Origin of the sequence: Corynebacterium phoceense (genome assembly GCF_900092335.1) — a bacterium.
GTDB classification, from domain to species: Bacteria; Actinomycetota; Actinomycetes; order Mycobacteriales; family Mycobacteriaceae; genus Corynebacterium; species Corynebacterium phoceense.
Genome location: NZ_LT596208.1, coordinates 82768 through 182230 on the forward strand (window position 1 = coordinate 82768; position 99463 = coordinate 182230).

At 59.1% G+C, this 99463-nt stretch carries 92 protein-coding genes, 2 tRNA genes, 1 other RNA gene and 9 pseudogenes; 51 read left to right on the forward strand and 53 right to left on the reverse strand.

Going from position 1 to position 99463, the window contains the following annotated elements; all coding sequences use genetic code 11:
- The first annotated feature begins 67 nt into the window (after window positions 1-67).
- Together BN9444_RS14100 and BN9444_RS04580 are read left to right on the forward strand one after the other, a co-directional pair.
- Window positions 68-940 carry an endonuclease domain-containing protein gene (locus BN9444_RS14100; protein ID WP_199872844.1) on the forward strand — a complete coding sequence of 291 codons (873 nt, stop codon included), beginning with the start codon at window positions 68-70 and terminating at the stop codon, window positions 938-940.
- 245 nt (window positions 941-1185) lie between these two features.
- Window positions 1186-2585: pseudogene (locus BN9444_RS04580) on the forward strand (dicarboxylate/amino acid:cation symporter).
- 47 nt (window positions 2586-2632) lie between these two features.
- Here BN9444_RS04580 and BN9444_RS04585 read toward each other — a convergent pair.
- Window positions 2633-3466: a hypothetical protein gene (locus tag BN9444_RS04585; protein WP_066485519.1), complete on the reverse strand. Its 834-nt coding sequence runs from the start codon at window positions 3464-3466 to the stop codon at window positions 2633-2635.
- A 68-nt stretch (window positions 3467-3534) separates the two neighbouring features.
- Between BN9444_RS04585 and BN9444_RS04590 the strand changes: the two genes are divergently transcribed.
- Window positions 3535-4053, forward strand: coding sequence for a M48 metallopeptidase family protein (locus BN9444_RS04590; protein ID WP_066511705.1), 519 nt, complete (start codon window positions 3535-3537; stop codon window positions 4051-4053).
- Between the two features lie 36 nt (window positions 4054-4089).
- On the opposite strand, the gene BN9444_RS04595 is transcribed toward BN9444_RS04590, so the two are convergent.
- Window positions 4090-5466 carry a zinc-dependent metalloprotease gene (locus BN9444_RS04595; RefSeq protein ID WP_066485531.1) on the reverse strand — a complete coding sequence of 459 codons (1377 nt, stop codon included), beginning with the start codon at window positions 5464-5466 and terminating at the stop codon, window positions 4090-4092.
- Window positions 5467-5559: 93 nt separating this feature from the next.
- Here BN9444_RS04595 and BN9444_RS04600 point away from each other — a divergent pair, with 93 nt between their 5' ends.
- Window positions 5560-6687, forward strand: a complete 1128-nt coding sequence (locus BN9444_RS04600; protein ID WP_066485533.1) for a YlbL family protein — start codon at window positions 5560-5562, stop codon at window positions 6685-6687.
- Between the two features lie 26 nt (window positions 6688-6713).
- On the opposite strand, the gene BN9444_RS04605 is transcribed toward BN9444_RS04600, so the two are convergent.
- Entirely contained in the window at window positions 6714-7391 is a 678-nt protein-coding gene (locus tag BN9444_RS04605) for a hypothetical protein (protein WP_068801503.1), read from the reverse strand.
- Window positions 7392-7452: 61 nt separating this feature from the next.
- On the reverse strand, window positions 7453-8010 hold the full coding sequence (locus BN9444_RS04610; protein WP_066485535.1) for a PPA1309 family protein: 558 nt from the start codon (window positions 8008-8010) through the stop codon (window positions 7453-7455).
- A gap of 124 nt (window positions 8011-8134) precedes the next feature.
- Here BN9444_RS04610 and BN9444_RS04615 point away from each other — a divergent pair, with 124 nt between their 5' ends.
- Together BN9444_RS04615 and BN9444_RS04620 are read left to right on the forward strand one after the other, a co-directional pair.
- Entirely contained in the window at window positions 8135-11104 is a 2970-nt protein-coding gene (locus BN9444_RS04615) for a UPF0182 family protein (protein ID WP_068801504.1), read from the forward strand.
- A 152-nt stretch (window positions 11105-11256) separates the two neighbouring features.
- Window positions 11257-11330 (forward strand) — tRNA-Met (locus tag BN9444_RS04620).
- Between the two features lie 97 nt (window positions 11331-11427).
- Here the strand turns inward: BN9444_RS04620 and BN9444_RS04625 are convergent.
- Genes BN9444_RS04625 through BN9444_RS04635 form a run of 3 tightly spaced genes read right to left on the reverse strand, consistent with a single transcriptional unit; the run spans window position 11428 to window position 13764 of the window.
- A complete protein-coding gene (locus BN9444_RS04625; RefSeq protein ID WP_199872845.1) occupies window positions 11428-12546 on the reverse strand; it encodes a tyrosine-type recombinase/integrase in 1119 nt (372 codons plus the stop codon).
- A gap of 10 nt (window positions 12547-12556) precedes the next feature.
- Entirely contained in the window at window positions 12557-13000 is a 444-nt protein-coding gene (locus tag BN9444_RS04630; RefSeq protein ID WP_068801506.1) for a site-specific integrase, read from the reverse strand.
- Window positions 13001-13005: 5 nt separating this feature from the next.
- A complete protein-coding gene (locus tag BN9444_RS04635; protein ID WP_141681487.1) occupies window positions 13006-13764 on the reverse strand; it encodes an SKP1 family protein in 759 nt (252 codons plus the stop codon).
- Between the two features lie 88 nt (window positions 13765-13852).
- On the opposite strand from BN9444_RS04635, the gene BN9444_RS04640 reads away from it, so the two are divergent.
- The 8 genes from BN9444_RS04640 (at window position 13853) to BN9444_RS13470 (ending at window position 19051) form a co-directional block, all read left to right on the forward strand.
- A complete protein-coding gene (locus BN9444_RS04640) occupies window positions 13853-14047 on the forward strand; it encodes a helix-turn-helix transcriptional regulator (protein WP_068801508.1) in 195 nt (64 codons plus the stop codon).
- Window positions 14037-14249, forward strand: coding sequence for a helix-turn-helix domain-containing protein (locus BN9444_RS04645; RefSeq protein ID WP_068801509.1), 213 nt, complete (start codon window positions 14037-14039; stop codon window positions 14247-14249). The genes BN9444_RS04640 and BN9444_RS04645 overlap by 11 nt, the downstream gene beginning before the upstream one ends.
- Window positions 14250-14251: 2 nt before the next feature.
- Window positions 14252-14734, forward strand: coding sequence for a hypothetical protein (locus BN9444_RS04650; RefSeq protein ID WP_068801510.1), 483 nt, complete (start codon window positions 14252-14254; stop codon window positions 14732-14734).
- The gene (locus BN9444_RS04655) at window positions 14731-16128 is read left to right on the forward strand and encodes a DUF3987 domain-containing protein (protein ID WP_068801511.1); all 1398 of its coding nucleotides are present in this window, start codon (window positions 14731-14733) and stop codon (window positions 16126-16128) included. The genes BN9444_RS04650 and BN9444_RS04655 overlap by 4 nt, the downstream gene beginning before the upstream one ends.
- 11 nt (window positions 16129-16139) lie before the next feature.
- A complete protein-coding gene (locus BN9444_RS04660) occupies window positions 16140-16562 on the forward strand; it encodes a single-stranded DNA-binding protein (RefSeq protein ID WP_084759245.1) in 423 nt (140 codons plus the stop codon).
- Window positions 16563-16897: 335 nt separating this feature from the next.
- A complete protein-coding gene (locus BN9444_RS14675; RefSeq protein WP_199872846.1) occupies window positions 16898-17071 on the forward strand; it encodes a hypothetical protein in 174 nt (57 codons plus the stop codon).
- Window positions 17072-17667: 596 nt separating this feature from the next.
- Complete coding sequence (locus tag BN9444_RS14480) at window positions 17668-17844, forward strand: hypothetical protein (RefSeq protein ID WP_154666896.1); 177 nt, start codon at window positions 17668-17670, stop codon at window positions 17842-17844.
- 445 nt (window positions 17845-18289) lie between these two features.
- A complete protein-coding gene (locus BN9444_RS13470; RefSeq protein WP_338078334.1) occupies window positions 18290-19051 on the forward strand; it encodes a tyrosine-type recombinase/integrase in 762 nt (253 codons plus the stop codon).
- Window positions 19052-19082: 31 nt separating this feature from the next.
- Here BN9444_RS13470 and BN9444_RS14490 read toward each other — a convergent pair whose 3' ends face one another.
- A complete protein-coding gene (locus BN9444_RS14490; protein ID WP_068801515.1) occupies window positions 19083-20387 on the reverse strand; it encodes a hypothetical protein in 1305 nt (434 codons plus the stop codon).
- Between the two features lie 628 nt (window positions 20388-21015).
- On the opposite strand from BN9444_RS14490, the gene BN9444_RS14110 reads away from it, so the two are divergent.
- From BN9444_RS14110 to BN9444_RS04715, 11 genes and pseudogenes are all read left to right on the forward strand, one after another.
- Entirely contained in the window at window positions 21016-22122 is a 1107-nt protein-coding gene (locus BN9444_RS14110; protein ID WP_141681488.1) for a DNA methyltransferase, read from the forward strand.
- On the forward strand, window positions 22104-22712 hold the full coding sequence (locus BN9444_RS14115) for a DNA methyltransferase (RefSeq protein ID WP_199872847.1): 609 nt from the start codon (window positions 22104-22106) through the stop codon (window positions 22710-22712). The genes BN9444_RS14110 and BN9444_RS14115 overlap by 19 nt, the downstream gene beginning before the upstream one ends.
- Window positions 22713-22719: 7 nt before the next feature.
- Entirely contained in the window at window positions 22720-22998 is a 279-nt protein-coding gene (locus tag BN9444_RS14680) for a hypothetical protein (protein WP_199872848.1), read from the forward strand.
- A gap of 2 nt (window positions 22999-23000) precedes the next feature.
- Complete coding sequence (locus BN9444_RS04685) at window positions 23001-25670, forward strand: DEAD/DEAH box helicase family protein (protein WP_068801516.1); 2670 nt, start codon at window positions 23001-23003, stop codon at window positions 25668-25670.
- Window positions 25671-25672: 2 nt separating this feature from the next.
- Window positions 25673-26251 carry a recombinase family protein gene (locus BN9444_RS04690; protein WP_068801517.1) on the forward strand — a complete coding sequence of 193 codons (579 nt, stop codon included), beginning with the start codon at window positions 25673-25675 and terminating at the stop codon, window positions 26249-26251.
- A gap of 168 nt (window positions 26252-26419) precedes the next feature.
- A complete protein-coding gene (locus BN9444_RS04695; protein ID WP_068801518.1) occupies window positions 26420-27445 on the forward strand; it encodes a DUF4192 domain-containing protein in 1026 nt (341 codons plus the stop codon).
- Window positions 27446-27528: 83 nt separating this feature from the next.
- On the forward strand, window positions 27529-28113 hold the full coding sequence (locus tag BN9444_RS13475) for an antirestriction protein ArdA (RefSeq protein WP_077210038.1): 585 nt from the start codon (window positions 27529-27531) through the stop codon (window positions 28111-28113).
- A gap of 166 nt (window positions 28114-28279) precedes the next feature.
- Window positions 28280-28444 carry a hypothetical protein gene (locus BN9444_RS14685; RefSeq protein ID WP_196131633.1) on the forward strand — a complete coding sequence of 55 codons (165 nt, stop codon included), beginning with the start codon at window positions 28280-28282 and terminating at the stop codon, window positions 28442-28444.
- A gap of 62 nt (window positions 28445-28506) precedes the next feature.
- Complete coding sequence (locus BN9444_RS04700) at window positions 28507-28932, forward strand: single-stranded DNA-binding protein (RefSeq protein WP_068801519.1); 426 nt, start codon at window positions 28507-28509, stop codon at window positions 28930-28932.
- A gap of 284 nt (window positions 28933-29216) precedes the next feature.
- A protein-coding gene (locus tag BN9444_RS04710) for an IS3 family transposase (RefSeq protein WP_141681489.1) occupies window positions 29217-30433 on the forward strand; the annotation gives its coding sequence in 2 pieces (ribosomal slippage) (window positions 29217-29478 and window positions 29478-30433; 1218 coding nt in all).
- A gap of 111 nt (window positions 30434-30544) precedes the next feature.
- Window positions 30545-31111 (forward strand): annotated as a pseudogene (locus BN9444_RS04715) (transposase); the annotation flags it as partial.
- A gap of 542 nt (window positions 31112-31653) precedes the next feature.
- Here BN9444_RS04715 and BN9444_RS04720 read toward each other — a convergent pair.
- From BN9444_RS04720 to BN9444_RS04730, 3 genes are read right to left on the reverse strand one after another with little or no spacing between them, the layout of a single operon-like run.
- Complete coding sequence (locus tag BN9444_RS04720) at window positions 31654-32475, reverse strand: ABC transporter permease (RefSeq protein WP_014303356.1); 822 nt, start codon at window positions 32473-32475, stop codon at window positions 31654-31656.
- The gene (locus BN9444_RS04725) at window positions 32468-33229 is read right to left on the reverse strand and encodes an ABC transporter permease (RefSeq protein WP_014303357.1); all 762 of its coding nucleotides are present in this window, start codon (window positions 33227-33229) and stop codon (window positions 32468-32470) included. Before BN9444_RS04725 ends, BN9444_RS04720 begins: the two co-directional genes overlap by 8 nt.
- Window positions 33226-34290: an ATP-binding cassette domain-containing protein gene (locus tag BN9444_RS04730; RefSeq protein ID WP_014303358.1), complete on the reverse strand. Its 1065-nt coding sequence runs from the start codon at window positions 34288-34290 to the stop codon at window positions 33226-33228. Before BN9444_RS04730 ends, BN9444_RS04725 begins: the two co-directional genes overlap by 4 nt.
- Window positions 34291-34701: 411 nt before the next feature.
- On the opposite strand from BN9444_RS04730, the gene BN9444_RS04735 reads away from it, so the two are divergent.
- Genes BN9444_RS04735 through BN9444_RS04755 form a run of 5 tightly spaced genes read left to right on the forward strand, consistent with a single transcriptional unit; the run spans window position 34702 to window position 40856 of the window.
- Window positions 34702-35331 carry a sugar O-acetyltransferase gene (locus tag BN9444_RS04735; RefSeq protein ID WP_014303359.1) on the forward strand — a complete coding sequence of 210 codons (630 nt, stop codon included), beginning with the start codon at window positions 34702-34704 and terminating at the stop codon, window positions 35329-35331.
- Window positions 35332-35338: 7 nt separating this feature from the next.
- On the forward strand, window positions 35339-36556 hold the full coding sequence (locus BN9444_RS04740; protein ID WP_066511036.1) for a glycosyltransferase: 1218 nt from the start codon (window positions 35339-35341) through the stop codon (window positions 36554-36556).
- Entirely contained in the window at window positions 36553-37338 is a 786-nt protein-coding gene (locus BN9444_RS04745) for a thioesterase II family protein (protein WP_066511039.1), read from the forward strand. Before BN9444_RS04740 ends, BN9444_RS04745 begins: the two co-directional genes overlap by 4 nt.
- A 27-nt stretch (window positions 37339-37365) precedes the next feature.
- The gene (locus BN9444_RS04750) at window positions 37366-39132 is read left to right on the forward strand and encodes an ABC transporter ATP-binding protein (protein ID WP_066511042.1); all 1767 of its coding nucleotides are present in this window, start codon (window positions 37366-37368) and stop codon (window positions 39130-39132) included.
- Window positions 39132-40856: an ABC transporter ATP-binding protein gene (locus BN9444_RS04755; RefSeq protein WP_014303363.1), complete on the forward strand. Its 1725-nt coding sequence runs from the start codon at window positions 39132-39134 to the stop codon at window positions 40854-40856. The genes BN9444_RS04750 and BN9444_RS04755 overlap by 1 nt, the downstream gene beginning before the upstream one ends.
- 3 nt (window positions 40857-40859) lie before the next feature.
- Here the strand turns inward: BN9444_RS04755 and BN9444_RS04760 are convergent, their stop codons facing one another.
- The 4 genes from BN9444_RS04760 to BN9444_RS04775 all read right to left on the reverse strand — a co-directional run bounded on the left by BN9444_RS04760 (window position 40860) and on the right by BN9444_RS04775 (window position 46630).
- The gene (locus BN9444_RS04760) at window positions 40860-42338 is read right to left on the reverse strand and encodes an ABC transporter ATP-binding protein (protein WP_066511043.1); all 1479 of its coding nucleotides are present in this window, start codon (window positions 42336-42338) and stop codon (window positions 40860-40862) included.
- Complete coding sequence (locus tag BN9444_RS04765; RefSeq protein WP_014303365.1) at window positions 42335-43081, reverse strand: energy-coupling factor transporter transmembrane component T; 747 nt, start codon at window positions 43079-43081, stop codon at window positions 42335-42337. The genes BN9444_RS04760 and BN9444_RS04765 overlap by 4 nt, the downstream gene beginning before the upstream one ends.
- Complete coding sequence (locus BN9444_RS04770) at window positions 43081-43707, reverse strand: MptD family putative ECF transporter S component (RefSeq protein ID WP_014307391.1); 627 nt, start codon at window positions 43705-43707, stop codon at window positions 43081-43083. Before BN9444_RS04770 ends, BN9444_RS04765 begins: the two co-directional genes overlap by 1 nt.
- A 91-nt stretch (window positions 43708-43798) precedes the next feature.
- A complete protein-coding gene (locus BN9444_RS04775; RefSeq protein ID WP_338078342.1) occupies window positions 43799-46630 on the reverse strand; it encodes a non-ribosomal peptide synthetase in 2832 nt (943 codons plus the stop codon).
- Between BN9444_RS04775 and BN9444_RS04780 the strand changes: the two genes are divergently transcribed.
- Window positions 46584-47891, forward strand: a complete 1308-nt coding sequence (locus BN9444_RS04780) for a purine-cytosine permease family protein (protein WP_077210040.1) — start codon at window positions 46584-46586, stop codon at window positions 47889-47891. The two genes, BN9444_RS04775 and BN9444_RS04780, sit on opposite strands and share 47 nt — an antisense overlap.
- A 36-nt stretch (window positions 47892-47927) precedes the next feature.
- Here BN9444_RS04780 and BN9444_RS14120 read toward each other — a convergent pair.
- The 12 genes and pseudogenes from BN9444_RS14120 to BN9444_RS14125 all read right to left on the reverse strand — a co-directional run.
- A pseudogene (locus BN9444_RS14120) lies at window positions 47928-48041 on the reverse strand (transposase); the annotation flags it as partial.
- A gap of 439 nt (window positions 48042-48480) precedes the next feature.
- Complete coding sequence (locus BN9444_RS04795) at window positions 48481-48852, reverse strand: hypothetical protein (RefSeq protein ID WP_066512193.1); 372 nt, start codon at window positions 48850-48852, stop codon at window positions 48481-48483.
- A 412-nt stretch (window positions 48853-49264) separates the two neighbouring features.
- On the reverse strand, window positions 49265-50209 hold the full coding sequence (locus BN9444_RS15060) for a coiled-coil domain-containing protein (protein WP_066512197.1): 945 nt from the start codon (window positions 50207-50209) through the stop codon (window positions 49265-49267).
- A 502-nt stretch (window positions 50210-50711) separates the two neighbouring features.
- A pseudogene (locus BN9444_RS15525) lies at window positions 50712-51203 on the reverse strand (relaxase/mobilization nuclease domain-containing protein); the annotation flags it as partial.
- Window positions 51181-51573 (reverse strand): plasmid mobilization relaxosome protein MobC, encoded by a 393-nt coding sequence (locus BN9444_RS04805; RefSeq protein WP_066512200.1) that lies wholly within the window; start codon window positions 51571-51573, stop codon window positions 51181-51183. The pseudogene BN9444_RS15525 and the gene BN9444_RS04805, both read right to left, overlap by 23 nt.
- A 245-nt stretch (window positions 51574-51818) precedes the next feature.
- Complete coding sequence (locus BN9444_RS04810) at window positions 51819-52142, reverse strand: hypothetical protein (RefSeq protein WP_066512202.1); 324 nt, start codon at window positions 52140-52142, stop codon at window positions 51819-51821.
- Between the two features lie 2 nt (window positions 52143-52144).
- Window positions 52145-52483 (reverse strand): hypothetical protein, encoded by a 339-nt coding sequence (locus tag BN9444_RS04815; protein WP_066512205.1) that lies wholly within the window; start codon window positions 52481-52483, stop codon window positions 52145-52147.
- Window positions 52484-52576: 93 nt separating this feature from the next.
- Entirely contained in the window at window positions 52577-56806 is a 4230-nt protein-coding gene (locus tag BN9444_RS04820) for a DNA polymerase (RefSeq protein ID WP_066512208.1), read from the reverse strand.
- On the reverse strand, window positions 56806-57012 hold the full coding sequence (locus BN9444_RS13500) for a helix-turn-helix transcriptional regulator (RefSeq protein ID WP_077210043.1): 207 nt from the start codon (window positions 57010-57012) through the stop codon (window positions 56806-56808). Before BN9444_RS13500 ends, BN9444_RS04820 begins: the two co-directional genes overlap by 1 nt.
- 289 nt (window positions 57013-57301) lie before the next feature.
- Window positions 57302-57676 (reverse strand): hypothetical protein, encoded by a 375-nt coding sequence (locus BN9444_RS15065; RefSeq protein ID WP_233423545.1) that lies wholly within the window; start codon window positions 57674-57676, stop codon window positions 57302-57304.
- Window positions 57677-57702: 26 nt separating this feature from the next.
- The gene (locus BN9444_RS04825; protein WP_066509688.1) at window positions 57703-59025 is read right to left on the reverse strand and encodes an ISL3 family transposase; all 1323 of its coding nucleotides are present in this window, start codon (window positions 59023-59025) and stop codon (window positions 57703-57705) included.
- Between the two features lie 503 nt (window positions 59026-59528).
- Window positions 59529-59912, reverse strand: coding sequence for a hypothetical protein (locus BN9444_RS14125; protein WP_141681490.1), 384 nt, complete (start codon window positions 59910-59912; stop codon window positions 59529-59531).
- A 56-nt stretch (window positions 59913-59968) separates the two neighbouring features.
- On the opposite strand from BN9444_RS14125, the gene BN9444_RS13810 reads away from it, so the two are divergent.
- Together BN9444_RS13810 and BN9444_RS04835 are read left to right on the forward strand one after the other, a co-directional pair.
- Window positions 59969-61195: a tyrosine-type recombinase/integrase gene (locus BN9444_RS13810; RefSeq protein WP_231732315.1), complete on the forward strand. Its 1227-nt coding sequence runs from the start codon at window positions 59969-59971 to the stop codon at window positions 61193-61195.
- Window positions 61196-61457: 262 nt separating this feature from the next.
- Complete coding sequence (locus BN9444_RS04835) at window positions 61458-62840, forward strand: IS3 family transposase (RefSeq protein WP_077210023.1); 1383 nt, start codon at window positions 61458-61460, stop codon at window positions 62838-62840.
- A gap of 161 nt (window positions 62841-63001) precedes the next feature.
- Here BN9444_RS04835 and BN9444_RS04840 read toward each other — a convergent pair whose 3' ends face one another.
- From BN9444_RS04840 to BN9444_RS04865, 7 genes and pseudogenes are all read right to left on the reverse strand, one after another.
- Window positions 63002-64075, reverse strand: coding sequence for a trypsin-like serine protease (locus tag BN9444_RS04840; protein WP_066484744.1), 1074 nt, complete (start codon window positions 64073-64075; stop codon window positions 63002-63004).
- Window positions 64076-64077: 2 nt separating this feature from the next.
- Window positions 64078-65034, reverse strand: coding sequence for a DUF418 domain-containing protein (locus BN9444_RS04845; RefSeq protein WP_066484747.1), 957 nt, complete (start codon window positions 65032-65034; stop codon window positions 64078-64080).
- 334 nt (window positions 65035-65368) lie between these two features.
- Window positions 65369-66163, reverse strand: coding sequence for an ADP-ribosylglycohydrolase family protein (locus tag BN9444_RS04850; protein ID WP_066509264.1), 795 nt, complete (start codon window positions 66161-66163; stop codon window positions 65369-65371).
- A gap of 183 nt (window positions 66164-66346) precedes the next feature.
- Entirely contained in the window at window positions 66347-66739 is a 393-nt protein-coding gene (locus BN9444_RS04855) for a NaeI family type II restriction endonuclease (RefSeq protein ID WP_066509257.1), read from the reverse strand.
- A 122-nt stretch (window positions 66740-66861) separates the two neighbouring features.
- Window positions 66862-67746 (reverse strand): aspartate-alanine antiporter-like transporter, encoded by an 885-nt coding sequence (locus BN9444_RS15070; protein ID WP_233423546.1) that lies wholly within the window; start codon window positions 67744-67746, stop codon window positions 66862-66864.
- Entirely contained in the window at window positions 67740-68405 is a 666-nt protein-coding gene (locus BN9444_RS15075) for an aspartate-alanine antiporter-like transporter (RefSeq protein WP_478219565.1), read from the reverse strand. Before BN9444_RS15075 ends, BN9444_RS15070 begins: the two co-directional genes overlap by 7 nt.
- 188 nt (window positions 68406-68593) lie before the next feature.
- Window positions 68594-68893: pseudogene (locus BN9444_RS04865) on the reverse strand (ATP-binding cassette domain-containing protein); the annotation flags it as partial.
- Between BN9444_RS04865 and BN9444_RS14690 the strand changes: the two are divergent.
- Complete coding sequence (locus BN9444_RS14690) at window positions 68883-69023, forward strand: hypothetical protein (RefSeq protein ID WP_168164055.1); 141 nt, start codon at window positions 68883-68885, stop codon at window positions 69021-69023. The pseudogene BN9444_RS04865 and the gene BN9444_RS14690 sit on opposite strands and share 11 nt — an antisense overlap.
- Before the next feature lie 119 nt (window positions 69024-69142).
- Here the strand turns inward: BN9444_RS14690 and BN9444_RS04870 are convergent, their stop codons facing one another.
- Window positions 69143-70981 (reverse strand): purple acid phosphatase family protein, encoded by a 1839-nt coding sequence (locus BN9444_RS04870; protein ID WP_068801521.1) that lies wholly within the window; start codon window positions 70979-70981, stop codon window positions 69143-69145.
- Window positions 70982-71106: 125 nt separating this feature from the next.
- Here BN9444_RS04870 and BN9444_RS04875 point away from each other — a divergent pair, with 125 nt between their 5' ends.
- Window positions 71107-72789, forward strand: a complete 1683-nt coding sequence (locus BN9444_RS04875) for an alkaline phosphatase D family protein (protein WP_066484770.1) — start codon at window positions 71107-71109, stop codon at window positions 72787-72789.
- A gap of 1159 nt (window positions 72790-73948) precedes the next feature.
- On the opposite strand, the gene hisN is transcribed toward BN9444_RS04875, so the two are convergent.
- Together hisN and BN9444_RS04890 are read right to left on the reverse strand one after the other, a co-directional pair.
- Entirely contained in the window at window positions 73949-74734 is a 786-nt protein-coding gene (gene hisN / locus BN9444_RS04885) for a histidinol-phosphatase (protein WP_066509250.1), read from the reverse strand.
- Window positions 74727-75551, reverse strand: a complete 825-nt coding sequence (locus tag BN9444_RS04890; protein ID WP_066484781.1) for an inositol monophosphatase family protein — start codon at window positions 75549-75551, stop codon at window positions 74727-74729. Before BN9444_RS04890 ends, hisN begins: the two co-directional genes overlap by 8 nt.
- Window positions 75552-75612: 61 nt before the next feature.
- Here BN9444_RS04890 and prfB point away from each other — a divergent pair, with 61 nt between their 5' ends.
- Window positions 75613-76716, forward strand: coding sequence for a peptide chain release factor 2 (gene prfB / locus BN9444_RS04895; protein WP_066484784.1), 1104 nt, complete (start codon window positions 75613-75615; stop codon window positions 76714-76716).
- A gap of 196 nt (window positions 76717-76912) precedes the next feature.
- A complete protein-coding gene (locus BN9444_RS04900) occupies window positions 76913-77902 on the forward strand; it encodes an HNH endonuclease (protein ID WP_068801522.1) in 990 nt (329 codons plus the stop codon).
- A 49-nt stretch (window positions 77903-77951) separates the two neighbouring features.
- Here BN9444_RS04900 and BN9444_RS04905 read toward each other — a convergent pair whose 3' ends face one another.
- Window positions 77952-79568: an AbgT family transporter gene (locus BN9444_RS04905; protein WP_066512067.1), complete on the reverse strand. Its 1617-nt coding sequence runs from the start codon at window positions 79566-79568 to the stop codon at window positions 77952-77954.
- 173 nt (window positions 79569-79741) lie between these two features.
- Here BN9444_RS04905 and ftsE point away from each other — a divergent pair, with 173 nt between their 5' ends.
- The 6 genes from ftsE to ssrA all read left to right on the forward strand — a co-directional run bounded on the left by ftsE (window position 79742) and on the right by ssrA (window position 83169).
- Window positions 79742-80431, forward strand: coding sequence for a cell division ATP-binding protein FtsE (gene ftsE / locus BN9444_RS04910; RefSeq protein WP_066512074.1), 690 nt, complete (start codon window positions 79742-79744; stop codon window positions 80429-80431).
- Window positions 80431-81333 (forward strand): permease-like cell division protein FtsX, encoded by a 903-nt coding sequence (ftsX, locus tag BN9444_RS04915; RefSeq protein WP_066512078.1) that lies wholly within the window; start codon window positions 80431-80433, stop codon window positions 81331-81333. Before ftsE ends, ftsX begins: the two co-directional genes overlap by 1 nt.
- Before the next feature lie 93 nt (window positions 81334-81426).
- Complete coding sequence (smpB, locus tag BN9444_RS04920; protein ID WP_066491166.1) at window positions 81427-81927, forward strand: SsrA-binding protein SmpB; 501 nt, start codon at window positions 81427-81429, stop codon at window positions 81925-81927.
- A gap of 21 nt (window positions 81928-81948) precedes the next feature.
- Window positions 81949-82299, forward strand: coding sequence for a DUF488 domain-containing protein (locus BN9444_RS04925; protein WP_066512082.1), 351 nt, complete (start codon window positions 81949-81951; stop codon window positions 82297-82299).
- A 12-nt stretch (window positions 82300-82311) separates the two neighbouring features.
- Window positions 82312-82725, forward strand: a complete 414-nt coding sequence (locus BN9444_RS04930; RefSeq protein ID WP_066512084.1) for a hypothetical protein — start codon at window positions 82312-82314, stop codon at window positions 82723-82725.
- A 64-nt stretch (window positions 82726-82789) separates the two neighbouring features.
- Window positions 82790-83169: a transfer-messenger RNA gene (gene ssrA, locus BN9444_RS04935) on the forward strand.
- Between the two features lie 50 nt (window positions 83170-83219).
- Here the strand turns inward: ssrA and BN9444_RS04940 are convergent.
- Together BN9444_RS04940 and relB are read right to left on the reverse strand one after the other, a co-directional pair.
- Window positions 83220-83501, reverse strand: coding sequence for a type II toxin-antitoxin system RelE family toxin (locus tag BN9444_RS04940; protein ID WP_066512087.1), 282 nt, complete (start codon window positions 83499-83501; stop codon window positions 83220-83222).
- Entirely contained in the window at window positions 83501-83713 is a 213-nt protein-coding gene (gene relB, locus BN9444_RS04945; RefSeq protein WP_062040565.1) for a type II toxin-antitoxin system RelB family antitoxin, read from the reverse strand. Before relB ends, BN9444_RS04940 begins: the two co-directional genes overlap by 1 nt.
- Window positions 83714-83984: 271 nt before the next feature.
- Here relB and BN9444_RS14130 point away from each other — a divergent pair, with 271 nt between their 5' ends.
- Window positions 83985-84290: a hypothetical protein gene (locus BN9444_RS14130; RefSeq protein WP_141681492.1), complete on the forward strand. Its 306-nt coding sequence runs from the start codon at window positions 83985-83987 to the stop codon at window positions 84288-84290.
- 30 nt (window positions 84291-84320) lie between these two features.
- On the opposite strand, the gene BN9444_RS04950 is transcribed toward BN9444_RS14130, so the two are convergent.
- Window positions 84321-84590, reverse strand: coding sequence for a hypothetical protein (locus BN9444_RS04950; protein WP_066512093.1), 270 nt, complete (start codon window positions 84588-84590; stop codon window positions 84321-84323).
- Here BN9444_RS04950 and BN9444_RS04955 point away from each other — a divergent pair.
- Window positions 84589-85248, forward strand: coding sequence for a DUF6891 domain-containing protein (locus tag BN9444_RS04955; protein WP_068801523.1), 660 nt, complete (start codon window positions 84589-84591; stop codon window positions 85246-85248). The two genes, BN9444_RS04950 and BN9444_RS04955, sit on opposite strands and share 2 nt — an antisense overlap.
- Before the next feature lie 21 nt (window positions 85249-85269).
- Here the strand turns inward: BN9444_RS04955 and BN9444_RS14695 are convergent, their stop codons facing one another.
- Window positions 85270-85425: a hypothetical protein gene (locus BN9444_RS14695; RefSeq protein ID WP_168164076.1), complete on the reverse strand. Its 156-nt coding sequence runs from the start codon at window positions 85423-85425 to the stop codon at window positions 85270-85272.
- Between the two features lie 272 nt (window positions 85426-85697).
- Window positions 85698-86455, reverse strand: a pseudogene (locus BN9444_RS14135) (IS3 family transposase); the annotation flags it as partial.
- A 156-nt stretch (window positions 86456-86611) separates the two neighbouring features.
- Between BN9444_RS14135 and BN9444_RS14140 the strand changes: the two are divergent.
- The gene (locus tag BN9444_RS14140; RefSeq protein ID WP_168166303.1) at window positions 86612-87073 is read left to right on the forward strand and encodes a hypothetical protein; all 462 of its coding nucleotides are present in this window, start codon (window positions 86612-86614) and stop codon (window positions 87071-87073) included.
- A 152-nt stretch (window positions 87074-87225) separates the two neighbouring features.
- Here BN9444_RS14140 and BN9444_RS04965 read toward each other — a convergent pair whose 3' ends face one another.
- Together BN9444_RS04965 and BN9444_RS04970 are read right to left on the reverse strand one after the other, a co-directional pair.
- The gene (locus tag BN9444_RS04965) at window positions 87226-87459 is read right to left on the reverse strand and encodes a hypothetical protein (RefSeq protein ID WP_068801524.1); all 234 of its coding nucleotides are present in this window, start codon (window positions 87457-87459) and stop codon (window positions 87226-87228) included.
- 53 nt (window positions 87460-87512) lie between these two features.
- The gene (locus BN9444_RS04970) at window positions 87513-88721 is read right to left on the reverse strand and encodes a hypothetical protein (RefSeq protein ID WP_141681494.1); all 1209 of its coding nucleotides are present in this window, start codon (window positions 88719-88721) and stop codon (window positions 87513-87515) included.
- 374 nt (window positions 88722-89095) lie between these two features.
- Here BN9444_RS04970 and BN9444_RS13830 point away from each other — a divergent pair, with 374 nt between their 5' ends.
- Window positions 89096-89857 (forward strand): HNH endonuclease, encoded by a 762-nt coding sequence (locus BN9444_RS13830; RefSeq protein ID WP_083307018.1) that lies wholly within the window; start codon window positions 89096-89098, stop codon window positions 89855-89857.
- A 5-nt stretch (window positions 89858-89862) separates the two neighbouring features.
- Here BN9444_RS13830 and BN9444_RS04980 read toward each other — a convergent pair whose 3' ends face one another.
- Window positions 89863-90819 (reverse strand): DNA cytosine methyltransferase, encoded by a 957-nt coding sequence (locus BN9444_RS04980; RefSeq protein ID WP_068801527.1) that lies wholly within the window; start codon window positions 90817-90819, stop codon window positions 89863-89865.
- 181 nt (window positions 90820-91000) lie between these two features.
- Window positions 91001-91073: transfer RNA gene (locus BN9444_RS04985), tRNA-Arg, on the reverse strand.
- 114 nt (window positions 91074-91187) lie between these two features.
- On the opposite strand from BN9444_RS04985, the gene BN9444_RS04990 reads away from it, so the two are divergent.
- Window positions 91188-91448: a cg0963 family protein gene (locus tag BN9444_RS04990; protein ID WP_231732343.1), complete on the forward strand. Its 261-nt coding sequence runs from the start codon at window positions 91188-91190 to the stop codon at window positions 91446-91448.
- Between the two features lie 274 nt (window positions 91449-91722).
- On the opposite strand, the gene BN9444_RS05000 is transcribed toward BN9444_RS04990, so the two are convergent.
- The 6 genes from BN9444_RS05000 to BN9444_RS05025 form a co-directional block, all read right to left on the reverse strand.
- Entirely contained in the window at window positions 91723-92058 is a 336-nt protein-coding gene (locus BN9444_RS05000; protein WP_066512109.1) for a hypothetical protein, read from the reverse strand.
- The gene (locus tag BN9444_RS05005; protein WP_066512114.1) at window positions 92059-92337 is read right to left on the reverse strand and encodes a glutaredoxin domain-containing protein; all 279 of its coding nucleotides are present in this window, start codon (window positions 92335-92337) and stop codon (window positions 92059-92061) included.
- Entirely contained in the window at window positions 92334-92867 is a 534-nt protein-coding gene (locus BN9444_RS05010) for a dihydrofolate reductase (protein WP_066512119.1), read from the reverse strand. The genes BN9444_RS05005 and BN9444_RS05010 overlap by 4 nt, the downstream gene beginning before the upstream one ends.
- On the reverse strand, window positions 92867-93673 hold the full coding sequence (locus tag BN9444_RS05015; protein WP_197429517.1) for a thymidylate synthase: 807 nt from the start codon (window positions 93671-93673) through the stop codon (window positions 92867-92869). Before BN9444_RS05015 ends, BN9444_RS05010 begins: the two co-directional genes overlap by 1 nt.
- 59 nt (window positions 93674-93732) lie before the next feature.
- Window positions 93733-94419, reverse strand: coding sequence for a hypothetical protein (locus BN9444_RS05020; protein ID WP_066512124.1), 687 nt, complete (start codon window positions 94417-94419; stop codon window positions 93733-93735).
- Between the two features lie 126 nt (window positions 94420-94545).
- Window positions 94546-95307, reverse strand: a complete 762-nt coding sequence (locus BN9444_RS05025; protein ID WP_066487678.1) for a 3'(2'),5'-bisphosphate nucleotidase CysQ — start codon at window positions 95305-95307, stop codon at window positions 94546-94548.
- 48 nt (window positions 95308-95355) lie between these two features.
- Here BN9444_RS05025 and BN9444_RS15650 point away from each other — a divergent pair.
- The 3 pseudogenes from BN9444_RS15650 to BN9444_RS15660 form a co-directional block, all read left to right on the forward strand.
- A pseudogene (locus BN9444_RS15650) lies at window positions 95356-97530 on the forward strand (DEAD/DEAH box helicase); the annotation flags it as partial.
- A gap of 90 nt (window positions 97531-97620) precedes the next feature.
- A pseudogene (locus BN9444_RS15655) lies at window positions 97621-97749 on the forward strand (Lhr family helicase); the annotation flags it as partial.
- A 135-nt stretch (window positions 97750-97884) separates the two neighbouring features.
- Window positions 97885-99463: pseudogene (locus BN9444_RS15660) on the forward strand (Lhr family ATP-dependent helicase); the annotation flags it as partial.

Sequence of the window (99463 nt, forward strand, 5' to 3'; positions counted from 1 at the left end):
CGCGCGTTGGCGCGCTTCCCGGGTTAGGATGAACGGCACAACGCTCAATGCACAACTCGGGGGAGATATGAAGATCGTTTCTGGTCTCACGTGCCATCAGCTGCGCACACACCTTGCTGCAGGCACAATCACCGCCATCACGCGTGGTTTTCACGTGTGGGGTACGCCGACGCCTGTAGAACTCTTGCACGAGTTGCAGCGCCGCCATCCGGGCCTTGTCGCGACTGGGACGAGCGCGGCGCATCTCTATCTCGGACAGGAGCTCGAATTCCCTTTGAGCGTTGCATACGGGCAGAAATTGGGGCCGTCAGCTTTCTACACAGTCAAACGACGCTCACAGCGCACCCATGTGGTCGCGGGTGACTTACGCGTGCATCATCCGCTGCTGGCTTTTGACACTGATACTCCTCGAGACCTCGCACTCGCAGCGCTGGAGCACCACTATGCCCACGCGCGCGGCCGGCGCCTGCTCGAACGCCACCGCAGTGGCTTCGAGCGACTTCCGCGTCATACCCACGGGTTGCTCACGCAGGCTGCCTTGTTCACGGACTCTGGGGCTGAAGCTAAGGTCGCGCGTGCACTGAAGGCTCGGGGAATGCGAGTGGACACCAATTTCTTTATCGGTGATTATCTATGGGATATCGTTCTCCCCGACATGCAGGTAGCGGTCGAAATTAACGGTTTCGAGTTTCACTCCAAGCCCGACGCCGTCGTGCGCGACCATTGGAAGAACAATGATGCTGTCCTTCGCGGTTGGACCACGTTGCGCTACACAGGCACGTGCGTCGCGCACCATCTTGGCGATGTCGTGGAACAAATCGCCACGGCGAAGTCTCCCAATCTAGCCGGCCGGCTTCACCGCATGGTGACGCGATGGCACCACTATTTCACCCGTCAGTACGACGACCCTTGGGGCGCTCGCATCGGTCCGACCGGCTAGCGGAGTATGAGATCTACGTCCAGCACATATAGAGGCGCTTTCGCCGGTGTGGCGAGGGGCTTATATGTGCTGGAGGGATTTTTGGGGGAAGCTGCCGTGCGAGCGACTGTGACGAACACCGCTCCGCATTGGTGGAATGCGCACGAGGGGTTAGGCTGTTGTACCGAAAGTAAATAAACCGATCGGTCTAAAATTTATAGCCGAGACGGTTCAATAATGTACAAAGCTGTTTAAAGGAACTCCTCATGAGTAACACCACCACTGCGAACGCGCAGCCGCAGGAGACCAAGCGCGGACTGCCGGGCTGGGCCACCGGCTTCGGCGCGCAGGTCATCGCGGGCCTTATCATCGGCCTGATTGTGGGCTTCATCGCGTCCGGCATGGACGCCGGCCGCGCCGAGGACGACGCCAGCTGGCTGACGACGACGCTCACAGGCATCGGCTCGGCGTACGTCCAGCTGCTCAAGGTCATGGTCCCGCCGCTCATCTTTGCCGCGGTCGTTACCTCCGTGGCGAACCTGCGCAAGGTCACCAACGCGGCCTCGCTCGCCATTTCCACGCTCGTGTGGTTCGCCATCACGGCGTTCTTCTCCGTACTCGTCGGCATCCTGGTCGCCGTCGTTCTCAAACCAGGTGTGGGCACCTCCGTCGATGCAGCTACCGCCGCCGACCCGTCGCACGTCGGCTCGTGGACCGCATTCCTGCAGTCCATGCTGCCCAGCAACTTCATCGGCTTGGGTGCATCCTTTAGCGATGGCGAGGTCTCCCTGAGCTTTGGCGCGCTGCAGCTGCTCGTTATCTCCCTGGCCATCGGCATCGCTGCTGTGAAGGCTGGCAAGGCCGCGGACCCGTTCTTGCGCTTTACCGAGTCCTTCCTCAAGGTCATCCAGGTCATCCTGTGGTGGATCATCCGCCTGGCGCCGATTGGCACCGCGGCTCTTATCGGCAAGGCCGTCGCAACCTACGGCTGGGACGCCCTTGGCTCCCTGGGCAAGTTCGTGCTCGCTATGTACATCGGCCTGGCACTCGTCCTCGGCGTCGTCTACCCGGCGGTGCTCAAGCTCAACGGCCTGTCCGTTTTGGTTTCTACAAGCGCGTGTGGCCGGTCTTCTCGCTGGGCTTCGTGACCCGTTCCTCCATGGGGGTCATGCCCGTGACGGAGCGCGTCACCGAGCGCGCCATGGGTGTGCCCAGCGAGTACGCTTCCTTCGCCATCCCGCTGGGTGCGACGACCAAGATGGACGGCTGCGCCTCCGTCTATCCGGCCATCGCCTCCATCTTCGTGGCACAGTTCTACGGCATTGACCTGACGCTCACGCAGTACCTGCTCATCATCTTCGTCTCCGTCATTGGCTCGGCTGCTACGGCTGGCACGACGGGCGCGACCGTCATGCTCACCCTGACGCTGTCCACCTTGGGCCTGCCGCTCGCCGGCGTCGGCCTGCTGCTCGCCATCGAGCCCATCATCGACATGGGCCGCACCGCGGTCAACGTCACCGGCCAGTCGCTCGCCGCCACCATCGTGGCCAAGCGTGCCGGCATCTGGGACAAGGACACCTGGGACGCTGCCGAAGATGGCATTGCGGGCATCCTCGACCCGGAGTCCGCAGAGGATGCAGAGGACGCGGCTCTCGTCCGTTCCTAATACATCGCGCACCGCCCCGGCCGCACAAGGCCGGGGTTTTGTGCGTTTTAGGCTTCCGCCTGGAAGCACGCCGGGCAGCGCGCATGCGGCTCAAGGAACTGCTGGTGCGTGCGGCCAAAGACGTCAATCTCGCGTACCTCGCCGGGCATCCAGCGCACCGGTGTCGCGCCGGGCAGGCCTGGCCTTCCCACGAGGTGGCGCGCGGCGGCCACGATGTGCGCGACACCGGCCAGCGCCACGAGGGAGTCAAGCGAGTCCGTGGGATGCCGCTGGTCCGTCACCGTGACCCAGTGCGGGTCCGCGTCCGTGCGGTGCAGGCTAAAGCACAGCGGGCAAGGCCCCTTGCCGTGCGTGTGGAAGGGACCCAGCAACACGCGGGTATCGAAGGTCGTGACCGGCAGCCACGTGCTGGGCATCGAGCGGATAATCCGCGCGAGCATGGCCATGTGGCGGTCCTCGTCGATGCACAGGACGGGCACGTCCGGGTCGATGCGCTGCACGTAGTGTGCGGTGAGCTCGCCTAATCGTGGCCGACGCACGCGGAAGCCATCCGCGCGCAGCGCATCGCAGACCTGTAGAGCAAGCGGAGACATACCCAGCACGTAGATGGCGTCCGGCGGACGTAGCGGCTGCCACAGACCAAAGGACACGAGCTCGTCCACGAGGCTTGGAGCGCCGTCGCCCACGCCTGCCGCGCGCAGCTGATAAACGAAGCGCTCGCGCGAGACCGAACCATCGAGCTGGCGCAGCGCACGGGCCACGGCGGCGGCATCGGCGACTTCGATAAGCCCCGCGCGCGTCGCGTCGAAACCGAACTGGATGGCGCCGGGATCGCGCACAATAATGCGGACCCCGGGCGTGCGGCGATACAGAACCCCCATGACACTTCCCCCTAGCGTTTAAACAGTGCGACTGCGAGTCTAGCTGAGCCAGCGGTAGACTGCCCGCTATGGAAGAAAGCGCACGTCCGCCGGTCAAAGTCATTCGCTCCGCCCGGCGCCGCCGCACCATCGAGGCGCGGTTTAAAGGCAGCGTGCTGGAGGTCCGCATCCCCGCGCGCCTGTCCAAGGCCGAGGAGGAGCGCGCCGTGGAGGACATGCTGGCGCGCGCCATGAAGAAGCGCAAGGCCGCCCCTCTTTCCGATGCCGCCCTGAGTGACCGCGCCGCACGTCTCAACGCCGAAATCCTCGAGGGCCACGCGCAGTGGACGTCTATCCGATGGGTGGGGAATATGACCACGCGCTGGGCGAGCTGCACAACGTCCACGGGCGCGATTCGTGTGAGCGATCGGCTTCAGCACGTGCCCGATTATGTGCTGGATGCGGTGCTCGTCCACGAACTCACGCATACCTTTGTGCCCAACCACAGCCGCGAGTTCTGGGAGTGGGCGGACCGCGCGCCGCGTGCCGAGCGTGCGAAAGGCTTTCTCGAGGCCTACCAACGCTTCGGGCCGGGCGGCGAGCGCTAGCTCAGCCATCCGGCCCGGGGCAGGGGAGAGGTACGACTACTCGTCGTCCTCGGGGTCCTTGTCCTTCTCTTCGGCGCCACCCTCACCGCGGAGCATCTCCTCGAGCTTCGCGAACTCGGCCTCGAAGTCATCTGCCGGGGCGTCATCGAGCAGCGTATCGATGAACTCGGCCGGGTTCTCGATGTTTTCTGCAGTCGGCAGGAAGTCCGGGTGGTCCCAGGCCGTATCGCGCTTGGTGGAGCCCACCGCGATGGTGGAGCGGCGCCACAGCTCGGCGGCCTTGGCAATCTGCGGGGCACCGATCTCGATGCCCACGACCTTGCTCAGCGCGTGCTCGGCCGAGCCGCCGGAGGCGATGCGGCGCGCCCACGCGGAATTCATGGTCGCCACGGACGGAATGCGCTCCGTGAGCGCCTCGGTGACGACGACGTCGACCCAGCCCTCGACGAGCGCGAGGAGGGTTTCCAGGCGCGTGGTGGCGGACGCGTTGCGCGAGGTGATGCGTGGCGTGAGGTCCATTCCCTGCAGCTTGGCCATCGCGTCCTGGATGGCCTGCGGGTCGCCGGACTCGAGGTTGAGCTCACGCGTGGCTTCCTCGATGTGCGAGGTGTCGATGACCAGGCCCACGGCGTATTCCTCCACGGCGGAGACGACACGCTCGACAAGCCACGGCACGTGGGTGAACAAGCGCTGGCGGGCGGCCTCGCGGGCCGCGATGTAGACGAGGATTTCCTGCGCCGGGACCGTGAGATCGCGCGAGATGGCCTCGATATTCTTCGGCAGTAGCGCCGTCACACCAGCCGGGGAGACCGGCAGGCCGAAGTCTGCGCCCGTGATGGCGGACTTGGCGAGCTCGGCCAGCGAGCCACCCAGCTGCATGCCGGTGTTCATGCCGGACATCTGGCGCATCATATTCGCCATCGGGCCCATCATCTCGCGGGCTTCCTCCGGCATGGATTCGAGCTGTGCCTCATTCATATGCTCCGCAACCGGCGTCACGAGACGCTGCCAGATGGGCATGGTGTTCTCGAGCCAGTCCTCCGAGCTCCATGCGGCGACGCGCCCTCCTGCGGTGGGCAGCGCGGTGGCATCGTCAAGCCAGAGCTCCGCCAAGCGCACGGCCTCCTCGACGGCGCGGACATCCGCGTCCGAGGGCTTGGCCGTGGTGCCGAGCTGCTGGCGCGCGATGCGCTGCGCCATCTCGAAGTTCACGGGGCCGGAATTCTCCGGGTTATTCATGGACGAGCCCATGCCGGAGAGCATCTGGCCGAACTGGTTGAGCATGTCGCCCAAGCCACCGGCGCCAGGGCCGCCGAATCCAAACGCACCAAACGGGTTGTCGCCGCGGCGGTTGTTGTCATCGTCGTCGTCGCCATTGTTGTTGGGGAAGGAAAAACCGAATCCATTGCTCATGCCTTCCCAATGTACCGGCCCAGGCGCGGCAGATGGGTCGCATGCAGTCTCGAAATACAACGCTTTGAGCGATCACGGGTAGGCTGTTCATTCGTGAATTCAGCATCGAAGCGCCGCCTGCGGACTGTGACCTGGGGAGCCATCCCTGTTCTCGTGCTCGCTGCGGCCGTGAGCCTCGACCACGTTCCCGGCACGGATATCTCGCTCACCGTGCCTTATGCTGCCGAGGGCCCCGGTCCCACCGTGGATACGCTCGGCGAGGTTGAGGGCGTCCAGGTCGTCGACGTCGAGTCGACGGAAGGCAAGACTGAGGTCGAGCAGCCCAAGGGCCAGCTCAATATGACGACGGTCTCGGTGCGCACCAACATGTCGCTCGCGCAGGTCATCGCGCGCTGGGCCTCGACGGATGACACCATCGTCCCCGTCGAGCAGATCATCCCGCAGGATATGACGCAGGAAGAAGTCACTGAGGCCAACGAGGCCCAGTTCACCCAGTCCGAGTCTGCCGCGACCGTCGCCGCGATGGACTACCTGGGCAAACCCGTGGAAATTGTCGTTGCCAAGGTTATGGATGACGCCGCGGCCGCAGGAGCCCTCGAAGCCGGCGATATCCTCACCTCCGTCGACGGGCAGGCCGTCTCCAAGCCGGAGGAAGCGCAGAAGCTCATCCAGGCCAAGGCGCCGGGCGACGAGGTAAAACTCGGCTTCAAGCGCGCGGCGGATGAGTCCGCGCAGCCGGATGACAAGGCCGACGCTGCCAAGGACGCCAAGGAGCAGACTGCGACCGTGACGCTCGGCGAGAACCCGAATGACAAGAAGAAGGCCCTGCTTGGCATCCTCATGTCCTCCCAGCCGGTCACCGACGTCGAGGTCACCTACAACCTGCAAGACATTGGCGGTCCTTCGGCCGGCATGATGTTCTCGCTCGCCGTCATCGACAAGCTTTCGCCCGGCGACCTCACCGGCGGTCACTTCGTGGCAGGCACCGGCACCATCGCCGAAGACGGCACGGTGGGCCCCATCGGCGGCATCGTGCACAAGGTGCGCGCGGCGCGCGACGCGGGCGCGGAACTCTTCCTTGCCCCCAGCAGCAATTGCGCGGAAGCCATGAGCCGCGATACCGGCGACATGGTCATTGCGTCAGTGGACACCATCGCGGATTCCGTCGCAGCTATGGACGCCTTCGCCCACGGCGGCGAGGTAAAGACCTGTCAGCCTTAACCTGTCGACTTTCATGGCGCGGTCGGTTATTCTTCCGCGGCGTCGCCGCCGTCGAGGAGGCCGAGCTCGCGGATCTTGTCCTTGGGATCCTGCTCGTCGGTGCTCGTCATCTGCTGCATGACGAGGCCCTCGTCATTGTCGACGACCGTGATGATGGCGGTGGAGCCGAACATCGTCCAACCCACGAGGCGCACGTCATCGTTGTAGAGCAGGCGCGAGGACTTGAGCTCCTCGAGCAGCTGCGTCGTCTGCGCGGCCTTAGTCTCGGACTTAGAGAACTGGAACTGGCCGACCTCGGGGCCTGAGCAGTTGTAGGAATCCTTGAGTCCCGCGCTGTCGCATTCCTCTAGCTCGTTGAAGAACGAGCGGGGCGCTAGCGTGCCAAAGATGTCCGCGACATCTTCCACGGAGTCCGCGCGCGAGGAGCGCGACGCCGAGGACGTCGTGGTGGCGCTGGAAGAAGACGGCTCTAAGGACTCAGATGCCGAAGACGTCGCGGAAGTCGACGCGGAGGTCGTCGCCGCGGGCGACGAGGTGCTCGACGCCGACGTGGAGGTCACAGTGGGGGACGCAGGAGCGGCGGGGGCGGGGGTCTCCGGCGGGGTGTCGGCGGTGTCATCGGAGCCGCAACCAACGAGGAGGGCAGGGATGAGCGCGACCGTGGCGAGACGGGCGAGCGAGTGGGCGGCGGAAACGTGGCGCACGAGAGCCTCCTGAGACGAGTTGTCCTGTGAGTGAAGTCTTCTATCAGTCTAGAGGACGCGGCTAGTAAAGCTCCTCGGGATCCTGCTCCAATCCGTAGCGCAGCGCCGCGATGACGCCGGGGGCGACCTGAGGACCGCCGCGCAGCTGGATCTCGTCCTGGGCGAAGGGGCCTGCGGCCTCGAGCTCTTCCTCGGTGGGGCGCAGCTGCAGCAAGGTCTGTTCAATTCCTTCCTCACGCAGGACGCCGGAGTAGAGGCGCGCCGGGCGTGGGGCGTCGGTTGGCGCCGACGCGACACTAGCCGACGCGTCGTGAGACGCGGTGTCGCGGAAGAGGATCTCCTGGGCGAGGATGACGCCGGCGACCTCGGCTGGCCAGGCCAGGCGCGAGACATAATCCGCGAGCTGCTCCGAGCCGGCCTCGATATTGTCCGGCAGATCGTTTTGCACGACGAGGGTCAGCGGCGAGTCATCGAGGGAGTCGAGCGCGTCGACGAGCAGCTCGGAGGGCACGAGGGCGAAGAGGGTAGGGGCGGCGTCCCAGCCCTCCGCGTGGACGAATTCGACGGCCTCGCGCATGGCCTTATTGAGCGCCTGCTGATTGGGGGAGAGGGAACTCATTGATGACCTCATTCGTTAATGCTGTGTTACTTCCTTAAGCTGGAAGACTATACCGTTTGCTCATCTCTTCGATAACTGATTGGAGTTGGCGTTGTCCACCGGACTCACACGACCCAATGCCCCCATGCGACGGCCATCCCGGCTGTTGGCCTGGACCGTCACCATTCTTGGTCTCCTCTTCTTTGTAGGCCCGCTGCTCGTGGGCTTCTACACGGACTGGAAGTGGTTCGGTGCGATTGATTATCGCGGCGTCTTCACCACGACGGTGCTCGCACGCCTCGCGATCTTCTTCGTCACCGCGATCATCGCGGGACTCATCACGTGGGCCGCGGCGTGGTTCGTGTGGCGCGGACGTCCGGACGACCTCGACCTGGGTGATCTCAACTCGCCGGTCTACGCCTACCGCCAGTCCATTGAGAAGTCCATGGGCGCGTTCCTGCGCGTGCTGCCTCTCCTCGTCGGCATCGTCGCCGGTTTCCTGGCCCAGTCCAACTGGCGTGCGGTCATGCTGTTTATCAACCGACAGTCCTTCGGTGTGGACGATCCGCAGTTCCACATGGATCTGGGCTTCTACGCCTTCCAGCTGCCGGTCTACCAGTTTGTGATCTCCACGCTCTCGCTGCTCACCATGCTCGCGTTCCTCATCGCGCTCGTGGGCCACTACGTGCTGGGCGGCATCCGCATTGGCTCCCGCCCGGCGGGCGTGCGCGGCTCCGTCTCACCGGCGGCGCGCAAGCAGCTGGCGATTACCGGCGGCATCTGGATGCTCCTCGAGGTCGCTGGCTACTGGTTTGAGCGCTACGAGCTGCTGTACAGGGACAACTCCATCTTCACTGGTGCCTCCTACACCGATATCAATGCGTACCTGCCGGCGAAGATCATCCTCATGGTCATCGGCGTCTTCGTGGCCATCGCGTTCTTCATGGCCATCGTGATCAAGGACCTGCGCATTCCGGGCCTAGCCGTCGTGCTTATGCTCGTCTCATCCGTCGTCATCGGCAACGTGTGGCCGGTGCTCATGCAGCGCTTCTCCGTCGACCCGAACCGTCAGGCGAAGGAAGCGGAATCGATTACGCGCAATATCGAGTCCACGAAGTATGCCTACGGCATTGGCGATGACAACGTGACCTACGAGAACAACTGGGGCGCGAAAGGCGCGTCGGACGAGGCCGTGGCTTCGGACGAGGCGACGATCAATAACCTGCGTCTGCTCGACCCGGACATCCTGGGCGAGACCTTTACCCAGATGCAGCAGCTGCGCAACTTCTACGGCTTCCCGGACACGCTCGAGATGGACCGCTACGAGATCGACGGCGAGATGCGCGACTTCGTGGTCGCCGCCCGCGAGCTTGACCCCAACGCGCTGAGTGAAAACCAGCTCAACTGGATTAACCGCCACACCGTCTACACCCACGGCAACGGCTTCATTGCGGCCGAGGCCAACAAGGTCGACGAGGTCGCCCGTGACGCCGGCTCCACCCGTGGTGGCTACCCGGTCTTTACCGTCTCTGACCTCCAGACCAAGGCCGGCAAGGAGGCCGAGGGTGAGGGTGAGACCAAGGACGCCGAGTCCTCCTTGGGCATCAACGTCGAGGAGCCGCGCATCTACTTCGGCCCCGTCATCGCCTCGGCGCGCGACGGCCGTGACTACGCCATCGTGGGCAAGACAGGTAACGAGTCCGTCGAATACGATACGGACCAGTCCACCTACACCTATGAGGGCTCCGGCGGCGTCGGCATCGGCAATATCGTCGACCGCACGGCGTACGCCCTCAAGTACGGCGAGATGAACTTCCTGCTCTCTGATCGCGTCGGTGCGGAGTCCAAGATTCTCTACGAGCGCGACCCGCGTCAGCGCGTCGAGGAAGTCGCCCCGTGGCTCACCACCGACTCGAAGACCTACCCGGCCGTCATCGACGGCCGCATCAAGTGGATCGTTGACGGCTACACCACGCTGTCCAACCTGCCGTACTCCCAGCGCACCTCGCTCGCGGATGAGACGCAGGACGCGCTCAGCCCCGACGGCACGACGCAGCGCCTCATCAACGACCAGGTGGGCTACATTCGCAACTCCGTGAAGGCCACCGTCGACGCGTATGACGGCTCGGTCTCCCTCTACGAGTTCGATACCGAAGACCCCGTCCTCAAGGCTTGGGAGGGCGTCTTCCCGGGCGTTGTGAAGCCGAACTCTGAGATCTCTGAGGAGCTGCGCGACCACCTGCGCTACCCGGAGGACATGTTCAAGGTCCAGCGCAACCTGCTGGCCCGCTACCACGTCTCCGATCCGGGCGTCTTCTTCAACAACGACGCGTTCTGGTCCGTCCCGCAGGATCCCAATGCCGCCGAGGGCACCAACGCGCTGTCTCAGCCGCCGTACTACGTCATGGCCGCTGATCCGGAGACGAAGAAGCCGAGCTTCCAGCTCATCACCACCTTCCGTGGCTTGAAGCGTGAGTTCCTCTCCGCCCACATGTCCGCGTCCTCGGACCCGGACAATTACGGCAAGATCACCGTCCGCGTCCTGCCCACGGACACGCAGACGCTTGGCCCCAAGCAGGCCCAGGACGCCATGATGTCCTCGGACCAGGTCGCCCGCGACCGCTCGCTATGGGAGTCCACGAACCAGCTGCAGAACGGCAACCTGCTTGCCCTCCCCGTCGGCGACGGCGAGCTGCTCTATCTCGAGCCCATCTACTCCAAGCGTAAGAACCAGGAATCCGCGTTCCCCAAGCTCCTGCGCGTGCTCGTGTCCTACAAGGGCTCCATTGGTTACGCGCCCACCATCTCTGAGGCGCTCAGCCAGGTGGGCATCGACCCGAAGGCTGCTCAGGACATCGAGGAGATCGACGGCGACACCGGTTCCACCGACGCTCAGCCTTCCGATGCCCCCACCTCCGGCGATGCCGACAAGGCAACCACCCCCTCGGCTCCGGCGTCCGCGCCGGCGAGCTCCAACGAGGGTGAGGCCATCAACGCCATCAACGACGCGCTCAAGGGCATCGAGGACGCCCGCGACGGCTCCCACGAGGAGTACGGCAAGGCCCTCGACAAACTCGACAAGGCGGTCAAGGAGTACCAGTACCTCAACAAGTAAGCGCTACCCCGCGTGAAACCATCGCCAGGGTTCCCTTTTATACGGGATGCCCTGGCGATTTTGTCTAGTCGGAGACGGTATGTATAGTTACAGGGGTCGCCACGGAGGGCGCAAGCCTTCCAGTCGATAGTGAAACTCTTTGTTTCATGCGTCGCGGGGTGGAGCAGCTCGGTAGCTCGCTGGGCTCATAACCCAGAGGTCGTAGGTTCGAATCCTGCCCCCGCTACAAAGTGCAAAAGGCCTGGTCATATCTGGTATAAGCTAAGACCGGGCCTTTTTTGCGACACAAAAACGACACAATAAAATTTCTCAAACCCGAATTATCACCATGAAAGTGGATCGATAACCTTTTCGGAAACAACTTTGCGCCCCATATAAACATCGGTCGTCATGCTAGGTTGCTCGTGTCCTAACTGGTCCGCAATTTCGCGCGCGGTAAGTCCCGCTTCATCTAAGCGGGTAGCAACTGTCTTTCGGAACGTGTGAAACGTGACCCACGAAAATCCCGCGGGGTCTAGGACTCGTCGCAACTCTTTCGTGGCATAGCCGCGCTGCCAGATGTGCCCTAACGAATTGGGGAAAACGAGACCTTGGGAATTATCTGGCCAGTTCATTTGAGAACGCCGAACCAACATGTCCATAATTTGCCGGTTGAGCGCTAGGACGCGGTAGCCCGCCGCCGATTTAGTCTTATCCTGAACGAAAACACCCTTGCCCTTGCCATCGCTAAGGGTGGACATGATCGTCACGGTATGAGTAGAAAAATCGACGTATTGACCGCGCAGGGATAACGCTTCACCAATACGCACGCCAGTACCTAGCATGAACGTCACAAGGTCTGTTAGGCCAGTTTCCCGCGCCTGTGCGTCACTTTTAAGTAGTGCAAGCAAGGTTGATACCTCGTCCGCGGTTAAGGCGCGCTTAGGCCGCTTCTCGCCCTTTTTGCTCTTAAGCCGTGCGGTTTGTGCTACGGGATTACTGGGAATTACGCCTAGTCGCACAATGTGGCCGAAAACGGCCGAAAGAACTGTCTTATACGTGGACGCAGCCCCCGGGCCGACATTCTCCGCGACACTGGCAATAGCCATGTCAAGGACTGGGATAGTCACCTCTGAAATAGCTAGGTCACCTATGCTCGTGCGCACCCGGTTATTGATGCAGCGCCGCCACTGATTTTTAGTAGACTCCGCGCGGTCTGACTGCTCAATTTCTCGCAACCATGCTTCACAGGCAACGATGAACTTTGTATCCGCGTTAATAAGGTTGGTACTAAACCCCGTCCTGGTCCTCAACGTCTCAACTAGTGCACGCTGTGCGCTGGCCTTTGATGTACCGAACTTGCTGACCTGACGTGTCTTGCCGTCCATGTCTCGGAAACTCGCGCGTGCTCGCACTTTGCCCGGTGCAATTTCTGTAAAAGTAATCGTGCCCCATGTGCCCACTGGCAATGGTCTACGCCCCATAAATACCAGTCCTTAGCACCGACTTTCGCAGGGAAACCGCCGAATATCCCGGGCCGAAAAACTGGACGAGAGCAAGGCGCAGCATATTAGCTAGGTCCATTGGGGGCCACGGGTCGCCCGCGCCGTCCTGAACCACAAAGCCGCCACGATGGAACTCGTCTTGCCTGTCCGCTATGTCAAGCAAGCACGCGCGCAAACTGTCGGACAACGGGGCAAAGCGCGGGCCGCTGAAACCTGGATGACCTAGCTCAACACGCCCGTCCAACCAATCGACGTGAAACCAGCGCAGCCCCGCAACGTCGGAAACCGCCGCGCCCGTCGCCATCGTGATATTGATAGCGGCCGTGACACCCTCTGACACTAAAAGCGGGTGTGCTGAACAATGCTGCTGAAACGCCCTAAGTTCGATGGGGGTTAGTGTTTTGGTGAGCATGAACCTTAGTTCTTTCTCGTGCGTGGTCGTCGCGTCGATGGTGGCAATGTTCCCGACTCGCGGGCTAACTTGACCCAATGACTCGTTGTTGCGCTAGGTAGCCCTAACGTGCGCTGAATGAACATGACCGGCGCTAAATCGTGGGCTTCTGCAAAGTGATACAGCCAATAAATCGCGCCCTGGACTTCCTCGGAACTCGGACCAAAACCGCGCAGGGTAGCAACATAGTCTTTGGCCTGGTCCTCGTCTAGATGGAAACCGTCGTGCTCGTCACCTGTAAGCGGTGGGAAATGCTTGTATCCCTTTATCTTTCTAATCTCGTCTGGTGATTTTCCACGCAACATGTCCGCTGGACCTACAAGGGAAATTCTTTGCCAGTCGCCCCACGGCTCGCCAAAGTTTGCGCGATGGGCGATGTTTCCAGCCGTGCGACATGCTGCCAGCATGTCCTTTACCGGAACTTCCCGCAACGTACTAGACGTAATGGCGGGGGAGTCTTTAGGCCGGATAATCCGCAATTCCAGACACTCCACTAGTTCATCGCGCCGTTCAATCTCAAGTATGAACGTGTAGGTGCTCAACGGGTGTTCATGGTCGCTCGTCTTGACCTCGAAAAAAGCGGGGTACATAAGTTCAGTTGAAACGGACTGTTTAGATGGCACGCCGTCCGCGTCTAGCACTCTGACTTGGAAAGTATCGGGCATAAAAACCCATTCCAGTCGAGTAGGTGCCAAATCTCCATTGGGTAATTGCGAATACTCCATGACACGTGATAGTAGTTGAGTAACCGCAAATACTCAATGAACGCGGTTGAAAACATGAGTCACACTGAACGCCCGTAAGGAAAATGGAATGAAACTCTTGACCAGTAACGAGGTCGCGCAGCGACTAGGCGTGCCTGTCTCCACGGTGAACTATTGGAGGACGGCAAAGAAAGGTCCGCACTACGTCAAGGTGGGCCGTCATGTGCGTTACCTGCCGGAGTCTGTAGACAAGTACGTCCTGGAACTGATGGCCGCGCAGGAGGAGGAAAACAATGACCGATAATGCTGTGGGTGACTTCATCACGGATAACGACGTAGCGGACATGCTTAACGTGACCGTTTATGCCGTGCGTCATTGGCGCAACGCCGGTACTGGACCGGAGTACTACCGATTTGGTCGCTTTGTCCGCTATCCACGCGCCGGAGTCCTTGAATGGGCACAGCAACAATGTGTCTCGTCCACCGCGCAACGTAAGGCGGGGTAGAGATGAACGTTAATTCAATGGAACGTCAATTCATCGGGACGTTACTACATTCAACTGCTGCGGAAGTCCTCAAAATCTCACGGTTCATTGATGAACGTGACTTTTGCGACCGCCGCCTATATGCGGTGTATTGCATCATCGTTAAAGAAGCGGAATACCCACGAGATCCTGATCCCGTTGTGGTTCTTGAAAATCTTCAAAGCAACCTGGGGCCGATACGGGCTAGGGATATGGGGAACGAAGTCTTTGAAATGTACAGGCAAGTTCCCACTCGCTTTCATCTGCACATTAGCGCTCTAGGAGTTCTTAAGAATAGTGCTCGCCGCGCTTTCGAGGACTTTAAGCAACTAGCCGATATGGCACAGGAGTCATCATTTCCCGAACTCAACATGTGCCTTACCGAGCTAAACAACCGCATTGAATACATTAACCGGCGCATTGGGGGACTCGAACAACTAATCTCAGAAAGGAGGTTGCCCGCATGAACTTAGCTGAACCAGACTACAGCGTTTTTGATGAAAGTAGCCCGGTGCCCGGATACTTTGACGACGGCACGCCGGTACCGGATATACCGCCCGAAGATGTGCCACCCGCGCCCGCCGTTGCTATCTCTGATAAGCACGAGGACGAGGGGGTCTACTATGCAGTGCCCGCCCCTGTATTCCCGGAAGAACAATTACCGGGTGTCTTGGGGAATATAGTCCGCCGCGTTATGCCATACACGGAAGTAAGCGCCATCGCCCTTTACCTGACTCTCATGAACTTTATTGGGTTCCTACTGTGCGTCCCTAACGGACCCTATATCCGGTCGCAAAACGACAACATTGTCGCTAACATGTTCCTGATTGTGTGCGGACCCTCTGGTCGTGGCGTTAAAGGACGTTCTTTGACCCTGGCACGAAAATTGCTCAATATAACGGTTCTCAAAAGCTACGCGCGCTTTTCAATTGACAGTGGTGAGGGCCTTATCCGCGCCCTAAGCCCTGACTTGGACGATGGTGAGGACCTGGACGTAACCGTTAGCGATTATGCCCCAAAGAAAGTTGCTTGGATTGAAGAAGAACTTTCTCGTGTCCTTAAAAAAGGCCGCGGTGAAAGCTCAACACTGTTGGATAATATGCGCCGCGCATTTGATGGTCGTCCTTTGGAGAACAACACGAAGCGCGAAAAAATGCGGGCCGAAAACTACGTACTTGGATTTTTGGGCCACGTAACGCCTAGCGAATTTCGCTCTCTCACCAATGAATCTAGCGACATTCAAGGCGGCACCCTCAACCGTATTATGTTCTGCTATTCCACCCAGTCTAAAGAACTGTCTGCCAATTCCGAGGGTATCCCGGACGCTGAATTAACGCGGCTGCAAAATGAACTTGCAATGCGCATTAGCAACGCGTCGAAAATCGGACAAATTTCCTATAGCGACGAGGCCGCGCAGGAATTTGACCAGTTACGGCACTATGAACGAGTCGTGCGCCATGAAGTAGACAACGTGCAAACGATGATTGATCGAACAATCATCTACCAACAGAAAATGCACATTGTCTTAGCCGCCCTTGACGGTACGAACGTCATCACGACAAATCACGTTCGGGCCGCACAACAATTGGCCGAATACTGGCACGCAACAATCCGGCATTTGCTCTCTAGCGCCGCGGGCGAAGCGCAAACCGAACTGGAACGCAAAGTGCTAGAAGCCCTTAGGGCAACGCCTACAGGAAAGATGAAACGCAGCGAACTACAAACCGCGCTAGGTAAGAAAAAGTCCTCTAACGCTATGGATCACGCTATCAATTCATTGACGCAAAAAGGCCGGATTAGGCACTACAAACCGGAAATGCCTAACGGTGGCCGTCCGCCCCAAATTATCGAACTCATCTAAGGAGAAACACCATGCCACTACCAATGATTAACTCCGATTTCCGCGCCGCGGCAATGCCAAATCTTAAGCAAATTACCCGCAAAGATGGGACCCTTGCAACCGTCCTAGAAGTCCGCGTAGCTGCCAGCAACCGCCGCTTCAATGCCAAAACTCAAGCGTGGGAAGATGGCGACCGTCTGTTTATTGACGTGGAATACTTTGGCGATGACGGGGCTGTGTTGGTCGGGAAAATCGCAACTGGAACGCAGCTCTACATTTCGGGAGAACTCAAGCTGCACGAGTGGAAGAACAAGGACGGTGAAACGCGCAGCAAGCATTCAATCAAAGCGCGCAAACTCCGCCCCCTGGTCGAACTCCCCACTTTCAACGGTTCACCCGCGGGCGCTGGATACGTCGTCCCTAAGCCAAGTACCAACGATGAACCGCCGTTCTAAGGGAACACGCCATGCACGAGGATTGGGAAACTTTACTTTCAAGGTTCGAAAAATCGCAGACCGTCGAAGGAATTTCAACGCAAATTCGAACGCAGCGTAGGGGACACCTAGTGAAATTTGCACAGTCTTTTGAGTTCTCTCCAGACGAGGTGAGAACATCGGACTTGCAAGAGTACCTAGACAAGCGCCGTATCAAAACAGCTANGTGCTTGTGGCCGGAGTCGCGGGGTGGCCGTCGTGGTCCTCGTCCTCGTCGTCGTGCCCGTTGCGCTCGTGGCCGGAGCTGTGGCGGTGGCCGTCGCCCTCGTGCCCGTGCTCGTCCTGCCATCGCGCTCGTGGCCGTCCTCGTGCTCGTGGCCGGAGCCGTGGCCGTCCTCGTCCTCGTCGTCGCCGTGTCCGCGCTCGTCGTGCTTGTGGCCGGAGCCGTGGCGGTGGCCGTCGTCCTCGTGGCCGTAGGTAGTCCGGCCAAACTGAACTATGTAGTGAAATGCATCACAGAAAGGCGTTAAGTGACAGTCTAAATGGGGTTATTCCGGAGGTTATTCCGTAGTTTCCGCGGGGTTTTGCGCCGGATATATGTCACCGTTTGTGCAGGTAGTAGGGGTTTGGGAGGTTATCCCGGTTTTCCCGCCAACAATTAAGAACGTGAATGCAGAAAGGAAATGAATCTGCTAGGTTGGCGCTGTCGAGACTCTTGGCCGGAAAGGACTACAAATCTGTAGGACCTATGGGTAGTCATGCCTAACGTAAACGTGTAGGCCAATCATTGCACGGTGGTTGCGGTTCCTCCCGTGCTCTTGAGTCAAAGCCAATCGTGTAACTGACTGCGACCGGTTAATCTAGATGTGGTCGTTCTAGTGTGCAGTTTTTAGACATTAGACCCCACGGGAAACCCCGCGCCCCGTTTTCCTTTTCTCCCGGTCGCGCAGGAACCGGGGGTAGGTACATTACGCCGAGTTTGTGCTGAAACTTCCCGCAAACGTGCGGGAGTCGCCAAATCAATACCTATCTGCAACGGCAAACGCCTTGGAAGTCAATTGTGCCGTGTCGTTGCTCGTCCTGGTCCCCGTGCCCGCGCGGCCGCGCTCGTGGCCGGAGCCGCGGGGTGGCCGTCGTCGTCCTCATCCTAGTCGTCGTCCTCGTCCTCGTCCTCGTCCTCGTGGTCGTCGTGCTCGTGGCCGGGGCCGTGGCCGTGCTCGTCGTGCTCGTGGCCGGGGCCGTGGCCGTGCTCGTCGTGCTCGTGGCCGGAGTCGCGGGGTGGCCGTCGTCGTCCTCGTCCTAGTCGTCGTGCTCGTCCTCGTCCTCGTGGTCGTCGTCCTCGTGGCCGGGGCCGTGGCGGCCGTGCTCGTCCTGCCATCGTGCTCGTGGCCGTCCTCGTCCCCGGTCGTCGTCCTCGTCGCCGTGCTCGTGGCCGGGGCCGTGCCCGTCCTCGTGCCCGCGCCGTCGTGCCCGTGGTCGNCTATGTCAAGTCATTCCGCGCATTTTGGCGATGGCAACAGGAAACCGGATACCGCTTTGATAATCCCGCCATTGACCTAAAGCTCACTTTCACCGCAAGCGAAGAACGGGACCAGGACCGCCGCGCCGCCGCAAATGACGACCCGCGGCAATATGGTCCACAACCGCGCGAACTGCCCACAGAATGGTCAAAGCTGTTGACGGACTGGACAAAGTACGCGCGCGCGGGTGGAACGCCGGAGTCAACACTAAAAACGCGCCTGTCTCATTTGCGCAACCTCGTCAAATTCCTTGAAAATACCGCCCCGGAACTCGTGACGCTGGACGACCTAATTGAATGGATGATTAGCAAAGATTGGGCACCCGAGACAAAGCGGCTAGCGCGTAGCTCTGTCAAGGGGTTCTTTGAATGGGCCGTATTGGCAGGTCGGTTGACTCATGACCCGTCGCATGGATTACCGAAAGTCAAAGGCACTATTGGTATCCCGCGCCCTGCTACTGAATCCGCCTATCAATTTGCACTCGTGGTCGCTAAACCACGGGAACGCCTTATGCTACGTCTAGCCGCTGAACTAGGTCTAAGGCGCGCGGAAGTTGCAAGCGTACACAGCCGGGACATCATAGAACTTGAACATTGTCGCGCCCTCGTTATCAACGGCAAAGGACGAAAAGAACGAATCTTGCCATTAACGAATAGTATCTACAGCGACTTACAGGAATTTGGACCGGGCTGGATATTTCCTAGCAAGTCAAAAACCGGACACATTACGCCGCACTATGTAGGGAAATTGGTAAGCGAGTTGCTGCCGGAGGGCGTGACAATGCATAAACTCCGCCACCGTTTCGCAACCGTCGCTTATGACCAGACTGGCGATGTACTGGCCGTGCAACAAGTACTGGGACATAGTTCCCCCGCAACCACGCAACGATATGTGGCACTGTCTCAACGTAAAACCGAAGAACTTATGTCGAAAGTTGGTGCCATTTCCAACCCCGCAACAAGACCGCTGAATATATCAAAGTCACTGTGACGTTAATCCCCCTTAGCCCTTATAAAGGCTACTAGGGGGCTTTGGGCTTTTCTACAAAAGACTTTCGTCTGTTCCCCCTCGTCGTCGTGGCCGTCGTCGTGGCCGTGCTCGTGCTGCCGTCGTGGCCGGAGCCGTGGCGGTGGCCGTCGTGGTCCTCGTCCTCGTCGTCGCCGTGTCCGCGCTCGTGGTCGTCCTCGTCGTCGTGCCCGTTGCGCTCGTGGCCGGAGCTGTGGCGGTGGCCGTCGTCCTCGTGCTCGTGCTCGTCCTGCCATCGTGCTCGTGGCCGGAGCCGTGGCCGTCCTCGTCCTCGTCGTCGTGGCCGTGCTCGTGCTGCCGTCGTGGCCGGAGCCGTGGCGGTGGCCGTCGTCCTCGTGCCCGTGCTCGTGGTCGTCCTCGTCGTCGCCGTGTCCGCGCTCGTCGTGCTCGTGGCCGGAGCTGTGGCGGTGGCCGTCGTCCTCGTGGTCGTGGCTGTGACCGTAGTATCTCCGCTCTGGTATGGCTGTGACCGTAGTTTTCCCGTCGTCGTGCCCGTGGCCGGGGCCGTGGCGGCCGTGCTCGTCCTGCCATCGTGCTCGTGGCCGTCCTCGTGCTCGTGCTCGTGCTCGTGGCCGTCCTCGTGCTCGTGGCCGGAGCCGTGCCCGTCCTCGTGCCCGTGCTCGTCCTGCCATCGTGCTCGTGGCGGCCGTGCTCGTCCTGCCATCGTGCTCGTGGCGGCCGTGCTCGTCCTGCCATCGTGCTCGTGGCCGTCCTCGTGCTCGTGGCCGGAGCCGTGGCCGTCCTCGTCCCGGTCGTCGTCCTCGTCGTCGTGCTCGTGGTCGTCGTGCTCGTGGCCGGGGCCGTGGCCGTGCTCGTCGTGCTCGTGGCCGGAGCCGTGCCCGTCCTCGTCGTGCTCGTCCTCGTCCTCGTGGTCGTCGTGCTCGTGGCGGCCGTGCTCGTCCTGCCATCGTGCTCGTGGCCGGGGCCGTGCCCGTCCTCGTGCCCGCGCCGTCGTGCCCGTGGTCGTCGTCCTCGTCCTAGTCGTCGTGCTCGTCCTCGTCCTCGTGGTCGTCGTGCTCGTGGCCGGGGCCGTGGCGGCCGTGCTCGTCCTGCCATCGTGCTCGTGGCCGGAGCCGTGGGGTGGCCGTCGTCGTCCTCGTCCTCGTCGTCGTGCTCGTCCTCGTCCTCGTGGCCGGGGCCGCGCTGTCGTGCCCGTCGTCGTCGTCCTCGTGGCCGCGCTGTCGTGCCCGTGGTCGTCGTCCTCGTGCTCGTGGTCGTGGCGGTGGCTGTCGTCGTCTCGTTTCGTTCTGTGTGTTCGAACGCGGATATTTTGTGTCTGTGCGACACAAAAACGACACACTTTCCACAAAAGCGGGTGCTACTGACTGGTGATTGTGCAACCTATAGTTACACCTAGTGCGACTGACTAGCGTTACCGATAACCTGAAAGTGTCGATATTCGTAAGTCGTAGGTTCGAATCCTGCCCCCGCTACCAACTTCCTGCCCCTACCAGTGGAAACGCTGGTAGGGGCTTTCTTTATTTTCGGTAAAATACGCCATTTGGTGCACTAGATGGTGCACTAGGGTCTGAATCCTGCACTAGATGAGACTGCAACACTCCAACAAAGCGGCGCTGTCTCCAGAGCTGTTGGTGGCCTAAACGACAGGATGTGTTGGTGAGGGGCTACGGCAACGAGGAACGCCATGGGAGCCGGCAGTTCGGGGGGAGATCTGCCTGTGTGTATCGGGGGTGACACTGCTCAACCGTGGCGTTCCGAGAAAAGTATGGCACGGCTTTTGTTGTTCCGCATGTCGAGCGGTGAAAAGAAACTCTCTGCTGTACGTTATCGTTAATTTGTGAGTTGTGTTACACTTGATCTTACGTATAGCGCTTTCGTACACCTTCATCCTGCTGCTATGCCCTCATGGCGGCGCTGCAATCAGGAGGTACGGATCGACCGAATGTGAATACGAAGGATGTTGACGCATGCGATTCTTGCAAGAACTTGAAGAGGCCCTAAAGGGTGACGCCCGGTTCGTGTCCCAAGACGGCCGACTTCTCAAGCCCGTCATCCGAGATGCGGCGCACCGTTTAGATTCAGCGCTGCTCGAAACATTGCTGAGTTCCCCTCGGCTGGGTACCCACTTGTTCAAGGAGGTCGGTGGCTATACAGTCTTCGACTTGGAGAAGTTCATGTGGGTGGTTAATTCGAAGGAGTTCTTGCCCGACAGTTACACGAGCTTCCGTAACAAAATTGGGCTCTCCGCTGCGGACGGGGCGTTGGTGAGTTCCTTGAATGACGTTAGCCTCGTTTGGCCTTACAAAGACTGTGTTCTTGAGGGTGGGCAGGACAAAGAGGACGAGAAGCGAGACGAGGTCTTTTATAACGAGACACTCGCCTCGGACGAGGTTGCTCGTTTGCTTGCGCCGAAAGCTTTTGTCAACGCGGTGCGGTACGACTCTGATGGCTCTAGCGCTGTGACGGAATTAAACGAGGATGACAACCTCATCATCAAAGGGAACAATCTCCTTGTCCTTAGCTCGCTAGTCGAGCGCTTTGAAGGCAAAGTCAAGTGCATTTACATTGATCCGCCATACTACTTCCATGCTTCGAAGGAGCAGGACACCTTTGCTTACAACAGCAATTTCAAGAAGAGTACATGGCTAACTTTCATGGAGAAGCGGCTTCGTATCGCCAAGCGGCTTCTTGCCCCGGACGGTGCCGTCTTCGCACAGATCAGCGATGACGGCGTGGCTGAACTCCATCTCCTGATGAAGGAAATTTTCGGGGAGGAGAATTTCCTCAACAAGATCACGGTAAGGACAAAGTCCCCTTCAGGGTTCGCCAGTGTCAATGCCGGTGTTTTTGAGACAGCGGAATATGTTTTGGCATTCGGAAAAGATAAGCGCCGTTGGACGTTCAACACCCAGTACGTTGAGACTGGGTGGGATAGCAATTATAAGTTCGTCGTTGTCAACAAAGATGACCCGTTTGAAGATTGGGTCGTCTCCAATATTTACGACATTCTCGCTGAACAACACGGTTTTGACTCCGTGGCGGCAATGCGGAAAAGATGGGTAAAGCCGTCGTAGCCGAGATGGCTGCTGAGTACGCGCTAGCACATGCAGATGCCGTTTTCCGTTATACGGCGATCAGTAACAAAGCTGGTTCCGAAATTGTCGAAGTGCGAGGACTATCTAAGGAAAATCCAGACCGTATCTACGCAGTGGAGCGAGAAGGACAGTACACGGTATACGTCCACAATGGGCAAGAGATTGCTTTCTACTCGAAGAAAGTTCGCAACATCAACGGAGTCGATGCGCCAAGCATGGCTGTCACGAATATCTGGACAGATACCCCCTATGAAGGTATTGCGGCAGAAGGCGGCGTGAAGTTGAAAGGCGGAAAGAAGCCCGAAAAGTTGCTGCAGCGTATCATCGCGCTCAACACCAACGAGGGCGACCTTGTGCTTGACTACCACCTGGGCTCAGGAACCACAGCGGCTGTCGCGCATAAGATGGGGCGGCGCTACATCGGTGTGGAGCAATTGGATTACGGTCCCCAGGGAGCCGTCAAGCGTCTCAAAGGTGTGATAGACGGTGAACAGACTGGTATCTCGAAAACCGTTGAGTGGCAGGGGGGGCGGAGCGTTTGTCTACCTCGAACTCGCCCAACAAGGTGAGCAACTAATGGATGCGCTCGAATCCGCAAAAGACTCGCAAGGTGTTCAGCAGGTTCTGGACCAAGCTACCAACGACGGCCTGCTAAGACCTTCGGTACTCCCGGAGTCGCTCCAGGGCGCTCAAAATGAGTTCGCCGGGTTGTCGCTCGCACAACAGAAGTCGGTCGTTGCTGAGCTTATTGACAAGAACCGTCTGTACGTCAATGCCTCTGAAATTAATGACATTACATACGAGCTAGACGAATCAGATGTTCTCTTCACTAAGAATTTCTATGAGGGGCGTTAGTCATGACTACACCTACATCCCATGACATGTTCCTATTTCAACAGCTTGATATGTTCTATGATTTTGGGAAGCGGCACCCCTTGCCCGCGCATCTCAAGAACAATTTGAGCGATCGTATCTCCCTGCGTGAATATCAGGAACGTGCTTTCTCCAACACTTTGGAGTACCTGGGGAACACTCAGTTCTCAAAGAATCGTCAAACTCACTTGCTGTACCACATGGCAACTGGGTCCGGGAAGACGGTGATGATGGCAGGGCTGATTCTTCACTACTACAGCCTGGGGTATCGTAACTTCATTTTCTTTGTTAATCAGTCCAACATCATCGAAAAGACTCGGTCCAACTTTCTGGATGCCTCGTCAAACAAGTATTTGTTTGCAGAGGCTATCGAGATCAATGGTGTCCGAGTTCGGGTAAACGAAGTTTCTAACTTCGCTAGCACCGATCCTCATGCCATAAATCTGTGCTTCACAACCACTCAAAAGTTGCACTATGACTTCTTCGATGCGAAAGAAGACTCTCTCACCATAAGTGATTTTGAAGATACCCCTGTTGTCTTGATCTCCGACGAGTCCCACCATGTGAATACTCGCACCAAGAAGGCGACGAAGGCTGAGGCAGAAGAGGACAGGTCCTGGGAGTACGTTGTTAACACCGCGTTTCAAGCAAACCGGGAAAATGTCCTGCTTGAATTTACAGCCACTGTAGACCTACGCGACCCCAATATCCTTGCCAAATACAAGAACAAGATTGTCTTTGACTATCCGCTAGCAAGATTCAGGGAGTCCGGTTTTACTAAGGACTTCAAGAATTACCAGTCTGTTCTTGATCCGTGGGGGAGAACGCTCCAAGCGCTCATTCTGTCGGAGTATCGCCGTAGCCTCTTCGCGGACCTCAAAGTCGCCGCCAAACCTGTGGTGCTGCTTAAGTCACAACGCGTCGATGATTCGCGGGATTTCTACGACGAGTTTTTCCAGCGCTTAAAGCGGCTAACGCCAGATGAAATTCGTGGGCTGGATACCGAAGGTCTGATCCACGAGGCTATAGAGTATTTCAGTGATAGGGACCCCAGTCTGCATTCCCTCTGCTTGAGTATTCAGCACGCTTTTGATGAAGAAAACGCCATCATCATGAATGGCAAGACGGATAACTCAGCTGAGAAGCAGCTGGCCGTGAACTCCCTGGAAGACGTCTCGAACCCCTACCGGATCATCTTCACTGTTGACATGCTCAACGAAGGGTGGGACGTACTAAATCTCTATGACATCGTGCGGCTCTATGAAACACGTCAAGGCGGTAAAGCAGGAAAGCCTGGTGCTTACACCATCAAAGAAGCGCAACTTATCGGTCGAGGAGCGCGCTACTTCCCATTCCTGCCCGACGATGGAGAGCTTGACATAGAACCCGATGAAGCGTTTGTCCGTAAGTACGATTATGACCTAGGCAGTCCCTATCGACTGTTGGAGACTTTGTTGTACCACTCAAAGCAGGACTCCAAATACATCAATGAGTTGCGCACAGCTCTTCGAGGCACCGGTCTTCTTCCTCCAGTCGGCGTCGAGGTCACGTATGAGCTGAAAGAGTCCTTTAAGAAATCTACTTTCTTCCATGAGGCCCAGTTGTTCAGCAACAGACGGGTCGAGGTATCACGCGACGAAGTTACTGCACTAGACAATCGGGTCAAATCAGCGCTGTACCAAGTCGATGTCCGACGGACACCTTCTACGCTCAACAGTCTGCTGGATGAGGAGCCTTCTGCGCGTACAGCTGTATCCAGCACTAAGAGCGTGATTCAGCGCAAGAAGATCTCTGACATCCCTGCGAACATCCTGCTCGGGACCCTCGCTCGGTTCGACGGACTACGTTTCGATGTTCTAAGGCACTACTTTCCGAGCCTGAAGAGTGCTCACGAATTCGTGTCTTCAAACGCTTTTCTAGGCGACGTAGAAATTGTGTTCCAGTCCGACAACCGCGACCTAACCGCTGTTGACCTCGTGGAGGGACTTTCCAAGGTGTTCGAGTCCGTGGCAAGGTACTTGGAAACGGTTCAAGTAGCGTATCGAGGTACCACCAAGTTCTACCCGAGGCGGTTGAGTGAAGTTCTGAGGGACAAGAAACTTCAGATTTCGGAGGTCATTGAGGGCGGCTTCGGAGACAGCCAGACCCGTGATCAAAGTAAAGATCATTACGTGGATCTGGACCGTGCGGAGTGGTACGTGTTTAATGACAACTTCGGTACCAGTGAAGAAAAGGCGTTCGTCAAGTATTTCGCAACAGTGGTTGAGGATCTTAAACAGGACTATGACGAGGTCTATCTGATTCGAAACGAACGTCTCGCTCCGCTGGCAATCTACTCTTTTGAGACCGGAGAACGGTTCGAACCAGATTTCCTACTGCTACTACGTAAAGACGGCGACGTCGTTTCGCAACAGCAAATCTATATCGAACCTAAAGGTGAACACTTACTAGAAACAGATCAGTGGAAGGAAGATTTCCTGCTTTCACTTGACGCCAACGCTATTCCTCACAAGGTCTACGTGGACAACACCGACTACCGGATCATTGGTCTTCCGTTCTTCAACGAGGAGAACAGAATGAGTGAGTTTAGTACGGCATTTTCCAGTGCCGTTGATCCAAACCGAAGCTCGCAAATCCCTGAGCAAGGTGATTGATCGTGCTCATCGGTTACGCCCGTGTGTCCACGTCCAAGCAGGGGCAGAGTCTCGACACCCAGCGCGAGGCGCTCATTAACGCTGGGTGTGATGAAAACCACATCTACTCAGACACCATCTCGGGCACCAAATGGCAGCGGCCTGGCCTCGATGACGCTCTCGCGTACATGCGCCCGGATGACACACTGGTTGTCGCGCGCTTAGACAGGCTCGGCCGCAGTCTCGCTGAGACGGTCAATACCATCGCTGACCTTGCGGAACGTGATATCAACGTCAAAGTGCTCGAACCAGCGCTCGACACCTCGCGGCCTGCGGACAAGGTGGTCATTAACGTCATGGCCTCACTCGCTGAGTGGGAGCGCGACCTGCTGATCCAGCGCACACGCGAAGGCGTGGCACACGCCCGTGCACAGGGCAGGGTGGCTGGGCCGAAGCCGAAGCTCAGCGATGAGCAGGCGCAGGTAGCCAAAGAACTCATCGACGGTGGTAAGTCCGTGAGTGCTGTCGCTAGGACGTTCAACGTCTCGCGGCCAACGATCTATTGTGCCATCGAGCGTATGGAAGAACAAACCCAGCAGTGACTGCGTCGCTAGTGCTTGCACCCTGCTAGTGCACCCCAAATAAGCACTAGCGACGCCCTGAGCACGCTGGGGTGCTGTACAGCGAAGATGGGTGGGGTACAGCCCGGCAAAGCCGGGACCAAATACGAGGATGACCGCATTTATCCGTATTTGGCAAGGAGTGTCCACATGTCCACTTATTCGCAGACCCTCACATCCCACGGCGATATTCTCGCGAATATCCCAGGTATTTTAGGCTTCTACCCACAAGACTCCCTGGTGCTAGCATTCTTCAAACAAGCGGAAGACTCACCGCAACTCGCCCTCAGTCCGCTTGCCCGGCTCGATCTTGACGACGTTGTGGAAACGTTGATCAACAACAAGGATCAGTTCACTACATGGTCTGAACACGCCAACACCGACGCCGTCATCGCCTACGTGGTCAACGAAGACCCATCTGCTGCAGATGAGCTGGCGAAGTTCCTGCTCAGCGAGGACTCGCCGCTACCAACAGTGCTTGCGATCATCCAAGTCTCTGAGATCGCTTCCGGGACTGGATGGTGGACTGTGTACCAGCAGTCAGACCTTTCAGCACCGAGCACAGGCGTAGTCAGCGAAGTGGCCAGCTCAGCTGCACTGCAGCAGATGGTTTTAGATACGGGACAGCTACCAGCCCTGTCTCGTGGTGAACTAGATGAGCGCCTCAACAGTGCTGAACACGGTATCGACGAAGATGAATACCAGGACATCATCACCGACGTTGAGGCTTACGAAAAAGAGATACACTTCCTCCGCGATGATCTCCAGCTTGAGTATGAAAAGGCGACAGGGGGTATCGCTGATCCTGCTAACACACGAGCCATTCGTGCAGCACTGAGGTGTTTTACCACACCCATGCTGCGGGACCCGTTGCTTGCCGCGCTGCTGGATGAGCCGGAGCAGGGTCTGGCGTTCGCAGAGCTTCTCATGCGAGTGGTACCGCAGGATTGGCTCAAGATGCGCTCGCAGATAACCGCGACCGTGGCTGTACTGGCTCAAGCGACAGGCCAAACAGGATTTGCAGGCGTAGCCGCGAACAAAGCTACAGAGTTGAGCGAGACAGAGAATTTCCCTTCTCTAGTGGCTAGATCCATCAACCTTGGTCTGGGCAGCAAGCTGATTACAAGCGTCAAACAGGGTGCAGCGAGGGCGCACTATCTTTTGTTCGATGCTTAAAAACTTTCATCCCGTTGCAGCACCTGCTGCAGCGGGGTTTTCGCTTCTACCACCGGGTATCGACTAACAAGGAGGGCCAAGCTATGTTCACTCAACGAGAAGTACCCGATACTGCTTTAGAGCGCGAGCCTGGAGCAATTGTCGTCTGCAAGCACTGCTATACCGCCAGCGGTGTCGACAAAGGCAAATTCATTAAAGTATCTGAATGGGAAGACATTCCGACGGCTAAAGACGTTCACGAATGGACGGGGTATCCCATATCAAATAATTGCGATACCACGATAATCTTCCGATCTTATGGCCTACCCGAGGGTTACACACTTGAGTCGGGGAGTGTTGAATCATGGGCTGACGCATATGACCGAGTCGGTCACCTATTATGGCCAGCGTTTTGCCGCTGGGCTGAAGATGGCGTTGTCGTTGAAGACGCGAACAATGTTCCCGATGTAGCAACATTCAGAGAACAGTTCTGCGGATGGTGGCAAGACTTCGAGGAATATGCGCTGAGATTTTCCGAAGATACTGGATTAATGGATGGAGTAGACGCAGACTCGCAGCTTAGGATCTACTTCGACTGGAGTTCGTGGATCAACGACTTATCCTATGACTACACCGTTTCCGCGACCCGTACCTGTGAAGGCGGCGTGTTCGTCTATCGAAACTTTTAACTGCTAAAACCCGTTGTAGCTGAATTCTACAGCGGGTTTCCTTGTTTTGTTGGCTCTGTGAACAGGGCAGATGTTCAACTTCTGCAAGTAGGGGAGAAGAGTCTAGACAGCAGAGCTGTCTCCAAAGAACGGATTGAATATCCGATTCCAAAACAGGAGGCACACCATGCCGGATTACATGAACACGGACCTAGAGCTGCTCTACATGCTCGCAGACGGCATCGACGGCGAGGACGCTGACCCGGGTTCAACGCAGGAACTGCGCGACCTGGAAGCAGAGGGGCCAGCCTTCCCTGAGTCGTGCTCTAACACGGCACAGCAGCAGCGGTAAAACCACTGCTCAAACACAAAATCGAAAGACTACACAGTCAACTACTCATAAGGAGAAAACTAATGTCCAACCCATTCAACGCAGGCGTCATCACCGGCAATGCAGCACGCGCTCCCAAGCTGTTCGAGCACGCAAACGGCAGCGCAACGGTGAAACTCAATGTCTATGCGCGCAACGCCTTCAAAAACAAGTCCACCGGCGAGGTTGAGTCCGAGATGGTTGAGCTGACCGGCTACGTCAAGGACGCTGATAACCCCGGCGTCTTTAGCTGCATTCATGCCGGAGATCGCATTGCAGTGAGCTACTCGCTGAAAACCGATGTCTTTACCGACAAGGAAGGCGTGAAGCACTACCCGCTGGTCGCACGAATTGATACTGTGCAGCTCATCGACTCTAAGGCTGAGTCTGCGGCGCGTGCTGCCCGTCGAGGCAACGACGCTGCGGCAGCCGCACTGGCAGGCGCTGGCACCAATGAGACACCGTTCTAGTACCGAAACCCCGCAGGGAAACCTGCGGGGTTATCTTTTCTTCAAAATACTGGGGATGCCGGGTCTGTACGGCGCCGGAGCGTCGACGGTAAGGAGTGGGCACCCCTCATCACGTACCGCCATTTCGCTAACCACTACACAGTGCAGTACGCGTGTTGTTTTACCCACTGTGTACATGTCTTTTCGTTAGGTACGGGCCTGTCTCCCGAAAAGTAGACATGTTATGAGGTTACCCTCGTTTAGTGGACACCCTATTTGTACGGATCTTGTGTCCGTAAGAGAGGATGTTCATTGTGAGTCAACAGCGCAAGAAATACACGCCGGAGTACCGGCGTGAAGCCGCAAACCTGGTAATCGAGTCAGAGCGACCGATCGCTCATGTGGCTAAGGAAATCGGTGTTTCCGCCGGGCTTTTAGGCCGGTGGGTCAAACTCGAGCGTGAACGCCGAGGATCCTCAGATGGGATGAGTGAGGCTGATCTTCGTGCTGAGAATGCTCGTCTGCGCCGTGAGTTGGCAGAAGCCAAGATGGATAATGAGTTTTTGTCAAAAGCGACAGCCTTCTTCGCCGCGAAGCAACGCGAGCAGAAAAGTTCGAACTAATGCAGCAGGAGAAGGCAAACTACAGCATCAAACGCATGGCACGGCTATTAAAAGTGTCTCGGTCTGGATACTACAAATGGGCCCATGCGCAGCAGAAACGACTATCCGGAAAGGATGATCGGTCAGCATTTTACGATGATGTTGACCGAAAGATTCATCAGATTTGGAAAGACTCCGATGAGGTTTATGGTGCTCCGCGGATCACCGCAGAGCTCGCCGAGCGCTACTACATTTCACTTAACCGTAAGACTGTGGCGAAGCGGATGCGCATGATGGGCATTGAAGGGATTTCACCGCGTGCCTTTGTCCCGGTGACAACCATTCAATCCAAGCGTAAGTCAACTCTTCCTGACCTGGTCAAGCGCATGTTTGATACTGGTCAGCTCAACCGGGTGTGGATGTCGGATATTACCTACCTTCGCACCGGTGAGGGCTGGCTGTATTTGTGCGCGGTCCGCGATGGTCATTCCCGCAGGGTACTGGGCTGGGCAATGGATAGCGTTCAAGACACACACCTGGTTGAACGGGCCCTGCGGATGGCGCATACGCTACGCGGTGACGTTCCTGATGGGCTGGTGTTTCACGCTGACCGTGGAACGCAATTTACCAGTGAGAAGCTCTGGGAAGTGTGCCGCAACCTGGGCATCGCTCAGTCTGTGGGGCGCACTGGCGTGTGCTTCGATAACGCGATGGCCGAGTCGTTCTGGTCGACGCTAAAGACTGAATTCTACGACCGTAAGCGATGGCCTACCCGTGATGCTGCACGCAAGGCCGTTGCCTACTGGATGGAAGTCGTCTACAACCGCCGGCGCCGGCACTCTGCACTCGGAATGGTCAGCCCCGTCGACTTCGAGAACCACACCGGCTCAATCAACAGCAGAAAAGAAATAGCTGCCTAACCACTAGGTAGCTCCACTACGTGTCCACGATTTGCGGGCAACCCCAGTTAGGGGTTAGCTATGCTGCTTGGGCCGTGGACCATGATGTTTATTTCGCCTTGGCCTAAAGCCATCGATGCCATGCTTGCTGCCATCCACGAACAGACCGTATCCATTGCCGGCGCAGAATACGCCGAACTTGGCGTAGCAATGTCCGCCACAGATGCACTAACCAAACTCGAGCATCGTAAAGAAATCGAAGCGCAGGTACTCAAGCTGATTCAGGACATTCCGCAGACCGAGATTCTTTTATCCATGCCTGGTATCGGCCCGCGTAGCGCAGCGCAGATCCTCATGACTGTTGGCGATATGTCCGACTTCCCCGATGCAGCGCACCTAGCATCCTATGCAGGGCTATCACCGCGGACGAATCAGTCAGGAACGTCTATCATGTCGAATTCGCCTAACCGGGCTGGCAACAAAAAATTAAAGAACGCCCTATGGCAATCGTCTTTTGCATCGATCAGATTCCACGAGCGTTCCCGGCAATTCTATGAACGAAAACGCAAAGAAGGCAAAAGACACAACGCCGCAGTCGTCGCACTCGCACGCCGGCGCCTCAACGTTCTCTTCGCCATGATGCGAAACGGCGAGCTCTACCGAGACATCTCCACAGTCCAGGAGGCCGCAGCAGCCTAGAACCAACAGACCCTCACCTCAAGCCGATTGCACAGCAAGCCCAATCGGCTCCTCACCGTGCCCGAAAACAACATCCACAAGGAAAAGCAGAAACCCTTCACACCCCCCAACAAACTCACCCACGGAATTGACAAACTATATAGGAACACCTCCCTGGGCGATGGTGCAGGCGCGGAGAGCGCCGCTGTTGCCGATGCCGCGCCCAACACCGCGACGGTAGTAGAGTACCCGCTGCCGGTGCAGGAGTTTGCGGTGACCCGCTACGATTTGCCCGCCGGCACCACGGTTTCCACGCAGCTTCCCGGACCGGCCATCGCCCTGGCTACTTCTGGTGTGGTCACGGTAAACGACCTGGAGCTAGCCCCGGGCGAGGCCGCCTGGTTGCCGGTAACCGGCGGCGACACTACCCGCCTTAGCGCGGCCGCGGGTAAAGATTCGCAGCTCTTTATCGCGGCGGCGCGCCCTGCGCGGCAAGTAGCGCTACCGCGCCGCTGGGGACGCCGCCGCGCGACAAGTAGCACTGTCGCGCTAACCGGCGCTATTTACGACATGGTGGGGCGGCGGAACGCAGCTGCGGCGGCTAGCAGCACTACGGTGAGTGCTACCATCCAGGCCACGAAAGCCCAGACTGCGGTGCCGGGCTGGCCGGTGGCAAGGATTTCGGCGCTTGGCGTGCCGTCGATGGCGGCGCCGGCGCGGGCGGCGAAGGTAAGCGGATTCCACCGGGCGATGGGTTGAACCACACCAGCGAATTGCTCCACGGGCACGAGGCCGCCGTTAAGTGCCATGGCCGCCATGATGATGGGGGCCGGGCCAATGGCGGCCTCCGGGGTGGCGCACATCGCGCCCACCATGGCCGATAGCGAGGCGGCCACCACCGCGCCGAAGATGATGACTAACAGCACCCAGCCAAACCCGGCCAGCGTGTGAATACGCAGGCCAGAAGCCACGGAAGCCAGCAGCACCGCGCAGCCGGAGATAAGGCTGCGTAAGGAATCGAAACACCAGCGGCCGAAGATCTCCGGGCTGGTGCCGTAGCGCGTGGTCGCGATGCGGGTGGTGATACCGCGTTGGCGTTCCTTAATTATCTGCGCGGCGGCGGAGGTGCCATTCATCAGTTCGCTGGAAAGGATGAGCGCGATGGTAAGCGGTAACGCGTCGAGCGTGGCAGAGCCTTGCGAGGCCGCCATGAGGTCGCCAAACAGCCACCGCATGACCAGGAACATCAAAACGGGACCAGCCACGGTATTGGTAATTACCGCGCTATCGCGGCGGGCGGCGCGCAGGTGCCTTCCAAAATGCGTGGCGACAGTGGACAGCCAGGTGGTGTCGTGCGACACGGTGGCGGTGGTGTGGTTAGTCATGTTTCCTCCCCTGGAAAGCGGTGATAAAGCCCCATACGCCAACGACGGTCATGGCGATGAGCCAGCACAGTGCTTCGACTCCGCGCGCCCCCAGGGCAGCGCCACCTAGTAGGTTGCGGGCGGTGTCCAAGATGGGAGATAGCGGTACGTGCCGGATGATGGGGCCAATGCCGCCGGGCAGCGCATCCGCAGGCACGAATGCGGTGGAGAACATCACCATGACCAGCACGAGGTTTTGGAAGAGCAAGGACGCCGAGGTGGGCTTGGGGGCCAACAGGCAGGAGCCATCGATAAACGCGGAGAGGATGATGGTGAGGGCGGCGAAAAGGGCGATGGTAAGGATAATACGACCCGGTCCGGCAGCGTAGCGGGCACCGAGCAGGATCGTGGTGAGGACGACGATGCTGCACGACCACGCGGCGCGGGTGAGATCTGCCAGCAGCCGGCCGACGACCGTGGCCCAGGCGGGCGTCCCGGTGGCGCGGATGCGGTCGTGGATGCCGTTTTCGGCGTCACGCGTAATCGCCAAGGAGGAGCCCCCGGCGGCGAACACAATCGCCTGAATAACGCCGGCGGGCAGGAGGAAGGCGGCGTAATCGATGCCGAGTTCCGTCGAAGCCTTGGCGAAGGTGGCGTAAAAGATGACCATGAACAGGCTGGGTATTGCCACGGCGGAAACCATTACGGCCTTGTTGCGGACGGTGCGCAGGACATTGCGGTGCCACGAGGCAGCGACTGCTCCGAGCGCGTTCACTGGGAGCCTCCACCGGTGTGGGGAGCCTGCTGCGCGATGTCGCCGGACCCGGCGATAGCGAAGTAGACATCGTCCAAGGAGGGCGGAACCAAGGAGACGTCCGCGACCGAGGTGTCGTCGCCATCCCACAAGGCCAGCGCCCGGACTAGGGTGCGGTGGCCATCGGGCGCATCGACGCGCAATACGGTGTCCTCTTGGCGGCAGTCGATGCGGTGTTCTTGCAAGGTGTGGGTGAGGCGTGCGGCATCGTCCGGGCTAGACATCGTGATGAGGCACACCGTGGTGCCATAGCGGTCCTTGAGCTCGGCGGGGGTGCCTTCGTCGAGCACCTTGCCTCCGGCGAGCACGGCGACGCGGTCTGCGAGCTGGTCAGCTTCTTCCAGGTATTGGGTAGTAAGCAGGATCGAGGTGCCGTCGGCCGCCAGCCCGCGGACGGTATCCCACACGGAGCTGCGCGCGGCGGGGTCGAGGCCCGTGGTCGGCTCGTCGAGGAACAGCAGCGCGGGCGGGACAGTGAGGGAGGCGGCGATATCTAACCGCCGACGCATGCCGCCCGAGTATGCCGAAACCAGGCGGTCGGCGGCGCCAACCAGATCGAAGCGCTCAAGAAGTTCCGCGGCGCGGGCCTTCGCATCGCTAGCTTTAAGCCCTGCCAGGCGGCCAAAGAAGATGAGGTTTTCCTTGCCGGTAAGCTCCTCATCCACTGCGGCGTATTGCCCGGTCAGCGCGATGGAAGCGCGCACCTTGGAAGGATCCGTGGCTAAGTTGTGGCCATCGATGATGGCGGTTCCGCCCGTGGCGGGCAGCAGCGTGGAAAGGACATTGACCAAGGTTGTCTTGCCGGCACCATTGGCGCCTAGGACGGCGAGGATGCCCCCGCGCGGAATGGCGAGGGTCACACCGCGCAGGATTTCCGTTCGCTTCTTGACTTTTCCCAGGCTACATCGCAGATCTTGGACATCAAGCACCAGGTCGCGGCCTTTTGCGTGGGCGCTGGTTGAGGGGACTGCGGTGGCGCTGGGGTCACCGCTAGCGGTTGCCGTGGTGGGGTTTTCTTTCATGATTCATCCCTGGATATACGTCAATGGTCTATTAGACGGCGCACCGATTCTCCTACCGCAGAAGGAAAACCGATTATTGCCCGCGAACGATGGATTGTGGTCCACGGAGCAAGCGCCTGGGGTAGTGCCAACTAATCCTTAGAAAATGATGTATGTCTAGCGGCACCGGGTCGTGCACAGCGCCCCGCAGGAGAGGGCTGCACAGGTCGGCTGATCGGCGGCGACGCTGCAGGTTGCTGCAAAGTTGAGCATACCATAATTAGGCATGGCATGCTTGACAATTAAGTCGAAGGCCTGTAAGCTACCAAGTGTGAGCTAAGAATCTGGGTATTCCGACTAGTCAGGGTCAAACCGCGTGGCTGACCGTAATTCGTATTGTGGCTCGCGCCTCTCAAGCGCAAAGGAGTATCCATGGATTCTCGAGAGCAAATCGAAGATAAGATTCTCTGCGGTCAGCCCTTCCGCCCTATTGAGGACCCGGATCTCTATTACGAGATGATGGAGGCGGCGGAGAAGTGTCACGATCTCAACCAGCTTCGTCCACTTCAAACAGCGGAGAAGCAGGCAGTGATGGCAGACCTGCTTGGTGAACTGGGGGAGCGCTTAATGGTTTTCCTGCCATTTCATGTCCAATATGGCTCGAAAATCAAGGTCGGAGATGGCGTGACCTTCAATCGAGGAACGACGGTACTTGATATGGCCCCGGTGACATTTGGCAATGAGGTCATGGTTGGTCCATGGTGTTCCTTCTTTGCTGGCAATCACGCCTTAGACCCCGTAGAGCGGCAATACATGGTGTGTACCGGGGGTGCGATCACCATACAAGACCATGTGTGGCTTGGTGGCAATTGCACGGTAACTGCGGGTGTCACGATTGGGCATGGTGCAGTAATTGGTGCTGGCAGTGTTGTGACAAGAGATATTCCGCCCATGGTACTCGCAGCCGGTAATCCGTGCCGAGTCATTCGTGATATTGGCCCGGAAGATAAGCTCATGGGGGAGTCTTGGGTTCCTGAGTGGCCTAGTTGGATTACGGATTGAGACGGCTGTGAAAGTTCTCGCGGTCGTCCTGGGTTCTGAGGGTGATATGCTGCCATTTGCGCACCTTGGTGTCGCACTTCGAGATCGTGGCCACCAGTTTGTTTTGGCTGGGTTTAGCGAATTCGGCGGGAGTTTTCGTGCAAACGGGGTGGACTACATCGAGTTACCCGGTGATTACCGGGCGTTAATGAAGCGCCTTTTGGGCGATAGTAAAGGCATGATGGACACTGTCTTAGGTATCCGTGAGATGATATCTGAAGCCCACGTTTTCGATGTGTTAGAGCATGCCATGGATGGCGTTGACGTGGTCATGTACACCCAATTCAGTGAAGTTGCTCGGTTGTTAGGGGCTGCACGCGGAGTCCCCAGCGTTCGGGTGCAGGTTTTCCCTAGCGAACCCTGCCTCCGTTACAGCCTCGTGGATCCGCGAAAACTGGACGGCTCTGTCGGAGCTCTGGTCACCCACTGGATGTCCAATACTCTGATGGCTTGGGCGATGCGCCCAGTGATAGCGGCATGGCGCCGTAGGTTGGGGCTGCGTCAGCGAGCGCTCTCCTCTCCACCAACCACGATCTACCAATTCAGTCCCGCGTTGAGTCCGCCGGCGCCGGAATGGAAAAACCACATTCACGTCACTGGCGAGTGGCTTGACCCGCACCACAGTGAACTCGCCCTAGACCCAGCAGTCGAGGAGTTTGTGGCTGCCGGCTCGGCCCCGGTTCTGGCAAGCTTTGGGAGTATGGTCTCAGATCGCGTTTATGACCTTCAACGATGGACTCGAGACGCGTGCATCGAGCATGGTCTGCGGGCGATAATCGTCGATCCCGATCATGAGCCTGGTGTGAGAGAAGGAATCCTCACCGTCGCCCGGGTCCCGTTCGCGACTGTGCTTCCGTGGTGCCGTGCAGGCATCTGCCACGGCTCACTGGGCACCACCGGGGCGATCCTGCGCGCCGGCAAGCCGTGCCTTGCGGTTGCATTCGGTGGTGACCAACATTTCCATGCCAACGCAGTTTGTCGAAACGGTGCCGGGCCGAACTATATTGACGCCCAGCGAGGCGAACTGAGTGCCCAGTCCCTGGCCGCCGGAATTGCCGATTTGGTAAGTGGAGCATACGACTCCGCAGCCCGCAGGATGCCCGAGTTGCTTGCCACAGACCCGGGTACCGTCGCAGCAGTAGAAATCGTGCTTAATCAGTCCGACCTAGCGAAAGGCGAAAAATGACAGAAATCAGCTGCGAGGGAGTCTTTCCGTTTGTGGCCGGACATCGCACTGGAACCCTCTTGTTTTGCTTCCATCACGCAGGAGGCAGCGCTTCCGTCTATCGTGGATGGGTGGGGGTCAACCCAAGCATTGACGTGGTGCCGGTGGAGCTTCCCGGAAAGGCAACCCGTCGCCGAGAGAAATGGGTAAGCGACTTTGACAAGCTCGCCGATATGTGCGCAACCGAGATAGTAGATCTGGCGGCGGGCGCGCCGATTGCGTTGTACGGCCACTCCATGGGGGCAGCGCTGGCCTACCAGGTTGCTGCCTGCCTGCAGCAGATGCATCGGCCCACTATACCGGAAGCCGTGGTGGTGGCCGCACGGCAGGCGCCCGGAGAAACCGTGCCTGGGGAATACCACTCGTCAATGGGGTTCGGTGCGCTGCGCAGGGAGTTTGAGAAGGTAGGTGGCACACCACCTGAGATCCTTGCCAATGATGATGTGATGAAGCTGCTGCTCGCTGACATTCGTCGCGATTATGTGTTACACGAGGGCTTTCACCATGCAACCACGGTGCTTCGCTCTCCTGTGCTGGCATTGGCGGGGGATAGCGACCCAGCTGTCAGCCCAGAGATGCTTTCCCGGTGGGAAAGTTTTACCAGCGGTAGTTTTGAACTGAAGGTCCTGCCGGGTGGGCATTTCTTCCCGCTCGATACTGGAACCGAGTTCCTCGACCTGCTTGCCGGTTTTCTAGCGGGAATTACTGGGAACACTGCCTGGTTAGCGCGGAACAATGCGTGATTGTGACTGTTAAGTAAAGAGGCCCCGATGACCGAACAAAAACCACCCATTACATTTAGGCAAATATCTCAACCTGCCCACCGGCAGATCACGGTGTCGCTGCTATTGGCGGTGCTGGCGGCGGTTTTGTCGCTGGTGCCGGTAATCGTGCTGGTTGAGCTGGTGCGCACCGTAATGCTGTCCTTCCAGGGAGAGCCGATAGATGCGTCAAAGCTGTGGCTGCTAGTCGCGGCGCTCATGGTGGCCACCGTCCTACATGGACAGGTAACCGTGAAGAGCCTCCAGGTAAGCCACCAGGCCGACGGCCTTTTGGGCGAGCACTTACGCCAGCAGCAGATTACCAAGCTGGGTAGGCTCCCGCTGTCTTGGTTTACGCGGACACCTTCGGGGACTGTGAAAACCTACATCGAAGACGACGTCACCAAGATCCACCAGCTCATCGCCCACGCGCCGCACGATTATTCGGCCGGTGTACTCGTACCGCTATTGAGCCTGGGATACATGTTCGTGGTGGACTGGCGGATAGGCCTGCTGGGCCTGGTACCACTGCTGTTGGCAGTGGCCACCATGCCGTTTATGATGCGCGAGTTTCAAGAAAAGGCGGAGAAATTTAAGTCCAGCCAGAAGCAGCTAGACGCCGCCGTCGTAGAGTTGGTGCGCGGCATCCCGGTTATCAAGGTGTTTGTTCCGGAAGGCTACGACGAGAGCATTTTCCTTAGTCGTTCCCGGAGTTTTGGTGGGTTCTATCGCGAGTGGTTGCACGCCACCGTACACCCCACCGCTTTGATGAAGATCTTCACCTCCACCGGGTTTGGCCTGCTGGTGGTAGCCGCGGCCAGCCCGTGGCTCATCACGTCTGCGGGCGTACCAGTGGCCGATGTGCTGGCAGCGTTTTTGTTCATCAACAACATCGCCGCGCCTCTGCTTATGCTTTCGCGCACTAACATCATGTTTTCGGAGGCGAAGGCTGCCGCGGCGGATCTCACCGAGTTCTTCAACATCCCGGTATTGCCGCCCGCTGCTGGCGGCAGGGAGCCTGCAAACGCCGGAATTGAGTTGAAAGATTTAAGCTTCTCCTACGTGCCGGACACCCCGGTGCTTTCCGGCATTAACCAAAAACTTACCGCCGGCAGCATCACTGCGGTGGTGGGACCTTCCGGCTCGGGGAAGTCCACGTTAGCCGCGCTCATCCCCCGGCTATTAGACCCCACGGAGGGGTCGGTGCGCATTGGTGGCGTCCCTAGTACTGATCTCCGATCTGACCAGCTCTACCGTAGGGTAGGGTTCGTCTTCCAGGACCCTTACCTTATGCGGATGAGCGTGCGGGATAACATTCGCCTCGCTCACCCGGAGGCCACCGACGCAGACGTGGTTCGCGCCGCCCGCGCCGCCCAGATTCATGAGCGCATTACCCATCTGCCGCGCGGCTACGACTCGGTGGTGGGAGAGGACGCGCAGCTTTCCGGTGGCGAGCAGCAGCGGCTGGCTATTGCCCGGTCCATCTTGCTCGACGCGCCGATCCTCGTGTTGGATGAGGCCACCGCTTTTGCGGATCCGGACTCCGAGGCCGCGATCCAGCGGGCCATTACCGAGCTGGTGGCCGGGCGCACGCTAGTAGTTATCGCACACCGGCTCCACACGATCACCGGCGCTGACCGGATCCTCATGCTGGAAAACGGTGAGGTCACCGAAGCAGGCACTCACGAAGAGTTAGTGGCGGCAGGCAAGGGCTACGCCACGATGTGGGCACGCTACCAAACCGCGCAGGCGGGCATCCAAGGGGAGGAAAAATAATGATCCGCACGCTCTATTCACTGGGCAGTCCGGCTGATCGTCGCCGTCTGGTGCTGGTCCTTACGCTAATTGGGATTTCCGCGGTGGCGTTGGCCATTGGCCTTATCCTCATTGCACTGTTTTTGGACACGCTGTTTAGCGAAGATCCCGCGCAGGCCGCAGCATGGTTGCCCTGGATCATTATCTCCGTCCTCGTCTACGCCGCCGCAGACTGGCCCACTGAGGTTATTGCCCAGGACCTGGGGCATGATTACGTGCTGCGCATCCACCGGCTTATCGCCGATCGCACGGCACAGCTACCCCTGGGCTATTTTGAAGAAGATCGCGCCGGCCAGATCGGTGTTGTAGCCACCAGCGGTGCGCTGTTTGCCGCTAACGCGCCGGCAATGATGCTGCGGCCCATGCTGCACGGTGCTGCCTCGGCCGGTTTGGCTTGCGTGTTTCTCATCGCCGTGGACTGGCGGCTGGGGCTGGTTACCGTTGCAGTGGCTGCCGTGGTGTGGTTCGCCTATAACCGCCTAATGCGGCAGTACCGCGTGGCAGAGCGCCAGAAGGGCGAGCGCAACGAGCACGGCGCCGCGGAGGTGCTGGAGTTCGCCCAGGTGCAGCCGGTGCTGCGCATGGCTGGGCCGGATTCGCTGGGGGAGCGCGCCGTGCGCGCCTCGATTCGAGAGCAGCTTAGCGCCCAGCAGCACACCCAGAAGACAGGTGAGATGATCATGGGTCGTCTGGCTTTAATCATCATGGTCGGTACCGTGGTCATTGATGCCCTGGCCACCGTGCTACTTCTCAACCACTGGCTAGAAGCAGGCACCTACATTGGCGTCATTGTGTTGGTGTTCATCCTGGCTCGCGTTGCTATGTCGGGCATACCCTACGGCGAGGGCTTGGAATCCGCGCGCAATACCTTAGATGAGATCCAAAAGATCCTCGATGCGCGGGTGTTGCCGGAGCCTGCGGTTCCGGCGGCGCCACGCGACTATGGCATCGAGTTCGATGGGGTGGGCTTTGGCTACGAACCCAACACCCCAGTGGTCCGCGACGTGAGTTTCCGCGTGGCGCCCGGAACTACTACTGCGTTGGTGGGTCCCAGCGGCTGCGGCAAGAGCACCTTGCTAAAACTTGCGGCACGCTTCTATGACGTTGACCAGGGGACCATCCGTATCGGTGGTGTGGATATTCGCGATCTTGGCTCCCGGGCGGTGTTGGATTCGCTGGCTATGGTGTTCCAATACGTGTACCTCTTCGAGGACACACTGTATGAAAACATCCGCCTGGGCTGCCACAATGCAACGCGGGAGGAGGTGCTCCGCGCAGCGGAGTTGGCCGGTGTCACCGAGATTGCCCGGCAGCTGCCGCAGGGGTTTGACACCCTGATTAGCGAGGGCGGGCAGAATCTCTCCGGTGGTGAGCGTCAGCGTGTCTCCATCGCTCGTGCGCTACTGAAGGACGCGCGGATCGTGCTGCTTGATGAGGCGACTAGCTCTCTAGACGTGCAGAATGAGCACCTTGTGATGCGCGGTATGAAAACGCTTTCTGCCGAGCGCACCATCGTCGTCATTGCGCACCGGCTGCACACCATCCGCGACGCGGACCAGATTGTGATGATGAGTCCCTCCGGCACCGTGGAGTCTATCGGCAACCACGAGGAACTCATGGAGAGTTCCCCACGCTACCGCAGCTTCTGGGGTGAAAAGAGCGACGCCACCAGCTGGAAGCTGTAGGGACTAGCTGTCGCGGCCGCGTAGATACCGCACCGTGCGCGCCAGTGCGAGATCATCGCACGGTTCGCAGGCGGTAAGGCGGCCTTTTTCCACGCGCAGGAGAAGATCGCAGCACCGCGCCACCAGCTCCATGTCATGGGTTACTACCAAAACGGTCTTGCCCTGCCGGGCTAGGGCGTCTAGCAGGTGGGCCACCCGGTGCATGCGGCACAGGTCCAGCCCGCTGGTGGGTTCATCGAAGACGATTACCTCGCGCTCACTTAGGACTGCTGAGGCGATGGCCACGCGCTGGCGTTCGCCGCCCGAAAGCGACATCGGGTGCCGGGCCCGCTTGTCCGCGAGATCAAGTGCACCAAGCACCTCGGTAAGGCGCGCTTCGTTTTTCCCATCCGGTCCACTGGTGCCGATGATTACGTCGGACTCCACGCTCTCCCCGAAAAGCTGGTGGTTTACGTCCTGCATTACTAAATAGGACTGGCGCAGGCGCTGCCGGGGACCCGAGAGCGAGCGGTTATTGATGTCCACCACGCCGGTGGCCTTAGATTCCAGGCCAGTCAGAACGCGCACAAAGGTAGATTTTCCGGCCCCGTTGCGTCCTACCACGCCGATGACTTGTCCTTGCGGCAACTCCGTGTGGCTGATGCTCAGGGATGGCTCTGTAGCCTTGGGGTAGGTGAACTGTAGCTTTTTGAGCACCATCGTGCCACTTGAAGGGCGTGGCTCGCGGGTCACCTCGGGGACCTGCTGCGCTGAGCGCAAGCCCATGCGGTACAGTTCGGCCTTGTCTAGGGTGCGAAACTCCGAGCCGCTGAGATCATGAGCGATCTGCCCGTCCTGCATAACCAGCACTCGGTCCACGATGTCAACTAGGTAGGAAAGCCGATGCTCAGCGATCAGGACGGTGCGGCCCTGTGTCTTCCACTGCGCGACGATGCGGCGCAGCTCATCGACGGCGGCGAGGTCGAGATTTGATGATGGTTCGTCTAGTAGTAGTACCTGTGGGTGCATCGCGGCCACTGAAGCGCATGCTATTTTTTGTTTCTGGCCGCCGGAAAGTGTGAACAGGTGCCGGTCGAGGAGATGAACCATGCCGAAATCTGCGGAAAGTTCCCCAATACGCTGTCGAATCTCGTTGGGCGCCACGCCGAGGTTTTCGCAGCCAAAGGCGAGTTCGCTGGCTACTTCCAGCGTGAAAAATTGCGACTTGGGGTTTTGGAACACTGAGCCTACGCGTTCGGCGATGTCGTGTGGGTGGGCATGAGTGATGTCTTCGTCGTCCAGCAGCACCTCCCCCGAAATCTGGGCGTCGCAGAACGTGTGCGCCACGCCGTTTATCAGGCGTAGCAGGCTGGACTTACCGCAGCCTGATTCGCCACACACTAGAATTAGTTCGCCCTTCGCCACGGTGAGATTTACGTGGTGCAGCACCGGCTCCGCTGTGTTTTGACCATAGGATAGTGACACATCGTGCAGCTTTATCACGGCAGCATCACTATATTTACCAGTAGTAGGATCAGGGACACGACGAGCACGCTTATGACTATTGCGTCGCCTACGCGGAAGCCTATCTCGCACAGCGTGGTTCGTCGGCGAGGCGAGCCCAATCCGCGGGTCACTGCAGACATAGCCAGCTCGTTGCCGATGCTCACAACGGACGCCAACAGTGGCACAAAGCGGTATTCGAGCATAGCGATCGGGTTGCGCAGGCCCGAGATGCCACGCATCTGCATGGCGGTGCGGATATCGCGGTATTCCTCGAGAATCGTCGGGAAGAACCGGAACATGATGGACGTGGGGATGGTCAGGGCGTCGGGGCTCCGCATGCGCTGCATCGCGGCCATGAATTCGCTGGCCGAGACGGTGCGTAGTAGGTACCAGCAGCACGTGATGCCAGGGAGGATGAGCGAAAGCCCTGCGAACCACGTAGCGCACACGTCCACGATGATGTGGCGCTCGGGCAGGGCCTGTACCACCACCGCAGGAAAGCCGGCGAGCACCGCGAAGGTGAGTGCGTATCGCAGTGCAGCGGCCACCATGCCGGAGGCGAGGAAAAGTGCCCCGGGAACGGCAATGAGCATCCACCGGGCGGTGCTGCCCAGCGCCCCACTGGACCCGGCCGGTGAGATGAGCACCGAGGACACCACGAGGATGACCAGCACCGTGGTGCGTGGGTCCAGATGGAGTCCCGCTGTGTGCGTGCCTGATCCGGGCAAAGTGGGCGACATCAGGCGATTCCTGCTCGCTGGAAGTGCTTGGTGAAGATGCGCCGGCCGAGGATCCCGCCGAGGATCCCGCATACGAAGGTTACTATCACAATGATGAGGAATAGCCAAGTCATCTGGCCAATAGAGGTGAGGCCATCCGCGAAACTAGCACCATATTTGGTCTGCATGCCGCTGCTCTCTATGTAGCGCCGAGTGGTGAAGAAAAGCGGAATATATGATGCGGTGGGTGACACTGCTATAAAGGCATAGGCGATCACACTGTGTATTGCGCTCGTATACTTGCCGGCGCGCAAAATTAACTCGGCAAACACGGCCATGACCAAGCTGAGCAGCAGTGGCCATATGCCTAAACCAAGCAGCAGGCTGGCGAGGCCGCTGAGAAGAAGGAATATGAAGACCATGCCGGGCTTGTGCACCTTGGCCAAGAACAGCATCATCGGGATGCCCAGGATGAGGGCCTGAACGCTGGTGATCATCACGTAGGTGATGGGGGTGATGCCGATGAAGGCGATGACCACGCCGGCTACCAAGTTGATGACGAAGAAGATGCCGATGTTCATCAGGTCGGTGATGTTCAGCCGTCCTGCTTTTGCATCTTTCGGGGTGGTGTGGGGAGTACTGGGCATGATGTTTCCTTTCAGATTAGGCTGCTTGTGCGTAGCACTGGGTTGGGGGCAAGTGGCTTGTCAGGTGAGTGAAACAGGTGTGGCATGAACTCTAAATTTCGCCTTCTTCTACGTCGCTGCCGACGATGTCGGCGATCAGGTCGGACAATTCTCGGACCGTTGGATGGTTGAATACGTCACGTATGGAGATCTCTACTGACATTTCTCGACGAATCGAGTTAGTAAGCCGCACGGCCGTGAGCGAGTCGGCACCGATGGTGAAGAAGTCATCGTCGATGCTGATCTCCTTGGGCCCGAGGAGTTCTTGCAAGACGGTAATGATACCCGAATCTCGGTGATTACGAGAGCGTTCCCTTGTTTGTGGTTGTTCAAAGGTTTTTCCTTCTAAACTCTTGCGATCAATCTTGCCGTTCCAAGACCGTGGTAGCCCATCAATGCGTGATATCACGCGTGGACGCATATAGGCAGGGAGAGACTCGGCGAGGTGGTTATTGAGTGCTGCCATGTTAAAGCCCTCATGCGTAACAACGTAGAGAACAATGCCATGGTCGTTGACAGCGACGCAATCGCGGAGTTCGTTGAATTTTCGTGCTGTTGACTCGATCTCACCGAGTTCGATGCGGTAGCCGTTGACCTTAACCTGACCGTCCTCGCGCCCCAGGAAGATGATGTGACCAAGGTGATTGTAGAGGGCCTTGTCGCCCGTGCGGTACATTCGTTCGCCGGTGCGGGGGTGGGTGATGAATGATGCTGCGGTCTTCTCTGGGTCCTTCCAGTACCCCATGGCCAGGCCACGTCCGGCAATGTAAAGGTCTCCCGGCACATGCGTGGGTCGGGGGTTCAGGGCCTCATCGAGGATGTACATTCGCTGATTTGCCAGCGGCGTTCCATAGGGAATGCTGGTACGCGAGGCATCATCGACGCCTACCTCGTACCAGTTTGACCATATCGATGCCTCGGTAGCACCCCCAGCAGCGAAAACTGTGCAGTCCCGGAAGAGGGTGCTGACCTGGTAAGCGATATTTACAGGTATCCAATCTCCGCTGAGTAGTGCCGACCGTACGGAGGAACCAATGAGGCTCCGTTCGCGGAGGTGTTCCACGTACATCGAAAAAAGTGCTGGCACAGAGTTCCACAGCGTCACCGAGTGCGTAGTTACGGCATCTGCCCAGCACTGCGGATCACGTTTGTCTGCTGGAGATGGCAACACCAAGGTAGCACCCCGCGCGAACATCCCGAAGATGTCGTATACCGATAGATCGAAGTTTAGCTCTGAAATCCCCAATATCCGGTCGGTCGGAGTCACCCCGAGGCGTTCGTTGACATCGACAATCGTATTGACCGCCGACTCGTGGGTGATGGCTACTCCTTTGGGAGTGCCCGTCGTACCAGACGTGTAGATGACGTACGCAAGCGAGCTGGGTGTCGGACTCGATTCGCTTAAGGCCTGGTCACCTGGCCGATGCCGGGCGACATCGGCCAGAGTGATGACTGTGCAGTGCTCGGCTAACGCAGCGAAATCATCGTCCGGATGGTCCATCGCAACAATGGATGCACCCGCATCGTTGATGATGGAAGTGTTACGCCCCACCGGTTGGTCCACGCTCAGCGGCAAGTAGGCGCATCCGGCCTTCATTGCGCCTAGTACCGCTGCGATCTGTTGTGCGGACTTTTCCATCATGATGCCAACGAGATCACCAGGCGCCGGGTCAGTTGCAGCAATAAGCTGGGCCCACTTATCCGACTGCTCATTGAGTTGCTCGTATGTCCATTGCGTGGTGGCGTCTATCACCGCGAGGTTGTCACCATGCTCGGCAAGTCCCTTCTGATACAGCCCCAGTAGGCTCTTATCCGCTCCGGGGAGTTCCCGGACTGTGTCGTTGATTCGATCTGCGGTGGGCGCGTTGGTCGTCGGAGCTATGGTACTGGTGGGCGCGTTCCAGAGTTCAGGGGACTCTGCGAGGTGCGAGAGAGTGGCTGTAAGGCTGGTGAAAAGCTCCGCCACCATGTCGTCGGGGAAGATCGCCTCGACCGCGTCCATATTCAGCATCAGGCCACCATCGTGTTCATAGACCTGGAGGTCCATCCATACCTGTGGCGTCTGCGATAGGCCATGATCGATTACGCCCAGGTAAGGACTCTGATCTGACTCGGGGTGCTCCACGACGCCCAGGCCACACGTGAAGACCACCGGCATGGTTACCCGAGCACCGCGTTGCTTAGTAAGCATTCGCTGCACCGACACGCCGGAGACACTGCCGTGATCGAGATTGCTGAACATGCGCCTGTGTAGCGCTGCAGCGCGGTCCCGGAACGATGGTGCACACTGGGTATCCACGCTGAGAATAGATAGGCTGGTGAAGTCGCCAACTATGTGGTCAACCTCGGGGGCGAACCGAGTGCGGTCGAACCGGGTCAGGTTGATGCTAAGTCGCGGCTCATCGCTGTACCTCGCTAGGACTTCGGCGTATACCTCGGCTAGGAATACGGCTTCGGTCATCCCCTCCTCACGTACCCGTTGCTTAATCCGGCGCCACTTCGCAGCGTCCACCAGGGCGTGGTGGCGGCAAAACTGCGAGGTATTAGCGCCGTTTGTGTCGGTCACCGGCAACTGCGGTGCAGGATAAATAGTATCCACTGCCGATTCCCAATAGGCTTGGTCACGCTTATGGATGTCGCTGTGTGACAGTTCAATCGTGGCTTCGACATAGTCTTTAAATGAATAGGGGATTGCCGGATTGAGACTGTCTACGCCGTGGTCGTAGGCCTGCTTCCACTCACGGAAAATGTGGAACATGCTCCAGCCGTCGATAAACAAGTTATCGAAACTTAAAAGCAGTCGACCCGCGTCGGGCTCGGCTACGTAGCGTCCGTCGATGTTCGCTATCTGGGTTGGATTTGGGTACGTGCCAACAGGATCGATTGTGGGCGGTCAACTCGCTGGGCAGGGAGGCGCCGAGGGGATGACATTCGGGCAAGCCCTTTTGGCAATCTCAGTAGGCGAGGGCCTCCTTCTTATTCTCACATTCCTGCTCGGTCTCGCGGCAATGCGTACAGGGCTTAACCTTTCCCTGATTTCTCGCATTTCCTACGGCAAGATGGGCATGATTTTGCCAATGCTCATCATGGCGCTTTTGACCCTCGGTTGGTTTGCGTCAATCGTAGGCATGGTTGGTTCAATTTTCGACGTAGCTGTAGGCGATCTCACGGGCATCACAGTTGTTAACGGGTTGTCTCTTGAATACGTGCTTTTGTGCCTGTTCTGGGGCGCTGTGTTTACCTACTCCGCGTGGAGGGGCATCACGGCTATCGAAACGATTTCAGGCTGGGCTGCACCATTTGTTCTCATCGTTGCACTGGTAGCCGCGGTCTTGATGGTTGGTGAATTTGGCGGATTTGATAAGGTAATTGATGAAGCTTCAACCCGTTCGGGCATGTCCCAAGGCACGGGCGTGACAATCATGCTTGGTGCATGGATTGCGGGTGTCATTATGGGTGTAGATATCTTCCGCTACGCCAAGAAGGTGACTCACGTGTTTATCGGAGCTGCAGCCTGTTTTATCTTGACTAATCCTTTGCTCAATATTGTCGGTTATGTCGGTTCAATTTCGACAGGTGACTCGAATTTTATTACCTGGATGGTTACAAAAGGCCTATTCTTAACTATTGTCGGCGTAACGCTGTGGGTCTTGGCTCTGTGGACAACCAACATGTCTGAGTTGTACTGCAATGCCCTCTACGTTGGCCCTGCCGCCGAGAGCGCCGGCCTTCGCCTGCACCGTGGCAAGATCGTTATTTTAGTTGGAATTGTTGGCACCATTCTCGGTTCCCTTGGTTTCTATGAATATTTCTTCTCCGACTTCATCACCATTCTTGGTGCTGCATTCGTTCCACTGGCCGGACCTATCCTTGCTGACTATTACCTACTTCGTCGCGATGAGTACTCGACCGCAGATCCTAACCATATGCCTCCGCTTCGCCTGCCTGCTGTACTTTCATTCATTGTTGGTGCCCTATGCGGGATCGCATTCCAATACTGGTTCGCCCTCCCGCTTGACTTCCCTGCTGGACTTGGCGCGCTGATTGTCACTTTTGTTCTTCACATCATCTTGTCAAAGGCTATGGCATCACGTCCCGAGCAGCAGCAGGTCATCTCGGAGGGTTTCTCCTCGCCAGCTGCGTAGCAAACGCTCTATTTTTATCCTCTAGCCCGCGCAATGCAGCGAGGCACGGTTGATGCCGAGCTCTGCTGATGCTGAGTTCAGTGAGAGCTCCTCGTTGTTCTCATAGAGGGTCACGGCATCACGTTTGAACTCTTCGGAGTACCTGGACATGGTGGTAGATTACCTTTCTTCCCCGCCCGACTGGGCTGGATATCAGGTGTCCACCAAATGGGGGCCAGTTCAAAAACCTCCGGGGGTATTTTTCAAAATTACTAGGGCCCGGGGTGCCAAGGCTATGCGGCATCAGAGCTTTGCCGGTGAGGCGCGGGCATCTTTCATGACGCACTGCCATGTCGCTAACCACTACAGAGTGCACTATGTGAGTTGCTTTGGGTTCGGGCACATCCTGGTCAAGGGCTACATCGAGATCGCCTGATTGCCGAAAGTCCTAGAGCAGGTAGGGGTCGCCGAGGTCGTGGCTGACCCCTACATCGGTCCGTACAGGTTGCATGTCGCTGAAATGATATTCATCCAACTTAGCCCCTGTCTAGCCTAGTGTAGGTTGCCGACCACCTACGGGATCCCCTGGTTCTACAAGTCCAGGCACCTGTTACGGTTCCCAGAAGTGCAAGATCTGACCCCTGCGGATGTCGCCTCGGACCTTGAGGCCGTCGGTTCCCCTTTCGTAACTGCGCAAGATGTCGCGCAGGATGCGCATCACGGTTTCGTAGCTGACGTCGGTAGGCTCCGCGAAGGTATCCGGAAGCTGACACAACACGTCCTCGGGAAGATGATGAAGATAAAGTTTCGATGTTGACGCGACGGCAATTTTGCCCCGATACTTTAGGACCACACTGAAGATGGTGTCCTTGAAACTCGTCTCCTGCTCATCGATCTCGAAGAGATCCAAGAATTCCTCCTGGGTATCCCGGTTATCAAATGCGGTCGGAACCGCAAAAATGTCGTATTCATAATTACACATGTGAAACCTTTCACTTGAGCTAAATAATTACTTGTATAGGCTAATAACGTCCGGCTTATTCGTTTAGTTCCCGAGCTTCTGACCTATGCAGTGGGGCCTGGCCACCGGATAGTGGGCACACTGAAACCAGTATTTCGCTGGCGGAAGGAGGAACCTTTCCGCCATGCCACGCAAGACCTACACCGAGTAGTTCGGTGTCACCCAGTAGGTGGGGTCGATTGGGGTGAATGCGGACAGCCCGTTGGAGGGGTCGCTTAACGCATCACTGAAGCGGGAAGTCCTTCAGGATGAGTCTGTTTTCCCACGTCAGCTGGTGAGCCGCTAGACCAGCGACCCTGACTATCGCACCTTGGTGAATCCCCCGTGTCCACTTTCCGGAGTTCAGTCCCCTAAGGGGTTTGTTCTTCTCCAGCTAATCGTCTCTGGTCAGTTTCAAGGCAAGGTAGAACATAGGACCGACGATGAGGCCAATGACTGTCATTGTGACAGTTAGCCACCCTATCGTCGAGTACCATGTCTCAGCATCAGCGACGTGACCCCAAAGTGCCCCCAGGCCGTCAGGGAAACCGAGGTACGTCATAACGCCTACGCCAAGACCGCCAATGGCCACGAATCCCACACTTGCCATAAGGGCTGCTAGGACAGACCAGAGCGCGAACCTTTTGGTGTTATCTATCCGATCAGTGTCTTTCTGTATGGCTTCGGCCAACTTCTGTCGCTCTGCGCTCACCTTCTCCAGCTCTCTCGAGAGTCGGGCACTCTCCTTCTCCAATCGTGAAACGGCTGCGTTGACCGTACTGTCGAGGTCGGTCTGGACCCGCTCGAACGACTCGTTAACCACGGGCCTAATACCGGAACTCAGGCAAGCCGTTAACTGCCTGGTTAAGCCGCGCGAGACGCTCATGGCGCTTTCGTCGCTGAGCCTCACTGGGTGTTTCGCGACTTCGATTGTTGCTCGGTACATCTTCGCCAGATCGAGCAGTGTTTTCTGAATGTTCCGCATAGCCGGACCCATATCTGTCAGCATGTTGACCAGGCTGCTGATGGTTTCTGCGACTGCTTTCTGCGTTTGGTCGTACTCCTTTGTGCCGACCGTTGTCCGAGCGAGCTTCTTCAGCTGCTTGTTGAGCTTCTGCTGCTGCTCGGACAATGTGTTCAGTTCCCCCTCCGAGGCCGCGATGCTCGAAATCCTGCTCTCCAGTGCGTCCATCGCTTTGAGTGCGGTGGCCATCTTCGCTGAGTCCTTCGTGCGCTGCTCCTGCATAGTCTCCAGGGCTTCCAGGACGGGGTCGAGGCTCTCTTCGAGGTACGTCTCCAGGGCCTGCTGTTGTTGTCCGGTAAGCGCTTGTTTGATCACTGTCTTCCTCGCTTTCTTTTAGTTTCTTCAGTCGTTCAATTCGCGTCTGGCGCGCCAGTGCTGCCGCCAGTTGTGCCTGTGCCTCCGCGATACGGTCGCGCAGGCCGTTGGTGGTGTAGCCAGGCCCAAATTTCGAGCCAGCGTCTGCCGCTTTCCGCCTGCGACTACGACCCTTAGGCGTGCGTGTCGTGTAGACCGCTTCCTCGCCGTCGTCACCGATCAAGCCGATGCTGAGATCGCCGTCTGTTGACCTCAACGAGAGGTTGTACTCGGCGGCGATCTCGTGGGCCTTCTGTAGTCCATCTGGGGCGGTGAGGACCCGCTCGTCACTCACAAGCGCATCAACGCGTTTACGCAAGAAATCCGCCCAGGTTTCACCTGTCAGTTCGTCGATCTCCAGACCAGTTGAGTCGACGCTCTTGCCATCTCGGAGTGCCAGTCGCTCGGCACGTCGGAGCTTGACAAAGCCCTTCGGTTGCAAAGTTCTCATGCCCCAGTCACGCATGACGGAATCGTTAATAGCTTTGACCGCGTGCCAGTTGCTCGTACGCCTAGGCGCTGCCTTTCCAGTATTCAGGTCGTGGTTGAGCAAGATGATGTGATTATGGACGCATCGTGACTTGCCGTCAGTGTGGGTGGCGATGACGTACGGTGTGCCGGGAGCTAACCTCTGCGCAAGGTCCGCGCCCATGGCATTGGCCTTCTGCACGTCGGTGGAATTGTCCCCGTCGAGTTCGTCACGCGACCAGGATTGAACCAGCGTAATGGCCTGGTTGCTGCGACTGCCGTAGCGACCCATAATCTCGCGTCCGGATTCGATGAACTCGAGCCCGGCCCAGCGCCCGCCGCTGTCGTTTTTCATTTCTTCGCCGCAGACGACGGTCAGCGCTGCCGCACGGACCCGGCCAGCTTTCGCATTCGCTCGTGTGCCGTAGACCGCGTAGACGACGGGCGAGGAGAGACTCTTTGACCTATCGACTGTTGTGACGGACATATCGGCCCACCGCCTCTTTGAGTCGCCGCAAATCCTCCTGTGCAAGGCGAATGATGCCCATCAACTCCGCATCACCGGACGTGTGTGCGAGACGCGAGAGCTGATTGATGTTTACACCGATGCTGTTGATCTCTTTCCAGAGCCGCCTTACATCGTTTTGGAAATCCTCGGGAGGGTCGTTCATTCGTTCAGCCCACCCACGTGGTAGGCGGTCGGAAAGGGTATATATCGCCCCCCGCATGACCTCAGCAGGAGTCAGGTTCGTTCGCTTGGCGACCTCACTGACAACTTCCCACTGCTCAGCGTTGAGACGCAGCGTTAACCGCTTACTTACCGGGCCATCTAACTTCAATTTTTTCGTATCCTTCATCTTTTATTACTTTGTGTTACGTAGATCTCCCAACTCGCTTACGCGAGTTGGGAGATAGCCCTTATTTCTCGCACGCTTCGCGCTACCTCCGTCTCACGGATTACTGCGTATTCCGTGAGCACTGGTGGTAGTCGAAGTCGGCTCCAAAGAAGGGCGGCCAGCATCGCCCTGAGCACCTCCGGCGCTCACCCGGCTGGCACCGGGCCTTCGGGGGACGGCTGGCAAGGGGAGGACCCCTTGACCCCCTAATCTGACCAGCCGACAGGCTGGTCAGAATCTCCCGCTGGTCGCACCGCTCCCACCGGCTCTGCTTCGCCACGTGGGGCATCGGATGTGGTCTTTCCAACCACCTCCAGCCCCAGTGCGGCGAGCAACTCCGCAACCGTCCGGTCGCGGTATGTCGCCCACTCGGAAGCAGGTTTCTCGGCGGCGTCGGCGAGTACTCGGCCAAGCTCCATCTGGAGCTTGTCCTGCTGTTCCTTCTCACGCCGTTTGGCTTCCTCGCGAGCGCGCTTCTCAACCTCGATTCGCTCCAGAGCGATCTCGATCTTCGTTTTCTTCGTGGCCATGCTTAGAACTCCACCTCAACATCGTTACGGCTCTTTAACGGTGACCTCTGCGAGGTCACCGTCCGGGACACCATCGCCTGCTTGAGGCGACGGTTATTGGTTTTCTGGCGCGACCTCTGAGAGACTTTGATGATGTCCTTGGCGGCGCTTTGGACATCACGTTCGGCTGAAGCAGCGGGCGCTCCTTCAGCCACCTCGCGCATGTCGTTCTCGGCTTGCGTGGCCTTTGTGGCCAGCCGCTGCCAGTCAGCGCCGAGCACACCAGCTGTCTCGGGTGTTAGTGGTTGCTTTGTTCGCGCGCCAGTCACGCTTTCTGTCGCTGTTGAAGTCAGGTTGCCCATGACGGTTTACTCCTTAGTTCAAAGTTGTTTTCGGAATGTTGCGCGGGACTCCTGAGGCGGTCCACGTGTGCGCCGTTTCGTGCTCATCTTCGGTCAGTCCTTACAGCCAGCCCAGGACTCAGCAGGGCCTGCGAAGTCTGACAAGACAGGTACTTCTACGCCGTCCTTGCCGGGCAGCGTGACAGCGTTGAAGGCAGCCATAACTGTCTGCGTGATCTCGTCAGCACGGTCACGCGGGACCGACAACACAATCTCGTCGTGGACGAAGATGCGGACCATCTCCAAGACCTCCTGCGGGAGGTTCATTACACCTTCGAGGAACACGTCTCGGGCCGTCCCCTGGCCGTAGGCGGCAGGGGCTTGGGTGTACGCCGAGCCACGGCTGACAGCCACACGGCGGCCGAACCCCGTGGCAACCCAACCAAGTGCCTCGGCGTGCTTTCGTAGGTGTTCTTTCAAGTGTTCAAGCCCCGGAAACTCGAAACGCAGACGATCTAGCTGCTTCTGTGCCTCCATCACAGGGATATCGGCGTACGCGGCAAAACCTTGCGCGCCCATGCCGTAGTTCATGGCATGGGCTAGCTTCTTCGCATCAGGCCTGCGAGACGCATCGTCGAAGACGCGAATAGCCATCTCGGTGTGGGCGTCGCGACCGGGAGCAAACAGCGCAGCATAGGCAGGATCGCCGCTCCCTGCTGCCAGGCATCGCGCGTCAATCTGCGAGAGATCTACAGAGATCAACACCTCGCCTGCGTTGTCCGGGAGGATCATCTCGCGCTGGTGGATGAGTCGCTCATTACGCTTGCCAAAAACCGCCATGGCGGGTTTCGTGGTACTGAGACGGCCTGTGACTTGTTCTGCCCGGATACTCGGATACACCCTATCTCCGTGAAGGTTTTCCATGACCGTCGAGGCCGGTGTGGAAGACCTAAGCAGTTTCTCCATCTTGGCTGCCAGCTCGACGATCTCGGGCACGTTTGCGTGCTGTTCGGCAAGCTGGCTAAACGCCTTCGCGCTGATACTGATCTCATCCGTGTCCGTGAGTAGCGCAGCAACGCCGAAACTATCTAGATAGTCCGAGATAGCCTGTTTGCCTTCCTTGGTCATCCAAGGCTCTTTCCCCTTATTGGGGATACCGACCACATCGACAAGCCAGGTGCGAATCTCAGATTTGACGGCTGCCTCTTCTGCCAAGGCCTCTTTGACCTTGACCATGTCCACTCGAACGCCGTGAGACTCCACAACACTGAGGGCGTGCATCTTCTCGTGTTCACGCTGCAGATACTCTGCGCTGACAGCTTCCAAGGCAGCAGGCAGCATTTTCTCGTAGACAGCGGAGGTTGAGCGTACGTCCTGTAGTGCGTAAGCAACGTACTCGGCGTTATCCACGGGAATCTTGTCAAACCCACCGAACCGTTCCTCCAGGGCCTCAAGAGCCGTCTTACCGTCGTCCAGCAACTTGCCGTCCACACCACAGCGCTTAGCTACGGCATTGAGCTTGTATTTGAGGCTGCGGTCCCCACCTGCAGCCAGCTGGGAGAGGACCATCGTGTCATGCACCTTGCCAGCGTCGATGAGCGCCTTGTCATCGAGGCCATAGAGCCGTCGCAGTGCAGCCAGGTCAAACTGCACAACGTTGTGACCAACGATGGTGTCGGCAGTCTCCAGCAGCGGAATAAGTTCACCAGCGATGTCGGTGGTGGTCACAGGCTCAGCACCGTTGATCGAGTAAGCAGCAAGACGCACGAATCCTGGATCATCTGTGACCTGCACAACACCTGCGTCACCCGTTTCAAGGTCGAACACGACGGTTGTACTGTCGGCGGGTGCTGAGGGTACTGCCTGCCCGTCTGCTGTTTCTGCAGGTGTTGGTGTTGGTCCCGGTGTCGGCGGAGGAGTACCACCGCTGCCACCGTCACCACCGTTACCGCCATTGCTATCGTCACCGTCGTCATCGTCAGGATCGACACGTACGACCTGGAACCGCTTCGTATGGTTAACCATCCCAGCGCTTCGCATGACGTAACCATCGAAGGGCCTGTCTTGGAAACGGGTGTACATACGTCCAAGGCGCTGGGCCGTGGCGTTATCAATTGTCCAAAGCCCAGAAGGCAAAGGAACAAACTGACCGCCGACGTTGCGCGCTTCAATAGCCTTCTGCGCGTCGAAAGCACGGAATGGCTTGCCGTCGAAAACCTCGTCTAGCCACGCGATATGGGCAAGATCTTCCAGCTCGCTGTCGTCCGACTCCTTGCGCCACTCGCGCACACCCTCCATGAGGTCACTACGACCTGCGAAGGCGAGAATGCCACCTACGGTTAAATACCACTCTTCAAAACTACCTACGTCATATCCAGAAGGAGGTGCGGGTTTACCGGCAACAACCCAGGCACGGATCATCGTGTGAGCAGCCTCAAGAAGCCTTTTTCGATTCTGGAATACCCATTCTTTGAGGTTTGGATGCTTAAAATCATCACGTGCCTCAGGGTTGACTAAATCCGAATGTAAAATAATAGGAATGGTACGGCGCGACATGTCTTTTCGGGCTGCAACCTTCTTGCCAATAGCAAACACACACGCACTGTTCGGTACTGACTTGTGTTCAGACTTGCCGAGGATGCGACCAGAGTAGACCTCGGCGGTGATCATCGAAGCCAACGCTTCGCTCTCCAGCCCCCCACTAGCCTCATCGAACATTAACGTGGTGCGGCCGGACAAAAGCGCAGAATACAGCACCTTTTCCATCTCTTCTTCGCTGACGGGAATCTTTTGAAACTGTGCAACCCGACCCGTCGCAATAATGCTGGCAACGTGCAGACATAGGTTTTTGCCAGTACCCTGGTTATTTGCCGAGATGAGGCCCAAGGGGGCCGTTGAACACACAGACCTTGTAAGCAATGTAAGAGGCATGGACACCGCGCGGGTGAGATCGGCCTCTGAAGCAAACGGGAAGTCACAGAACGGCTCCAACAGCGTCTCCAGCGCTTCCAGAGCATCGTCAGCGGTAGGAGCGTCAGGTACGTGGAAGCCTTCGAGATCGTCTGAAAGATCCAAGAACTTACGCGTCTCAGCGTTGTAGCCAGACTCACAGACAACATTTCCACTCTCCGAGAGGATAGGGGCTTCGGCAATACCCTCAATGGAGGGATACTTCGACACACGATTCTTGTTAAAAATCACAGCGGCCTCAGTCATGCCGAGTGGCCTGACCACTACTTTCTTAGCCATGTGTTGTTCGACCTGAATCGTCTGCGCAGCAAGGTCAATAGCATAGGGAAGATCAACGGTGTCAAGGCTCTTACGTCCGTCTCGTTTCTCCAAGGCCATGAGCTTGTCGTTGGTACGAAACAGTCTCGTACCTGCGTATTTGTCGTAAACGGCCTTATCCACGGTGTCGTAGAAGACCGACGGCTCAAGATCAGAGTTGACGGATGGCTTCATACTGCCCGCCTGCGGAGTTGATGCAGTTTGCGAGGGTGCCTGAGTCATCGAGGGCCGCTTCTGACAGGGCTTATCGCCTGCCTGCTTAATCCACAGCTCAAGCATCGTCTCGCGACGATCCGCGGGGATATTACCGAGCACGTCATCGATGCCTTGCTTGCCGCCGCCAGGAACATTTACAAAACGAACGGGGGTCGCACCCCACCGGCGGCACAGTGTGCCAAGTCCCTGGGCACCGTCATAGACCAGACGGTTTGCTGCAGCATCAGCGTCTGCGATGATGTAGGTGGGCAGGCCACCAACAAGTTGGAATGCGGGGGAAGGGCCAGCGTCACCACCCTGCCAGGACGTAATGCCGGGCAGAGCGTACACAGCAGTGTCATCGTCAGTGATCGACATCACGGCCAGGGGTTGTTTCGTACCCTCAACCAGCAGCACACGGCGTGTGCCAGCATGGACTGCGCGCCGCTCGATCAGCGAAGGTACGGGATGGCCGGAGTCCTTCGAAGGACCGATGTACTTGGGTGCACGACCATCTGCCAGTACTACAGTGCCGGGCTGAGGTTTTACCTGCCAGGTCGTTCCTTTATCTGCTTCTTGAAGTTCATAGACCAGGAATGGGGCTGCGTCTGGGAACCTGCCGATCCACTGCAGCGGCTCGGGTAGATCCTCAGTGGCATAAGCCGTGTATGCACCACAGCTTGCGATGACCTCATCAGAGATACCAGAGGCACGCAGCTCAGCGAGGTGCTCATCCGACAGGGAATCTAACTCTAAACCTTTACTTGAGGTTGATGGTTTAGTGTCAACGGTAGTAATATCGGTGTTAGTGGTTTTGGTGCCCTCATCAGCGGTGATGGGGGCGCTTTCTTTTGTCTCCATTAGGCTGCACCCCCGATCGTGGGTTGTGCGTTGAGCCAAGCATCAAGATATTTGACGCGATAGAGGATTTGTCTACCAGATTTAATGTAGCGGGGACCGCGTCCCTCGGCACGCCAGTTTGCAAGAGTGCCGCGCGACAAACCAAGCATTTCAGCAGCGGCTGTCGGCTTAACAGAAAGACGGGGAATATCTACATGGGTACTCACGATTAAGTGTCTCCAGACATGAAAAATTCACCCCAGCCTGCGCAGTTTGCGCTTAGGAGCTATTTCATGTCCGGTTCTAATCCGTGATTCCACTTTCATTTTCGAGGACCGATAAATAGGGGTAGGACCGATAAATGGGACCTCGCTGGCGACACCCGGAAGGCTAACAACCACCCTATCCCATTGCGGGCCATTTGACAAGGGGTAGCAGTCTGGGTTGAGGCAGGCGTAAATGCACCCCCTAGCGCATGTTCGTCGCGTAGTTCTGCATCGTTTCGTTGCTTGAGGCTCAAATAATAAAAAAGGACGAAACGCTTGACCGGTGGTTTTGTAAAACTACGAAAATCAAAAATGCGAAACAAGCTACAGGGCTGCGACCTGTGTGGATCGGCATGATCGCGGTGGTGTTTCGTAATTCAGCCACTTTTCGGTCCAACTCTTTCAAAGTAGAGAAGCATAGACGTTGTGAGTGACGTGGCTTGCGTATGGCAGATGTCGAAACGGGGGCAGGGAAATAAGGGGGATAAGGGGTAGGATTCAGCGCCTGCCGTGTGGAAATTTCAAAAAACACATTAGTTGGTAAATACCAATGAGTGTGTTTTTTCATTTTCTCTAGAGTTAGGGTGAAACAAGCCCCGTATCCCCCCGGATTCCCTAATTTCATGACGGGTATTATGGGCTCTTCCGGTTTTAGAGTGCATTGATTTTGTGTCGGATGTTGGCGGCGTGAATCAGGCACCGCAATATGTAGTGGTCGAGGTTGCGGAATCCCAGGGCGATGCCGCGTAGGAATTCCAACCGACCGTTAATCGCTTCGACAGGTCCGTTGGATACTCCGTGGTCGAAGTAGGCGAGGATGTCCTTGCGGCGTTTGTTCATGGTCCTGCCTAGCTGCGCGATCTCAGCGATCCCGGCGTCTTTGATGTCAACAAGCGTGTCAATGAGCGTGCTCATGGCTTTCTTGGCTGCTTGCTTGTTGGGATTGTTGTAGCAGCTTATGACTTGTTGGTAGTAGGTCCAGGTCTCTTGTAGCGGCGCGTAGTCGTCGTCGAAGTCAAACAGTTCCTCAAGCCTCCCGCGCTGCTTGTCGGTGAGCAAGCCCTCGGTGGTCAACAGAGTTTTCCGGTTGCGGTAGAGCGGGTCTTTGCTGCGGCCACGTCGGCCTGTTGTTTCTAACTGGAGCCTGGCGCGGCACTTGGTGAGCTTGTCACCGGCCAGGCGTACAACGTGGAACGGGTCCATGACTTGGGTGGCGTTGGGAATGACTTCGCCAGCGGCGGTGGCATAGCCTTGGAAGCCGTCCATGCTGATGATCTTGACCTGATCGCGGAACTGCTCGCTGTGATTATTCAGCCATGTTCGTAACGCGTCAGCGCTTCTGCCTGGGACAACGTCAAGAAGCCGAGCGGGGCGGATGACGTTTCCATCCTTGTCGTGGTGGTCGGTCATATCAACGATGACGGTGACGTATCCGTCGCGCCATGTGCGTCGGTTGTGCGACCAGCGATGCTCATCAACACCGATGACCTTGACCCCGTCGAGGTAGTGCTCGTCGTTGTAGATCAAGTCCTGGACAGCGGCTAAGGCCAAGGCGTTGGTGGTATCCCACCCCAGGCCTAATGACTTGGCTGCAGCGGCAACGCTCATCCGATCTAGGCAGAGTCGTTGCAGTATCCAGCGGGTCACCCTGTCCGTGGTCTTTGAATTGTCGGGCGCGCAGGTAAGGCCCGCGCGGAAGATCTTCTGCAAGCAGCGCTTGTTGGTGCACCGGTAGCGTGGAAGGCGCACATGAAGGCGTGTTGGGTGGCCGACGATGGGCAGATCGACCAGGCTGCGGATGACGTGGTCGCGGAATACTCCAGGCTGACCGCACGTGGGGCATTCATTGATGGGCTCGACGGGCTCGGCTTCGATGACGGTGACATCGCCGTGTTCTGCGGCCCCGGTGATAGTAACTCCTAGTTCTGCGGTGCGGCAGATGGTATCGACGATGACATTTCCGTTAGGCTGCACAGTAGGTCCTTGGTTTGTACGGATGGATTAGACACCCTTATTCCTACAAAGCCAAGGACCCCAATATCTTGTGCCACGCCCGAACCCCCGGCGAACTAATCAATGCACTCTAAAACCGGAAGAGCCGTATTATGGTTCCGAGGCGCTCTTGGTGGCACAGGTCATGCAAAGGTGCTCGCTATGGGGGTTGACGTGGAGGCTGGTCAATGTGTGGCATAACACACAAACAGTGCAAGGTGTCTTACTTCGATTAGAGGCCCGTCAACGGGTGAGAAATAGTGAAACACAATGCATGTCCGCTGTTCGAGCTATGTTTTCGCGTTTCGTAAATTGCTTCTTTTCGCTATATGTATATCGCTGCCTCGCGTCCTCGTTCGGCTGCCGTGTGTGCTTCGTGGTTTCAATGTTAGTGCCTCCACTGTTGCGTGTAATGGGGTTTTCTCTTGAGCGGTGTGGTAGAACACTGCTAATCGACGGCTGTGAACCATTTTCGACCGTTATAACTATTTGATCAGGGGTGGAAACCATTTATCAACGGGGAGATTGGTCTTAGAGGGTAAAGGCCAGTGGAAGCCCGCATAGGCAGTGGGCGCCAATTCAGCTATAAGGCCTGGCGCAGGCAGTCGTCCATATCGAATCACGCGTAGGCGATCTGTGAGCTTCTTCTTCGCTAGTTTCAGTTCACGCCTGGCCGAGGCAAGCGCTCTATCGCCATGTGCGGTCTTAATCTGAGTAGTTAACTCCTCGAGGCGAGCATTGATGATCTTGAGGTCGCGTCCGAGCGCTGCGCGCTCAGCTTCATATTCTTCCTCAGGGGTTGCGCCATCATCGAGCCGGAGCTGTACGAGTTCGGGGGAGTCCCAGGGGGCTGGGCGTTGTGTGTTCATGTTTACCAGGCTACCAACATTCGAACCATTACAAAAGTGGTGCTATAGTCTTGTGTATGGTAAAGAGGCAACAAGCATCACGCGCACCACTACAGCCGGGCGAAGATACTGTTGAGCGAGTCCTGGACACGCTCTCACGAGGGCCGTTTGACGCGTTTGTCACCGTCAAGACTTGGGAAGGGCGCTCCAAACGCATTCACATCCGCGCGAAGACGAAAGGTGAATTTCGGACCAAGGCACGAGAAAAGATTGATGTTATCCTCAATACGTCAGCGAGTAGCTGGACGAAGGCGCAACGCCTTACGACCTTTATGGATGAGGTGAGTGAACCAGCGGTTAAAGCCGCGCGCCTGAGATTGAACACGAGAAAGCGCTATGAACTAGCCTTATCACAGCTACGCCGCCATCTTGATGGACTCACGATCGGCCACGCCGTGAGATTTAGGACTCTTGAAAAGGCGTTGCAGGACATAGGGACAGGCCATGGTGCCGAGTCCGCGCGACAAGCGCGCACGGTCTTAAGCAAGTACGTGTTAGACCAACTCATCCGTGAAGGGGTTATCGAACATAACCCACTGCGAGGCATATCAATAGATCTCGGGGACACTCGCAAGGGGAACAAGCCTAAACAATCGCATGCGCTTACGGATGCTCAGTATGACGCTGTTGTTGATCATCTTTTGGTGCGAGACACAGCAGGGCCTATACCGCCGGGAACGGATAGGCGGCACACATCTATTAGGAAGCATGAGTTAACGGTCGCTCTAACTATTCTCCAGGCCGGTACAGGATTGCGTATTAGTGAAGCGCTCGCGCTTACCCGTGAGGATGTAACTATCACGCAGAACTCACTGGCAATAACAGTTCAGGCGGAACGGTCAAAGACGCATAGGGGACGTACCGTGCCGATGCTGGACAAAAGATGCGAAAAGTTCTGGCGAGAGCGAATCGAAACAATTGGTCCCGGTGATCCGCTTATCCCGGCGCCGGGGGATGTGCACTTGCACTGGCGGACGGACAACGCCGTTAAGGCATGTGCGGCGCTCTATAAGGACATTGGCGTTCAACTGGAAGATGAGGTTGTTTCTTCTATGAGATCACACGCTTGGCGCACGGTACTCAACAACCGAGCAATTGCTCGCGGAGTTCCCGCCGAGATTCGCAGCGCATTCTTTGGTCACACTGAGGCCATGAACGCCCGAAACTACACGGACCTTACCGACGTTTCGGCCATGCAGTCGGCACTTGAAGGTGGTGCACTAGATGGTGCACTAGAGGGATGATTCTGGATGATTCTAAATGGTTCTAAATGATCGAAAATGCCTCTAAACAGCATGGTCAGAATCGAATAATGCCTGTTAGGCTCGAATGTAATCCGATAACCCAGAGGTCGTAGGTTCGAATCCTGCCCCCGCTACAAAGTTCTTAAGTCCCTCTCCTTCGGGAGAGGGACTTTTGATGTTTTCTGAACTTTCGGGCTAGGGGGGCTAGGGGCGGGTTAAGGGACAAAAGGGCATGCGGACGAAATCTTGGAGGATTTCCCGTATGACTAATGTGCGATACACGGATGCCCAGCGGCTTAAGGCATTAGAGGTATTCGATAGAACACAATCTGCTACCAAGACCGTTCGCGAGTTGGGCTACCCAGGCCGTTGGACACTCCATCGATGGATCAGAGAGCGTGATGTACCCCCAGCTGCCCCCATTCGGCGTACGACCTTAAAGCGCTACCCACTTGCGACAAAGCTCAAAGCCGTTGAGCTTTTTACCGCTGGTATGTCTCCTGAGGCCATCGCATCTGAGCTTTCGCTGAACTCGAAAATGAGCGTCTATGCTTGGGCCCAACGATTCCGCGAAGAAGGAAAGTGGGGCTTGATGAGCGCAACTGAACGCAAACAGTCTGCCGGCATTGTTACTCGTAAAGCCTTTGAGAAATCGCTTCCAGATGATGCGGCTGAACTCAAGAAGCTGGCAGCACGCCTATCAGCAGAAAAGGCCGTGTTAGAAAAAGAACTGGAAGAATTAAAAAAAGACGACAGCATCGACCCAGCCAACCTCAGTAACAAGTTCAAAGCCATTGTGGTCGATGCGTTACGGTCTTCTTTTCCAATTTCATTGTTGCTCGACATTGTTGGTCTCTCTTCATCCAGCTTCTATTACCAGCTCAAAGCCCTAAATGGCCCGTCAAAATATGCAGAACTGACAGAGGTGGTAACCAAAATCGTCGAGCATTCTGGATTCAGCTATGGATATCGTCGCGTATGGATCCAGTTGAAGAAACTGGGTATCAAGGTCAGTGAGAAAGTCGTGCGTCGAATCATCTCTGCCGAAGGACTCACGGTGCGCTACGTGAAGAAAAGGCGTCGCTATTCGTCCTATCGTGGTGAGATTTCGGAGGCGCCACCGAATCTGGTTAAACGAAATTTTCATGCCGAAGCGCCGGGTTTATTGTGGTTGACGGATATTTCTGAGTTTCCTGCTGATGACGGGAAAATATACTTTTCGGCGTTAGTGGACTGTTTCGATGGAAAGATTGTTGGGGCGACAACGAGCCGACACCCTAATCAGCAGCTTGCCGACGACTGTCTGAAGCAGGCGCTTGAAAACAATGCACCGCCTGACCCCGCAAAACTAGTAGTTCATTCCGATCGAGGTTGCCATTATCGGGGCAACAGTTGGATTCAAGCCTCACAGGACATCGGCTTTACGCGTTCGATGTCGAAGAAGGGATGTTCGCCCGACAATTCAGCGTGCGAGGGATTGTTCGGCAGAATGAAAAATGAGATGTTCTATGGACGTAAGTGGCCCCATTGTGATGAATTAGAGCAAGCAATTCATGAATATGTTGGCTTCTATAACGAACATAGAATCAAGCTTGAGTTCGATGGATTAAGCATCAATCAACGCAGGCGCGAACTGCTACTCTAAACATTCCTAAAAAATGTCCGCATCCCCTTCTGTCCCTTAACCCGAAAACTGTCCCTTACGACGACACGCCGCAGATCCCACACATTTGTTCCTTGAGCCCGATAAAAGCCGCCTACCCAGTACTTGCTGGGGAGACGGCTTGTGGTTGTGGTTAGACGGTTCTACTGTCGGCCTTTCCTCATGCGCGACCAGGCTGCTGCGACAACCAGGCCAACGCACGCGATGGCGAGGTAACCCCACATGTGATCGGCGCTGGTCTGAATGGTCTTTGGCGGAGCAGGAGTGTTCTCTGCGGTTAGGACGCTTTCTGTGTCGCGACCAGAGGTGACACCGTCAATCCAGTCGGCGGTGCCTGCGAGGGTAGTGATTGCCGCACTGGGGGAGGGCAGGTCGGGATCGCCATTGGAAGTTTGGGCGGTAGCGAGCCCGGCGAGCTTTCCATCGACGAAGAATGGTCCGCCGGAGTCGCCGCCCTGCATACCTGCGCCAGATACGGAATGTGCGTCCAGGATGGCGCTTTCGATCATCGGCATCATGGCAGCGTCGGCAGGGATGCTTTCGGTTCCAGCAGGGATCGACTCGGTTTGGGAATCATCTGGCTTAACTGCGTCTGGCTTAGCTGCATTTGGCATTGCTGTACCTGGCATGACGGCATCTGGCTGCATTTCCATTGATTCCATGGCACCGCCTGGAATAGCCTCACCTGGAGTAGCTTCACCAGGCGCAGCCTCGCCTGGAGTTCCTTCAGAGGGGCCTCCGCCCAGCAGCTCATTGACGACCATCTTGGTCATCGGAAGCTGTCCGGATCGGGCCATCGATGAGCTGTTGCTCCAACCGTAAAGAGTTCCCGTCTGCCCAGGTGCCGGGATATCGCGGGAAACCTTCGCCGGAGTTGCGTCAGTGACCTTCTCGGTCAAGTGAAGTAATCCTGCATCGGACACTGGAGACAGTGCCCAAGAATCGGCATCGTAGACCTTCCCGCCGATGCGGGCCTGGGTTCCTTCGTTGTTCACAGACTCCAGGCAGTGGCGTGCTGTGAGCACCCACTGATCTGCAACCAGCGCTCCAGTGCAGTCACCAAAATTTCCGATTTTGCCAATCCTTAGCTCGGCCACAGAACCGCTTTCAGCATTTGCAGGTGCGGGTTCGCCGTTTTCCAATGCAAGAGCCGGGCCGGCAGATAGAAGCAGGGTGCTGCTAACAAGTGCTGCGATGGAAAAAGATGTTTTCTTCACGGTTATTTCCCTTTCCCAGAAGGAACAATGGCCTTGATCGCGGTGGCAACGAGCTTTTCAGCAGGGCCCTGTCCCACAAACTTCTTCCAGAGACTTGCGATGACGAGGAAGAATACGATGAATCCTGCTGCGGACAACGTGGAATGCAAAGCCACATTCTGCTGCCAATAAAACGCGGTGAGAACGTGCAGGATGTAAATGGTCAGCGACATTGTTCCCATGGCCGCGAACGGGTAAACCGCGGTCGCAAAGCGGTCGCCTACGAACAGGCACACATGCAGCACAATAGCGGCAACGGCGACGGAGAGAATGATTTCGCCGAAGACACCGGTGTGGCCGGTAAAACGGAGCCAGCCAGCAATCTCGGGATCAAATCGGAAGTACATGCCGACGGCTGTGATGACAACGCTGACAGTGGTAACAATCCCACTCAACCGAGTATTAGCGCTGGTCTCGGAGGTAGAAGTGCCTTGCAGACGACCACGTAGGTAGACGTCGTAAAGCAGCATGCCGCCGATGAAATATGCGATCCACGCCAGTAGCGGATAAATCTGTGGCAGCGTCATGGGCGCGTACTTAATTGTTGCGGCGATAGTCGCGGCGATGAAGAAGCCGACTCGCCACCAGGTTCCGAGTGCTGGCATCCAGGAAACCAACATCATTACCAGACCCATGACAACGAGGACTACTTGAATTTCTCCACCGACCGGCAACAAGGCCAGGCCGATGAGAATAATCAGAGCGCCGCGAGTGATGAGGCGCAAGAAAGTGGTGCTGCTGTAATTGCGCCCGATAATCATCATGGTGGCGCCGGCAATGATGGCGAACAATGATGAAGGCAGACCGGAGAGCACAATCTTTGTGCTCCAAAGCAGTGAGGCCATATGGACAATGATCATGCCGATGATGGCGAGTGAGCGCGCTATATCAAGCCCCACAATTCGTGAAGGTTTATTCACCCCAGATTTCTCCTTTGCTACAACTGAACGGGAGGTGTTCTTTGGTAAGAAGTACTCCCTATAACCGTCTTAATAAAAACGATTTCCTAGTTGTAGCAACCGAATCTGACAATACGTTAAGTGACGACGTGTAAAACACAGTGATTTGTCTGTATATTTTCTGGCCTGACTTTCACAATGTGGTTTAGTCCGCGATTCTCGGCTCAGTCTTCAAGGATTGTGGTGATGAGGTTCGTGGCTTCTTCGTTGGTGTCGGGTGGAATGTCGTAGCGGTGTGTGCCGGTATCAACGGTGGCGTGGCGCAGACGCCTTTTCTGGGGAATCCGATGGACAGTTAGCGGCGCGCCTCGATGGCGTCGATGACCTCGAGGAACTCCTCCGGCACCGTCTCGCGTGCGTGGTCGACGAAGCGCTGTGGCACCTCGAAGAACTGCTCCGCGACCGCGCCGGTGATAGCGCCCATGGTGTCTGCGTCGCCGCGCAGGTAAATCGTGTTGCGAATGGCGGACTCGAAGTCGTCCGCCTCGAGGAAAGCGATAAGGGATTCGGGGACGGTCTTCTGGCAGGAATCTTCGAAGCCATACCCGGCCGCGCGCAGACTGGCGCACGTCCGGGTGAGGTCATAACCGTAGGCTCGCGAGATGTACTCGCGAATCTCTGCCGCTGGTGAGCCGGTGCGGGCAAGGTAGCCGGCCGCCGCGGTGGCCTGCGCGCCCTTGATGCCTTCCTCGTGGTTGTGAGTGACGGACGCAGTGATGCGTGCGAGGTCCTCGGCTTCCTCGAGGCTCCGCGCATAATCGATGACGGCGGAGACGCGCATGGCGGACCCGTTGCCCCACGAGTTATACGGCTCGCGCTTGCCGGAGCGCAGCCACTCGCTGAAGCTACCGCCATAGGCACCTTTCGGCGTGGGGTACTTTGCGCCGTAACGATGGAAGGCATCGATAAGCGCCTCGGCGAGCGCTGCCTCATCGGAGCCTGCCTCGAGCAATGCTGCACCCACGGCAACCGTGAGGATGGAGTCGTCCGTAAAGCTGGAATCCGACGGGAAGAGCTCGAAGTCATACGTGCTCACGGGGTTGAACTCGTAGTCGCTGCCTGCAATGTCTCCAATAATTGCGCCAATCATAGGGGCCTCCTTGAAGCTAGGGAATAGGGGAGTGTGCGGGAAGCGTGGCTGGAAAGGCCGTCACGCGCACTGTGCCCTTTCATATTATTGCGAGGCGCGACATGGGGCGTGGGCATTCGAAGGGGTGTTCGTATTAGAAAGCTCGGCGCGCACATTCGTTCTCGGTATGGAAGTGGAATGCCGCTAGACCCAACAGATAGTGTCCGCGCGCTTCCCGATGCCCCATGCCAGCGCAACGCCGTCTACCCCAGCGTCAAGGTACACGACGTAGGAGTTATGAGTTTGCGGCGCCGCGCTCGCAGGCCACAGCGCGTAGTCTACGTCGCTCCCGCCCAGTGACCATTCCGTGTGCTTGCCGTCATCGAGAACTTCGTCAAACCTGCGACGCAGATGAATAACCAGAATTTCCAGGAAATTGTCCTCCTCGACGGCGAAGAGCCGCTCACCGGGGCGATGCCTAGCGAAGAGGAAATCGCGTGTGGCCATGAGCGCCCCGTGTGCGCGCGATCCGTCCGGATCCGCGTTGCGCAGCACAGCAGCTAGACGCTCTGATTCAAGGTCGACGGTTGCTGGCATACATGCTCCGTTTCGGGTGGGGTTACCGCGCATGGTAGCCGGCATGAGATGGATATCTTCTCATGGCGCAGTTGCTTGATGTCTTCTTTCTCGCTTGTTCCGGGGATGCTTGTGTAACAGCGCTATGCCACCACCGCCAACCCATGCGTCACCAAAATCTTCGCAATCATCGCGGCGGGGTAGACGAGCGCATAGCCGAGGGACACGCGGGGGTCGGTATTCGTGCGGGTGTTGGCGAAGGCGAGGACGGCGGGCTGGGTTTGCGCGCCGGCGAGCACGCCGGAGGTCTTCGTGGCTCCCATGTGGAGCACGCGGCGCATGAGTAGCACGACGCCTACGGCGACGGTGAGCGTGACGGCCGCGCCGAGCAGCAGGATCTTCCACCACGCGCCGCCGGTAAAAGCACCGGCGATCTGGCCGCCGGCGTTCGTGCCGGCTTGGGCGAGGAACATGAGGAGGCCGAACTCGGCAAGCACGGTGTTCGCGGAGTGAGGAAGTGCCGTGGGCAAGGAACCCACGCGCCCCACGCGCGCCATGATTAGCGCGACGATGAGCACGCCTGCGGCCGCGCCCAAGCTAAACGAACCGCCGCCGGGCATGGGGATGGAAAGCTCACCCAGGCCCACGCCGACCGCCATGCCCAGGCCAAGCGAGATGGGATTGATGTCAGTGAGACCCTTGGAGGAGTCACCGAGGAACGCGGAGATTTCCTCCAAAGAGTCCGCGGGGCCGACGACACGAACGCGGTCGCCGAGTTCGACGACGAAGTCGGGGATGGCTACCTGGTCCTCGTCGGCGCGACGGATGCGCGAGATACGCGCGCCCCAGCGGTCCGCGAGGGTGTCGTTGAGCTGCGCGATGGTCTGGCCCGCATGGATATGACGGGAAATCGTAATGCGTCGGAAGTCCAAATCATGACGGTCCTCGTTGAGAATCTGTGGCGACTCGCGGCCGAAGGCCTCGGTGACGACGTGGAGGTATTCGGGCGAGCCGACGATGCTTACCACGTNCCCACGCCGCGGGGATAGAGCACGTCAAAGTATTGCGGGATGATGATGTCATTCTGGCTTCCCCGCCGCAGGCGCGTGACCTGCACTTCGTTGTGACCGGTCTCGAGTATCTCACCCACCGGGACGCCGCCGTCGCGCGTGATCTGGACGTGCACGAGCGTGACCGGGCTCGTCGTATCGTCGTCCTCACCGGCCTTGCGCAGCACGAGCGTCGTTGCCGCGAGCATGCCGATGACCCCGAAGAGATAGGCCACCGCATAGCCCACCGTCGCCGCACCACCGTTGCCCGTTGCTTCCGATGCCGCCGCCAGCGCCGGCGTGTTCGTAATGGCGCCTGCAAAGGTGCCCGCGATGGTCGCAGCGTCGAGCCCGAAGGCGTAGCGCCCCAAGGCCCAGGCGACGACGGCCGCGGCGAGGAAGACGCCGATCATCGCGCAGATGGGCCCACCCGCGCTGCGCAGCGATTGGAAGAACGTCACGCCCGAGTTATTGCCAATGCCAAACGCGAAGAGCACAAGGCCCAGCGTGCCGAGTACCGGCGGGAGGACGATCTCCACGCCGGAGGCCGCGCCCGCCGCCGAGACCGCGATGGCGAGGAAGAGCACCGCCGCCGCACCCAGGCTGATGCTGCGGACCTTGATGCTGCCCAACGCCATCCCAATGCCGATGAGCAGTGCGACAAGCAACACGGGCTGTTCAGCCAGCAAGGAAATTACAGAGGTCACGACGGCACTTTCTCCCTACACAAGGTAAGGCGGGAATCGGGGTGTTCAAACGACCCATATCCTAACCCAGGCGACGCTGCGGGGGAGGGGGCATCGGAAAGCGGGGGCTACCGGGGCACGACGAGCTCGAGCACGTCCACGCTGTGCGCGAGGTCAAGGTACGTCGTCGGCTCGTCGAGGAAGATGATGTCCGTGTCCTGCGCCAACACCATGGAGATCCACACGCGCTGGCGCTGTCCGCCGGAGAGCGGATCCACGGGGCGCTCGCGCGTGAGCTCCATGGCGTGTTCGACGGCCTCCGAATGCGACGACGACCACTGCTGCAGCCACGTCTGGTGCGGGTGCCGCCTGCGCGCGACCAAGTTCTCGACCGTCACACCTGGCGGCGTTATCGGCGCCTGCGGCAGCATGGAAATCTTCTGCGTCTCGCTGGCTGCAGAGCCCCTGGGCGAGGCCGACTCAGATGTGGTTGTGGGTGCCGTCGACGCGACCAACTTCGCGCTCGACAAGCTCGTGCCGCAGCTCGAGGAGGTCGCTCCGGAGGCCTAACCCCGCGCCCTGCACCGAGCAAGGCGCGGAGCTTCGGCGTGAAATGACCACAACGCCCGAATAGGAACCGAAAACTTCGATTTTTCGGTCCTTATTCGGGCGTTGTGGCTAACGCATGGCTAGAAGAAGCGGTTGTACAGGCCGTGGAGCGGCTTGGGCAGCCAGCTCGGTGCGCGGTCGCCCTCTCGGACGGTCGTGGCGGCGTAGCCCACGCCAAGCGCCGCGAGCAGTGCTGCGAGCGTGCCCACGACCGCCGCGACGATGCCGCCCGTCGACGAGCCGCACTTCTCGCTCGATCCCTGCGCCGAGCCCTTGCCTGAGCCGTCGCACGTGTCGGCCTTCGGGTCGACCTCGGCGGGCACGACCTCGTCGCTGGGCTTGGCTGCTGGCGTCACGGTCGTCGTGATGGTTGTCGGCACGGGCTCGACCTTCGTCGAGGTCACGATCTCAGGGGTCGGGCCTTCCTTGGTCGACGTGACGACCTTGGTGACCTGAGCCGTCGTGGTCACGGTCGTCTCCACCGGCTCGTGCGGCGCAGACGACGGGGCCGGCTCAGCAGGCTCGGAGGAGGGCGCGGGCTCTGACGGCGCCGAAGACGGGGCGGACGTGGGGGACGAAGGGGAGGAGGGGGCATCGGAAAGCTCGGCGCGGTCGTTGTTGGTGAGCGAGACCTTGTCGACGACCGACGGGTCGTTGGCGTTGTACGTGGTGAAGGTGAGCTTGTCGCCGGTGACGTCGACCTTCATATAATCCTCGGTGTAGTCCTGACGCCACAGGGCGGTGGAGGGATGCTGGAGGGACTTATCGATGGTCTCGAAGCGGGCCTTGGGGTACTTCTTGCCGTCCTCGCCCTGGAAGTCGTAGTACTTGCCGCCGCCAGCGGTGGTCGTGGTGAGGTAGAGAACCTCGCCGTCATTGGGTTCGAGCACGTCGCCGCGCTTGGCCTCGGCCTCGACCGGGGTGAGGCCGTTCATGAGGTGCGTGCGGGTGTAGATGTGGTCGTGGCCGCCGAGGACGGCGTCGACGTCGAGCTCGCTCATGACGGGGGCGAGCTGCTCGCGCAGGCGGGTGACGTCCGCGTCCGTGTAGTGGGTGCCCTGGGAGAAGAAGGAGTGGTGCATGCCCACGAGGACCCAGTCGTTGGACTTGCCGCGCTCGGCGATGGTCTTGCGCAGGAACTCCTCGTGGCGGGCGATGTCCTTCTCGGAGCTAGCGTTCGTGTCGAGGCCGATGAAGAGCACGTTGTTGCGCTCGAAGTAGAAGTCGCGGATGTCCTCTTCTTGGTTGGGGTTGAGGAAGTGCTCGTCGTAGTGCTTGAGCTCCGCCGGGGAGGCGTAGAGCTCGTGGTTGCCGGGCAGCGCGTTGGTGGGCACGCGGCGAATCTCGGGCGCGGAGAAGTAGCCGTCATACTGAGCGACGGGCGCGCCCCAGCCCTCGACCTGGTCTCCCAGGGACCAGATCATTTCGGCGTCGGGCACGTCTGCGACGGCGTTGCCGATGGTGTTTTGCCACTGCGCGGTCTGTTCCTTGATGTCCGTGCCCACGCCGATTTGGGCGTCGGTGACGGTGATAAACGACCAGTCCTCGCCGAAGCTGCCGGTGGTGTAGTCCTGCGGCTCGGACCAGCCGCCCTCGTCGGAACCCACGCGGTAGGAGTACGTGGTGTTCTCCTTGAGCCCCGTGGCTGTGGCGTAATTCGACTTGTAGAGCAGTGCGCCGGCGTTCTTCTCCTGCGCGTCGAAAGTCTGTGTGCCGTCGGGACCGGTGACTTCGAGCTTCTCCGCAGCCCCGTGGGCGTTGGTGCGCCACGAGACGATGGCTTGGGTCTCATCCGCGCCGGGTTGGAGGAGGGTGCGGAAGATGGGGTTGGAGGCGGCGGTGGCTGGCGCGGGCACCACGACCGTGGAGGTTGCGGTAGCGAGGGCGAGCGCGACGGCGGCAAGGGACTTTCGAGACATGCGGATTAGCTCACCACGCCCACATGAACGCGGAGTTAATGCTATGAAAACAGTTTCTCCAATTAACTACCTTCGGGGGTATTCGCGGTTGAAGGGGCTGTTGGTGCTGCTTAGCGTTTCTGTTCATGTCTTCCATCTCTCGTCGAAAAGCGTTGCAGTACGGTGCGCTCGGGGCTGGCGTGCTGGGCGCGGCGGCCGCCGGTGTGGCTGGCGCGCAGCAAGGTACCCGTCTGTCGCCCCTGGATGCTTATAACCAATCCACCGGTTCTTCTTTGCCGTTCCTCCACGGCGTGGCCTCGGGCGATCCCCTTCCGAACTCCGTGGTGCTGTGGACGCGCGTGACGCCGGACCGCGACGCGCTGCCAGGCTCGGGCTTGGGCGCCGATGTCGATGTCGAGTGGGAGGTCTCTGAGGACCGCTCGTTTGGCTCGCTGGTGGCGTCCGGTGCGGCGACCGCGACCGTGGCGGAGGACCACACGGTCCACGTCGAGCCCTTTGGGCTGGAGCCGGGGACGGAGTATTTCTATCGCTTTCGGGTGACCTCCGGCGATCATTCCGGAGCCGAGTCCCCCGTGGGACGCACGAAGACCGCTCCTTCCTTTAACGCCACCCCAGAGTCGCTCACCTTCGCCGTGGCCTCGTGTGCGAACTGGGAATCCGGTTTCTTCTCGGCGTACCGCGACATGGCGGAGCGTGGCCAGGCGGGCGAGCTCGACTTCGTGGCCTTCCTCGGCGACTATATCTATGAGTACGGCACGGGGGAGTACCACGGAAAATCTGGCGTGGCCCGTCCGCACTATCCGTCGTGGGAAATCGTCACCCTCGAGGACTACCGCATGCGCTACGGCCGCTACCGCACGGACGCGAACCTCCAGGCCGCACACGCCTCCGCTCCGTGGGTCGTGACGTGGGACGACCACGAGTCCGCCAACGACGCGTTTAACACGGGCGCGCAGAACCACACCGACGGCTACGCCGAAGGCCAGTGGGACTGGCGCTACAACCAGGCGCTGCAGGCGTATTACGAGTGGATGCCGCTGCGTCGCCCCAAGCTTTCGGAGGAAGGCCACCTCTACCGCAGCCTTCGCTTTGGCACGCTCATGGAGCTCACCATGATGGACCTGCGTAGCTACCGCGACGCGGAGACGACCGCCGCGAACTACGCGAACCCCGAGCGCACCATGCTCGGCAGTGAGCAGTACGCGTGGCTCCAGGACACCATCTCCCTGTCCGAGGCGACGTGGATGGTCATGGGCAACTCCGTCATGATCGCCCCCATGCGCATCCTCACCATCCCCGGCAACGACGAAGCCAACGAGGCCCTGCGCAACGCCAAGGGCACGACCACCGGCTTTGCTATGAACGCAGACCAGTGGGACGGTTTCACCGCGGACCGCGACCGCCTCCTCAAGCTCCTCGCGGAGCGCGAGGGCAACTCCTTCTTCATCACCGGCGACATCCACAGCGAGTGGGCGAACTCCATCTTCTACGGTGACAAGGAGGTCGCCTGCGAGATGGTCACCACGTCCATTTCCGCGCCCAACGTGGACGAAATCCTCACCGAATACACCGGGATTTACCATCCCGAAGACAATTCGACCTCGCAGCTTGTCGAGTCCGCCATCCGCGACGCGAACCCCTGGGTCAAGCACGTCGACTATGACGCCCACGGCTACGCCGTCGCCCGGCTCACCGCCGAAGACGTAGAGATGCGTTATTACCGGGTCTCCGACGTCGAGGACCCCGCAGCGAGTGTGTCCCTGGGACTCACCAAGACGTGGGCGCCGGGGCAGGGTTTCACCTCTTAACCTGCACCTTTGTGCGCGGGGGTACCCGGAGTCTGGAAAACAGGTAACGGCTTGGACACAGTCGTTACGTCGATAGGAATTCTGCGCCGCGCGCGTGTCATGATGAGACGGTTCGTCCTCATCCTCAACCTGAAAAGGAGCCCTTTTTATGCTTCATGTTTCGCGCCTTAAGAAAGTCCTCGTGGGTGCGACTTTCGCAGGTGCGTTCTTCTTTGCTGCCCCCGCAGCCAATGCCGCGACGGCCGACCCTGCCGCCGCGCTTTCCGATGCCGCCTCCTCCCTCAACGCCGCATTCAACAGCGCCNGTGGGGGTCTTGATGTGCCAGCCGGAGTCGTTGCCGCCGGTGCGGCGACGCAGCGTCATCTTGGCGCGGGTGAGACGCAGGTCGCGCAGTACGCGGAGACCGTGGGCGCCGCCCCGGCCGGTGGCGCTGACGAAAGCGGCCAACCGCTGACCAATCCGAACCCGATTGGCCTGCAGCAGATTGAGGAAGCCACGCAGCCCGAGTTCCGTCCGGCCGCCGTGGATCCCAACTACGTGTGGAAGAACGACACGTTCTCTAAGGTCGCCGCGATGAAGCCCGAGGCGGACTTCGTGCTGCACCGCGTGCCGGGCTCGTACTACGACGCCCCGCGGATTCCGGAGGAGTCCAACCGCGCGATGAACCGCGACCACTCGCTCTACGGCCCGGGCACGCCCATTTACATCGGCCAGGACACGATGTGCACGCTCACGGTCGCCGGCCATGACGCCGCTGGCCGCGCCGTGGGCATTACCGCCGGCCACTGCGGCAACGTCGGCGAACAGGTCAGCTCTGCCGACTCCTGGCAGGTCGGTCCCACGGGCACCGTCGTGGATAAAAACGAGTCCATGGACTACTCCGTCATCGAGTTCAACGACANGCGCGCCGCTGTTCAAGCGCGGCCGCGTGGTCGGCCTCATCACCGGCGGCACCGGCCCGGTCTCGTGCCGCACGCCGTGGCAGGGTGCGCTGCACTCGCCCACGGAGGCGACGAACCTCGACGCCGTCGTCGCTGACATGAACCGCCGCGGCGGCGTGGGCTCCGGCTTCACGGTCGCGTAACCCGCGCGCATGAGGGGCACCAGCAGGATGCTGGTGCCCCTTCGGCGATCCGGCCAGGTTGGCGGTGCGGCGGGCTACTGCTCGTGGAAGTAACCCATGACGGTCTCGTGGAGGTGGCCGTTCGTCGCCACGGCGGAGCCACCAGCGGGGGAGTCCACGCCGTCGAGGGAGGTGAACGTGCCGCCGGCCTCCTTGACGAGGAGGTACGGGGCCGCGAGATCCCAGAGGGAAACCTCGGGTTCGACGGCGATGTCCACGGCGCCTTCGGCGAGCAGGCAGTAGTTCCAGAAGTCGCCGTAGCCGCGCAGGCGCCAGGCGTTATCGGTCATGGCGATGAGTTCCTCGCGCAGGTCGGCCTCGAGCCAGCCGGAGAGTGAGGACATGGCGATGGAGGCGTCGCCGATCTTGTCCACGCCGGAGACGCGCAGGCGGCGCTTCTCGCCGCCAAAGACGCGGTAGGCGCCGGAGCCCTCGCAGGCGAACCAGCGGCGGCGCAGAGCCGGGGCAGAGACGACGCCGACGATGGGCTGACCGTCCTGGAGCAGCGCGATGAGCGTGGCCCACACGGGCACGCCGCGCACGTAGTTCTTCGTGCCGTCGATGGGGTCGATGACCCACTGGCGGCCGGACATGATCTGCTCGCCGCCGAATTCCTCGCCGAGGACCTCGTCCTGGGGGCGGGCCTTGGCGAGCTCGGCGCGCAGGAGCTTCTCGCAGGCGAGGTCTGCGTCGGAGACCGGCGTCATGTCCGGCTTGGACTTCACGTTGAGGTCAGCGGCCTCGAAGCGGGACATGGTGAGCTGATCCGCGCGACCCGCCAGTTCAAGGGCCAGACCTAAGTCTTCTTTGTGCTTACCCACGGAGGGCCTCCTCGATTGCGTCGACTGCGTCTTTATTGCCGGCGATGGACCATTCCACGCCGCCCGCGGATACCTTACGCGCAACTCCGCCGGATCCTTCAACTAAGGCCTTGCCGGGCAGCCAATCCCAGTCCGCGACGGAGTGCTGCATCCACGCGCCCCACGTGCCGTCCGCGATGGAGGCCAAGTCGATGGAACCCGCGCCGAGCATGCGCACCGACGCGAAACGCGAGGCCACGCGCTGCCACGCATCCCGGATGTCCGGGTCCTGCATGGACGTGGGGTGCAGGTAGGTCGCCAGCGCAATCTGATTCGGTAGCCCGGTCTGCATGTGCACCGGTTTGTTGTCGCGGGTGGTGGGGGTGTCGCGGCCGCCACACCACGTGTAGCCCATGGCGGGGCGGTGGACGGCGCCGAGGATGACCCCGGTGGCATCGGAAAGCGAGAGGGCGCTGCACCAATAATCAGAGCCCGACGCAAAGTTGTAGGTGCCGTCGACCGGATCGATGTGCCACACGCGCCCTGACGTTGATGGGCGGGAGGCGCCCTCTTCACCGACAATGCCATCCTCCGGGCGGACCGTCGCGAGGATTTCGGAGACGAACTTTTCGGCCGAGCGGTCCGCGTCCGTGACGACGTCCGAGACAGAGGTCTTCTGGTCGACGCTTACGCCCTGCTCGCGCAGGCGCCAGGCCCAGCGGCCCGCGTTGTAGACGAGTGCCTGGGCCAGATGATTGTCAGAATCGTCCGCGTGCGCGACGATAAACGTCTTGATGAGCGCCGCGGTCATCTCTTCGAGAGAAGGCTGGGAAGTCATAAGTCCACATTGTCCCCCTTAATGCGTGGCAATGCGAATTAGAGGGCTAAACTGGGGCGCTATGCGACCCGAGACCTCCGCCACGATTGACCAGCTAAGCGCGACCCTGACCTCCATCGAGAAGGTCATGGATCCTGAGACGCTGCGCGAGACCGTGCGTGAGCTCGAGGCTACGGCGGGCGACCCCTCGTTGTGGGACGACCCGGCGCACGCGCAGCAGGTGACGACCAAGCTCTCGGCGGCGCAGGCTAAGCTGCGGCGCTTGGGGGAGCTGCGCGGGCGGCTCGACGACCTGCCCGTCATGTACGAACTGGCGGAGGAAGAGGGCGACGCCTCGGTGGCAGACGAGGAGCTTGCTTCCTTGCAGGCGGCCATTGAGTCGCTGGAGGTCACGACCATGCTCTCCGGCGACTACGACGACCGTGAGGCTGTTATTAATATCCGCTCCGGCGCTGGCGGCGTCGATGCCGCCGATTGGGCAGAGATGCTCATGCGCATGTACACGCGTTGGGCGGATAAGCACGGTCACAAGGTCGATGTTTACGACATCTCCTATGCGGAAGAGGCGGGCATTAAGTCCGCGACCTTCGTGGTGCACGGCGAGTACATGTACGGCCAGCTCTCGGTCGAGCAGGGCACGCACCGCCTGGTGCGTATCTCGCCCTTCGATTCGCAGGCGCGCCGCCAGACGTCGTTCGCTGAGGTCGAAGTCCTGCCCGTCGTGGAGCAGACCGACCATATCGACGTGCCGGATTCGGACCTGCGCGTGGACGTCTACCGCTCCTCGGGCCCGGGCGGCCAGTCCGTGAACACGACGGACTCCGCGGTGCGCTTGACCCACCTTCCTACGGGCATCGTGGTGACCTGCCAGAACGAGAAGTCTCAGATTCAGAACAAGGCGTCCGCGCTGCGCGTGCTCCAGGCCAAGCTGCTTGAGCGTAAGCGTCAAGAAGAGCGCGCCGCAATGGACGCGCTGGGCGCCGGCGGCAATGCGTCGTGGGGCAACCAGATGCGCAATTACGTGCTGCACCCGTACCAGATGGTCAAGGACCTGCGTACCAACTATGAGGTGGGCGACCCGCAGAAGGTCCTCGACGGGGATATTGACGGGTTCCTTGAGGCGGCGATTCGCTGGCGTATGGCCGCGGAGCGCGCAGCCGAGTAATCGGGGGCGTGTGGCGGTGACATAGCGGGGTGTTCGCGTGCGCGCGACAGGGTACCGGATTCCTGGGTGGGGTGCCAGGATCCCGCCGCGCAGCCTGTGGATAACTAGTTTTGTCGTTATGGTTATCCACAGATTGTGGCGCCTTGCTGGGGCTTGCCATTGCGCGGGGTTGACAAGGCTTCGTAGCGTGTGAGGCATGACAACTTCTCTCATCGACGATTACAAACGCCACAACGTCGACTCTCTTAAGTCCGTGCGCGGGATGACGCGCACGCAGCTGTGGGATGCGGGCATCAACGACATTGATGCGTCGCTGTTCCTGCGGTTGGCCAAGGTGTACTGGGAGTCGGGCCACGCGCGTATCGACGAGGCGCGGGCGGCCGCGCGTGCGCGCAATCACGGGCTGCGGGTGCTGGAGAAGATTGAGAACTTGGCTCAGAAATCCGATAGGCCGAATGACCTGCGGGTGATTTTGTGTGGCACGTTCGAAGGCGAGCTGGAGAAAGTCGCGGCCAAGCATATTACAAAGCCGAAGCCGGTCAACGAGGCGTCGGTGGCGTTTGGCAAGGACGGGCGTAACCGGTTGATCGTGCGCTCGGACGAGGGGTGGTTGATGGATTTCATTAACTCTCTGCCGGGCGTGGATGACGGCGGCCTGGAGGCGGTGTATGAGGGTTTGAAGCAGCACGCGAGGGGGAAGATGGGCCTGGCGGCGCCGCGGAAGATGCTGCACATTATCGTGCCGTTGCCTGTGATGGCGCAGCTGATTCAGGGCAATACGGAAGACATTAAGGTCCGGGCGTTGGATGGGACGTGGCGTACGGGTGAGGAGATCATGGCCGAGTTGCTGGAGGGCATTGGGCTGGCGACGTTTGTCAACGCCCGTAATAAGCCGGTGAAGCAGTACCGGCTGCAGCGGTATTTCAGTGCGGCGCAGAAAGAGTTGGCCGCGGCGGTGCAGCATGTGTGTCAGGATCCGGAGTGTCACCGGCCGTTTAACTTGTTGCAGGCCGACCACCTGGTGGCGTGGTCGAAGGGTGGGGAGACGAATATCGACAACATCCTCATGCTCTGCGAGTATCACAACATGAAGAAACGCGATGGGGACGTCTATTACAAAGACGCCGAGGGTCGGTTCTGGAAGCGCCGGAAGTTCGGGCCGGACCTACCCTGCACGAATAACTAGGAAAACCACGAAAACCCGCCCCGAGGGGCGGGCGATTCAGCATGCCGTTTTAGCTTGCCGGGTAGGTCATCGGGGTGCCGGGGCCCAGAGGTATGCCGATGAGGTACCAGATGACGAAGAAGATGAACCAGCCCACGAGCATGGAAATCGAGTAGGGCAGGGACAGCGACATGAGCGTGCCCACGCCGGAGCGTTTGTAGTAGCGCTGAAGGAACGTGAGCGCGAGCGCGAAGTACGGCGACATCGGCGTAATGATATTCGTCGGGGAGTCGCCGATACGGAAGAGCATCTGCGCGACCTCGGGGGCGACGGAGACGTACATGAGCATCGGCACGACGACCGGTGCCATGAGCGCCCACTGTGCGGAACCGGACGTGATGAAGAGGTTGAGCAGCGCGACCATGAGCACGAGGCCGGCGAACATGAGCACCGGCGGCAGGTCCCAGGCCTGGAGCAACTCGGAGCCCTTAATTGCGGTGTACACACCCAGGTTGGACCAGCTAAACCACGCGAGGAACTGTGCGACCATGAAGAAGAGCACGATCATAGGCAGCAGGGTTTCGATGCCCTTAGCCATGAAATCCGGGAAGTCCGAGGCTTCCTTCACCGTGCCGACTACGATGCCGTAGACCGCGCCGGCCAGGAAGAAGGCCAGCGCGATGGGCACCGCGATAGCCTTGATGAGCGGCGACTCCATGAACACGCCATCCGGCCCAGCGAACGGCGAGCCCGGGATGAAGATGAGCGCGAAGAACGCGATGAGGAAGGCCACCAGCGCGGCACCCGCGGCCTTGAGGCCCTTGGCTTCGAGCGGGTGGAGGGCGAGCTTCTCCTCGTCGTCCGAGAAGTCGTACTCGTCATCGTCGGACGCGTTGGGCACCGACGACGAGAAATCCAGTTCTTGGGTCTCCAAATTGTCGTGGTCGACGAGCTCGCGCGCTTTGCGCACGATGAAGAACTCCGTCACCGCCGTGATGATGAGCGACAGGACAATCGCGGACGGCACCACGAAGAAGATATTCGCCAGCGCGTTGACCTCGTACTCCGCGTCCACAATCTGCGCGGCGGACGTCGAAATACCCGCGAGCAGCAGGTCCGTGATGTTCAAAATGAGCGACGCGTTAAAGCCTGCTGACGATGCCGCGAACGCCACCATCGCACCCACGATGGGGGAGCGACCGACCGCGTGGAAGGCGGTGGCACCTAACGGGATAAGGATGACATAGATGGCATCGGAAGCAACGGAGCCTGTCACACCGGTGAGCGCAACGACGAAAGTTAACATCTTGGGGCTCACGCGTGCGACCATGGCGCGCACGAGCGCGGACAGCAGGCCCGATTGCTCCGCGACGGCCACGCCGAGCATGACCGCGAGGATAACACCCAGCGGCGGGAAGGACGTGAAGTTGGTGACGGCCTCCGTTACCATCTTCGAGAGGCCCTCAGCGTTGAGGAGATTCGTCACCTTGATCGGCTCGCCCGACTGCGGGTCCGTGGCCTGCAGGCCCGCGAGCGAGCCGAGCCACGAGCTCACCGCCACGACGCCAGCGAGGATGACGAAGAGCCAGAACGGATTAGGCAGCTTGTTGCCGATCTTTTCGATCGTGCCGAGGAATCCGCCAGGCGACTGATGCTCAGGCGGCGCCTGCGTTTGTGATTCGGACATGTTCTCGGCCTTTCTTGTTGACAATTGGGGTCGGGATCGTACGTTCGGATCAGTGTGTAATGGTACACAGGCCCGCGACCTGTGCGAACTCGGCCACAAGCGCAGTCTGTGAAAAGCCTGCCTATCCACGCGGAAGCTGTAGGAATGAAACTTATGTTGCTAGAGTTTCCCCTGTGATCACCTTCGAGAATGTAACCAAGGTCTATAAGGCGTCCGCCAGGCCCGCCCTGGGCGACGTCTCCTTCACGATCGAGGACGGCGAGTTCGTCTTCCTCATCGGCCCGTCCGGCTCCGGCAAGTCTACCTTCCTGGAACTGCTCGTCCGCGAGACGAACCTGACCCACGGCGACATCTATTTCGGCGACTTCCACGTCAATGCTTTGAAGGGCGGCCAGATTAACCGTCTGCGCCAGTCCATCGGCTACGTCTTCCAGGATTTCCGCCTGCTGCCCAAGCTTAACGTCTACGACAACGTGGCGTTCGCGCTCGAGGTTATCGGCAAGTCGAAGAAGGAGATCAAGGAGGCGGTGCCCGAGGTGCTCGACCTCGTGGATCTCGACTCCAAGGCGCACCGCCTTCCCAACGAGCTCTCCGGCGGCGAGCAGCAGCGCGTGGCCATCGCCCGCGCCTTCGTCAACAAGCCAGCGCTCGTCCTTGCCGACGAGCCCACGGGCAACCTCGACCCGGCCACGGCCCAAGACATCATGACGCTGCTCGCGCAGATCAACCGCACCGGCACGACCGTCATCATGTCCACGCACAACGCGCGCACCGTCAACGAGATGCGCCGCCGCGTGCTCGAACTCAACAACGGCAAGCTCGTCCGCGACGACGAGCACGGCGTCTACGGGGAGGCCTTCTAATGCGACTCGGATATGTTCTGCGCGAGGCCTTCCGGGGGCTCGGACGCAACCTCACCATGACCATCGCGCTCGTCATCACGACGGCGATTTCCGTCGGTCTGCTTGTCGCTGGCGTGCTCGTCACGCAGATGACCGAAGACACCAAGGACATCTACCTCGAGAAGGTCGAAGTTATGGTCCAGCTTGACGAGCCCACGTCCGCGAATGACACGACCTGTGAGCATGGCGCCTGCGCCGACGTAAAGAAGAAGCTCGAGGCTGACGGCGGCGTCGAGTCCGTCACCTACCGCAACCGCGAGGAGTCGTACAAGCGTTTCGTCGAGGTCTTCCAAGAGACCGACCCGCTGCTCGTCGAAGAGACCTCCCCGGACGCGCTGCCCGCCGCCCTCCACGTGCGCCTCGTCGATCCCACGGATACTTCCGCCATCGACGCCATCACGAACGACCCCGGCGTCGACACCATCGTCGATCAAGGCGACGAGGTCCGCTCCGCGACCTCCAACCTCGACACCATCCGCAACGCGACCTTCATCCTGGCACTCGTCCAGGCCATCGCCGCCATCTTCCTCATCGCGAACATGGTGCAGATCGCCGCGTTCAACCGCTCGCGCGAGATGTCGATTATGCGCATGGTCGGCGCTACCCGCTGGTTTACCAACGCCCCCTTCGTCTTCGAGGCCGTCCTCGCCGTGCTCTTCGGCACCGTCCTCGCTGGCGTGGGCGTCTACCTGGGCAAGAACTTTGTCCTCGACCCGTCGTTGAAGAACCTCTACTCCTCCCAGCTGCTGGCGCCCATCCGGGACTCGGATATCTGGGTCGCCATTCCCCTCATCGGCGCGGTGGCCATCGTCTTCGCCGCCCTTGCCGCCTGGGTTACCTTGCGTGCCTACGTGCGCAAGTAGCTTCCCGATGCCCCCTTGCACCCCGCGGCTGCCCGCCGCGGGGTTCGTTGGTTTTAGGGCTGGCGTGCACGCGCCGGTACAATAAGACGGATTATGGCGAAGAAAGCAAAGAAGAAGAAAGCGGTCGACAATAACTCGACCCTGGCGACCAACCGCCGCGCTCGCCACGACTTTAAAATCCTGGACACCTACGAATGCGGCATGGTGCTTGTCGGCACTGAGATCAAGTCCATGCGCGAGGGCAAAATCTCGCTCGTCGACGCGTTCGCGACCATCGACGACGGCGAGGTCTACGTGCGCAACCTCCACATCCCGGAGTATTCCTATGGCTCGTGGACGAACCACTCGCCGAAGCGCACCCGCAAGCTGCTGCTGCACCGCCGGGAGATCGACAAGCTTATGGGCCAGGTCCGCGACGGCAATAAGACGCTCATCCCGCTGCGCGTCTACTTGAAGGACGGCCGCGCGAAGCTGGAACTTGGCCTGGCACAGGGTAAGCAGGACTACGACAAGCGCGAGGCTATCAAGCGCCGCGACCAGGATCGCGAGATTACCCGCGAGCTGGGACGCCGCATCAAGGGCATCAACGCCTAAAACGCGCGTAGCCTGGGGCCCATGATTTATACGGCTAAGGCACACGACGTCGTTAAAGGCGAAGAGAAGACTCACGGCGTAACGGTCCTCGTCGACCGTCTATGGCCGCGCGGTATCTCCAAGGACAAGCTGGCCCCGGATCACTGGTTCAAGGAGGTCGCGCCCAGCCCCGGCCTGCGCACGTGGTGGAACCATGACGAGGACTGTTTCGGCGAGTTTAAGAAACGCTATCGCGCCGAGCTCGAAGAAAACGACTCCGAGGATATGAACGAGCTGCGAAAACTCGCCAAGGACGGCGATGTCACGCTGCTCTTCGCCGCGAAGGACCGCGAGGTCAACCACGCGGTGGTGCTGGCGGACTACCTGCAGTAAAAGGCGGCATTCATGGACCGCTCTTTTGACCTCGCTGCGTTCGTCGCGAAGATGGACGAGCTGATTAACCGCTATGTGGCGCCGGATCAGGGACTGTCGCCCGAAGACGTCAACGTGTGGGCGGCGTGGTACACCCAGGACTTCGTCTATCTCATCATCGAGGCACAGCAAGGCGGGACGACATATATCGGTTACGAAGTGGACTTCGGGCGAGCCCACAGGGACGTCTCGGCGGAAGTAGAGACCGCTGTTCATGCTTGGGGTGACCAGATGGCGGGTGACTCATTCGTTGGTGTTGTCCCGTTTGACTCCTCCGATGTTATTTACTGGTGGGATGCACGGTTGGTGGCCAAGGACGTCCCGCGAACATTAGCCGACATCGACGGCGCGGTAGAGGCGGCATCGGAAAGCTGGTTGCTGGAATAGGCCGACGTGGGGTAGCGTTATACGAACTGTAGAGAGCGCACAATCCCGCTCTACTGCAATGCATGGGGTTGATATGGTTTCGACTTCGTACATTGAGCCAGGGGAAGCGTGCCGGTGCAGGCTAGAGACCACCGTTAAGCGTCGTAGCAACCAATAAACGCAGAGAAGAACTCTCAGCGTGACTTCGCCCTCGCTGCCTAATTTCAGCGACGCGAGTCTGTCAGCCCGGGTTTAGTTCCTGACCCGGATCCTGGCATCGACTAAGGAACTTGCTCCGCCGGCTTGTCGTTCGGCCGACGGGGGACTTTCAGAGCGACTGGGCCCATCATCCGGAACGAGTTTGCCCGAGCCGGAGGGCCGAGTAGAGATCCTGTGCGAACTGCGCACGGAGAAGCCCTGGCGAGGTGACGAAGGACCCGGGTTCAATTCCCGGCAGCTCCACCGAAGGCGAGCCCCAGACTGAGAAGGTCTGGGGCTCGCTTCTTTTGTTCCGGTTAGCGATAGATCGTGTCGCGCCTTCCACCAGCAAAAACCTCGATCGTGATGGTTGATTCGTGAATGAGCGCGAGGATTCGATAAGCGCCGACACGGTAGCGCCATTCGCCAGATCGATCGCCTGTGAGGCCTTTGCCGAAAGCACGCGGATCGGCACAGCCTTCGAGATGGGTTTTCATCCAATTAAGCAGAAGCCGCGCATCGAACCGGTCCATCTTCTTGAGCTGTTTCCGAGCCGAGGCGGTGAGCTTAACTCTGTAGCTAGGGCCGTTGGCTGACATTAATCAAGCTCTTCGAGGACATCATTGATGCTAAAACGCTGTCCGTCATCGGCTTCGATGGCGGCTCGAAGTTCCTGAAGGTCGGCATGGTCTTCAATTTTTTCTAGCATTGCGCTTCGGGCGAATTCCGAGATCGTTGTGCCTTCGAATCTGACATACTTGCGGACGAGCTCGGCGTCTTCGTCGCTCATGCGTACGGTCATGGTTGTCATTCGATTCTCCCTTCTCTTCAGCGCTCTGAATACATCGTATTCGCCCCTCGGGAATGCGGCAAGGGGGCTTTCCGCCTCGATGTGCTCACAATTAGGATGCACAGGTCGCTTGTACCATCGCTGCCGGGCGACATTCAGGTGAAGGTGTCCGAGGGTTGTAAAGGTCCCAAGAAACATCATGAAGTGTGTGTTAACTTGCGAGTGGGGTCAGACCCATACCGACCACATCGTTCCTGTAGCGACTGCCCCTAAGAATTAGGAGAGATCTAGCTTGAGTCTTCACAAGATCCTGTGGGTTTGTGCAGGTGTTGTGACGCTGATCATGGGCATCGGAAGTGGAATCCATTGGGTGCTCGGCGTTGCCCTTTTCTTCATCGCTGCCGTAGCAACAGCACGGTTCATTGCTGCAAAATCGGAGCTAGCAGGCGGACGAGTGGCTATCGGTGTGCTTGCCGCCTGCGTGGCTGTTGGCTATTTCTTTCCGCTCGTCCTGCCGCTCGCTTATATCGGATACGTTGCATGGACGTGGTATTCGCTTGCGTCCGGTGATGAAGGCGCGGCTGCCGTGCAGGGATAACCGCTGGGTTGAATTCCCGGCAGCCTTGCTTCATTTGTTTTGTTGGCGGCCGACGTTGATGGAGGGACCCTCGACGCAGTGCGCGGCGGTGAGTACCCGCTCGGGCGCGATAGCTGTGCCGGTGCGCTTGTGCGGCGTGCCGTCCGGGGTGTCGGAGATGCGGACCTGACCGAGGGCGATGGCGCCAGCCTTGCCGCTGCCGATGCCCAGCGTCGCCGCAGCTGCGAGGGTGAGAGCTCCGAAGGCACGCGAGGGGCGGCGCGCCGTGGCGGAGAGTTTTTCTTTATGCTGTGGAGGCATGGAGATTTCAGATTCGCTGCGCCAGCAACTCAACCATTGGATCCTTCCGGGATTCATGACCTTGGACGAGGTCCACGAAGCCGTGGATGACAACGAACTCGAAGACGTGTATCCCAATGATGATCCGCACGCGGCCGCCGAGCAGGTGTGGGAAGAACGCAAGGCCCAGGAGTCGGAGTGGGAGCACCCCACCGATTACGACCGGGTGAAGGCTGCATTCGATGAGATGGAAGACCAAGGGCTCGTGACGGGAATGAGCCTTGGATTCGATGTCAGTGACTGTAACGAGCTGCTTGGGGAGGAACGCACCCAGGTCGATGTGCCGGAGGGGGAGTATCCCTATCGTGAATGGGCATCGTGTGGCTTTCACATGCAGGATGCCGAGGGACTGGCGTACGAGCCGACGGAGCTCTATCTCGTTTTCGGTGCGTGGGTGCCGGGCCCGCCGATTGCTGGTGAGGTCGACGCCGAGAAGCTGCGCAAAGGCCACCCCGAGCGGAAGGACGAGTGGGCACGGATGGACGCCGCACTGGGTCGGTTCCTCGTGGACATTCTTAAGCGTCACGACCTCGAGGTGGAGTGGGACGGCGACCCGCGCGGGCGGATTCAGCTGCTCAACCTCACCTGGCGCAAGCCGCTGCCGGAGGACGAGGAGTAGGCCTGCCGCGTCAGCTTGAGATTACTCGGATGACAGTGCGCCGAAGTCGGCGACGAGGTCGCCCAGGGTGAGGCGATAGCTGGGGAGGCGGACCTCGAAGTGGTCGAGCATCACGGCCAGGTAGTGGCCCTCGCAGAAGAGCTCGGCATCGGGATGGAGCTCGCAAGAGCGACGCATGTAGGACTCAGCCCATGCATTCGGCCTTTTGCTTGAATTACTCCGTGAAAGGGAGGCTGCCATTGCATTGCATTGCATTGCATTGCATTGCATTGCATTGCATTGCATTGCATTGCATGCAGGCTCAATGATCAGCGATGCGGCAGCGGACTGCGTGGTGTTAGGGCGAGGTGTGTTCGATGATTGGCGAGTTGCTAGATCGATGTTCCGAAAGGTTATTCCAGCATCTTTTCTCACGGTCGTGAGTACCCGTGTATACGTATTTGGAAACAGGCGTGTNGTGCGAACGTAGGTAATGTCGGCAACCCACAACCTGCCTGGTGCCTGCGCACGGAAGTTTCGGCGCACAAGGTCCGGGCGATGATCCGGTGTCTTCGGGCTAATCGTTGTCACAGGGGTTCGCCCACGTCGGCGGCCGGAAACACCTGCTAGCTTCATCAGTCGTGCAGTCTTATCGCGGCCGATATGAAAGCCTTCACGGTTCATCGCGTGCCACATTTTGCGGATGCCGTAGACCGAGAAATTCTCCGCATGCACACGCTGTATCTCTGGGATAAGCAGGCTATCGCTTAAGGTCCTTGCGCTGGGAACACGAGTGGTCGCCTTGCGGTAGCCACGAGAGGTGATGAATCCACGATCTGCCTGTTTTAGAACTCTGCAGATGGGCCCGGGCCCCAAACTGATCTTTGTACGCGTCGATGTAGGAGATCATTTGGTCGTGGGTCGGTCGAGTTCCGCTGCGAAAAAAGCCGAAGCTGTCTTAAGAATCCCGTTTGCTCGTTTTAGTTCGCGGTTTTCACGGCGCAGACGCCCCAAGCTCTTCTTCCATTGTCTCGCCGCCTGAAGCGTCAGAGTCATCACGTACTGAAGCGCTGTCACGGTACCAGGCCCGCAACGTGTGGTGAGATACTCCAAGGAGCTCACCGACCTCCGTGTAGGCGCGTTGGAGTGAGCAAGACTCCAGGCGGACCATTTCGATGATCTGATGGACCGCCTTCTCCTTGAACTCGACGGAATACTTTCTAGGCATAGTTCAATCCTTCCTTAGCTGAGGTAGGAACTAAACCCAGGACGCTTCATGTCGAATTGGCGAGATAACGTAGCTTTGCTCTAAACACTGGGGGATTCCCAGCGAGTGAGTTATCTTTATTTCAGTGTAAAATGGGGAACTTTCAAGGATGCTGTGGTGATTGAAAACTTGTTGATCGGTATAGTTTCGGGCGTAGTCTCGGGTCTCATTGTTTCGTTTGCTATTTGGCTCTGGGGCTATCTACGAAAACCACCATTGGAACTGATCTACGCCGGTGCTCAGCGGGCGGTCCTTAAGAACAACCGCTTGCGTCCTGTAGTGATCGGTGGGACGTGGGAATTGGGGAACGGTAACGTCCTTTATAGACCCGATGGTTTCCGTGGCGGCACCGGTGGCTTTTATATTCCGCGCCTGGGACAGTTTGTTGTCGGCACCTCCCATTTCGGCCCTGGTCAAACGGCTGATATTGCATATAAGTATGTTAAGCCGCCGAAAGATTCTGGTGCGCGTATTCGGCTAGAAGAGAGCAATAAGGTTGAAGCTTCTGAAGTGGCGATAAATCCAGAAAAGTATCCTGAATGGCTGCTCGCGCGAGTGATCCAAAAGGGTGCTGTTTGATCTTGAGAGCAGTTTCCCCAACGGTGCGGTTTTCGGCGTAGTTGGTAGGGGTTTTCCGGATAAGTGGTAGGCCCCTGTTTTCGATCATTGTATAGGTGGCGTTGACGCTAAACGCGGGAGGAGCGAGCGAGTCGAATGTGGAAAGCAGCAAACTAATCTGGTGCCGCGTTCTTCTGCATCGCGAACCTCGCGCCTACGCACAACTCGACGCCCATGTCGAGGAGGTGCAGCATGCGAATCTGCGCGACGGCGGCGAAGACCATGGACAGTCTCGACATGGGAAGGTGCGCGTTAAGCCACAGATAGACGAACTCGGACATGTCTCCGGGGGCACGGTCGGGCAGGACTGCGAAATCATCCGCTGCCAGGGTGGTGACGTTCTCCACGAGCTGGTCGGCGCCTTAATGATCCACAGGGGGCCAATAACCGAGGGACGTTGTTACACCACACTAGTGGACGCAACCTTCGCACGACAAGCCAACTCGTCAGTATGGGCCATGAGCGAACTCACCACCAACAAAGCCTGTGCGCAATTTCGCTTCGAGAACTGGCATTTACGAGCACCATGCACGCTCGGGTGCCGTCCGTATTCACGCGGCACTTTCTCAAATTCCGTCTTCTGGAAAGAGTAGTGAACCTCCCGAATCGGAAACCACACCAACGCAGCCTGCATGGTGAGTTCGTCTTCAAGTTCGACCTGCTGTTTGGGGGTCGTGGCGTAGTACGCCGTGATTGCTTTACTGAACCGATACTTGTCTTTGATCGGGCGAAGTTGAAATGACAGGGTATCCAACACCACGGTAAGCAATGCTTGCGCAGCCATAGTGTGTCCTGAGCGAATTGTTTCAATTGCCTCTTTCACAAAGTCCCTGTGCTCAAAGAGTCCGTCCCAGGTTAGCCTGTCCATCACGGCTTCACAGTCGTCAACAATGTTATCGAACTCTTGCCCCAGCACTGTCCGAACCGCCTTGTTGTCCTTTGCCCTCAAAAACCTAGCTGCAATTCGCGCGCGAGGAACATACATGAGAGCCACCCCGTGCACTTGAACGAATTCCCACACGTCGTTCAACGTGAACTCCTCGTCAAGGTCTACGAGGTTCGGTGGAAAGACAATTCGACGCAAATGCGAAAAGTTGAACTGCCCCATAGCCTTGTCGAAGACGGACTGAATCGAGTCCCTAATACCGGCGAAGTGCTTCTCGAAATGGGACTCAAACATTCCTGCTATAGAATTAGACAAGCCTCCAGCGAGAGCAGCGTGCTTGGCTAACGAGTCTGTTTCGAACAATGCATGGGGTCTAAGAACTCCTAACGCGGACTGTGCAGTGCTCAAGGACGAGCCGACCTTGCTGGCAAGCTCTGCGCCAATGCCGGCGACTCCCCACTTGTCGCCGAACCGCTCCGACATTGAGGTCCGCAAACCAAGCCGGTCAGCGTCAAGCCCTGACATAGCAAGGCGCTTGGCGTAGTCGTTGCCCATAATGTTTGGCCCCGGCCCCAAGGCGGACAACATTGATATTGCCGAGGCTCCCGCGACCGAAGAAGCAAATGCTTCGCGGGCTTGTTCAGCTACTCCAATTCCTAGTAGCTGGTTCATGTTGACTGCTGGTGTGAACCCCAGCGCCTCGTGGGGAAGGTGACGATTCATAGTCTCAAACCTACCGACAATGTTCACTCATGCACTGTGGGAGATTACCGACAATCCAAGCTTGCGGATGAAGTGGCGAGGGCGACTTCCTGTCATAAAGGAAACCTGCTGGTAGAAACCCCAGGTGGAACCAAATCATTTTTGCAGTGGAACCAGAATGAGTTAATTAAGGTAGAGGGGTTCTACAAAACTCACATTTCCGCGACAACTTCGTGGCGAGACTTGGGTATCGACATGGTCGAAATATCTCAAGTTGAATCTCACGCTAAGGATTTGGAGCGGCTAATCGCTTAATGTGCGGACGATTAGAATGACCTTGGGAGCTTTGTTTTAAAGTTCGCCCAATGGGCCTTAGATAACGGTATGTTGAATTCATGAGCGATTTCGATTACGTTCCCTTTTCCGGCGTTGAGTATCCGAAGGAAGCTTTTGCACCTGATGGAGTGCTCTGGTGGGAGTCGTCTAAGCGAGGAGCGACTGGGGCAGTTCCTCGAATGGCTTCCTGGTTGCGTTGGAATGTCGAGATAGGCGGCCGATTTACGACTCGACAATTGCGTGAAACCCTTGGTATCTCAAACGAGCATGCGCAGCGTCGCCAACGCGAGCTTCGCGATTATGGTTGGGAATATCTCTCTTCTAAAGAGGAGCCGAGCTTGGGGGAAGACTGCATTCTCGAAAAGTATGGTTGGTGGCCTGGCGAAGGTCCCCGTCCTCGGCGGCAGCAAATCTCCAGCAAGCTTCGGCGGCAGGTGTTTGAGCGTGATGGTGGACGTTGTGTGCTGTGCGGTCGGGCAGCCGGCGAGAAATATGATGATGGAAGCGTCGTTACCCTAACTGCCGGGCATATTATTGCAAATTCACATGGGGGAGCCGCGAGCCTTGACAACCTCCAAACGGAGTGTCGGGTCTGCAACGAGTCTGCTCGTGCGGACACCGGATCAGTGGCTGATCCTGGTGCGGTTGTTGAACAAGTCAAGAGCCTGAAGAAAGCTGACAGGATGGAGCTTCTTTCGTGGATTCGCGCCAAACAACGTAGTCGATCCCCACTGGATCGAGCTTTTGACGCATACCGCCTTGGTGGCCCGAACGTCCAGGCAGCTGTACTCGATTATCTAGAGAAGGTTGAGTCGAGATAGCTGCTTTAGGCCTTGTCGGTAGCCTCAAAGGCCTTGCGAATTTGCGTTCCGACTGCTTCGGCCACCGGAGGGGGAAATGCGTTACCAATTTGACGGCAAGCATTGGTTTTCCGGCCGGTAATCTCCCATGAATCGGGGAATCCCTGAATGCGAGCCATCATCTTCGGGGTGAGTCGCGGCTGCCCATTGAAACCTGGCTCGGGAGCTTCATCGGCGATGGTTGTACCGATGACGTTCATTTCGAGCCATGCTTTGCGTGCACGGGTCGGACCGAGGTCGGGGCCGCCATGCTTTTTGGAGCCACCGACCAGCGTAGGGGCAATCTTATCGGCTCGTTGTGCCCAAGCCTCCGCGCCTTCCCAGCCGTTAGCTGCCATGAGGTCCACGACGGTCTCGCCGACGGTGGGTGCAGTCTCGGGGTGTTCCTCGGGCCACGTGAAGTTTTCTAGGTCTTCGGGTTTCAGTGCCACGAGAATTGCTCGGGGGCGCAACTGGGGAACACCGTAATCTGCGGCCTTGATGAGTTTCCACTCCCCGACGTACCCGATCCCGGCTAACCTATCGAGGATTTCCTTGCGGTACGGTGCGAACTTCGGATCGAGAAGCCCTCGGACGTTTTCAAGCATGATGCCACGCGGCTTGATTTGTTCGATGAGATCAATCGCGCGGCTGAAGAGGTCACGTTCATCGTCCTTCCCTAGTTGCTTGCCTGCTACGGAGAAAGGAGGGCATGGTACGCCACCAGCAAAGAGATCGACGCCCAGATGTTCGGTACTTGGCTCCCATTCATTGAGGTCGGCTTGGACGACGTTCCACTCAGGTCGGTTGTGTCGAAGGGTATTGGTGCACCAGGACTCGAGCTCGACAAGTACTTCGTGGCCAAACCCTGCCATTTCTAGGCCGAGGGCTTGCCCACCTGCCCCCGCACATACCTCAATCGAAGAGTATGCGTGTTCGGCCATGTTTTCCCCTTGTTCTCGAGTGGTTTCAACTGTATGCAACGCTGATGTCGTAGCGGGTATTTCCTTTGCGGGTTATGTTATCTACGCCCTGGACATGAAAACCTTTTAGAACCGTTTCCTCAAGCAAAAATTAGAACAAACGATCGAAGAGTCTGGACTAGTGTCCAGCCTTTGAGATTTGTGCCCCAGAGAGGATTCGAACCTCCGACACCGGCTTTAGGAGAGCCGTGCTCTATCCCCTGAGCTACTGGGGCGGGGTGATATTTTCCTCCTCACTGGAGGGGGTAATCACGAGAGTTTAGACTACCAGCACCGCCCGCGCTGTCCCTAAATCGGATAACTTGTTGAGTATGGTTAACGATCCCAATGTGAGGTTTCACGATGTCCAGCGCCGCGAAATTGTCACCGAGCTGGTGACGAAGGAAGGCGTGAAGACGCTGGCCGTGGAAAAGACGGTGCCGGGTGGTTCCACCGAGCGCATCCTGCTGCTCAATAAGGTGGACGCGCAGCGCCTGAAGACGGCACTGGAGGAGTACCTCAACACCGTCTACGCGTCCGAGATTTCCGGCATGGCGGGCACGCTGTCGCCGGCAGATATGGTCGAGCTTTTCGGCGAAGACGACGAGTAATCGGGCGTGGTGTCGCGATGCGTCTTAGCGCGCCGCGACGAAGGCCGCGAAGTCGGCGAGAGCCCGCTTGAAGAGCGCCTTGTAATGGGCGGAATCCGCGGGGGGGAGGTAAGGCCCTTGACCTCAGCGGCGACGGTGGTCTTGCCGGGCGTGCGGGACTGGATGTTCATGGACACGCTGGCCGAGGAACCGTCCGGCGCGGTGGGGCTCGTGGCCGTCACGCGCCAGTAGTTCCACTTGGCCGTCTCGCTGATGCGTGGCTCGCCGTCAAGAATTAGAGGGAGCTGTGGTGCGAACTCGGCCCAGGCGGCGGCGATATCGGCCTGCGCGCCGGGACGGTCTTTGAGGCATTCGCGCCGAAGGAGCCGTCGCAGCGCTCGCCGGGGACGCGGCGGCCGATGTGCTGCTCAAAAGAGACGGCAACGCCCTGGGCCCACCATTCCAGGTTCTTGCCCTTGAGGACGCCGTCCGGCTGGGCGGCGAGGGTGGCGCGGAGGTGGGAGAGGGCGGCATCGGCAAGCTGGGCGTGGTTGTGGGCCGGGTCGAGGAGCTTCACCCATTCTTCGCCCTGGATGCCCGTGGAACGGGCTACGGTATCCCAGGTCGCCATTTACGCGGTGAGCTCGGCGTACTTCGCGCGAACCTCGGAGGCCGGCGGGTTGGTGACGTGCGTGCCATCAGAGTAGAGGACGGTGGGGACAATGCGGTTGCCGTCGTTGACGGACTTAATCCACTCGTTGATGTCCTCGGTGCCCTCGGCCTCCGCGTCGACGAGGTCGTACGGGGTCTCCGAGCGGTCCAGGTTCTTGCGCAGCTTGGCGCAGAACGGGCACCAATCGGCGTAGAAAATAGTAACGGGTGCGTTGGTCTCAGGGGTCTGGACGGTCATGCGGAGATTTTCCTTTCGTAGGTGAGGAACTTGTACTTCAACGGTAGTTCGCTGGGCGGTATTCCCGGCAGCTCCAGGTGGCCCTTCTCGGACGTAAGCCAACCGGTTTCGGCCGTGAGCGAGAAGTGCGCGGGGATTTCGGGGGCGAAGACGGCGTCCTCGCCATAGGCCTCGGCGACATTGGCGTCCATGAGGGTGATTTCCACGCGCTCGACCTGGCCCAGCGTTGCGGCGTAGACCTGGCCGCCGCCGATGATCCAGGCCTCATGCGGAGCTTTCTGTAGGTCGCGGAGGACCTCCGCGCCGGCGGACCATTCGCCGGGCAGCTGGCGCGAAAGGATGTAATTATCGCGGCCGGGCAGTGGGCGGAACGTGGGGTTGAGCGACTGCCACGTCTTGCGGCCCATGACGACGGGGGCGCCGAGGGTGACCTCCTTGAAGTGGGCGAGGTCTTCTGGCACGTGCCAGGGCATGGTGACGCCGTTGCCAATGCAGCCGTCGAGCGACTGTGCCCAAATCGCGCCCCACATTAGACGGACACCGGAGCCTTGATCGCAGGGTGCGGGTCGTAGCCCTCGAGCTCGAAGTCGGTGAAGTCGTAGTCGAAGAGGCTGGCGGCCTTGTTGAGCTTGAGCTGCGGGTACGGGCGCGGTTCGCGAGTGAGCTGTTCCTTGACCTGCTCGACGTGGTCGTTGTAGATGTGGCAGTCGCCGCCGGTCCAGATGAGGTCGCCCACCTCAAGGCCGGCCTGCTGGGCAAACATGTGCGCCAGGGCCGCGTAGGACGCGAGGTTAAACGGCACGCCCAGGAACATGTCCGCGGAGCGCTGGTAGACCTGCAGGCTGAGCTTGCCGTCGGCGACGTAGAGTTGGAAGAGCAGGTGGCAGGGCATGAGCGCCATCTGGTTGAGCTCCGCGACGTTCCAAGCAGAGACGATATTGCGGCGGGAGTCCGGGTTGTTCTTGAGCGTGTCCAACGCGCCTTGAATCTGGTCGATGTGGCTTCCGTCCGGGGTGGGCCAGGAACGCCACTGCACGCCGTAGACGGGGCCGAGCTCGCCGTTCTCATCGGCCCATTCGTTCCAGATGCGGACGTTATTGTCCTGGAGCCACCTGACGTTCGAGTCGCCCTTCAAGAACCACAGCAGTTCGCCGATGACCCCGTGGAAATAGACCTTCTTTGTGGTCAGCAGTGGGAAGGACTCCGCCAGGTTGTAGCGCAGCTGCGCGCCGAAAATGGAGCGCGTGCCCGTGCCGGTGCGGTCGCCTTTGGGCGTGCCTTCCTCGAGGATGCGGCGCAGGAGGTCTTCATACGGGGTGTCGATCATGGTGCTCAGTGTAACGTCCAAATACAACATTGTGAGAGTCCTAGACCGCACCAGCATGGGGCAGCGTACTATTCGTGCTTCTCTTCCGGTGCCGACCCTCGCTCGAGCGCTTCTTTTTCGACAGGCAATGCTCTTGGCGAGTGGTCACGATTAAGCAAAGTCGGGAGAGTGTTCATAAACATCATTCCCAGCCCTCCTACACCAAAAAGTAAGACAATCCACTCGCGGTCAAGGACGAGCGCGACAAGGGCAATAGTGAGAAGACCGAGAATAAGCACGGCTGAGATGTACTGTCCGCGCGGCACGGCCTTTTCATCGATACGTGCATTGGCCCGCATGACGTCGGCAATAGCGTTCTCGCGGTTCGCAGCAGCTGTAGTGGCTTGAGCCGCCATGTCGAGGATAATCTGCGGTGCCGTCGGCTCAATATCCTTGTAACGGCCAAATTCTTCAGCTGAAGGCAAGGGGCCACTGTGGTATTGCGAGATTACCTGCTCGACAATTGCAACCTTTTTCGCCTTGTCCTCGGGCGAATCATCATCGTCTACGAGTTCCGCGAGTAACGCGTCATCGATTGTTGGATGTTTTGGCCCACCATCTTCCACGCCTTCGTCTGGATTTCGGTCGGCGTTGGCAGCATTGTCCCTAGGGTCATCTCGGGGTGACTGCGGCGAGCTGGGAGATATGTCATCGAGGTCTTCCCGCTCGTGATGACGCGGCGCAGGCTCTGGCCATTCAGCATGGTCACGGGTCATGCACCTTCTTCCTTCCTTGTGAAGACAACGAGTAGAAGTAACTTTATGGTTCGTAGTCTTCTTGGTGGTTAATTAACTGGAAGATCTAGTTTAATTTTCGGCGTCCAAAACGGCAATGTAGATAGTTTAGTTGTACCCGCCGTTGGCCTCCGCGAACTCGGCGGCCGCGGCGAGGACCTCGTCCTTGATTTCCGGGCGGCAGATGACCAGGTCCGGGATGAAAGTGTCTTCGTTGTTGAAGGTGATGGGGGAGCCATCGAGGCGCGAGCAGTGCAGGCCTGCGGCGCGGGCCACGCCCACAGGTGCCGCCTGGTCCCACTCGTACTGGCCACCGGCATGGATATAGCCGTCAAAGTCGCCGAGGAGGACGTGCATGGCCTTCGCGCCTGCGGAGCCGACGCCCACGGTCTCGTAGCCCATCTTCTCCGCGATAAAGCCGGCGACCTGCGGCGGGCGGTTGCGGGAGACCACGAACCTCTTCGACATGGGGCCGGTCACGGCGCGCACGTCCGAGGACTTGAACGTCACGCCCAGGTCCGGCATGCCCACGGCGGCGTGCTCCGGAACGCCGTTGATGACGAGGGCGATGTGGATGGCCCAGTCTTGGCGGCCGGTGGAGAATTCCTTCGTGCCGTCGATGGGGTCGACGATCCACACGCGGTCCTTCTTCAGACGGGACATGTCATCCGTGGCCTCCTCGGAGAGGAAACCATCTTCGGGGCGGTGCTGCTCGAGGACGCGGGAAATCCATTCCTGCGCGAGGACGTCACCAGCGTCACCCAGCTCAAGGCCACGCAGCAAACCGCTGGTGCGCACGCCTTTAAGGATTTCGCCGACGCCTTCAGCGATGTGGTTGGTAAGACGAGAATCTGTAAGTTCGCGGGTCATGGGAATTAGCCTACCTTGCCATGTCGGTCGCCGCGCTACAGTGAAGGAATGACTGACGCCGTCCTCGCTCAATTCCGGCCCGCCGTCCGGGGCTGGTTCGAGGATGTCTTTGCCCGCCCCACCGACGTCCAGGAGCAGGCTTGGCGCGCCATTGCTGCCGATGCCCACGCGCTCGTCGTCGCCCCTACCGGTTCCGGCAAGACCCTCGCAGCGTTCCTCTGGGCGCTTAATAACTTGGTCGAGCGCGAGGGCCAGACGGCACTGCCGCTTCCCGGCGCGGCGTCGGCTGGCGCCGCCGCCGGAAGTCATGGAGGAGTGAAAGTCCTCTATATCTCGCCGCTCAAGGCACTCGGCGTGGACGTGGAGAATAACCTGCGCGCGCCCTTGGCAGGCATCGCGCGCAAAGCGGAGCGCCTGGGTGAGGAGGTTCCGGATATCACGGTGGGCGTGCGCTCGGGCGACACCCCGCAGGCTGAGCGCAACCGGCAGGTGCGCCGCCCGCCGGACGTGCTCATCACGACGCCGGAGTCGGCCTACCTCATGCTCACGTCCAAGGCAGCGGGCATCTTAAAGAGCGTGGATACCGTCATCATCGATGAGATTCACGCGCTTGCTGGCACGAAGCGCGGCGTGCACCTCGCGCTGACCCTGGAACGCCTGGCGCAGGTCGCCGGTGAATTCCAACGCATCGGGCTGTCGGCCACGGTGCGCCCGCTCGAGGCTGTTGCGAACTTCCTGGGCGGCGGGCGCCCGGTGGAGATCATCGCGCCGCCGGCGGAGAAGCGCTGGGACCTCACTATTCACGTGCCGGTCGAAGACATGTCGGACCTACCGGTGCCGGAGGCCGGCTCGACGATCGGCGAGATGACCGTCGACGACCCGCTGGGGATAACCGGTGGTCCGCTGCCTCAGCCGCGGTCGGATTCCGGGCTGGGGCGCCAGGGCATCGACGCCGGGCCCACCGAGTCCGCGCTGCCCACGGCGAAGTCCATCTGGCCGTTTATCGAGGACAAGCTGTACAAAGAGATCATGGCGCACCGCTCGACGCTCGTCTTCGTGAACTCGCGCCGCACGGCAGAGCGCGTAACGAGCCGGCTCAACGAGCTCTACGCGGCGGAGCACGATCCGGACTCGCTGTCGTCGGCGTCGCGTCGTCCGCCGTCTCAACTCATGGCGCAGTCAGACGTCGTGGGCAAGGCCCCGGCGGTTATTGCGCGCGCTCACCACGGCTCCGTGTCCAAGGACGAGCGCGCCATGACGGAGACGATGCTCAAGGAGGGCACGCTCAAGGCGGTTGTGGCGACGAGCTCGCTGGAGCTCGGCATCGACATGGGCGCGGTGGAGCTCGTGGTGCAGGTGGAGTCACCGCCATCGGTGGCCTCTGGCCTGCAACGTGTGGGCCGTGCGGGGCATGCGGTAGGGGCGGTATCGGCAGGCTCGTTTTACCCGAAGCATAGGGCGGACCTGCTGCAATCCGCGGTGACGGTGCGGCGCATGCGCGAAGGCCTTATCGAGGAGCTGAAAACCCCGCGCAACCCGCTCGACGTCCTTACGCAACAGACCGTCGCGGCTGTCGCTGCGGCGGGCGAGGACGGCCTCGACGTGGACGAGTGGTACGAGACTGTCCGCCGCGCCTGGCCTTACCGGGACCTGGCACGTGAGGTCTTCGACTCCGTCATCGACTTGGCCTCGGGCGTGTATCCCTCGACGGATTTCTCGGAGCTCAAGCCCCGCGTCGTCTATGACCGGATCACGGGCATGCTGACGCCGCGCCCGGGTGCGCAGCGCGTGGCCGTGACCAGCGGCGGCACCATTCCCGACCGCGGCATGTTTGGCGTTTTCTTGGTGGGTGGCGCGGAAGGCGGCGCACCCCGGCGCGTGGGTGAGCTCGACGAGGAGATGGTTTATGAATCCCGCGTCGGCGACATCTTTACGTTGGGCGCCACGAGCTGGCGGATTGAGAACATCACCCGTGACCAGGTGCAGGTCACGCCTGCGCCGGGGCATACGGGACGCCTGCCGTTTTGGAATGGCGACGCCGCTGGCCGCCCGTACGAGCTGGGCAAGGCCTTGGGTGCTTTCCGCCGTGAGGCCTACTCAGACCCGTCGCTCATTATTGACTCGGACGAGTGGGCGCGCGATAACCTGTTGGCCTACCTGCGCGAGCAGGAGGACGCGACGGGGCTTATCCCGGACGAGAAGACGCTGCTGCTCGAGCGCTTCANGGGGCGCTGGGCGCTGGCGGTGCCGGCGGCATCGGAAGCAACGGCTCGCTCTTTGGCACACGGCGAGGCCTGGCTTGACCGCTACGGCGTGGTCACGCGCGGGAGCGTCGTCGCTGAGGATGTGCTGGGCGGCTTCGCGCTGGCGTATAAGGTGCTTTCCGGTTTCGAGGAGTCCGGCAAGGCCATGCGTGGCTACGTCATTGAAGGCCTGGGTGCGGCGCAGTTCTCGACGCCTGCTGTCATCGACCGCCTGCGCGGGCTCGCGGATTCACCGGACGTGACCGGCTGGCCGTCGGGCACGCAGGAGCCGCAGACCTACCTGCTGGCCGCGGCGGATCCGGCGAACCCCTNCGCGCTGCTCCTGCCGCGCCGGAACCCCGGCAAGCGCGCCCCGCTGTGGCAGCAGCGCCAGCGCGCGGAACAGCTGCTCGACGTCGCCCGGAAGTACCCTTCGTTCCCCATCATCTTGGAGACCGTCCGCGAGTGCCTCCAGGACGTCTATGACCTGCCGGCACTCACGGAGCTCATGCGGGACCTGGGCCACCGGCGCGTGCGCATCGCGGAGGTCACCGTCGATCAGCCGTCGCCGTTCGCGTCCTCGCTGCTGTTTAACTACACGGGCGCGTTCATGTATGAGGGCGATTCTCCTTTGGCGGAAAAACGCGCAGCCGCCCTAGCGCTTGACCCTGCGCTGCTCGCGAAGCTGCTGGGCACGGTGGAGCTGCGCGAACTGCTCGATCCAGAGATCATCGCGGAGGTCGACGCCCAGCTGCAGCGTCGCACCCCGGAGCGCCGCGCGAAGACCACAGAGCAGGTCGCGGACTTGCTGCGCGTGCTGGGGCCCATCCCGGTCGCTGAACTCGGCGAGCATGCCTCGGTGCCGATGACGGCGCTCGACGCTCTGGGTTCGCGCATCATGCGGGTGCGTATTGGCGGGCGCGAGCACCTCGCGCAGTCTCTCGATGCCCCCTTACTCCGCGATGGCTTGGGCGTTCCCGTCCCGCCGGGCATCCCGGCGCAGCAAGCGACGATCACGGATGCGTTGGAGCAGCTCCTGTCGCGCTGGGCGCGCACCCGCGGCCCGTTTACCTTGCGCGAGGCTGCCGATGCCTTCGGTCTCTCCGTCTCCGCTACCTTCGCTGTTGTCTCTTCGTTGGACAGCGTGTTGGAAGGGCACTACCGCCAGGGTGTCGAAGAAACCGAGTACGTGGCCAGCGAGGTGCTGCGCGTCATCCGATCGCGCTCCCTGGCTGCGGCTCGCGCGGCGACGGAGCCAGTCACGCCCGCGACCTATGGACGCTTCCTACCGGACTGGCAGCAAGTGGCACCGGTGGGGCAGCAGCCCCCGTTGCGTGGCGCCGACGGCGTGTTTGCCGTTATCGAGCAGCTCGCTGGGGTGCGTCTGCCCGCCAGCGCCTGGGAATCCCTCGTTTTGCCCGCGCGTGTGGGGGATTATTCCCCGCGGCACTTGGACGAGCTCACGTCCTCGGGCGAGGTTCTCATCCTCGGCGCGGGCAAGGCCGGCGCGTCCGACCCATGGATCATGCTGCTGCCCGCGGACTATGCGGCGCAGCTGGCTCCTCAGCTGGGCGAGTTCGGTCCGTCCATGCTCCAGCAGTCAGTGCTCGACGTGCTTGCACGTGGCGGCGGGTTCCTTTTTGCTGATTTGCTGGCGGAAGTTCCCGGTAGCCTGGCGGCTCCCGGAGAGCTACGAGAGGCACTCTGGCAGCTCGTCGAGGCTGGGCTCGTCGCGCCGGATTCCTTTGCACCGATTCGCGCGCATCTTTCCGGTGGATCTCGCTCCGCGGCGGCGCACCGTTCCAAGCGCCGGCCGAGCCGTTCGCGCCTGCGCATGGGACGCACGTCCTTTGCCCAGTCGCAGCGTGCAACCTCGACCCCGCCGGACGTGGCGGGGCGCTGGGCGCTGGCGG

What these genes read in the sequence shown, in the direction of transcription:
- BN9444_RS04855 (WP_066509257.1), bottom strand. Translation starts at nt 66,739, where the DNA reads ATGCCAGCAACCGTCGACCTTGAATCAGAGCGTCTAGCTGCTGTGCTG.
- BN9444_RS04890 (WP_066484781.1), bottom strand. Translation starts at nt 75,551, where the DNA reads ATGACTTCCCAGCCTTCTCTCGAAGAGATGACCGCGGCGCTCATCAAG.
- BN9444_RS04645 (WP_068801509.1), top strand. Translation starts at nt 14,037, where the DNA reads ATGACCGATAATGCTGTGGGTGACTTCATCACGGATAACGACGTAGCG.
- BN9444_RS04655 (WP_068801511.1), top strand. Translation starts at nt 14,731, where the DNA reads ATGAACTTAGCTGAACCAGACTACAGCGTTTTTGATGAAAGTAGCCCG.
- BN9444_RS04730 (WP_014303358.1), bottom strand. Translation starts at nt 34,290, where the DNA reads ATGAAAGAAAACCCCACCACGGCAACCGCTAGCGGTGACCCCAGCGCC.
- BN9444_RS04610 (WP_066485535.1), bottom strand. Translation starts at nt 8,010, where the DNA reads ATGAGTTCCCTCTCCCCCAATCAGCAGGCGCTCAATAAGGCCATGCGC.
- BN9444_RS04870 (WP_068801521.1), bottom strand. Translation starts at nt 70,981, where the DNA reads ATGTCTCGAAAGTCCCTTGCCGCCGTCGCGCTCGCCCTCGCTACCGCA.
- BN9444_RS04755 (WP_014303363.1), top strand. Translation starts at nt 39,132, where the DNA reads ATGATCCGCACGCTCTATTCACTGGGCAGTCCGGCTGATCGTCGCCGT.
- BN9444_RS05010 (WP_066512119.1), bottom strand. Translation starts at nt 92,867, where the DNA reads ATGTGGGGCGCGATTTGGGCACAGTCGCTCGACGGCTGCATTGGCAAC.
- BN9444_RS04695 (WP_068801518.1), top strand. Translation starts at nt 26,420, where the DNA reads ATGTCCACTTATTCGCAGACCCTCACATCCCACGGCGATATTCTCGCG.
- BN9444_RS04630 (WP_068801506.1), bottom strand. Translation starts at nt 13,000, where the DNA reads ATGCTCACCAAAACACTAACCCCCATCGAACTTAGGGCGTTTCAGCAG.
- BN9444_RS04805 (WP_066512200.1), bottom strand. Translation starts at nt 51,573, where the DNA reads ATGAAGGATACGAAAAAATTGAAGTTAGATGGCCCGGTAAGTAAGCGG.
- BN9444_RS04770 (WP_014307391.1), bottom strand. Translation starts at nt 43,707, where the DNA reads ATGCCCAGTACTCCCCACACCACCCCGAAAGATGCAAAAGCAGGACGG.
- BN9444_RS14690 (WP_168164055.1), top strand. Translation starts at nt 68,883, where the DNA reads ATGGAAATCTTCTGCGTCTCGCTGGCTGCAGAGCCCCTGGGCGAGGCC.
- BN9444_RS04685 (WP_068801516.1), top strand. Translation starts at nt 23,001, where the DNA reads ATGACTACACCTACATCCCATGACATGTTCCTATTTCAACAGCTTGAT.
- BN9444_RS14110 (WP_141681488.1), top strand. Translation starts at nt 21,016, where the DNA reads ATGCGATTCTTGCAAGAACTTGAAGAGGCCCTAAAGGGTGACGCCCGG.
- BN9444_RS04735 (WP_014303359.1), top strand. Translation starts at nt 34,702, where the DNA reads ATGGATTCTCGAGAGCAAATCGAAGATAAGATTCTCTGCGGTCAGCCC.
- BN9444_RS05025 (WP_066487678.1), bottom strand. Translation starts at nt 95,307, where the DNA reads ATGACCCGCGAACTTACAGATTCTCGTCTTACCAACCACATCGCTGAA.
- BN9444_RS15065 (WP_233423545.1), bottom strand. Translation starts at nt 57,676, where the DNA reads ATGAAATTAGGGAATCCGGGGGGATACGGGGCTTGTTTCACCCTAACT.
- ftsX (WP_066512078.1), top strand. Translation starts at nt 80,431, where the DNA reads ATGCGACTCGGATATGTTCTGCGCGAGGCCTTCCGGGGGCTCGGACGC.
- BN9444_RS05020 (WP_066512124.1), bottom strand. Translation starts at nt 94,419, where the DNA reads ATGACCCGTGACCATGCTGAATGGCCAGAGCCTGCGCCGCGTCATCAC.
- BN9444_RS14695 (WP_168164076.1), bottom strand. Translation starts at nt 85,425, where the DNA reads ATGCGTCGCTCTTGCGAGCTCCATCCCGATGCCGAGCTCTTCTGCGAG.
- BN9444_RS05005 (WP_066512114.1), bottom strand. Translation starts at nt 92,337, where the DNA reads ATGACCGTCCAGACCCCTGAGACCAACGCACCCGTTACTATTTTCTAC.
- BN9444_RS04820 (WP_066512208.1), bottom strand. Translation starts at nt 56,806, where the DNA reads ATGGAGACAAAAGAAAGCGCCCCCATCACCGCTGATGAGGGCACCAAA.
- BN9444_RS04980 (WP_068801527.1), bottom strand. Translation starts at nt 90,819, where the DNA reads ATGGCCGAACACGCATACTCTTCGATTGAGGTATGTGCGGGGGCAGGT.
- BN9444_RS04875 (WP_066484770.1), top strand. Translation starts at nt 71,107, where the DNA reads ATGTCTTCCATCTCTCGTCGAAAAGCGTTGCAGTACGGTGCGCTCGGG.
- BN9444_RS14100 (WP_199872844.1), top strand. Translation starts at nt 68, where the DNA reads ATGAAGATCGTTTCTGGTCTCACGTGCCATCAGCTGCGCACACACCTT.
- BN9444_RS04640 (WP_068801508.1), top strand. Translation starts at nt 13,853, where the DNA reads ATGAAACTCTTGACCAGTAACGAGGTCGCGCAGCGACTAGGCGTGCCT.
- BN9444_RS04595 (WP_066485531.1), bottom strand. Translation starts at nt 5,466, where the DNA reads ATGAGCAATGGATTCGGTTTTTCCTTCCCCAACAACAATGGCGACGAC.
- prfB (WP_066484784.1), top strand. Translation starts at nt 75,613, where the DNA reads ATGCGACCCGAGACCTCCGCCACGATTGACCAGCTAAGCGCGACCCTG.
- BN9444_RS04615 (WP_068801504.1), top strand. Translation starts at nt 8,135, where the DNA reads ATGCGACGGCCATCCCGGCTGTTGGCCTGGACCGTCACCATTCTTGGT.
- BN9444_RS04950 (WP_066512093.1), bottom strand. Translation starts at nt 84,590, where the DNA reads ATGCCTCCACAGCATAAAGAAAAACTCTCCGCCACGGCGCGCCGCCCC.
- BN9444_RS04925 (WP_066512082.1), top strand. Translation starts at nt 81,949, where the DNA reads ATGATTTATACGGCTAAGGCACACGACGTCGTTAAAGGCGAAGAGAAG.
- BN9444_RS04590 (WP_066511705.1), top strand. Translation starts at nt 3,535, where the DNA reads ATGGAAGAAAGCGCACGTCCGCCGGTCAAAGTCATTCGCTCCGCCCGG.
- BN9444_RS04815 (WP_066512205.1), bottom strand. Translation starts at nt 52,483, where the DNA reads ATGGGCAACCTGACTTCAACAGCGACAGAAAGCGTGACTGGCGCGCGA.
- BN9444_RS14680 (WP_199872848.1), top strand. Translation starts at nt 22,720, where the DNA reads ATGGATGCGCTCGAATCCGCAAAAGACTCGCAAGGTGTTCAGCAGGTT.
- BN9444_RS04780 (WP_077210040.1), top strand. Translation starts at nt 46,584, where the DNA reads ATGTTCGCTATCTGGGTTGGATTTGGGTACGTGCCAACAGGATCGATT.
- BN9444_RS04850 (WP_066509264.1), bottom strand. Translation starts at nt 66,163, where the DNA reads ATGATTGGCGCAATTATTGGAGACATTGCAGGCAGCGACTACGAGTTC.
- BN9444_RS04635 (WP_141681487.1), bottom strand. Translation starts at nt 13,764, where the DNA reads ATGGAGTATTCGCAATTACCCAATGGAGATTTGGCACCTACTCGACTG.
- BN9444_RS04810 (WP_066512202.1), bottom strand. Translation starts at nt 52,142, where the DNA reads ATGGCCACGAAGAAAACGAAGATCGAGATCGCTCTGGAGCGAATCGAG.
- relB (WP_062040565.1), bottom strand. Translation starts at nt 83,713, where the DNA reads ATGACAACCATGACCGTACGCATGAGCGACGAAGACGCCGAGCTCGTC.
- smpB (WP_066491166.1), top strand. Translation starts at nt 81,427, where the DNA reads ATGGCGAAGAAAGCAAAGAAGAAGAAAGCGGTCGACAATAACTCGACC.
- BN9444_RS04900 (WP_068801522.1), top strand. Translation starts at nt 76,913, where the DNA reads ATGACAACTTCTCTCATCGACGATTACAAACGCCACAACGTCGACTCT.
- BN9444_RS04700 (WP_068801519.1), top strand. Translation starts at nt 28,507, where the DNA reads ATGTCCAACCCATTCAACGCAGGCGTCATCACCGGCAATGCAGCACGC.
- BN9444_RS04835 (WP_077210023.1), top strand. Translation starts at nt 61,458, where the DNA reads ATGACTAATGTGCGATACACGGATGCCCAGCGGCTTAAGGCATTAGAG.
- BN9444_RS04905 (WP_066512067.1), bottom strand. Translation starts at nt 79,568, where the DNA reads ATGTCCGAATCACAAACGCAGGCGCCGCCTGAGCATCAGTCGCCTGGC.
- BN9444_RS04585 (WP_066485519.1), bottom strand. Translation starts at nt 3,466, where the DNA reads ATGGGGGTTCTGTATCGCCGCACGCCCGGGGTCCGCATTATTGTGCGC.
- BN9444_RS04940 (WP_066512087.1), bottom strand. Translation starts at nt 83,501, where the DNA reads ATGTCAGCCAACGGCCCTAGCTACAGAGTTAAGCTCACCGCCTCGGCT.
- BN9444_RS13475 (WP_077210038.1), top strand. Translation starts at nt 27,529, where the DNA reads ATGTTCACTCAACGAGAAGTACCCGATACTGCTTTAGAGCGCGAGCCT.
- BN9444_RS04745 (WP_066511039.1), top strand. Translation starts at nt 36,553, where the DNA reads ATGACAGAAATCAGCTGCGAGGGAGTCTTTCCGTTTGTGGCCGGACAT.
- BN9444_RS13830 (WP_083307018.1), top strand. Translation starts at nt 89,096, where the DNA reads ATGAGCGATTTCGATTACGTTCCCTTTTCCGGCGTTGAGTATCCGAAG.
- BN9444_RS04930 (WP_066512084.1), top strand. Translation starts at nt 82,312, where the DNA reads ATGGACCGCTCTTTTGACCTCGCTGCGTTCGTCGCGAAGATGGACGAG.
- BN9444_RS05000 (WP_066512109.1), bottom strand. Translation starts at nt 92,058, where the DNA reads ATGGCGACCTGGGATACCGTAGCCCGTTCCACGGGCATCCAGGGCGAA.
- BN9444_RS04970 (WP_141681494.1), bottom strand. Translation starts at nt 88,721, where the DNA reads ATGAATCGTCACCTTCCCCACGAGGCGCTGGGGTTCACACCAGCAGTC.
- BN9444_RS04955 (WP_068801523.1), top strand. Translation starts at nt 84,589, where the DNA reads ATGGAGATTTCAGATTCGCTGCGCCAGCAACTCAACCATTGGATCCTT.
- BN9444_RS04660 (WP_084759245.1), top strand. Translation starts at nt 16,140, where the DNA reads ATGCCACTACCAATGATTAACTCCGATTTCCGCGCCGCGGCAATGCCA.
- BN9444_RS14115 (WP_199872847.1), top strand. Translation starts at nt 22,104, where the DNA reads ATGGGTAAAGCCGTCGTAGCCGAGATGGCTGCTGAGTACGCGCTAGCA.
- BN9444_RS13810 (WP_231732315.1), top strand. Translation starts at nt 59,969, where the DNA reads ATGGTAAAGAGGCAACAAGCATCACGCGCACCACTACAGCCGGGCGAA.
- BN9444_RS04650 (WP_068801510.1), top strand. Translation starts at nt 14,252, where the DNA reads ATGAACGTTAATTCAATGGAACGTCAATTCATCGGGACGTTACTACAT.
- BN9444_RS04795 (WP_066512193.1), bottom strand. Translation starts at nt 48,852, where the DNA reads ATGTGTAATTATGAATACGACATTTTTGCGGTTCCGACCGCATTTGAT.
- BN9444_RS14125 (WP_141681490.1), bottom strand. Translation starts at nt 59,912, where the DNA reads ATGAACACACAACGCCCAGCCCCCTGGGACTCCCCCGAACTCGTACAG.
- BN9444_RS14685 (WP_196131633.1), top strand. Translation starts at nt 28,280, where the DNA reads ATGCCGGATTACATGAACACGGACCTAGAGCTGCTCTACATGCTCGCA.
- BN9444_RS04720 (WP_014303356.1), bottom strand. Translation starts at nt 32,475, where the DNA reads ATGACTAACCACACCACCGCCACCGTGTCGCACGACACCACCTGGCTG.
- BN9444_RS04750 (WP_066511042.1), top strand. Translation starts at nt 37,366, where the DNA reads ATGACCGAACAAAAACCACCCATTACATTTAGGCAAATATCTCAACCT.
- BN9444_RS04765 (WP_014303365.1), bottom strand. Translation starts at nt 43,081, where the DNA reads ATGTCGCCCACTTTGCCCGGATCAGGCACGCACACAGCGGGACTCCAT.